The organism is Janthinobacterium fluminis, from assembly GCF_028595325.1.
Classification (GTDB): domain Bacteria; phylum Pseudomonadota; class Gammaproteobacteria; order Burkholderiales; family Burkholderiaceae_D; genus Janthinobacterium; species Janthinobacterium fluminis.
Genome location: NZ_JAQQXR010000003.1, coordinates 1 through 115,343 on the forward strand (window position 1 = coordinate 1; position 115,343 = coordinate 115,343).

Annotated in this window: 97 protein-coding genes, 1 tRNA gene and 1 pseudogene (1 of these 99 running past the window's edge); 45 read left to right on the forward strand and 54 right to left on the reverse strand. The window is 66.8% G+C overall.

The genetic code is table 11. From position 1 onward, the window contains the following. From OIK44_RS08790 to OIK44_RS08820, 7 genes and pseudogenes are all read right to left on the reverse strand, one after another. A pseudogene (locus tag OIK44_RS08790) lies at positions 1–829 on the reverse strand (nitric oxide reductase activation protein NorD); the annotation flags it as partial. Between the two features lie 7 nt (positions 830–836). Next, a complete protein-coding gene (locus OIK44_RS08795) occupies positions 837–1,628 on the reverse strand; it encodes a CbbQ/NirQ/NorQ/GpvN family protein (RefSeq protein WP_273670364.1) in 792 nt (263 codons plus the stop codon). A 1-nt stretch (position 1,629) separates the two neighbouring features. After that, on the reverse strand, positions 1,630–2,988 hold the full coding sequence (locus OIK44_RS08800) for a cbb3-type cytochrome c oxidase subunit I (RefSeq protein WP_273670365.1): 1,359 nt from the start codon (positions 2,986–2,988) through the stop codon (positions 1,630–1,632). Positions 2,989–3,018: 30 nt separating this feature from the next. After that, a complete protein-coding gene (locus OIK44_RS08805; protein ID WP_273670366.1) occupies positions 3,019–3,858 on the reverse strand; it encodes a c-type cytochrome in 840 nt (279 codons plus the stop codon). Between the two features lie 206 nt (positions 3,859–4,064). Beyond that, complete coding sequence (locus tag OIK44_RS08810; protein WP_273670367.1) at positions 4,065–5,054, reverse strand: glycosyltransferase family 2 protein; 990 nt, start codon at positions 5,052–5,054, stop codon at positions 4,065–4,067. Next, positions 5,027–5,434 carry a GtrA family protein gene (locus OIK44_RS08815; protein ID WP_273670368.1) on the reverse strand — a complete coding sequence of 136 codons (408 nt, stop codon included), beginning with the start codon at positions 5,432–5,434 and terminating at the stop codon, positions 5,027–5,029. The genes OIK44_RS08810 and OIK44_RS08815 overlap by 28 nt, the downstream gene beginning before the upstream one ends. Further along, positions 5,431–6,849 (reverse strand): glycosyltransferase family 39 protein, encoded by a 1,419-nt coding sequence (locus tag OIK44_RS08820; RefSeq protein ID WP_273670369.1) that lies wholly within the window; start codon positions 6,847–6,849, stop codon positions 5,431–5,433. Before OIK44_RS08820 ends, OIK44_RS08815 begins: the two co-directional genes overlap by 4 nt. Positions 6,850–7,372: 523 nt before the next feature. Between OIK44_RS08820 and OIK44_RS08825 the strand changes: the two genes are divergently transcribed. Continuing rightward, positions 7,373–7,960: an FxDxF family PEP-CTERM protein gene (locus tag OIK44_RS08825; protein WP_273670370.1), complete on the forward strand. Its 588-nt coding sequence runs from the start codon at positions 7,373–7,375 to the stop codon at positions 7,958–7,960. Positions 7,961–8,082: 122 nt separating this feature from the next. On the opposite strand, the gene OIK44_RS08830 is transcribed toward OIK44_RS08825, so the two are convergent. After that, on the reverse strand, positions 8,083–8,964 hold the full coding sequence (locus OIK44_RS08830) for a LysR family transcriptional regulator (RefSeq protein ID WP_273670371.1): 882 nt from the start codon (positions 8,962–8,964) through the stop codon (positions 8,083–8,085). Between the two features lie 173 nt (positions 8,965–9,137). Here OIK44_RS08830 and OIK44_RS08835 point away from each other — a divergent pair, with 173 nt between their 5' ends. Beyond that, positions 9,138–10,142, forward strand: coding sequence for a zinc-dependent alcohol dehydrogenase family protein (locus OIK44_RS08835; RefSeq protein WP_273670372.1), 1,005 nt, complete (start codon positions 9,138–9,140; stop codon positions 10,140–10,142). Between the two features lie 118 nt (positions 10,143–10,260). On the opposite strand, the gene OIK44_RS08840 is transcribed toward OIK44_RS08835, so the two are convergent. The 5 genes from OIK44_RS08840 to OIK44_RS08860 all read right to left on the reverse strand — a co-directional run bounded on the left by OIK44_RS08840 (position 10,261) and on the right by OIK44_RS08860 (position 26,513). Continuing rightward, entirely contained in the window at positions 10,261–10,944 is a 684-nt protein-coding gene (locus OIK44_RS08840) for an RNA polymerase sigma factor (RefSeq protein WP_273670373.1), read from the reverse strand. Positions 10,945–11,107: 163 nt separating this feature from the next. After that, positions 11,108–23,884: a filamentous haemagglutinin family protein gene (locus OIK44_RS08845; protein WP_273670374.1), complete on the reverse strand. Its 12,777-nt coding sequence runs from the start codon at positions 23,882–23,884 to the stop codon at positions 11,108–11,110. Between the two features lie 272 nt (positions 23,885–24,156). Next, positions 24,157–25,155: a FecR family protein gene (locus OIK44_RS08850; protein ID WP_273670375.1), complete on the reverse strand. Its 999-nt coding sequence runs from the start codon at positions 25,153–25,155 to the stop codon at positions 24,157–24,159. Positions 25,156–25,278: 123 nt separating this feature from the next. Further along, complete coding sequence (locus OIK44_RS08855) at positions 25,279–25,794, reverse strand: RNA polymerase sigma factor (RefSeq protein ID WP_273670376.1); 516 nt, start codon at positions 25,792–25,794, stop codon at positions 25,279–25,281. Positions 25,795–25,796: 2 nt separating this feature from the next. Next, the gene (locus tag OIK44_RS08860; protein ID WP_273670377.1) at positions 25,797–26,513 is read right to left on the reverse strand and encodes a TonB C-terminal domain-containing protein; all 717 of its coding nucleotides are present in this window, start codon (positions 26,511–26,513) and stop codon (positions 25,797–25,799) included. A gap of 636 nt (positions 26,514–27,149) precedes the next feature. Between OIK44_RS08860 and OIK44_RS08865 the strand changes: the two genes are divergently transcribed. Continuing rightward, positions 27,150–27,707 carry a hypothetical protein gene (locus OIK44_RS08865; protein ID WP_273670378.1) on the forward strand — a complete coding sequence of 186 codons (558 nt, stop codon included), beginning with the start codon at positions 27,150–27,152 and terminating at the stop codon, positions 27,705–27,707. Between the two features lie 913 nt (positions 27,708–28,620). On the opposite strand, the gene OIK44_RS08870 is transcribed toward OIK44_RS08865, so the two are convergent. After that, a tRNA-Arg gene (locus OIK44_RS08870) sits at positions 28,621–28,696 on the reverse strand. A 198-nt stretch (positions 28,697–28,894) separates the two neighbouring features. Between OIK44_RS08870 and OIK44_RS08875 the strand changes: the two genes are divergently transcribed. Further along, positions 28,895–29,473: a c-type cytochrome gene (locus tag OIK44_RS08875; RefSeq protein WP_273670379.1), complete on the forward strand. Its 579-nt coding sequence runs from the start codon at positions 28,895–28,897 to the stop codon at positions 29,471–29,473. A gap of 305 nt (positions 29,474–29,778) precedes the next feature. On the opposite strand, the gene OIK44_RS08880 is transcribed toward OIK44_RS08875, so the two are convergent. Continuing rightward, entirely contained in the window at positions 29,779–31,845 is a 2,067-nt protein-coding gene (locus tag OIK44_RS08880; RefSeq protein WP_273670380.1) for a M13 family metallopeptidase, read from the reverse strand. A gap of 184 nt (positions 31,846–32,029) precedes the next feature. On the opposite strand from OIK44_RS08880, the gene OIK44_RS08885 reads away from it, so the two are divergent. Beyond that, positions 32,030–34,135 carry a putative bifunctional diguanylate cyclase/phosphodiesterase gene (locus OIK44_RS08885; RefSeq protein ID WP_273670381.1) on the forward strand — a complete coding sequence of 702 codons (2,106 nt, stop codon included), beginning with the start codon at positions 32,030–32,032 and terminating at the stop codon, positions 34,133–34,135. Between the two features lie 59 nt (positions 34,136–34,194). Here OIK44_RS08885 and OIK44_RS08890 read toward each other — a convergent pair whose 3' ends face one another. After that, entirely contained in the window at positions 34,195–36,228 is a 2,034-nt protein-coding gene (locus OIK44_RS08890; protein ID WP_273670382.1) for a M13 family metallopeptidase, read from the reverse strand. 221 nt (positions 36,229–36,449) lie between these two features. Further along, positions 36,450–38,711: a TonB-dependent receptor plug domain-containing protein gene (locus OIK44_RS08895; RefSeq protein WP_273670383.1), complete on the reverse strand. Its 2,262-nt coding sequence runs from the start codon at positions 38,709–38,711 to the stop codon at positions 36,450–36,452. 463 nt (positions 38,712–39,174) lie between these two features. Between OIK44_RS08895 and OIK44_RS08900 the strand changes: the two genes are divergently transcribed. The 3 genes from OIK44_RS08900 (at position 39,175) to OIK44_RS08910 (ending at position 43,718) form a co-directional block, all read left to right on the forward strand. Continuing rightward, positions 39,175–40,614, forward strand: coding sequence for a S41 family peptidase (locus tag OIK44_RS08900; RefSeq protein WP_273670384.1), 1,440 nt, complete (start codon positions 39,175–39,177; stop codon positions 40,612–40,614). Between the two features lie 203 nt (positions 40,615–40,817). Next, positions 40,818–41,939, forward strand: a complete 1,122-nt coding sequence (locus OIK44_RS08905; protein ID WP_273670385.1) for a beta-ketoacyl-ACP synthase III — start codon at positions 40,818–40,820, stop codon at positions 41,937–41,939. A gap of 69 nt (positions 41,940–42,008) precedes the next feature. After that, entirely contained in the window at positions 42,009–43,718 is a 1,710-nt protein-coding gene (locus OIK44_RS08910; protein WP_273670386.1) for a cation:proton antiporter domain-containing protein, read from the forward strand. 33 nt (positions 43,719–43,751) lie between these two features. Here OIK44_RS08910 and OIK44_RS08915 read toward each other — a convergent pair whose 3' ends face one another. Further along, positions 43,752–45,779, reverse strand: coding sequence for an NADPH-dependent 2,4-dienoyl-CoA reductase (locus OIK44_RS08915; RefSeq protein ID WP_273670387.1), 2,028 nt, complete (start codon positions 45,777–45,779; stop codon positions 43,752–43,754). Between the two features lie 156 nt (positions 45,780–45,935). Between OIK44_RS08915 and OIK44_RS08920 the strand changes: the two genes are divergently transcribed. Then, entirely contained in the window at positions 45,936–46,508 is a 573-nt protein-coding gene (locus OIK44_RS08920; protein WP_273670388.1) for an SRPBCC family protein, read from the forward strand. 11 nt (positions 46,509–46,519) lie between these two features. Here OIK44_RS08920 and OIK44_RS08925 read toward each other — a convergent pair whose 3' ends face one another. From OIK44_RS08925 to OIK44_RS08955, 7 genes are all read right to left on the reverse strand, one after another. Beyond that, positions 46,520–46,975, reverse strand: a complete 456-nt coding sequence (locus tag OIK44_RS08925) for a hypothetical protein (RefSeq protein WP_273670389.1) — start codon at positions 46,973–46,975, stop codon at positions 46,520–46,522. Positions 46,976–47,038: 63 nt separating this feature from the next. Next, entirely contained in the window at positions 47,039–47,479 is a 441-nt protein-coding gene (locus tag OIK44_RS08930; RefSeq protein ID WP_273670390.1) for a DUF2721 domain-containing protein, read from the reverse strand. A gap of 71 nt (positions 47,480–47,550) precedes the next feature. Further along, positions 47,551–48,507, reverse strand: coding sequence for a prolyl aminopeptidase (gene pip, locus OIK44_RS08935; RefSeq protein ID WP_273670391.1), 957 nt, complete (start codon positions 48,505–48,507; stop codon positions 47,551–47,553). A 137-nt stretch (positions 48,508–48,644) separates the two neighbouring features. Next, the gene (gene phbB / locus OIK44_RS08940; RefSeq protein WP_273670392.1) at positions 48,645–49,385 is read right to left on the reverse strand and encodes an acetoacetyl-CoA reductase; all 741 of its coding nucleotides are present in this window, start codon (positions 49,383–49,385) and stop codon (positions 48,645–48,647) included. Positions 49,386–49,442: 57 nt separating this feature from the next. Further along, a complete protein-coding gene (locus OIK44_RS08945; RefSeq protein ID WP_273670393.1) occupies positions 49,443–50,621 on the reverse strand; it encodes an acetyl-CoA C-acetyltransferase in 1,179 nt (392 codons plus the stop codon). A 114-nt stretch (positions 50,622–50,735) separates the two neighbouring features. Continuing rightward, entirely contained in the window at positions 50,736–51,272 is a 537-nt protein-coding gene (phaP, locus tag OIK44_RS08950) for a TIGR01841 family phasin (RefSeq protein ID WP_273670394.1), read from the reverse strand. A gap of 136 nt (positions 51,273–51,408) precedes the next feature. Beyond that, complete coding sequence (locus OIK44_RS08955; RefSeq protein ID WP_273670395.1) at positions 51,409–52,317, reverse strand: LysR family transcriptional regulator; 909 nt, start codon at positions 52,315–52,317, stop codon at positions 51,409–51,411. A 109-nt stretch (positions 52,318–52,426) separates the two neighbouring features. Between OIK44_RS08955 and metE the strand changes: the two genes are divergently transcribed. The 4 genes from metE (at position 52,427) to minE (ending at position 56,838) form a co-directional block, all read left to right on the forward strand. Next, complete coding sequence (metE, locus tag OIK44_RS08960; RefSeq protein WP_273670396.1) at positions 52,427–54,745, forward strand: 5-methyltetrahydropteroyltriglutamate--homocysteine S-methyltransferase; 2,319 nt, start codon at positions 52,427–52,429, stop codon at positions 54,743–54,745. A 233-nt stretch (positions 54,746–54,978) separates the two neighbouring features. Continuing rightward, positions 54,979–55,743 carry a septum site-determining protein MinC gene (gene minC, locus OIK44_RS08965; RefSeq protein WP_273670397.1) on the forward strand — a complete coding sequence of 255 codons (765 nt, stop codon included), beginning with the start codon at positions 54,979–54,981 and terminating at the stop codon, positions 55,741–55,743. 26 nt (positions 55,744–55,769) lie between these two features. After that, positions 55,770–56,585: a septum site-determining protein MinD gene (gene minD / locus OIK44_RS08970; RefSeq protein WP_273670398.1), complete on the forward strand. Its 816-nt coding sequence runs from the start codon at positions 55,770–55,772 to the stop codon at positions 56,583–56,585. A 1-nt stretch (position 56,586) separates the two neighbouring features. Further along, positions 56,587–56,838, forward strand: a complete 252-nt coding sequence (gene minE, locus OIK44_RS08975; RefSeq protein ID WP_017878052.1) for a cell division topological specificity factor MinE — start codon at positions 56,587–56,589, stop codon at positions 56,836–56,838. Positions 56,839–56,863: 25 nt separating this feature from the next. Here minE and OIK44_RS08980 read toward each other — a convergent pair whose 3' ends face one another. Next, entirely contained in the window at positions 56,864–57,367 is a 504-nt protein-coding gene (locus OIK44_RS08980) for a hypothetical protein (protein ID WP_273670399.1), read from the reverse strand. Positions 57,368–57,609: 242 nt separating this feature from the next. Between OIK44_RS08980 and OIK44_RS08985 the strand changes: the two genes are divergently transcribed. From OIK44_RS08985 to OIK44_RS09025, 9 genes are all read left to right on the forward strand, one after another. Continuing rightward, entirely contained in the window at positions 57,610–58,305 is a 696-nt protein-coding gene (locus OIK44_RS08985) for a response regulator transcription factor (protein WP_273670400.1), read from the forward strand. Positions 58,306–58,474: 169 nt separating this feature from the next. Next, complete coding sequence (hemA, locus tag OIK44_RS08990; RefSeq protein WP_273670401.1) at positions 58,475–59,749, forward strand: glutamyl-tRNA reductase; 1,275 nt, start codon at positions 58,475–58,477, stop codon at positions 59,747–59,749. Between the two features lie 90 nt (positions 59,750–59,839). Further along, positions 59,840–60,916 (forward strand): peptide chain release factor 1, encoded by a 1,077-nt coding sequence (prfA, locus tag OIK44_RS08995; protein WP_273670402.1) that lies wholly within the window; start codon positions 59,840–59,842, stop codon positions 60,914–60,916. Between the two features lie 175 nt (positions 60,917–61,091). Continuing rightward, entirely contained in the window at positions 61,092–61,559 is a 468-nt protein-coding gene (locus OIK44_RS09000; protein ID WP_273670403.1) for a disulfide bond formation protein B, read from the forward strand. After that, complete coding sequence (prmC, locus tag OIK44_RS09005) at positions 61,556–62,392, forward strand: peptide chain release factor N(5)-glutamine methyltransferase (protein WP_273670404.1); 837 nt, start codon at positions 61,556–61,558, stop codon at positions 62,390–62,392. The genes OIK44_RS09000 and prmC overlap by 4 nt, the downstream gene beginning before the upstream one ends. A gap of 170 nt (positions 62,393–62,562) precedes the next feature. Beyond that, positions 62,563–64,146, forward strand: a complete 1,584-nt coding sequence (gene gshA, locus OIK44_RS09010; protein ID WP_273670405.1) for a glutamate--cysteine ligase — start codon at positions 62,563–62,565, stop codon at positions 64,144–64,146. A gap of 16 nt (positions 64,147–64,162) precedes the next feature. Next, entirely contained in the window at positions 64,163–65,206 is a 1,044-nt protein-coding gene (locus tag OIK44_RS09015; RefSeq protein ID WP_273670406.1) for a histone deacetylase family protein, read from the forward strand. 199 nt (positions 65,207–65,405) lie between these two features. After that, a complete protein-coding gene (locus OIK44_RS09020; RefSeq protein WP_273670407.1) occupies positions 65,406–65,831 on the forward strand; it encodes an organic hydroperoxide resistance protein in 426 nt (141 codons plus the stop codon). Positions 65,832–65,929: 98 nt separating this feature from the next. Continuing rightward, on the forward strand, positions 65,930–66,382 hold the full coding sequence (locus OIK44_RS09025; RefSeq protein ID WP_273670408.1) for a GNAT family N-acetyltransferase: 453 nt from the start codon (positions 65,930–65,932) through the stop codon (positions 66,380–66,382). Positions 66,383–66,402: 20 nt separating this feature from the next. On the opposite strand, the gene OIK44_RS09030 is transcribed toward OIK44_RS09025, so the two are convergent. Together OIK44_RS09030 and OIK44_RS09035 are read right to left on the reverse strand one after the other, a co-directional pair. After that, entirely contained in the window at positions 66,403–67,638 is a 1,236-nt protein-coding gene (locus OIK44_RS09030; RefSeq protein WP_273670409.1) for a sensor histidine kinase, read from the reverse strand. Further along, the gene (locus OIK44_RS09035) at positions 67,628–68,986 is read right to left on the reverse strand and encodes a sigma-54-dependent transcriptional regulator (RefSeq protein WP_273670410.1); all 1,359 of its coding nucleotides are present in this window, start codon (positions 68,984–68,986) and stop codon (positions 67,628–67,630) included. The genes OIK44_RS09030 and OIK44_RS09035 overlap by 11 nt, the downstream gene beginning before the upstream one ends. A 276-nt stretch (positions 68,987–69,262) precedes the next feature. Here OIK44_RS09035 and OIK44_RS09040 point away from each other — a divergent pair, with 276 nt between their 5' ends. The 3 genes from OIK44_RS09040 to OIK44_RS09050 all read left to right on the forward strand — a co-directional run bounded on the left by OIK44_RS09040 (position 69,263) and on the right by OIK44_RS09050 (position 73,140). Next, positions 69,263–69,976, forward strand: coding sequence for an SIMPL domain-containing protein (locus OIK44_RS09040; protein ID WP_273670411.1), 714 nt, complete (start codon positions 69,263–69,265; stop codon positions 69,974–69,976). Between the two features lie 9 nt (positions 69,977–69,985). Then, complete coding sequence (locus OIK44_RS09045; RefSeq protein WP_273670412.1) at positions 69,986–72,388, forward strand: ABC transporter permease; 2,403 nt, start codon at positions 69,986–69,988, stop codon at positions 72,386–72,388. Between the two features lie 71 nt (positions 72,389–72,459). Next, complete coding sequence (locus OIK44_RS09050) at positions 72,460–73,140, forward strand: Dph6-related ATP pyrophosphatase (protein WP_273670413.1); 681 nt, start codon at positions 72,460–72,462, stop codon at positions 73,138–73,140. Here the strand turns inward: OIK44_RS09050 and OIK44_RS09055 are convergent. Both OIK44_RS09055 and OIK44_RS09060 read right to left on the reverse strand, forming a co-directional pair. Then, the gene (locus tag OIK44_RS09055) at positions 73,137–73,586 is read right to left on the reverse strand and encodes an FKBP-type peptidyl-prolyl cis-trans isomerase (protein WP_273670414.1); all 450 of its coding nucleotides are present in this window, start codon (positions 73,584–73,586) and stop codon (positions 73,137–73,139) included. The genes OIK44_RS09050 and OIK44_RS09055 overlap by 4 nt on opposite strands. Before the next feature lie 159 nt (positions 73,587–73,745). Further along, positions 73,746–75,623, reverse strand: coding sequence for a potassium transporter Kup (locus tag OIK44_RS09060; protein WP_273670830.1), 1,878 nt, complete (start codon positions 75,621–75,623; stop codon positions 73,746–73,748). Between the two features lie 304 nt (positions 75,624–75,927). On the opposite strand from OIK44_RS09060, the gene rarD reads away from it, so the two are divergent. Further along, entirely contained in the window at positions 75,928–76,815 is an 888-nt protein-coding gene (gene rarD, locus OIK44_RS09065; protein ID WP_273670415.1) for an EamA family transporter RarD, read from the forward strand. Positions 76,816–76,904: 89 nt separating this feature from the next. Continuing rightward, positions 76,905–78,572 (forward strand): energy-dependent translational throttle protein EttA, encoded by a 1,668-nt coding sequence (ettA, locus tag OIK44_RS09070; RefSeq protein ID WP_273670416.1) that lies wholly within the window; start codon positions 76,905–76,907, stop codon positions 78,570–78,572. Positions 78,573–78,677: 105 nt separating this feature from the next. Here ettA and OIK44_RS09075 read toward each other — a convergent pair whose 3' ends face one another. Continuing rightward, positions 78,678–79,256 (reverse strand): porin family protein, encoded by a 579-nt coding sequence (locus OIK44_RS09075; protein WP_273670417.1) that lies wholly within the window; start codon positions 79,254–79,256, stop codon positions 78,678–78,680. A gap of 214 nt (positions 79,257–79,470) precedes the next feature. Further along, positions 79,471–80,061, reverse strand: coding sequence for an alpha-ketoglutarate-dependent dioxygenase AlkB family protein (locus tag OIK44_RS09080; RefSeq protein WP_273670418.1), 591 nt, complete (start codon positions 80,059–80,061; stop codon positions 79,471–79,473). A gap of 65 nt (positions 80,062–80,126) precedes the next feature. Between OIK44_RS09080 and OIK44_RS09085 the strand changes: the two genes are divergently transcribed. After that, on the forward strand, positions 80,127–80,702 hold the full coding sequence (locus OIK44_RS09085; RefSeq protein WP_273670419.1) for a putative pterin-binding protein: 576 nt from the start codon (positions 80,127–80,129) through the stop codon (positions 80,700–80,702). Positions 80,703–80,756: 54 nt separating this feature from the next. On the opposite strand, the gene OIK44_RS09090 is transcribed toward OIK44_RS09085, so the two are convergent. Next, positions 80,757–81,119 carry a hypothetical protein gene (locus tag OIK44_RS09090; protein WP_273670420.1) on the reverse strand — a complete coding sequence of 121 codons (363 nt, stop codon included), beginning with the start codon at positions 81,117–81,119 and terminating at the stop codon, positions 80,757–80,759. 334 nt (positions 81,120–81,453) lie between these two features. Between OIK44_RS09090 and OIK44_RS09095 the strand changes: the two genes are divergently transcribed. Beyond that, on the forward strand, positions 81,454–82,935 hold the full coding sequence (locus tag OIK44_RS09095; protein WP_273670421.1) for a sensor domain-containing diguanylate cyclase: 1,482 nt from the start codon (positions 81,454–81,456) through the stop codon (positions 82,933–82,935). A 13-nt stretch (positions 82,936–82,948) separates the two neighbouring features. Here the strand turns inward: OIK44_RS09095 and OIK44_RS09100 are convergent, their stop codons facing one another. The 6 genes from OIK44_RS09100 to OIK44_RS09125 all read right to left on the reverse strand — a co-directional run bounded on the left by OIK44_RS09100 (position 82,949) and on the right by OIK44_RS09125 (position 87,772). Next, positions 82,949–83,773: a Rossmann-like and DUF2520 domain-containing protein gene (locus tag OIK44_RS09100; RefSeq protein ID WP_273670422.1), complete on the reverse strand. Its 825-nt coding sequence runs from the start codon at positions 83,771–83,773 to the stop codon at positions 82,949–82,951. After that, complete coding sequence (locus OIK44_RS09105) at positions 83,773–84,342, reverse strand: DUF924 family protein (RefSeq protein WP_273670423.1); 570 nt, start codon at positions 84,340–84,342, stop codon at positions 83,773–83,775. Before OIK44_RS09105 ends, OIK44_RS09100 begins: the two co-directional genes overlap by 1 nt. 10 nt (positions 84,343–84,352) lie before the next feature. Beyond that, a complete protein-coding gene (locus tag OIK44_RS09110) occupies positions 84,353–85,096 on the reverse strand; it encodes an MgtC/SapB family protein (protein ID WP_273670424.1) in 744 nt (247 codons plus the stop codon). A 23-nt stretch (positions 85,097–85,119) separates the two neighbouring features. Further along, entirely contained in the window at positions 85,120–85,377 is a 258-nt protein-coding gene (locus tag OIK44_RS09115; protein WP_273670425.1) for a hypothetical protein, read from the reverse strand. After that, the gene (locus OIK44_RS09120) at positions 85,374–87,188 is read right to left on the reverse strand and encodes an aminopeptidase P family protein (RefSeq protein ID WP_273670426.1); all 1,815 of its coding nucleotides are present in this window, start codon (positions 87,186–87,188) and stop codon (positions 85,374–85,376) included. Before OIK44_RS09120 ends, OIK44_RS09115 begins: the two co-directional genes overlap by 4 nt. A gap of 68 nt (positions 87,189–87,256) precedes the next feature. Then, on the reverse strand, positions 87,257–87,772 hold the full coding sequence (locus OIK44_RS09125) for a MarR family winged helix-turn-helix transcriptional regulator (protein WP_273670427.1): 516 nt from the start codon (positions 87,770–87,772) through the stop codon (positions 87,257–87,259). Between the two features lie 75 nt (positions 87,773–87,847). Between OIK44_RS09125 and OIK44_RS09130 the strand changes: the two genes are divergently transcribed. Next, positions 87,848–88,753 carry an EamA family transporter gene (locus tag OIK44_RS09130; RefSeq protein WP_273670428.1) on the forward strand — a complete coding sequence of 302 codons (906 nt, stop codon included), beginning with the start codon at positions 87,848–87,850 and terminating at the stop codon, positions 88,751–88,753. Positions 88,754–88,760: 7 nt separating this feature from the next. After that, positions 88,761–89,378, forward strand: a complete 618-nt coding sequence (locus OIK44_RS09135; protein ID WP_273670429.1) for a nitroreductase family protein — start codon at positions 88,761–88,763, stop codon at positions 89,376–89,378. A 103-nt stretch (positions 89,379–89,481) separates the two neighbouring features. Here the strand turns inward: OIK44_RS09135 and OIK44_RS09140 are convergent, their stop codons facing one another. The 5 genes from OIK44_RS09140 to OIK44_RS09160 all read right to left on the reverse strand — a co-directional run bounded on the left by OIK44_RS09140 (position 89,482) and on the right by OIK44_RS09160 (position 93,009). After that, a complete protein-coding gene (locus OIK44_RS09140; RefSeq protein ID WP_273670430.1) occupies positions 89,482–90,141 on the reverse strand; it encodes a DUF799 domain-containing protein in 660 nt (219 codons plus the stop codon). Between the two features lies 1 nt (position 90,142). After that, the gene (locus OIK44_RS09145) at positions 90,143–90,511 is read right to left on the reverse strand and encodes a DUF4810 domain-containing protein (protein ID WP_273670431.1); all 369 of its coding nucleotides are present in this window, start codon (positions 90,509–90,511) and stop codon (positions 90,143–90,145) included. A gap of 8 nt (positions 90,512–90,519) precedes the next feature. Next, positions 90,520–91,182, reverse strand: a complete 663-nt coding sequence (locus OIK44_RS09150) for a CsgG/HfaB family protein (RefSeq protein ID WP_273670831.1) — start codon at positions 91,180–91,182, stop codon at positions 90,520–90,522. Positions 91,183–91,401: 219 nt separating this feature from the next. Continuing rightward, entirely contained in the window at positions 91,402–92,166 is a 765-nt protein-coding gene (locus OIK44_RS09155; protein ID WP_273670432.1) for a hypothetical protein, read from the reverse strand. A 156-nt stretch (positions 92,167–92,322) separates the two neighbouring features. Next, positions 92,323–93,009, reverse strand: coding sequence for a Crp/Fnr family transcriptional regulator (locus OIK44_RS09160; protein WP_420213840.1), 687 nt, complete (start codon positions 93,007–93,009; stop codon positions 92,323–92,325). Positions 93,010–93,160: 151 nt separating this feature from the next. Between OIK44_RS09160 and OIK44_RS09165 the strand changes: the two genes are divergently transcribed. The 9 genes from OIK44_RS09165 to OIK44_RS09205 all read left to right on the forward strand — a co-directional run bounded on the left by OIK44_RS09165 (position 93,161) and on the right by OIK44_RS09205 (position 102,561). Beyond that, a complete protein-coding gene (locus tag OIK44_RS09165; protein WP_420213843.1) occupies positions 93,161–95,119 on the forward strand; it encodes an AMP-binding protein in 1,959 nt (652 codons plus the stop codon). Positions 95,120–95,133: 14 nt separating this feature from the next. After that, positions 95,134–95,946 carry an ABC transporter ATP-binding protein gene (locus OIK44_RS09170; RefSeq protein ID WP_273670434.1) on the forward strand — a complete coding sequence of 271 codons (813 nt, stop codon included), beginning with the start codon at positions 95,134–95,136 and terminating at the stop codon, positions 95,944–95,946. Between the two features lie 15 nt (positions 95,947–95,961). After that, entirely contained in the window at positions 95,962–96,858 is an 897-nt protein-coding gene (locus tag OIK44_RS09175; RefSeq protein WP_273670833.1) for a branched-chain amino acid ABC transporter permease, read from the forward strand. A gap of 56 nt (positions 96,859–96,914) precedes the next feature. Next, the gene (locus tag OIK44_RS09180; protein ID WP_273670435.1) at positions 96,915–97,973 is read left to right on the forward strand and encodes a branched-chain amino acid ABC transporter permease; all 1,059 of its coding nucleotides are present in this window, start codon (positions 96,915–96,917) and stop codon (positions 97,971–97,973) included. 53 nt (positions 97,974–98,026) lie between these two features. Next, positions 98,027–99,337 carry an ABC transporter substrate-binding protein gene (locus OIK44_RS09185; protein ID WP_273670436.1) on the forward strand — a complete coding sequence of 437 codons (1,311 nt, stop codon included), beginning with the start codon at positions 98,027–98,029 and terminating at the stop codon, positions 99,335–99,337. Positions 99,338–99,406: 69 nt separating this feature from the next. Next, positions 99,407–100,222: an ABC transporter ATP-binding protein gene (locus OIK44_RS09190; RefSeq protein ID WP_273670437.1), complete on the forward strand. Its 816-nt coding sequence runs from the start codon at positions 99,407–99,409 to the stop codon at positions 100,220–100,222. A 10-nt stretch (positions 100,223–100,232) separates the two neighbouring features. Further along, positions 100,233–100,589: an MmcQ/YjbR family DNA-binding protein gene (locus tag OIK44_RS09195; RefSeq protein ID WP_273670438.1), complete on the forward strand. Its 357-nt coding sequence runs from the start codon at positions 100,233–100,235 to the stop codon at positions 100,587–100,589. After that, positions 100,586–101,845 carry a phenylacetate--CoA ligase family protein gene (locus tag OIK44_RS09200; protein WP_273670439.1) on the forward strand — a complete coding sequence of 420 codons (1,260 nt, stop codon included), beginning with the start codon at positions 100,586–100,588 and terminating at the stop codon, positions 101,843–101,845. Before OIK44_RS09195 ends, OIK44_RS09200 begins: the two co-directional genes overlap by 4 nt. A gap of 131 nt (positions 101,846–101,976) precedes the next feature. Beyond that, the gene (locus OIK44_RS09205; protein WP_273670440.1) at positions 101,977–102,561 is read left to right on the forward strand and encodes a hypoxanthine-guanine phosphoribosyltransferase; all 585 of its coding nucleotides are present in this window, start codon (positions 101,977–101,979) and stop codon (positions 102,559–102,561) included. A 77-nt stretch (positions 102,562–102,638) separates the two neighbouring features. Here the strand turns inward: OIK44_RS09205 and OIK44_RS09210 are convergent, their stop codons facing one another. The 4 genes from OIK44_RS09210 to OIK44_RS09225 form a co-directional block, all read right to left on the reverse strand. Then, a complete protein-coding gene (locus OIK44_RS09210) occupies positions 102,639–103,592 on the reverse strand; it encodes an NAD(P)H-dependent flavin oxidoreductase (protein WP_273670441.1) in 954 nt (317 codons plus the stop codon). Between the two features lie 137 nt (positions 103,593–103,729). Then, positions 103,730–104,641 (reverse strand): MBL fold metallo-hydrolase, encoded by a 912-nt coding sequence (locus tag OIK44_RS09215; RefSeq protein ID WP_273670442.1) that lies wholly within the window; start codon positions 104,639–104,641, stop codon positions 103,730–103,732. Beyond that, positions 104,638–105,081 carry a hypothetical protein gene (locus OIK44_RS09220; RefSeq protein WP_273670443.1) on the reverse strand — a complete coding sequence of 148 codons (444 nt, stop codon included), beginning with the start codon at positions 105,079–105,081 and terminating at the stop codon, positions 104,638–104,640. The genes OIK44_RS09215 and OIK44_RS09220 overlap by 4 nt, the downstream gene beginning before the upstream one ends. An 8-nt stretch (positions 105,082–105,089) precedes the next feature. Next, on the reverse strand, positions 105,090–105,290 hold the full coding sequence (locus OIK44_RS09225; protein ID WP_273670444.1) for a DUF1289 domain-containing protein: 201 nt from the start codon (positions 105,288–105,290) through the stop codon (positions 105,090–105,092). Positions 105,291–105,416: 126 nt separating this feature from the next. Between OIK44_RS09225 and OIK44_RS09230 the strand changes: the two genes are divergently transcribed. From OIK44_RS09230 to OIK44_RS09245, 4 genes are all read left to right on the forward strand, one after another. Then, entirely contained in the window at positions 105,417–106,253 is an 837-nt protein-coding gene (locus OIK44_RS09230; protein WP_273670445.1) for an AraC family transcriptional regulator, read from the forward strand. Between the two features lie 78 nt (positions 106,254–106,331). Further along, positions 106,332–107,285, forward strand: coding sequence for a DMT family transporter (locus tag OIK44_RS09235; protein WP_273670446.1), 954 nt, complete (start codon positions 106,332–106,334; stop codon positions 107,283–107,285). Between the two features lie 221 nt (positions 107,286–107,506). Then, complete coding sequence (locus OIK44_RS09240; protein ID WP_273670447.1) at positions 107,507–107,920, forward strand: CopG family transcriptional regulator; 414 nt, start codon at positions 107,507–107,509, stop codon at positions 107,918–107,920. A gap of 57 nt (positions 107,921–107,977) precedes the next feature. Next, positions 107,978–109,201 carry an extracellular catalytic domain type 1 short-chain-length polyhydroxyalkanoate depolymerase gene (locus tag OIK44_RS09245; protein ID WP_273670448.1) on the forward strand — a complete coding sequence of 408 codons (1,224 nt, stop codon included), beginning with the start codon at positions 107,978–107,980 and terminating at the stop codon, positions 109,199–109,201. Between the two features lie 8 nt (positions 109,202–109,209). On the opposite strand, the gene OIK44_RS09250 is transcribed toward OIK44_RS09245, so the two are convergent. The 6 genes from OIK44_RS09250 to OIK44_RS09275 form a co-directional block, all read right to left on the reverse strand. Then, complete coding sequence (locus OIK44_RS09250) at positions 109,210–109,494, reverse strand: SemiSWEET transporter (RefSeq protein WP_273670449.1); 285 nt, start codon at positions 109,492–109,494, stop codon at positions 109,210–109,212. A gap of 48 nt (positions 109,495–109,542) precedes the next feature. Further along, positions 109,543–110,685 carry a response regulator gene (locus tag OIK44_RS09255; protein WP_273670450.1) on the reverse strand — a complete coding sequence of 381 codons (1,143 nt, stop codon included), beginning with the start codon at positions 110,683–110,685 and terminating at the stop codon, positions 109,543–109,545. Positions 110,686–110,699: 14 nt separating this feature from the next. After that, positions 110,700–113,735 (reverse strand): response regulator, encoded by a 3,036-nt coding sequence (locus OIK44_RS09260; RefSeq protein WP_273670451.1) that lies wholly within the window; start codon positions 113,733–113,735, stop codon positions 110,700–110,702. A 91-nt stretch (positions 113,736–113,826) separates the two neighbouring features. Beyond that, the gene (locus OIK44_RS09265; RefSeq protein ID WP_273670452.1) at positions 113,827–114,021 is read right to left on the reverse strand and encodes a cysteine-rich CWC family protein; all 195 of its coding nucleotides are present in this window, start codon (positions 114,019–114,021) and stop codon (positions 113,827–113,829) included. Then, positions 114,018–114,242, reverse strand: coding sequence for a zf-HC2 domain-containing protein (locus OIK44_RS09270; RefSeq protein ID WP_273670453.1), 225 nt, complete (start codon positions 114,240–114,242; stop codon positions 114,018–114,020). Before OIK44_RS09270 ends, OIK44_RS09265 begins: the two co-directional genes overlap by 4 nt. 20 nt (positions 114,243–114,262) lie before the next feature. Further along, the gene (locus OIK44_RS09275; RefSeq protein WP_273670454.1) at positions 114,263–114,853 is read right to left on the reverse strand and encodes a sigma-70 family RNA polymerase sigma factor; all 591 of its coding nucleotides are present in this window, start codon (positions 114,851–114,853) and stop codon (positions 114,263–114,265) included. Positions 114,854–114,997: 144 nt separating this feature from the next. On the opposite strand from OIK44_RS09275, the gene argB reads away from it, so the two are divergent. After that, a protein-coding gene (argB, locus tag OIK44_RS09280) for an acetylglutamate kinase (RefSeq protein WP_273670834.1) crosses the window boundary here: on the forward strand, positions 114,998–115,343 show its start. Its footprint extends 548 nt past the window's final position; the window shows 346 of its 894 coding nt (coding positions 1–346); it begins with the start codon at positions 114,998–115,000; its stop codon lies off the right edge, out of view.

The window sequence follows — 115,343 nt, forward strand, 5'->3', positions numbered from 1 at the left end:
GGCGGGCGCTGCGCAGCGGCCCGCCGGCGGCCTCGCCGCCCGGCGCGGCGCGCCCGGCTGCGGCCGCGTCCGGCGCGCCGCGCCATTCGCCGCTCCACCAGTCCATCCACAGCAAACGCCCGCGCCGCGCCGGCACTTGCGCGGCCAGCGCGCGCTCCAGCGTCCGCGCCTGCGCCAGCACCGCGGCCGGCGAACGCGCGGCGGCGCAGTCGACACCGGGCACGCCGCCGTCCGCCAGCACGGCGCGCACCAGCCGCTCCAGCGCGCGCACGGGCGGCGCGAACGCCGCCATCGGTGGGCGGCGCCGCAGCGCCTCGGCGCGCACCGCCCGCAGCGACGCCGCCATGCCGGGCAGCAGCCGGGCCAGCTCGGCGTCGGCCGCGCGCGCCTCCAGCACCAGGTACAGCGCGCGCAGCAGCGCCGTGCCCGCCGGCGGGTCGTGGCCGGCGCTGCCGCGCACGGCGCGCATCGCCTGTTGCAGCGCCAGCGCGCGGTAGCGCTCGATGGCGGCCGCCGCGTCCTCGCCGGCGTCGAAGGCGGCCGGCAGCCAGATGCTGTCGCCGTCCGTGGCCGGCAGCGCGGCCGCGTGCGCCGGCGCCTGCCCGCGCAGCAGCAGCTTGCTCAACCAGGTGGGCGGCGCCGGCGGCTGGGCCACGCGCAGCGTGAAGCCGCGCTGGAACACGGCGCGGACCAGCAAGTCCAGGCGCGGCGCCACGTCGGACAGTTGCAGCGGCGCCGCTCCGGGCGCGCGGTGGCGCCGCCACAAAGCCTGCGCGAACACGGTGGCGTGGCGCGCCGCGTCGGTGATGACATCTTCCGCCTCGGCCACGCGGCGCCTAGACGAAGGTGAGGCCGACCAGGTCGCGCATCGCGCCCACCAGCGTCGGCTCGTCCGACAGCGGCGCGACGATGGCGGCGTGGCAGGCCTGCTGCACCGGGATGCCGCCGGCCACCAGGCGCGCGGCGGCGATCAGCAGGCGCGTGCTGGGCACCTCGGCCAGGCCGCGGTCGTGCAGGCCGCGCAGGCGCTGCCCCAGCGACACCAGCGCGTGCGCCAGGTCGTGGCCGACGCCGCCCTCGCGCGCGACGATGGCGCTTTCGCGCTCGGGCGGCGGAAAGGCGAAGTCGAGCGCGACGAAGCGCTGGCGCGTGCTCGGCTTCATGTCCTTGAGCATGCGCTGGTAGCCCGGGTTGTACGACACGACCAACTGGAAGCCGGCGGCCGCCGCCACCGTTTCGCCGGTCTTGTCGATCGGCAGGATGCGGCGGTGGTCGCTCAGCGGATGCAGCACGACCACCGTGTCCTGGCGCGCCTCGACGACTTCGTCGAGATAGCACAGCGCGCCCTCGCGCACGGCGCGCGTCAGCGGGCCGTCTTGCCAGACGGTGCCGGCGTGGCCGATCAGGAAGCGCCCCACCAGATCGCTCGCGCTCAAGTCGTCGTGGCAGGAAATCGTCACCAGCGGGCGTCCCAGCCGCCACGCCATGTATTCGACGAAGCGGGTCTTGCCGCAGCCGGTGGGCCCCTTCAGCATGACGGCCAGCTGGCGCGCGTGGCACTGCTCGAACAACGCCACCTCGTTGCCGCTGGCCAGATAGTACGGCGCGCCGCCGTCGGCCCCGTCCACCTCAGGCGCCCCGCGCCGCCAGCCCCGCCTCGGCCAGCCCGTCCGTCTCGAAACGGGGCGCGTGGCGGAAGAAGTCGAGAATGAACAAGGCCACGCCGACGGCGAAGATCGAGGCGGTAATGACCAGCATGACGAAGTGGATCTGGATCTTCAACTGGGCGTCGAGGAAGCCCAGGCCCATGATGCGCTCCAGATAGACCTGGGCGATGCCGGCCGTGGCAAACGAGAGCGTCATGCCGAACATGCCGCCCAGTTGCAGCCAGAACGCCCAGTAGCCCATCGCCGTGCCCTCCTCCGGGCGCCGCGTCAGCGACGGCAGCGCGAAACTGATCATCGCCATGACGATCATCGCGTAGGCGCCGTAAAACGCGGCGTGGCCGTGCATCGCCGTGATCAGGGTGCCGTGGGTCCACTTGTTCACGGCGGGGAAGGTGTGCGCCAGCCCCAGCAGGCCGGCGCCGAACAGCGTGAACACGGCGCTACCGACGGTCCAGTGCAGCGCCAGCTTGTTCGGGTGAGCCAGCCCCGAGCGGCGGATCGCCGAATAGGCGTAGATCGCCATGCCGACCAGCGCCAGCGGCTCCAGCGCGCTGAAGATGCCGCCTATCGGCAGCCAGTAGCTGGGCACGCCGACCCAGTAATAGTGGTGGGCCGTGCCGAGGATGCCGGCGATGAAGACCAGCCCGACGATCACATACAGCCATTTCTCCATCACTTCGCGGTCGGCGCCGGACAGGCGGATCAGCAGGTAGGCGAGGAAGCCGCCCTGTATCATTTCCCACACGCCCTCGACCCACAGGTGGATGGTCCACCAGCGGTAAAAGATCGACACCGTGTAGTTCTCATAGTGCAGCAGCGCCGGCAGATAGAGCAGCGCGGCCAGGCCCAGCCCGCCGATCAGCACGCCCTCGGTGGTGGTCAAGCGGCCGGCCTTCTTGATCGTCATGCCTATGTTGTAGAGGAACATCAGCATGACGAGGACGATGACGAGCTTGTGCGGCAGCGGCTGCTCCAGCAACTTGTTGCCCGTGCCCCAGCGGAACAGGTAACCGACAATGGCCGTCACCCCCATCAGCACCCACAGCACCAGCTGGACGTAGGCGATCCTGGTGCTATGCAGTTCGCCGCGCGATTCGTCCGGCACCATCCAGTAAGTCGCGCCCATGAAACCGGCCAGCACCCAGACGATCAACAAATTCGTGTGGATCACCTTGGTGACGTCGAAGGGCAGGATGTAGAGCAGCGGATCGGGGCCCAGGTACTTGGCGGCCGACAGCAGGCCGAACACCAATTGCAGCCCGAACAGGGCCAGCGCGACGGCAAAGTACCAGTAAGCGACAGCTTGCGATTTATATCTCATGGCATAACTCCGGCTGGGCGATCGGTGCGGCTATTTGAGCGAGGACAGATAGGCCGCCAGCTGGTCGATCTGCTGCGGCGTCAAGTCCTTCGCATACGTGGTCGGCATGAACGAGACGCCGTCGGCCGAATACATGGGGCCGGGCACCAGATGGGCGCTGGGCTCGCGCACGGATTCGCGGATATACCCGGCCAGGTCGGCGGCCTTGCCCCGGTAGCCGCCGGCGGCGAACAACTGCGCGGTGCGCCCCGCCAGGCCCGCCAGCGACGGCCCGGCCATGTTCACGCCGGGGGCGATCGAATGGCAGGCGGCGCAGGCCGGCGTGGCGCTGCGGAACACGCGCTCGCCCAGGGCGATCGGATCGTCGCCGCCGCCGGCCGGGCGGGCGGCGGGCGGCGCGCCGGCCTGGGCGCCGGCCTGGTCGGTGCCGGGAAAGGTCGCGCCGGTGACGAGGATGGGGCGCGGCGGCCAGTTCTGGTTGTCGACGTTGCTGACCCAGTCGAGGAAGGCGATCAGGTCGCCGATGTCGCCCTCGCTCAAGTCCTGCCTGGGCATCAGGCGGCGGTGGCGCGCCTCGTCATAGAACTTGGACGGATCGCGCAGGTAAGCCGTCAAATAATTGGCGCCGCGCAGCTTGGTGATCTTGGTCAGGTCGGGCGCGTAATAGGCGCCCTCGCCGAACAGCGTGTGGCAGTTGATGCAGTTGTTCTTGTGCCAGACGTCCTTGCCGCGCGTCACTTGCGGGGTGATCTTGTCGGCGTTGGTCAGCTTGCCGAACTGGCGGTGGCTGTCGAGGGTAAGTCCGAGGAGGGCGACGCTGGCAACGAGCGTCGAGGCGATGGCGAAGAGGCGGGCTTGTCGCTTGTTCATGCCGTCCCCTACACGCTGATCGCGGGCCAGTACTTCACTGCCGTGAACGCGGCATACCCCATGGCAGCCACCATCAACAGCACCACCAGATAAGCAAACAGCTTGATCGGACCAGTCCATCGTTGCATAGTGCCTCCCATTGGAAACCATGCAAATACTACCATGATGAACCGGCCGCGCAAGCGCAGTTTGATGACCCGGCGGCGTCAGCGCGCGCCGAAGCGGCGGCCGCAGACCAGCTCGACATGGAAGCGGGGGCGCCGTTTCGACGATTCGTAGACCTTGGCCAGGTATTCGCCGAAAATGCCCAGGCTGAGCAGCTGGACGCCGCCGAGGAAATACATGGGGATGACGACCGACGCCCAGCCGGGCAAGGCGTCGTCGGTGAAGATGCGCACCGCCAGCGCCCACGCCGCCAGCACGATGCTGCCCAGGGACACGGCCGCGCCGGCGCCGGTAATGAGCCGCAGCGGATAGGCGGTAAACGAGGTGATGCCCTGCCACGCCAGCGCCAGCATCTTGCTGACCGGGTATTTGGAAACGCCGGCGTAGCGCTCCGCCCGCTCGAATTCCACGGTGGACGTCTTGAAGCCGAGCTGCAGGATGAGCGCACGCAAGAACAGGTGCGACTCGTCGTACTCGCGCAGGGTTTCCAGCGCGCGCCGGCTCATCAGGCGGTAATCGGCGTGGTTGTAGATGATCTGCGCACCCATGAAGGCGAAAAATTTGTAATAGCTTTCCGCGAAAAAGCGCTTGAAAAAGGAATCCTTGTCGCGCCGCGAGCGCACCGCAAACACGATCTCGCTGCCCTTCCGGTAAGCGTCCAGCATGGCGGGAATGATCTCCAGATCGTCCTGCAAGTCGGCGTCGAGGCTGATCAATACATCGCCGGGCGCCGTCATCAAACCGCACAGCAGCGCATTCTGGTGGCCGCGGTTGCGGCTCAACTTGATGCCGCAGACGGCGCCGCCCTGCCGCGCATAGTCGTCGATCAACTGCCAGGTGCTGTCCCGGCTGCCGTCGTCGACATAGAAGATCGCGCTGTCGGCGGCGATGTCGCCGCTCGCCTTCATGCGGTCGAGCAAGGCGCACAAGCGGGCTGTCGTCTCCGGCAACACCTCCTGCTCGTTATAGCACGGCAGCACCAGGCCCAGAACCGGCAACTCCCTCACCTTGGCCTGTTCTTGAACGTCCAAAGACCATTGACGATGTAGTTCCATATCAATACACCCAAGGTTGTCAGAATCTGGGAGGGAATCACCGGCATCCCCAGCGAAAGCAACAGCGAAAGCAGAACGACATTCAGCAACAGCCCGGCGCTGCAAGTGGCCACAAAACGCGGCGCCGTGGCGCCATGCGCGGCCGCGCTGCGAAACGTCCAGCGCGCGTTCAGCAGATAGTTCGCCAGCGCACTCAAGGCAAAACCCAGCGACGACGCCAACACCACGGGCAAGCCGAGAACGACGACGCCCAGCGCGGCCAGCAAATAATGCAGCGCCGTCGACAAGCCGCCGACGACGAGGAAAGCGGCCATGCTGCGGGCCGAAAGATTGCCGTCCGGCCCCAGCCTCGTCATGCGCGGCCACCTTCGCGCTCCGGCAATCCCTGCTCCATCAGCAAGATACCCAACAGCACGCAGGGAATCCACAGCACCGGCTCGTGGTACTTGCCGCCGGACTCAAAGACCGTGTGCAGCGCAAAAAAATACCACCATCCCAAAATCAGCAAGCCCACGGCGTGCAGGCGCGCGCCGTCCAGCAGCAAAGCCGCCAGCAGCAGCCAGGCAAACAACCACCACAGATTCGACAGCAATTTGACGGCGAAATAGAGGCGGTTGTCGCGCCGCTCGCCCTGCCAGCGAAAGGTCGAGGCGACGCCGCCCGCGTCGTCGCCCATGAAGCGCGCCTGTTTCTCGACGCCCAGCCTGAAAAACGCCACGGGATGATCACGTATCCACTGCAGCGCCAGCCGGCCGGCCGTGCTATCGAGCTCCAGCTCGCCCAGGTGCGAAAGATCGACCTCGCCCCGCGGCGTGTAACCGCCATTCGCCAGCGGATTATTGGCGCGGTACAGATTCCATCCACCGTTCGTACTGACCAGCTTGAACGCCCCCAGCGCCTGATAATTGCGCAACGCCCAAGGCGTCAGCGCCAGCGCCGCGCCGAGCACCAGGATGGCGGCGCCGCCCGCCCCCCGCCATCCCGCGCGAAGCAGCAACAGCACGGCGGCGGCGGGAATCAACAACTGCGCGGACGGCTGCACCAGCGTGGCCGCGCCCAGCAACAGGCCGGCGCAAAACAGCAAGGCGCGCCTCGGCGACATGGCGCAGACGCCGGCCCACACCAGCAGCGCGATGACCAGCGTCTCCTTGTCGGCCGTGCCGCTGTGGGCGACGAGATTGGGCCACAGCGCGAACAACAGCGCGGCGACGTTGGCCGCCGCCGGCGTCGCCAGCGTGCGGCTCAGGCGATGCACGCCGGCCAAGGCAAGGGCAAACACCAGCAACTGGCTGCACAACAACACCCATTCGACGGGCAGCACGCGCAGGAAAGCGCTGAGAAAAAACGCATATCCGGGCGGCCAGTAGGCCAGCGTTTCCGCCGTCTCGTAGGCGCCGCCGGCGACCAGCTTGCCGGCCAGCTCCAGATAGGTGCGCCCGTCCGACACCGGCTGCGACGGAAAGGCGAAGGCCCAGGCCAGCCGCAGCGCCACGCCTGTCAACAGGGCCGACAGCAGGCCGCTGCGCGCCGCCATCCAGCGGGCAATGCGATAGGCGGCGGGCGCCCAGCGTCCGCGCAGGCATAGCAATGCCGCGAAGACGGCGACGGCCGCCAGAGCGGCCGCGATTTCAAGGGAAGCCGGCAACGCCACCGCGCCACGGGCGAGCAACACGGCCGTGGCTGCCCAAGCGCTGGCGCACACATAGAACAGCGCATAACTGAGCCATCGGCCATCGAGCAAAGCAGACTGCGGCGCAGTTGGCGGTTTCATTTTCTTCAGCGTGGCCGGGGAGTGTTCTGTATTGAAGCACATACGGCCCGGACTGTTTTCAGCAAACGGCTTGTAATTGAAATTGCTCAAGCTACCGCCGGACGCCGTGCCGCGCCCCAGCCTGACGATTTTTTGATGGAGATCATGGGGTGTGCGTCCACAGCGGGAGCGACGCTGTTCAAGGATTCAAAAAGCGCATGCCGCTTGCACGCGCGCGGCGGCTACACGCTGGGCGGCCTTGATCGGCAACGCGGTGGCGCCGTTCTGGTATCGCCCGTTTCCGCACCGCGAATAGCGGTCGCGATCAGCGGCCCGTTTGAGCGGGCGCAAGAGATCGGCAAAGTGCCACCTATACGATAACAAACACCACAGCCAAGATGCCAAACAAGCGGCCGGCTCGCCCGCTACAGAAAAATATCGCATTCTCCTTGGCACACTTATGTTCCCCAGTCGCGTACTGATGGCGCCCCCATGGCAGCCTCCGGCACGCATTCTATTCGCGCAAAAAGAACAAGGAAGCATCATGAAGTCCACTCTATTTTCCACACTGGCCACCGCCTTCGTGTTCGGCGGCGGCCTGATCGGCGCCGCGGCGCAGGCCGAAACGCAATCAGTTTTCTATCAGCACCTGAACTCAACCGCCGTGATCGCCAACCCGCTGCTGGCGAACGACACGCTGTTTATCGACACCTTCACCCCGGAGCGCGGCGCGCTGCGGCAGATCACGACGTTCACCGTCGGCGCGGGCGTCACCTCGTTTACCGGGCACGCCGCCTGGCTGGTGAGCACGCCGGCGGACGCCGGGCCGCGTCTGGTCGGCGTCAATATCGACCTGTTCGACACCAGCAATACGCTGATCCAATCCGATAGTTTCGCCGGCGTGCTGGCGGGTTTCGCCCACTCGACCATCAGCGGCCTGCTGGGGCCGGGCACCTACACCCTGGTCGCCACCGGCACCGGGCAGCGCGACTCGTCGCTGGACATCTCGCTGACGCTGGCGGTGCCGGAGCCCGCAACCTATACGATGCTGCTGGCCGGCCTGGGCATCGTCGGTTATGCACTGCGGCGCCGGATCGGCCGCGGCAGTGCCGGGGCGGCGCCACAAAGCTAGTTGCGTCTGTTGACCTGCGCGTTCAACGTCTGCCCTTCGGAAACGAAAAGAAGGGCAGGCAGGCCAACGTGCGCCATAAAGCCCATCCACAGTAGCGCCGCATCGAACATCGCCGGCGCCGATCAGCAGAACCGTTCCACCAAAAAATCCACGAAACTGCGCAACTTGGGCGAGCGATACCGATCCGGCAGGTAAACCACGCTCATTCGGTGGCTGGGGAGTGTATGCATGGGGAACAATTGGACCAGACGACCCGCCTGCACGTCGGCCTCCAACAAAATCGCCGGTTGCAGCACGATACCCAGGCCGTGCAATGCCGCAACGCGCAGCGCCTGCCCATGATTGACCTGTAACCGCCCTGAGACAGGAATGCTGCTGCATGCGCCGCCTTGCTCTGTCAGGCGCCAGTGCGCCAGGGCTGCAGGGGAGAAAGACAGGCATTCATGCTGGCTTAGCTCCTCCGGCGTGCGCGGTATGCCCCTGCGTGCCAAGTATTCGGGGGAGGCGCAGATCATCAGCAGATAAGGCGCCAGCGGCTTGGCGATCAGCGACGAATCAGGCAACTGGCCGATACGGATGGCCGCCTCGAACCCTTCCTCTACCAGATCCACCACCCGGTCGCACAAGGCCACCTCGACGCTAACCTCGGGATAGCGGTCCAGATACACAGACAAAGCGGGCATCAAGGCTTCGGTGCCGAAGGTGACGGGCGCGCTGACGCGCAGTTTCCCTGCGGGCGCGAGTTGCAGGTTCTGCGCTTGTACATCGGTTTCGGTCACCAGCCTGAGGATTTCCTTGCAGCGCGCGTAGTAGTCCTCGCCGAAGGCGGTCAGATGTTGGCGCCGGGTCGTTCGGTGCAGCAGTTGCATGCCCAGGCGTTTTTCCAACGTTCGCAAATGGTTTCCTGCCATCGTCGCCGAGATGTCGCAAGCCGTCGCGGCGGCGCTCAGGCTGCCTTTTTCAACGGCCAGGACGAATACCTTCATGCTGTCGAGCAAATCCATTAGCAATTCCTGATTTCAAATCAATCAATTAAATCACAGTTTATCCATTATTTATTTTAAATGATACTGATGTCTTTCCCGCATGCACCGCACTGACTTCGGGGGGCGGCATGCACTAGCTCGCGCACCAAGCCTCCCCGGCACAACACATCTTCCATTCCTGAGAAAAGACCATGAAAGCCATCCAACTTACCGCCCCCTCCCTCACCGCATTTCGCCAGACCGAGCTGCCCGACCCGAAGGCCGGTCGCGGCGAAGTACTGGTGCGCCTGCGCGCCGCCACGCTGAACTTCGTGGACGTGGCCATCGCGACGGGCAACTTCCCCGGAGTGGACTTTCCGCTGATCCCGGTCACGGACGGCGCGGGCGAAATCGCCGCGCTGGGCGAAGGCGTCAGCGACCTGGCTGTGGGCAATCGGGTTATCCCGCACTTCATGCCGAACTGGCAAAGCGGCGCCATCACGCCGCGCAATGTCGCTGCGATGCGCGGCGTCACGCTGCCGGGATCGCTGGCCGAATACGTCGCCATCCCCGCCACCAGCCTGGTCGCCTTGCCGGCCCACCTGGATTTCGTTCAGGGTGCCGCACTGCCCATCGCAGCGACGACCGCCTGGAACGCCGTGCGTTCCGCTTCCGTGCGTCCAGGTTCGGTAGTGCTGCTGCTGGGAACCGGCGGCGTCAGCATCTTTGCCCTGCAGTTCGCCAAAGCGGCTGGCGCCACGGTCATACTTGCATCCTCTTCCGATGAAAAGCTGGAGCGTGCGCGCCAGCTTGGCGCCGATCACCTGATCAACTACCGCGCCACGCCGGCCTGGGACGATGAAGTGCTGAAACTCACCGAGGGGCGAGGCGCCGATCTGGTGGTGGAGACGGTTGGCGGAGCAACCATCGCGCGCTCGCTCAACGCGGCGGCGGTGGGCGGCACGGTATTCACGGTTGGCTTTATCAGCGGTACGGCATCCTCGATCGACCTGCTGCCGATCATCGTCAAAGCCTTGCGCATCGTCGGCAACAACACCGGCTCCGTGGCCGATTTGGCGGAGGCGGCCCGAGCGATTGCCGCGCACCGCATCGTGCCGGTCATCGACCGCGTTTTTGGTATCGGCGACACCAGCGCGGCGTATGCCGAACTCAGTGCCGGCGGGCGGCACTTCGGCAAGCTCGCCATCGCGCATTGAGCCGCCGAAGACGCCTTAGCATACGTCAGCCAGATGCAGATTCGCTGCCATGGCGAGATGAGCAGTAATAGCCCAGGTGTCCTCAACGCCATCAGCACAGGATTCACCTTCGCATTTGTCAGTGCCGGAAGCAGCTTCGTTCGCGCGCCATCGCAGTGGCGTCTGCGGCGAGCGCCTTGGCCTGCCAGCGGCGCGAGAAACCTCGCCGGGACTGGCTGATGCCCCCAACCGCGTTCTGCCCGGTTTCCTGGGCACAGTGGTCCAGGGCCTGGCGCAGCATCGTATCGATGCTGGTCAGGGGAAGCTGATACTCGTCGGCGACTTCCTGGCGCGTCTTTTCTTCGATCCTCAGGGCAACCAGAACAGAACGGTGCCGATACGGCATGCGCTGCATCGCGCGTTCGACTGCGGCCAAATCGGAGCGGGCCAAAGCAATGAGGTCCGGACCGGGGGCCGGGTCAGTCAGATGCTCGATTACAGCCTCATCGTCGTACTGCGAAGACCACTTGCCGCGCAACTGGTCCATCGCGACGTTGCATGCTACCCGGTAGACATAGGCGTTCGGGTTTTGCACGGACATAGGGACGCTCATGCCCGCCAGTCGTAGCCAGGCGTCGTGCAGGCAGTCGCTGGCCAGGTCCTGACAACCGAGATTGCGCATCAATCGACGGTGCAGGCGGGCGTAGTTCGCAGCCAGGAATTCGCGCAGCACGATGCCTTGGCCATTTTCGCTGAAAGAATCTTCCTTGACCTTATCAACAACATTGGATGCATCCAGGCAATCCAGGGTACTCAGGTTCATGACGATATACCTCGGTGTTCGTCCGCAAGACGGGCAGCCCTGAGGGCACCGCAACGTCAGCAGAAAAAGGGGGAAAGGCAACCTATGCAAGTGCAAAGCGTTTCCCATCCTGTTCCCTGCATGTGCAGGAAACAGGTGAGTAACAGCGCTTCGTGCAACTGGCCTAGTGGTTCTGCTGCAACTGACGTCGTTGCTCGGGGCTCAAGCGTGCAAGCTGCTTGGCGTCAAAGTCCCGGCCGACGCCAACGAACTGCACCGGATTGACAGCGTCGTAGGGAGCGCCGCCAGATGACTGCAGCCCGGCCCGGGGCGGCGGCGGTGGCGCTTCACTCTCTTTCTCCATCGGCTCATCGCCAAAACCGATCAAGCGCACCGTGAAAATCGACGGCAGGTTCTGCCGCGCCGCACTGCGCTCGCGCCGCAGGACGTCCTGCGCGGCGGCCGTTGCCTGCGACGCTGCCGCACTGGCATTGCTCAACGCGCCGATATTCACCGCCGCAATGGTCGGCATGCCCACCGACTCACCCTTGACCGCGATATTGGCCGCGTTCACCACCTGCAGCGCAGCCAGGTTGACATTACCCGACACGCGGATACCCGCTTCGCCTGCGTCAATCGTGCCCAGCGGCGCGATCAGGTCGATGTCGCCGGCCGGCACTTCCGGGATCGGCGCCAGCGTGGCGATGCCCGCACCCGTGCTTGGCACATTGGACGACAGCGTGACGTTGCCCCACATGTCGTAGACACGCTTGGGCGGCGTGTAGACCACGGTGGTCTTGGAGCCGCGGCCGGCGTTGATGTCGCCCGCGGCCGACCAGCCCATAATGCCGCCGCCGAAGGTCGTCATGATACGGCTCTGGCCCAGCAGGATGCTGCCGAGCGAGTAGATCGCGATGTCGCCGGCACCCTGGGTGATCACGCCCGAGTCGGACGGCGGCGCCTCGCCCTCGATGCCGTAGACCTGGCGGCCGCCCGGCGTCATGAGCTGGATGTCGCCACCGAACAGCGTGCGCACGAAGCCGCTGCGCGGCGTGGCGCCGAGGTTGCCGCGGAACATAGTGATGTCGCCGCTGTAGTCGATCGGCTTGCCGTCCGCAGCCGCCTTGGGGAACAGCGCCGCGATGGCATTGCGCCCGCGCAGGTAGCTGCCGAAGCGCGCGCCGCCCGCATCGTTGTACTCGCGCCCGCCGGCCTTGAGTTCGGCGAAGTACACCTGGCGCGCAAAGATGCGTTGCTGCGTCGCCGGCAGCGCGTCGAAGAAGGCCCGCGCCTCGCCGACCGTACCGGTGAAGCCCAGGCCGTGGGCCGGGTCGGCCAGCCAGGTGGCCAGCTCTGCCTCGTAGGTCTTGACGACCTTGCCCGGCTGGTCGGCCAGCGGCAGGCCGGCCTGGGCACGGTTGCCTTCGCCGAGGTAGCGCGCCAGGAAGTCCTTGTAGTCGGGGCCGTTCGCGCCCACGCCGGCCAACATCGCGATGCTTGCACCCGGCCGGCTGTCGCCCGGCACCACCGGGCCCAGGCTGCTCACGCCCGCGCGGTCTTCCATCTGGATGTGGCGGCCTGCGGTGATCTCCAGCGTGCCGGGGCCGGCTACGCTAAAACTGCTGTAGACGATGTCGCGTCCGGCCGAGATCAGCGACACGTCGGTCGGGCCGTTGTGCGCGAACAGGTTGCCCGAGCTTTCATAGAGCGCGCCCAAGCTCGCATCGACGCGCAGGGCCTGGCCGATGGGCGTGCCGCTGCCGACGATGTCGCGCCCGGCCATCATCCGCACCGGCTGCCCGGCCTCGTAGTAAGTCCGGCCCGCGCGCGTCGGGTCGTTGGACAAGAAGCTGTTGATGCGGCCCGAGGCCACGCCCACCAGGTCGCCGTGCACGGCATAGAAGCGCACCGGTTCGCTGCCGTGTGCGCCGCCTGCCGACACGGTGTTGGCGCCCAGCGCGAACAATGGCCTGTCGTCTTCGACGAGGTTGCCGGCCTGGGCGAGATTGCTCACAGCTGTGCCGTTCGCCAGCGTGCCCCTGAAGGCCGGATGGAAGGGCGTGGCCATCGCGCTCTCGGCCGCGCCCGAGGGGCTCACGGTGTAGCCGCCGCCGTGGATCGAACCGCTGGCGAGGAACTCCAGCAGGCTGTTGGCAGACGGCGCCAGCACCAGCGCGCCGCTCGCCTGCGTCTCGCGCAACGTGACCGCGCTGCCGTAGTACAAGCTGCCGCTGGCAGCCACCGCGCTCAGGATGGACGGGTAGACGTGGGCCATGTCGGTCGGGGGCGCGCCGGGGTTGGCGATCTGCGGCGTCAAGTCGCCGCCGGCCGAGAACAGGCGGATCGCGGTGTTCGCCGTCCACAGCGTGAACCAGCTCTCGCCGCTGCCCCGGACCCCGCCCACCGTGAGGGGGCTACGGTTCTGAATCGCGGCGCGGCCCGCGTCGTTGGCGCCCGTCACGACCAGATCGCCGCGTGCGCTCAGATGGTAGCTCGCATCGCCCGGCACGAGCAATATGCCGCCCTGCGCCACCGCGCGGTTGGCCGAGAACGGATCGAGCGCGCGCGTTTCGCGTACGGACTGCAGATTCGGGTTCTCCGAATAGCTCAGCGACTGGGAGCCCATGGCGCCGGCTTGCATCTGCACGTCGCCGCGCAGGTTGACGACGGCACCGTTGAGCACCGCGTCGGTGTAGACATCACCGAGCGGATCGAGCGCGAAGGGATTGAGTGCACCGCCGACGCGCAGACTCAGGTCGCCGCCCCCCGTCAGCGCCAGGCTGCCGTCAGCCAGCACGCGGCCGGTGCCGCCCACCGCCAGTACCAGTCCGTTGCTGCGCCGGTTGTCCGTGCCGGTGCGAATGGCCGTGCCGCGCCGCGACACGACGCCGGCGTCGCCGCCCACGTCCACGCGCAGGTCGCCGCCGCCCAGCGTGCCGTAGCCGGTGAAGCCCAACAGCGTGTCGGTCGTGCCGCGCGTGGCGTAGCTGCCAAAGTTGATCCACCAGGCCGCGGCCTGATCGTTGCCCTCCCCGAGCGCGCTGCCGCTGCCCTGGCGCCACAGCCAGTTGGCGGTGTCGTTGGTCGTGACACCAAAATCCCGGGGGTTGGGACGGCTGGCGCCGACGGAGGAGATACGCTGCATCAGCTCGCCGGTCAGCTTGCCGCCGGCCTGTAACGTGAGGTTGCCGCCGCCGGCCGGGTACCAGGCGCGTGCCAAGCTCTCGGCGCCGCCGTTGACGAACTTCTCGTAACCCTTGTTCGCGTCGCTCAGCACCGTGCCGTTGCTGCCCACCACGCGCGGCAGGTTGTACGGGTCGCCGGCCTGGGTGGCCTGTGAGGAGGCACCGGCCGTATAGACGCCGTAGAGCGAATTCATGCCCAGGTCGCCGGCCGCGTGCAGGCCAAGGTCGGCGGCGCCGGTGCGCAGCACGCTGAAGCGGGTGCTGCCGGGCAGGTATTCATAGTAGACGTTCACGGGCAGCGAGACGCAATAGCTCGCGGAGGCCTTGCACAGCGCGTTGGCCGTCTTGAACGAGCCCCTGGTCAGCCGCGCGACATCGGCATCGAGTATGGGCTTATCCGCAAGCGCAGGATCTTTGAGTCGCTGGGCCCCGGACGCCGACCACTTGAAAGCGTAGATGGGCGTGCAATAGGAGCCCTTCTCCGCGCACAGCAGCGCAGCGGTCTGGTATCTGCCGCCCATGAGTTGCTGGGCGGCTTCGTCGGTGATTTCTACGCCTGCCTTTAAGCCCAGATCGGTAGCCGCGAGCGATGTCCACGCGAACGCGCCCTTGAACGGCAGCTCCTTGGCGAACAGGCCGTAATGGGTGTCGGCCATGCGCAGGTCGCCCGCTGCAGGGTGCTGCTGCAGCGTGCGCGGGTCGGCCGCGCTCAGATCGGCGCCGGCCACCAGTTGCACAGACCACGACTGCGAGCCTTCCGGCAGCATCGCGGCCGCGCCCCACAGCCGGCCCGCGCCGCCAGGGCGAAGCGCGACCGATGTGGCGTTGCCCGGCAGCTTGATGTCTGCCGAGGAGGGCAACAGCGCGCCCACGGGCAGAGCCGTGTCGCCGTTCATCAGGTACTTTGCGCCCACCAGCGGCAGCGCGACGCCCTTGGGCCAGACCAGCGCGTCCAGCATGGTGGCGCCCGGCAGGCGCGTGCCGGCGTCCAGGCGCGTGCCAACGGGCAGCGTGAGGGTCTCGCGGGCGATGCTGCCGGCCGCGTGGAGGATCTGGCCCGAGGCGTCACGCACATGGGCCGCGAGCACGGTGCCGGCAGGCAGCAGCATCTCAGTCGCAAGCGCGCTGGACACGGGGATCACCGTGCCGGCAGCGAAGTCAAGCGACTGGATCGGCAGGTCGAAGTTGAGCGCGTTGCCGCCTTCGAAGGCGCTGCCGTCGCCCAGCACGATGCCGGCGCGCGGAATCACCACGTCGGCGCCGAAGAAATTGATGCCCGTCGTCAGCAGCCAGCCCTTGTCGTCCTGCGTGGCGGGCGGCGGCGCGAAGCCATCGTTGACGCTGCCGTAGATGTCGAGGTTGCCGGCCGCGCGGATGCGCAAGATGCCGACTTCACCCGAGCCATAGACGCCGGTCTTTTGCGTGTGCGGGTTGACGCTGGCGTAGCGATAGCCCGACAGGTCGAGGTCGCCCGACACCACAACGTCGCCACCCGGGTTGCTCAGCGCATTGCTCACGATCTCGATGCCGGGGCGCAGATGGAAGGCGTCGGCATAGGCCGGGTTGCGCAGGCCGGCGAGCTTGCCGGCCAGGAGGCGGGCGGGGCCCAGCGCGGCAGTGATGAAGTCGTTGTTGTCGTCGTGCCTGTCCTTGAGCCAGGCCTGGGTGACCTCCTGGTAGGGCCGCCCGGTCGCGGCCGGCGTGCTGATCAGCGGGGCGTCGTCGTAGCGCTGCATGGCGTTGACCGCGATGGAGCGTGCGCCGCGGATGTCGAGCGCGCCGCGCGCGTCGATGGCGATGTCGCCGTAGACCGCCGCATCGGCTGCCCCGTTCATTCCCGGCAGGCCGTTGGCGCCGATGCGCGGCGCTGAGAGTTCGAGCGTGCCGCGCGCCCGGCCGTCGTTCTGGCCCGGCTGCGTGCCCGTGGTCACGGCCGTGCCGTGGCGCAGGTCGACGCGCGCGCCCTCGGCCAGCGTCAGCGCCCCGTCGCGGGTGCTCAGGTCGACGATCGCGCGGTTGGGCGAATCGATGATCTTGCCATAGCTGTCCACGCGCAGCAGCGTGCCGTGCGCATCGAGCACGGCCGAGCCCGCCACCGTCAGGGCGTTCTTCGCCGCGAGGTAGATGCGGCCTACGCGCTCGCCGCTGGCATCGACGGTGCCGGTGACCGTGAGGCTGCCGTTGTCGACCGCCACGTTGATCTCGCCGGCCTTCAGGCCGGCGCCGATCGTGAGGTCGCCCAGCTTGAGCTGGAAGGTGCGCGTGCCGAACACGCCGCCTTCGTTGAGCCGCTGGTTGAGGGATGCGAACGCGCTGTCGAGCGCTGCGCCATCACCGAGATGCTGTGCGCGGATTTCCACGCCGCCTGCGAGGTAGGGCACCAGCGTGCCACCCGCGTCGTAGCGCCCCGTGCTGCCGCCGCGGATCGCGCCCTGCAGGTCGACCACGCCTGCCTGGCCGCCCAGCGCCAGCGCCTTGAGCGTGCCGGCGCGGTTGTTCTGCGCCGACAGGTCGATCACCGAGCCCGCGGCCTGGCGCACATTGCCGGCCAGGCTTTCGAGCGTGACGTCGCCGCCCCAGCTGTACTTGGACACGTCGTTGAAAACGATCTTACGGCCGGCCAGGTCGAGCTGCGCGCGCCCGGTCAGCGTGAGGCCGTTGTCGGCGGTGATCACGAGCTTGCCGCTGGGCAGTGCCAGCGTGGTGTCGATGATCACGTCGCGGCCCGCAAGGCGCAATTCCGCGCCGAGTGCGGCATCGGCGGCCGCTGTGGCCGCAGGCACGGAAGCGCTCACGCGCAGCTCGCCGCCCGCGGTGATGCGGTTGAGCGAGCCCGCCGCGCCCGTCACCAACGGCGCGTCGATGCTGAGGTTGCCGCCGCTGTAGGCATAAGCCTTGCCGGCTTCATACGCGCCTTGCGACTGGTAGACCGAGAGGCTGCCCTTGTTGTTGGCGGTGATCCGGTCGCTGGCCGTGAGCCGCACGTCAGCGAAGCCCAGCGCCAGGCGCGCGTCGTCGCTGGCGCCCGTGGGTTGCGCGGCGAGGCCGCGACCCAATTCGATAGTCCCGGCTTCGATGGCCAGCGTGCCGCTGCCCGTGCCGGCGCCGCCCGTGACTACGGCGCCGGGCGCCACGGTCGATCCCGTCCAGACCAGGTGGCCGGTGCGAATGGTCGCCACGTCGTTCGCGTTGCCCGCGCCGTAGATGGCGGGCGTGCCCAGCACCAGGCGCGCGAGCGTGGATTTGCCGGTGGCCGGGTCGATGGTGTCGAGCGAGGCGCTGCCGAAAAAGCGCAGGCCGCCACTGGCATTGAGCTCCAGCGTGGCGAGCGCCGGGGCGCCGTACTGCGTGTCGCCGCGCAGCAGGCGCTTGAGCACGCTCTGGTTCAACACCAGACCGGACGGTAGCGTGTTGCGCGCGGCCGCGTCGGCCAGCACCGCGCCGTCGCCAACGTTGATGCCCTGCACGGCCAGCGTCAGGTGGCGCGTGCCGTAGCGCACCGCGTCGTCGAGCACGAAACGGTCGGGCGTGGCCAGCGCGATGGTGCCTTTGGAATACAGCTCGGCCTGGCCCGCGCAGGGCGAGACGGCGCATGTGCCGACCTGCAGGCTGCGGTTCCCTAGCCAGTCCACGCTCGGCAGACCCGGCAGCATGCTGAGCACGCCGTTGGATACGGCCACCAGATTGCCGGCCGTACCCGCGTAGAAGAATCCATCGGCCGAGTCGTAGGCCGCGCGGCCCTTGCCCAGCGTGTTGACGCCCGCGCCCCGCTCGATCACGAGGTGGCTGGGGAACTCGGTGTTGGTGGCATCCGCGAGCAGGAACACCTCGGGAGCCGACAGCACCGCGCCCTGGCGCAGCGTGAGTCCGTTCGTCCCTGGGTTGAACCTCACAATGTTGCCGCCCGCGCCGTATTCCACATACTGCAGCCCGCCGAGCATCAGCCGCGAGGTGCCCATCGCATTGAGCGCATCGGCGTTCAGCGTCACGCCCTCGAAGCCGGTCGTGGCCTTCGCGCCGCCGCCCACGACCTCGATCTGGCTTTCAGGTCCCCCGGATCCCGCAAAAACGGCCACCGCGCCGCCGTAGCCGCCCTTGGCCGCGTCGAAGCGGCCGATGCCGTCGAAGCGGAAGGCATCGACACCGGCGCCGCTGTTCGGCACGAGGTTCAGCAGCAGCGTGCGCACGTCCGCCGGCGCCAGCGCGCGCGGCACGCCGATGCGCGCGGAGTCGCTCACGATGAACTGGTTGAACGAGGTCTCGTTGTACTGCGAGTAGGTGCGCAGCACCTCGGCCGGTGTGAGGATGGCCTGGCGGAACAGCGTGTCGCCGATGGCGGTATTGGCGATGCCGAGCCGCGCGGCGGCCGACCACGAGCCGTTGCGCATCGCGCTGCCGGGCTGCGCCGCGCCCTGGCCGGCGCTGCCGTTGAGCTCGACGCGGAAGGCGCCGGGCAGCAGGGCGTAGGTCGAGGGCATCAGCGTGTAGGTGCCCGCGGGCAGGCCCGGCACGCCGGCGCCCAGCGTGATCCGCTGGCCGATCAGCGGATCGACCGCGCCACGCTCTCCGCCCACCGGGGCGACCGGGGCCTGCACGCCGGGCACGACGGCATAGACCGGGTTGCCCGCGAGACTAGGCAGGCTGAAGCTGCCATCGGCCGCATTGCGCACCAGCGGGTGGTAGCGCGCATCGGTCGAGCCGCCGCGGCCACCGATAAAGCCGGAGCCCGTGAGTTCGCCGCCACCCGAGAGGTCCAACACCGCGCCTTCCCGCACATGGACACGCGCGCCGCCCAGCGTGAGGCCGACCGTCAGCGTCTGTCCGCGCGAGTCGGCGCCGCCCACGCCGATCAACTGGACCTTCGTGCCGTCGTAGAGGTAGTTGAGGCCGTCGACCGTGCCGCCATAGGGCATCAGCAGGCCCTTGCCACTGACCGAGGTCAGGCTGCCAGGCAGGAAGTCGACGCGCGTGGTGTTGGCGTCGCCGATGCGCAGATTGCCCAGCGGCACGCGCAGCACGCCGCCCTGCTCGATGGTCGCGGCGCCGAGCGCCAGGCCGCCGAAGGCCGCATAGGGCATCGCCGGCGCGGCTTGGCCGTTGCCTTCGATGCGCAGCAGGCGATCCGGTGCGTAGGCGCCGTCGCGCAGCACACCCGCCTGGATCGAGGCCGAGACGCCGGTGGCCGGGTAGATTTGTGCGGCCCGCAATGTGAGGTCGCCTGGGGTGGCGAGGCTGGTCGTCGGCACGCCGTTGGGCAAGGCCGGCACGTCGGACAGAAAGCGTAAGTCGCCGTCGCTTCGCAGCGTGGTCTGGCCGAAGCCACGCCGCTCGACCCTGATGCCGCCGAGGTTCTCCGGCGTGTCGATGTCGGACGATATCGGCATATCACCGTTGACACCAGACATTCGGACCGACGAGCGCACGTCGATGAGGCCGGCATGCACCTCGAAATGCGCCTCGGAGGGCAGCCAGTCGGCGCTGCTGATGACGCCGAAACGACCCCGGGTCACGTCCAACGCTGAGTTCTGCGTGATGCCGGCCAGCCGCACGTAGGGCGCGTCCAGCGTGATGTGCGCGTTGTTGCGCGCGCTGTTGGCCAGCATCAGCGCGCCGTAGGCCGACAGGCTCTGGCCGAGCCGCAGGCTGGCGTTGTCTTCCAGGCTGATGCCGCCCGCGCTGAGCAGCGCGAGGTTGTCGAAGCCGCCCCGTGTGACGGTGTCGACGCCCAACCGGCCGTGGCCATAGACCAGCGCTGCATCGGCCGCGCCGGGGGCCAGTGCGGCCGGCAGGTCCGACGGACCCTGCAGCCCGCCGACCACCAGGTCGCGGTAGCTGCGCACCGCGTTCTCGGCCAGCACGTACTGCGCCGGGCCGGAACTCGTGCGCACTTCGGGCGATTCCAGCGCGACTTGCAGCGTGCCGCCGGCCGCGCCCGCGCCGCCCGAGCGGGCCCGCATTTCGCCGTCGAGGTAGAGGCCGTTGTTCGAGGCCAGCGCGATGTGCCCGCCGCGGCTCGCGACCGCGACCGGGCCGGCATCGCCCATGTCGAGCACGGCGGCGCTGCCCGAGGCATCGAGCAAGGCGCCCCCGCGCACGACGACGAAGCCGTTGGCGGCCGTGGCCGAACCGTCGCTTTCCTTGATCTCGCCGCCGATGACGATGCGGCCGCCGTCGCGCACGGTGCCGTAGCGCCGGCCCCGCGCATCGAGCGCGGTCGCGGGCGTGGCGGACACGTCGATCACGGCCTGCCCGCCGATCCAGATCGAGCGGCTGTGCGCCGCGTCCACGGCGCGCTCCTGCTCCATGCGCGCGAGGTCGAGGTTCTTGAGCGAGATGCTGCCACCGTGCGCCTGCAGCCGGCCTTGCAGCGTGAGCTGGCCGGCGCTCAGCACCTGGATCGACTGGCCCGCATCGACCGTGATCTGCGCATCCTGACCGATGACCGCGGCCACCTTGGGCAGGTCGGCCGCCAGGGTCTGCGCCGTGCCCGCCCGCAGGCTCAGGCTCGCACCGGCGCGCTGCGTGAGCACGCCCTTGACGGCATCCTCGGTGTAGAGCAGCGGCGTCCAGGTTTCTAGCGCCTTGCCCGCATCGGCGGTGGTCGCGACATGCTTGGCTTCGGGCCCCACGCGGAACACCGGCATCGTCACCTCGACCTGCGTGCCATCGGCCACCGTGAGGCCACGGTCGCCGATGAGTTCGTAGCGGCTGAAGCCCTTGTCGAAGAAATTGCCGGCTAGCACCAGCGTGCCAGCATCGGCCGCAGCCACCGATCCGTCGGTGACGAGTATCTGGCCGGCCTGCAGGCTCAACGTGCCGCCGCCCGAGGTGCCCCAGCCGCGCAAGGCGCCATCGATCGCCAGCACGCCATCCCCGCCGGTCTGCGCATTCGCCTGCAGCCGGATGTCGCCGCCCTTGCCGCCTTGCTGCGAACCGCCCTTGGCCAGCAAGGCCGCGCCCGAGGACACGTCGAGCACGCTGCCCTGGGCCAGCAGCACGTCGCCGCTGCTGCGGATCGACACGCTACCGCCGTTGCGCCACGCCAGGTTGCCGGTGTCGGTAGGATCGAGCCGCAGGTTGCTCCACAGGCCGCGCGCGTCCAGTGCCACGCCCCGGGCCACCGCCACGCCCGCGCGCACGCCGTCGGGCGTGCTGATCTGCGTGGTGTCATCGAGGTAGTTGGTGCTGGCCTGCGCGAGCGTGTCGCCCAGGCGGATGCTGCCGCCGCGCGCCGTGAGGTCCGCGTTCACCCCGACCTTCGAGCCGTAGAGCGCGATGTCGCCGCCATTGCCCAGCGTCAGCGCCGCGTCCACCGTGATCGAGTTCGCGGCCGCAATGCGCACCGCGCCCAGCGAGAAGCCGTTGAGCAAGGTGGTGTCGAGGGTCAACATGTCCTGGCGCGCGGCCGGCAGCGCCGCCGTGAGGTCTAGCCCGGCGGCGATGCGGTCGGCCGTGTCGCTCAGCACCACGTCCTTCACGCCCGCGGTGTCGAGCCGGCGGTGCATCAGGCCGGTGCTCTTGTCGTAGAGGGTTCCGTAGCTGCCGATCACCAGCTGCCCGCCGCGCGCCACCGCCTTCTGCGACTGCTCGTACCCGTCGAGCCCGGCCTGCGCAGTCTGCGTCTGGCGGCTTCCCTGGAAGGTGTCGCCCGCGATGTCGCCCTCAAGCACCGCGCTCTTCGTCCCGACCACCAGCACGCCGGCATCGCGGCCCACCGTGTAACCGCTTTCCAGCCTGCGCTGCGGTCCGATCAGCGGGTTGTAGTAATAGCCGCTCGCCTTCTCGCCCCAGCGTTCGTGCTTGTCCTCGAATCCTTTGTAGACGCCCGTGTAGCGCTGGTCGCCCGGGGCCTGGCTGACTTCATACAAGCGCCCGTCGGCCCCCTTGAGCCAGGTCAGATGGACGAAGCCGCTCTGCACATTGAGCGTGCCGCCGGACAGATTGACCTTCGATCCGGCCTGCGTGACCACATCGTTGCCGCCGAAGCTCACCGTGCCGCCCTGCGCCATCCATTCGCCCACGGTGTGCCCCGCCGTGCCAAGATAGCCGCCGACCTCCAGCAGGCCGCCCGCGGTGTACCAGCGGTCGGTGGCATAGCCATTGCTGCCCTTGGGTACGAACACCAGACTGCGGCGGTCGACCCACGCGTCGTTGCTGTTGAGGTTCTTGCCATCCCGGTTGATCGGCGCGTCGCGCTGTTCGTTGCCCTGGATGTTGACCTTGATGTTGTTGGACTCCATCGACAGGTTCACGCCCACGGCACCGGAGACGTCGATCTGGGCACGCTCACGCACCAGGCTGCGCTGGGCTGCATTGACGACGATCTGGCCGCCGGTGGCCAAGGTCAGGGAGTCGCTCTGGAAGTCCACCGTGCCGCCGCTGGCGATCTCGATGCGGGACTGGTCGCGGCGGTCGGCGAGGGCCACAATGTTGTCAGCGCTGCTCAGCGCCGGGCCGCGCAGGCCATCGCGCTGGCTGTCCAAAGCAGTGCTCTTGCCGTCGTCTTCGATCACCACGGCGGTAGTGGCACCCTGGCCGAGGGCAATCTTGCCATCGGTGCCAATGGCATGGAGGTGCACGGTGCCGCGGGTGTTGACGCTGGTGGTGGCGAGTACGACACCGTTTTGCTGTACCTCACGCCCAACCATTGTCAGGTCGCCCTCGCGAGCCTGGATCAGGCCGGTGTTGCTGACCTTGCCCGACAGGCTGTCGGTGTTGAACTGTGGGGTGATCTCGTTGCCGCGCGTGGTCGACGCCTGGTTGCCGTCGGTGCCGACACCCTTCTTAATGACGAAGCTGTCGCCGGCCGAGAGCGCGGTCTGGCCTTTCTGCGTGGAGATGTCCGCCGCGTTGTGCACGTCCTTGCCGAGCAGCAGGACATAGCCGCCGCCTTCGGTGGCGGTCTTCGGGGCCGGCGTGGCGATCCGGGCGCCGGACTGGATCTCTACCTTGCCCTGGGCGTTGGTGAAGCTGGGTTGGCTGGCGTTGGCGGTGTAAATGCCGTTGCTCTTGAACTGGCCGTCGCCGATCTCGGCGGCGACGGCGACGAGATTGCGCGTGTTGACCTGGCTGCTGCCATTGAAAACGATACCGTTGCGGTTGACAATGAGCACCGTGCCATCGGCCTTGATCTGGCCCTGGATTTGCGAGGGGCGTGCGTTCGGATCGTTGACGCGATTGAGAACGGCCCATTCCTTCTGCTGCCTGAATTCGACCGTCGTGTTGCGCCCGAGATTAAAAGTCTCCCAATTCAGGATGGCCTTGTCGCCGGTCTGCTTGATGGCGACGTTGATGCGACCGTCGACCTGTGAAAGCTCCGGGGCATTGGCGTTGTGCCAGCCCGCAGTCAGCGAATTGGTGTCAATTTTCAGGCCACCCGCGGCCATGCCATCGGGGACGGACGCAGCATTGGCGGCCGCGAGGCGGGCGGCGGCCTGGGCCGACTGCTGCGCCGCGATGCCGCGCGCGGCCAGGTTCAGATTGCTGATGGAGCGCTGCAGTTGCTCGTTGGCCTTCTGCTGCTGTCCGAGCGGGCTCGGCAGGCTGGATGCGGGCAGGCCGTTGGGCAGCCTGCCCGTTTGCGACGCCGTGTCCCGGACCGCGCCCTTGTCGGCAAACCATGCCGGACTGAACGCGCGCTGCGCATGGGCCGGCACCGTTACCGCGCCTGCGGCCAGTGTCAGCGCGATGGCCCGCGCCAACGGCGCCAGCCTGAATGCCCGATCTTGTTTGCATATCGTTTGATTTTCCCTGCCACTGCGCCCGCGTGTGTTCATGTAAGTTTCCGCCTGGTCATTGAGTCGATGCCGTTCGGCTGCCCGTCTCGCGCCGGCCAGCCTCATTCATGGAGGCTTTCCGCATCGCAGCCGAATAGCGTCTGCGACAAGCCCCTATGCATGGGTGACGAATAGCACTACACAAATACCGCAAACTTTTTTCACAGACACAGAAATACCCTGCGCAAGGTCGAACGGACACGAGCGCGCAAGCGGCCGTCCGGCGCGCCGGCGTCCCAGGACCCGCAGTGCAAAACGATGGAGAGAGCCGTTCAGCTCAAGAGCAACAATCCCGCCGGCAGCGGCCGGGCGTGCAGCTGAAAGGCTTCCTGCAACTGCCACAGTGCCAGATCCAGCGAGGCCGTGAAAAAGCGCCCGCTGACCGGCTTGTTGCGCACGGCATCGTTCATCAGCACCACGCGGCCGGGCCGGTAACGATTGATTTCGTCGACCACATCGGCCAGAGGGGCCTGGTTAAACACCAGCATCCCCTGACGCCAGGCCGACACTGTTTTCGGGTCGATACTGGCGATGTCGCCAAGCGAACTGGCGCCGTAAACGATTTGCTGGCGGGCATATAGTTCACGCGCGCCTGCCGGATGTTCCACGCGGACGGCGCCTTCGATACAGCTGACACAGACCTTGCCATTCAGATGGCGCACTTCGATCCGTCCGGATTCGAGCAGGCTGCGGCCAACGCCGGCCACGACAGTCAAGGCCTGCCCGCCATCCCTCACATCGATGGAGGCCTCGCCGATAAGCAGATCCAGGCCGACCAGCTTGCCGCCATCGGTCTGGCGACGCATGCTGGTTCGCGTATTCAGCATGACATCGACACCCCCGGACAGCGCCAGCGCGCGCTGTTCGCCGGTGGCGGTGCGGTCATCTGCACTCCACTCGTCCAACCCCGGCCACAAGCCCAAGGGTGGATGAGCCACGGCCACGCCTGCGACCGCCGCCGCACTCATGGCGGCACCGAGGAAGGCCCGCCGTCCACCCAGCACGAGGCGAGGACGGCACGCGTCCACCGTCGCGGCTTCCGGCTTGACGCGCAGCAACTCGCGGGCTGGGGCCTCAATCGCATCCCAGCGGCGCTTCACATCGTGGTATGCGGCTTGATGCAAGGGACTGGATTTGACCCAGCGCCTGAACTGCTGTGCATCCACTTCGCGCGCGTCTCCCGAAGTGAGCAGGCGCAACCAGTTCCACGCCTGGGCGTCCAGCTCGGAGGGCGAAGTGGCGTGACTGTTCTTGCGCGGCGGCGTCTTCATCGTGTCATATCCAGCGGCCGGGCTCGGCCGTAAAGCAGGAAACCGGCAGGCTGCCGCGTGTTACGTGCATATACTTTTTGCGCTCTCATACTTGATGACGAATGGCGTCCCGGAAAACCCGCATTATTTATTCTCCGCCGCCAGATAAGCGTCAAGGCGTTCATGAACACGCTTCAATTCATACTCGACCGTCCGCAGCGACACGCCCAACCGTTGTGCGGCCTCTTTTTGCGTCACGCCTTCCGCATGCACGAGCAGCGCGATGGCCCGGCGGCGCTCGGGCATGCGGTCAAGCAGCTGGAACAAGCCATCGAGGTCCGAGCGTATCTCGGCGGTCCGGGCCGGACCAGGCGCCGGGTCCACCAGTTCCTCCAGCAATGCATCGATATTATCGCCTGACAGCAGGCGGCTGTGGCGGCGCTGGACATCCACCGCAATATTGATCGCCATCCGGGACAGGTAGGCCCCCGGGTTCTGGATCGGCCCGTGGTCCTCGCTGCCCTTCAGCCGCAGCCAGGTGTCGTGCAGCGCATCGCCGGCGTCCTCCGCATTGCCCAGCTTTCGCGTCAGGCTCTGTTTGATGGATGTGTAGTGCTTGCCCAGGTAGTTCAGCAGGAAGAGCTGCGTGCCTTCTGACATGGCTAGCCCGCCCCCTGTTGCTGGTCGCACCGCGGCCCCACATCCGGGGCATTGGGTGCAACCATCATGGTCAAGGGCTGCCGCGCCAGCGCCGCTGGCGGCAGGCGGCCGATGCGCACACCGCGCAGTGTGTGTAGCAACGAGGCATCGCGGCGGGCATCGCCGCTGCTGCCGAGAAGACGGACAGCGCCGATGCGGCCATCCGTCTCCAGGTAAAACTGCAGCAAAGAAGTGTAGTTACCCGGCCGGGTTCGCGCATCCGAGCACAGCGCTTGCCAAATACGCATCTGGACCAGTCCGGCGTAGCCATCCTCACGGAACAGCTCGGCCATGCCATTGTGAGCCAATGCGGATGCCGCACCGGCCTCTTTCAGAATGAATGTCTGGCCCAGGCCAGAACTGCGCTTGTCCGCAATCAGCCCCGTACCTTGCAGCAGGATGCGCAATGCTCCTTCGGCCGAGTGAAGGCCGTGTACCGCCGTGGAGGTACGGGCATGAACGAGATCGCTGGGAAACAACGCCGGTTGTCCGGTGGTGTCCGCATACTGGTTCAGTGCCGCGTTCAGCGGCTGCGCCGGGATGTTGAAAGCAAGGGGAGGCGTACCTGCATCAGAAACGGGATTAACACGTGCAAGGCCCGCGAGCGGCAGAGCAGGAGAAGCAGCAAGGGCGTCTCCCGCTGATCCGATAAGCCCAGCCAGTACCCAGAAGAGCGCCATCCCGCTGCAGTTCAACGCGCCGGCGTACACACGCACCCCGGCCCATCCCGCCGTTGCGCATTGCCGTCGTCACGCCGGCGGCGGCGCTGCAAAGAGCATGGCAGGGAGACGGATCGAGTCGGCAAGATAGGCACTCCATTCTGTGAATGTGCATAGTGGCACTTAAATGTGACGGCGGCGTTACATCAGTACCACTCCATCCTTGGACTTGCAGAAGCATGCCGCATTGACGGCGGGGCGAATCGCCTTGAAAAAAATCGCGCCCGGCAGTGTCTAATTTCGCTAATGTAGATCGCCACGCAACTGCGATTTATTAACAGGAATTCAACGGCTGGCGCAGTCATGGTGCCCCGCCCGACCAATGTGCGGCAGTGGGATATTTTTTCAGAAATTCCGTTGCGGGCTTTGATGCTGCTTGCGGACGGATACTGAGTATTCTTATCACTGTCGCCACCCATTCTTATAAGTCGCCGCCACCTGTTCTCAATAACCGCCGCCCCCCAATCGCATTGAACGCCGCCACTCGGGCTTGTGAGAATTTTCGCATTTTTCAGATGAGCAAGATGTTATCCTCTATGGCCATCGGCCGAGTTCGGCCAACACCGGACATCGCAATTTGAGGAAGAAACGGCTTTTATGAATGATTACGAGAAAGCAAATCGTGAGAGACTTATTTCGTTGCTCTCCAAGCTGCCTGCGAGTGAGTCTCCGGTGGGCTGGGAGGTTTCGGGAAGATTCGCGGTGGGCGGCCTTACAGAAATCGGCTTCGCTAAGAATGCGGAGCTACTTCTCGTGATTTCCAGCAGTGGCAGGGGTGTAATCGACTGTGCGCAGGGAAAAAAGATATTCCGCGATGACGAACCTGACGGCGATTGGTACAAACCCTTGGAACTCATATGCGAAGGAATCGGCCCTCTTGAGGCCGAGGTTATCCAGATCGCAGGGCTGAATGGCGGTGGCTTGCCAATGTCGAACAGGTTTGCCGAATCTTTGGAAATCGTTTCGCCCGAATGGCCAAAGTCGAATCTGATCTTTTGCGCGCCATACAAGTCAGCTTTAATCGAAGGACATCAGGGCGGATGTGTGAACATCGCGTCCGACTATCTCCGTGCGTACGGGTTCTCTTGGTCTGGAAACACATTTGTGTATGCGACGGGCAGCGACATTACAACTTTTAGGCGAACCATTCCTTAGCTACCGCAGTCGGCCACTAGCGGACATCGGCTAGGCTTGACTGAAGCGGCCACTGCGAATGTCAGGCCCCAATTCGATTGTTAATATGTCAAAATTGGCGAACCAAGTCGCTGCGTTTTTTGTCGGTTTTGTTAAACCTGTATGAAAATGCAGGAATCTTAAAGGTGCCCCGTGGTTGAAGGGTTTCCTTGGTGGATGACAGGGGGTGTTATATCGCAGGCACCCATGTTAACTCGGTGTTTTGCGATCTATAACACGTTAGAAGGTACGCGCACACTGTAATTTTCAAACCACAAAGGAGAGCATTTATGGCACTTAAACCTGGACCAAAGCCGATAGCAAAATCAACAGGGAAGCCGGATCAGCGCCGCCGTGATAACAAAACCACACCAGGGAATACACCGTCCCTCAAACCTAGCAAATCTAGCAATCCCCCAAAAAGTAAATGACAGGGGGCTCGCTAATTTGCCCTTCTAACCCAAACAATCCAGCGGACGCCTAACGGCGCCGCTGATAGGTAACGCTGAACGACCGCTATGTAGAATCGCAACGGTCCGCAATGGGGTGGAAGCAGTCCTTCGCTGCCCTTAGGTGATGGCCGCAGCCACAGCAGAGCGCTGGCGGTAACCAACGAGAACGAGTGGCGGCGTTCAATGCGATTGGGTGGCGGCGGTCAGTGAGAACAGGTGGCGGCGACTTATGAGAATGGGTGGCGGCAGTGATGAGAATATTCACGGATACCAAGAAATCAGCAGCTAAGACACCGCCTGGCGCCATTCCATGCCGATATGAAAATAGTCCGCACATTCCCGAAATGGGGATACACAGAGCTTACATGGAACGATAACAAAGGAGACGAGCGAAAGACATCGCCGAACAGAAGTCCGTAACCATTTGATTTTAAAGGAAGATTTGGTGCGGCTGGCGGGGATCGAACCCACGACCCTTGGCTTCGGAGGCCAATACTCTATCCACTGAGCTACAGCCGCGCGGGGGGAATGTCTGAATTGACACGAAGGATACCGTCTTTCGGAGCTCGCGTCCATGGAAAGTGTCGCATCCGGGGCAAATTCGATTCCAAAGACAATTTTTTGAGTCTATAATCGCGGGTTTGGCGAAGGTTTGCATCGCGACATGCAAAGACGATACGCCGCACTGCCACCAGCCTCGAAAATCGTAAGGAAATCATGAGCGACGCACACAACGAACACGAATCCGCCATCAGAACGCCTAAGCAACTCGTTGCTGCCGTTGCAGGCTTCTTTTTGGTCACCGTCATTGGCATTATTCTGCTGGTGCAGTTTGTCACGACGGAAAAGCTGACCGGTCGCGGCTCCGACAGCCAAGACCCGCAAGTGGTCGCCGCACGCCTGAGCCCTGTGGCCGATGAAGGCTTCACGCTGAAAGATGCGAACGGACCGAAACAATTGCAAGCGGCCGAAGCCGTGTACACGGCCATTTGCGCCGCCTGCCACGCCACCGGCGCCGCCGGCGCACCGAAACTGGGCGACAACGGCGCCTGGGCGGCACGCCTTGCCCAAGGTTACGACACGCTGCTCAAGCACGCCATCGAAGGTATCCGCGCGATGCCAGCCAAAGGCGGCAATCCGGACCTGGACGATGTCGAAGTGGCCCGCGCCGTGGTGTACATGGCCAACGCTTCCGGCGCCAAGTTCAAGGAACCTGCCGTACCGGCGCCGGCCGCTGCCGCCGCTGGCGACGCCTCTGCCGCTGCTGCCGCTCCGGCAGCCGAAGAAAAGAAATAAACGCAGGGCGCCGCTTCAGGCGGCGCTGCGAGGCTGGCCGGCTGGCCGCCTTACCTTGCACAAAGCCGCCCTGGCAAACCGGGCGGCTTTTTTTACGCCGGCGTTTTTGCGGCGCCTGGCGTTGCTGCCGCTTGCTGCAGCAGCTTTGCGTGTAAAAGCTGGGGTCGGACCCCACAAACCCGGGGTCAGACCCCTGGGTGGCGCCGCGGGCTTCTGCCGGCGGCGCGGGGCGCACCATGAAAAATGCCGCCCGGCGCGAACCGGGCGGCATTGTTTTCACCGCACCCGCCGCAGCGGGGGCAGGCTTACCACATGATGACGCGCTCTTTCGGCGGCAGGTACATCTTGTCGCCCGCTTTCACGCCAAACGCGCTGTAGAAGCCCGGCTGGTTGCGCATCGTGCCGTTGGCGCGGAACTGGCCCGGCGAATGCGGGTCCGTCTTCAGCAGCACCAGTTGCTGCGCCTCGCGCATCTTCATGCGCCATACCTGGGCGAAGCCCGCGTAGAAGCGCTGTTCGCCCGTGAAGCCGTCAATGACGGGCGCCTTCTTGCCACCCAGCGACAGTTTGTAAGCCTTGTAGGCGATCGCCACGCCGGAGTTGTCGGCAATGTTTTCGCCCAGCGTCAGCTCGCCGTTGACGTGGTGGCCCTTAACCGGGCTGAAGGCGTTGTACTGCGCCACCAGTTGCTTGGTCTTGGCCGCGAAGTTCTTGTGGTCGGCAGCCGTCCACCAATCGCGCAGGTTGCCGTCGCCGTCGTATTGCGCGCCCTGGTCGTCGAAGCCGTGGCTGATTTCATGGCCGATGACGGCGCCGATGGCGCCGTAGTTGACGGCGTCGTCGGCGTTGGCGTCGAAGAACGGCGGCTGCAGGATCGACGCAGGGAAGACGATTTCATTCAGTTCCGGGTTGTAGTAAGCGTTCACTGTCTGCGGCGTCATGCCCCACTCGTCGCGGTCGATCGGCTTGCCCAGCTTGTTGAGCTCGCGGTTGTACTCGACCGCGCGCGAGCGCAGCACGTTGCCGACCAGGTCGTCCTTGCTCACCGTCAGCGCCGCATAGTCGCGCCATTTGTTCGGATAGCCGATCTTCGTCGTGAACTTCGACAGCTTGTCCTGCGCCTGTTTCTTGGTCGCCGTGCTCATCCAGTCGAGCTTGTCGATGCTTTGCTTGTAGGCCGTCATCAGGTTCTTCACCAGCACTTCCATGCGCGCCTTGCGCTCGGCGGGGAAGTATTGCTCGACGTACAGCTTGCCGACGCTCTCGCCCAGCGCGCCCTCGACGACGCCGACGCCGCGTTTCCAGCGCGGCCGCATTTCCGTCACGCCCGTCAGCGCCGTGCCGTAGAAGGCGAAGTTTTCATCGACGAAGGCTTTCGACAGGTAGGGCGCCGCCGCGTGCACCAACTGCCACTGGAAGTAGGCTTGCCACGTCGCTAGCGGGGTCTTGCCCAGCACCTCGTTGAAGCCTTTCAGGTAGCTGGGCTGGCTGACGATGACGTAGCTGGCCTTGCCGCTGATGCCGGCCGCGTCCAGGTAGGCGCTCCAGTCGTAGCCGGGGGTCAGTTGGGCCAGTTGCGCCAGTTCGACCTTGTTGTAGGTCTTGACGGGGTCGCGGTTCTCGACCTTGCTCCACTGTACTTTGGCCAGCTCCGTCTCCAGCGCCAGCACGTCCTTGGCGTTGGCGGCCGCGTTGGCGTCACCGGCCAGCGTCAGCATTTTTTCCACGTGGGCCAGATATTTCACCCGCGTGGCGGCCTTGTCCGCTTCCAGGTAGTAGTCGCGGTCGGGCAGGCCCAGGCCGCCCTGGCCGAAGTCGGCCACGTATTTCGTCGAATCCTTGGCGTCCTGGTGTATGCTGAAGTCGTAAGGCGAGGCCACGCCCATTTTGCTGAAGGCCGCCAGCAGGGCCGGGATTTCCTGTTTGTCGCGCAGCGCGGCGACGCGGCTCAGCTGCGGCGCCAGCGGCGCCAGGCCCAGTTGCTCCAGCTTTTGCTCGTCCATGTAACTGGCGTAAAAGTCGCCGATTTTCTGCGCGTCGGAACCGGCCATGCGGTTCGGGTTCGCGGCGGCCGCCTCGATGATGCCGCGCAGCTGCGGCTGGGTGTCGTCGGCCAGCTTGGCGAAGCTGCCCCAGCTCGACTTGTCGGCCGGGATCTCCGTCGTCGCCAGCCATTTGCCGTTGAGGTGCTGGAAGAAGTCGTCCTGGGCGCGCACGCCGCTGTCGACGTATTCGACGGCAATGCCCGACAGCGGCGCCGCTTTCACGCTGGCGGCGGCCGGGCTCTTGGCGGCGCTTTTGGCCACATCGGCTGCGCCGGCGACGCCGGTGAGCAGGCTCAAGGTTAATGCACTCAGCAGATATCGTTTCACATCATTCCTTATCAAGTTAAACAGCACAATATGTCTGGCTTACCTGACCAGCATTGCGGTGGGCTGGCCGGTTTTTGACTGTATCATAGAGCCACGGCGGATTGTTGGCATCTTCGCCATTGAGGCAAAAAGGCCACGGCCGGCGCTGCCGAACCAATCGCCGCCGCGCGGTCTAACTAAGACCATGCCACTCTCCGACTTCATCCGCGCCAACCTCGACTGCATTCTTGGGCACTGGGAGCTGTTCGCGCAACAAATTCCGTCCGCGCGCGGCATGAACACGGCGTCGCTGCGCGACCACGCCAAGGGCATCTTGTTGGCGATCGCGGACGACCTGGAACGGCCGCAGACGGCGCTGGAGGAGGATGCGAAATCGAAGGGCCGGGGGCCGCACAGCGGCGACGACAGCGAGGCCGAAATGCACGGCGCGGCCCGGGTGGCCGAGGGCTTCAGCGTCAACGACGCGATGGCCGAGTACCGCGCGCTGCGCGCCAGCGTGCTGCGCCTGCGGCGGGCCGCCGACGCCGGAGAGGGGCCGGCCGTCGTCGCCGAGCTGACCCGCTTCAACGAGGCGCTCGACCAGGCGCTCAGCGAGTCGCTGGCGCGCTTCGCCAGCGACAACGAGCGTTTCACGCGGCTGTTCGACACGCTGCTGTCCTCGTCGCCCGACCTGAACTATGTTTTCGACCTCGACGGCCGCCTGATCTACGCCAACAAGGCGCTGACGAGCATCTATGGCCGGGCGCTGCGCGACGTGGTCGGCAAAACCCTGCTGGAACTGGGCGCGCCGGCGGCAGCCGACCTGCGCAAGTATTTCCGTCCCGTCATCGACGACAAGCTGACCTACCGCGGCGAAATGCCCTACCCCTACGCGAACGGCAAAAAGAACGTCTACGATTTCCTGCTGGTGCCGGTGCTGAGCGCCACGGGCAAGGTCGAGGCCGTCGCCGGCACCGCGCGCGACGTCACCGAGCGCAAGGAAACGGAGGAGCGCATCCGCCGCAGCGCCAACTACGATTTCCTCACCGACTTGCCGAACCGCGGCCTGTTCCGCGACCGCCTGGAACAGGAGGTCAAACGCGCCGCCCGCACGGGACGGCCGCTGGCGCTGTTCTTCATCGACCTGGACGGTTTCAAGGAAGTCAACGACCGCCTCGGCCACGACGCCGGCGACCAGTTGCTGCAGCAGACGGCGCACCGCATCAGCGCCTGCGTGCGCGACGCCGACACGGTGGCGCGCCTGGGCGGCGACGAATTCACCGTCATCCTCGGCGACGTCAGCAAAACCGGCCACGTCGAAATCCTGGCCCAGCAAATCCTCGACGCGCTGGCCCAGCCCTTCACGCTGCGCAACAAGGACGTGTACATCTCCGGCAGCATCGGCATCACGCTGTATCCGCAGGACGCCGGCACCCCCGAGGGCTTGCTCGGCAACGCGGACCAGGCCATGTATGTGGCGAAAAAAAGCGGGCGCAACCGCTTCAGCTTCTTCACGGCCGGCATGCGCGACGCCGCCTGGGCGCGCATGAAGCTGATCGACGAACTGCGCCACGCGCTGCCGCAGCGCCAGCTGGACGTCTACTACCAGCCCATCGTCGAGCTGGCGCGGGGCGCCACCGTCAAGGCCGAAGCGCTGCTGCGCTGGCACCACCCGCAGGCCGGCCTGATGCTGCCGGACAGCTTCATCGGCCTGGCCGAGGAAACCGGCCTGATCGGCGAAATCGGCGACTGGGTGCTGGGCCAGGCCGCGGCGCTGGCGCGCGAATGGGCGGCGCGGCAGGGCGGCCCCTTCCAGATCAGCGTCAACAAGTCGCCGGTGGAATTCATGAGCAAGACGCCCGTGCGCAACTGGGACACCTACCTGGCGCGCGACGCCCCCGGCCAGCAGTGCCTCAGCGTGGAAATCACCGAAGGCGTGCTGCTCAACGACTCGCCCTGGGTCCGGGACAAGCTGGCCAGCCTGCACAACTGCGGCGTCGAGCTGACCATCGACGACTTCGGCACCGGCTACGCCTCGCTGGCCTACCTGAAGAAATTCAAGGTCGACTACCTGAAAATCGACCAATCCTTCGTGCAAGACATGGATAGCGGCGGCGACAGCCGCGTCTTCGCCGAAACCATCATCGTCATGGCGCACAAGCTGGGGCTGAAGGTGATCGCCGAGGGCGTCGAAACGGCCGAGCAGCGCGACTGGCTGAAGGCGGCCGGCTGCGACTACGCCCAGGGCTACCTGTTTTCCGCGGCCGTGCCGGCCGCCGATTTCATGGCGCTGCTGGGCGCGGCGCCATAAAGCAAACACGCCCCGGGCGCGCGGGCGGCCGGGGCGTGCACTGTCAGCGGCGCCTCACCTTACCAGATGATCACGCGCTGCTGCGGCGCCAGATACATCTTGTCGCCTTCCTTGACGTCAAACGCCTCGTAAAAACCGGGCTGGTTGATGACGGTGCCGTTGGCGCGGAACTGGCCCGGCGAATGCGGGTCGGACTTGATCTGCACGATCTGCTGCGGCTCGCGCATCTTGCTGCGCCACACCTGGCCGAAGCCCATGTAGAAGCGCTGGTCGCCGCTCAAGCCGTCGATGACGGGCGCCGCCTTGCCGCCCAGCGACAGGCGGTAAGCCTTGTAGGCGATCGCCAGGCCGGAATTGTCGGCGATGTTCTCGCCCAGCGTCAGCTCGCCGTTGACATGGTAGCCGGGCAGCGGGCTGTAGCCGCTGTACTGCTTGACCAGCGCGTCCGTCTTGGCGGCGAAGTTCTTGCGGTCCTGCGCGCTCCACCAGTCGCGCAAATTGCCGTCGCCGTCGGACTGGCTGCCCTTGTCGTCGAAGCCGTGGCTGATCTCATGGCCGATGACGGCGCCGATCGCGCCGTAATTGACGGCGTCGTCGGCGCCGGCGTCAAAGAACGGCGGCTGCAGGATCGACGCCGGGAACACGATCTCGTTCATCGTCGAACTGTAATAGGCGTTCACCGTTTGCGGCGTCATGCCCCACTCCTCTCGGTCGATCGGCCTGCCCAGCTTGTTAATCTGGCGCTTGTAGCCGAAATCGGCCGCGCGCAGCATATTGCCGACCAGGTCGCCGCTGGAAATCGCCAGCGTCGTATAGTCGCGCCACTTATTCGGATAGCCGATCTTCGGCGTGAACTTGGCCAGCTTGGCCTGCGCCTCGCGCTTCGTCTCCGGGCTCATCCAGTCGAGCGTGTCGATACTCTGCTTGTAGGCCACCAGCAGGTTCTGCACCAGCGTCTCCATGCGCGCCTTGCGCTCGGCCGGGAAATACTGCGCGACATACAACTTGCCGACGGCCTCGCCCAGCACGCTTTCGACGGCGCCAACACCACGCTTCCAGCGCGGCGGCTGCGCCGTCACGCCGGTGATCGTCGTGCCATAGAAGGCGAAATGGGCGTCGGCGAAATCCTTCGACAGATAGTTCGCATAGCTGCGCACCAGATGCCACTCGAAATACGCCTTCCACGTCGCCAGCTCCGTCTGCGCGACGATCTGCTGGAAGCCGCTCAAGTAACTGGGCTGGCCGACGATCACATAATCGACCTTATTGGCGATGCCGGCCGCGGCCAGGCCCGCCTTCAAATCATAGCCGGGCGCCAGCGCGTCGAGCTGGGCCAGGGCCACCTTGTTGTAGCGCTTGACGGGGTCGCGGTTCTCGACCTTGCTCCACTGCACCTTCGCCAATGCCGTCTCCAGCTCGACGATGGCCTTGGCGTCGGCGCCCGCGTGCTTGCTGCCGGCCAGCGCCAGCATCTTCTCGACGTGGGCCTGATACTTCACCTTCACCTCGGCCAGCTTGGCGTCGAGATAATAATCACGGTCCGGCATGCCCAGGCCGCTCTGGCTGACATAGGCGGCGTAGCGGGTCGACTCGCGCGCGTCCTGGCCGATATAAGTGGCGTAAGGCGTACCGACGCCGACCTGGCTCAGATGCGCGATCAAGGCCGGGATACCCTTCTTGTCGCGCAAGCCGCGGATACGGCTCAACTCGGCGGCGAGCGGCTTCACGCCCAGCGCATCCAGGCGCTTCTCATCCATATAACTGGCGTACAAATCGCCGATCTTCTGCGCCTCGGAGCCGGCCTTCTTGCCCTTGTCGCCCTGGGCCGCCTCGATAATGCCGCGTAACTGCGGCGTCGTATCATCGCGCAACTTGGCGAACGAACCCCAGCTCGACTTATCGGCAGGAATCTCGGCCGTCTTCAACCACTGGCCGTTCAAATGACTGAAAAAATCGTCCTGGGCGCGCACGCCGGCGTCGATAAACTGCACATCGATGCCGGAGCGAAGCTGGGGAGAACTGGCCGGCTCGGCGGCGGTAGCGGCGGCAGCCAACAGGGTCAGGGTCAAGCTGCTCAAAAGATAACGTTTCACGGGAATGTCCTTATGGGGGCAAAAAGAAAAAGGGGCCGCCGGACGGATCAGGCCGGGCGTGCCGTCCGCGAATGTAGCACGGGCGCCGGCGGCGCGCCACCCACCCCTGGGGTCAGGTCTAGACATGGCGGTTTTCCTGCAAGCACAAATGGGGTCAGGTCTAGACATGGCGGTTTTTCGCCGCAAAAACCGCCATGTCTAGACCTGACCCCATTGTTGCTTTAGAACTTGGTTTCGAGCTTGATGCTCCAGGCGACGTGGGTCGGGGCGCTGGTGTCCGAGGCTTGCGCCAGTCCGTTGGTGGTGACGACGCGGCCGCTGTCGTAGTCGCGCGCCAACAGGTTGCTCGCCGCGATGCGCAATTGAGTGCGGGCGTCGAATTTCCACAGGCCGTAGAGGTCGAGCGTGCGTTTCGCGCCGCCGTCGACGCTTTCCGTCGCGCTCGTTTGTACGACGCTGCCCGGACTCCAGTTGAAGCTACCGCCCACGGTCAGCGGCCAGTCTTTCATGCGGTAGTCGAGGCCGATGTTGGCCGTCTGCTTGGCTTGCTGGTCGAGCCGGTTGTTCGGCCCCGGGATGCCCTCGACGTTCGACCAGAAGCGGCTGTAGTTGCTGCGGATGTCGATCGCCGGCGCGTTTTCCAGCAGTTCGACGAGCTGGAATTTGGCTTCCAGTTCGATGCCGCTGGTGCGCGCCTTGCCGATGTTGGTCGGCGTCGAGACCCAGCGCGGCCCCGTCGGCGTGTCTTGCAGCGTGGTTTCGCGGCGCATCAGCTGCTCGATGTTGCGCACGAAGCCGCTGACGCTGACGATGCCGCTGCGCCCCAGGTAGTGTTCGTAGGCCACGTCGATGCCGCGGGCCAGCTCCGGTTTCAGGTTCGGGTTGCCGGTGCGGTCGGGCCGCGTCGCGCTGTTCAGCCGCGACAGCGAGGGCAGCGCGATCAGGTCCGCCAGCGACGGCGCCCGGTAGCTGTGCGTCAGGCTCATGCGCACCTGGTCTTTTTCGCTGCCGGGGATGCGCCAGACGGCGTGCAGCAGCGGGCTCCAGACCCGGCTCTGGTTGGCGACGTCGGCGCCGCCGCGCGCGCTGGTGGCGCGGATGCCTTCCCAGCGCAGGCCGAAGTAGGCCGACCATTGCGGCGTGATGTCCCATTCGTCCTGCACGAAGCCGGCGAAGCGGCGCGTGTCGGCCTTCAGGTTGTCGCCCGAGTCGGCGAACTGGGCCACGCCGTTGTCGAGCGAGACGCGGCTTTGTTCGCGCCGGTTCCATTCGGCGTCCCAACCGGCCGCCAGCAGGTGGCCCTGGCCCAGCGGCGTGGTGTATTTGCCGCCCGTGTTGGCGCTGCGGTCGCGCGTGGCGTCGGTGTCGACGAAGCGGTCGAGCAGCAGGCCGGCGCCGTCGTATTGGCTGCGCCGGGAGTCGCTGTCGCTGCGGCCGTTGCCGAAGCCGAATTTGACGTCCAGCTTGGAGGCGCCGGCCATTTTGTGGACCCAGTTGCCGAAGCCGCGCAGGAAGGTGCTGGAGGCCCGCGACTGCGTCTGCGCCGTCGCATATTCCGGCGCCACCGCGCCGACGCTTTGCGCCAGCCGGCTGGTGGCGTCGGCGTCGCTGCGCGACGCCATCAGGAAGGGTTGGAAGTTCAGCGTGTCGCCGCCCTCGAATTTGTAGGATAGGCGCGGCGTCAGGTGGATGCCGCGCGCCTGCCGTCCGCTCTGCTCCTGCAGCGCCTGGTCTTTGGCGACGCTGCCGTCGGCCCGGGTGTCGACGTTGCGGGTGGCGCTGCGGTCTTGCTGGTGGTTGTCGAACAGCGATGCCGACAGCAGGTAGCTGAGGCCGCCGACCTTGCCCGGCAGCGTCAGCGCGACGTTCGGCGCGTGCCGGCCCTGCTCGATGGTGTCGGTCAGCTTCAGCTGCACGTCGCGCTGCTGGTAGCCGTCGCGCAGCACGATGTTGATGGTGCCGGCGATGGCACGGGTGCTGTGCTCGGCGACGGGGCCGCGCATCACTTCGATGCGCTCGACCTGGTCGGGCGACAGCGAGTCCATGGAAAAGCCGGCCGGCGCGCGCTCGCCGTTGAGCAGCACCTGCGTGTAGCCGCTGCCCAGGCCGCGCATGCGGATTTCGCCGCCGCGCCCGGGCCGCCCGCCCATCGTCACGCCGGGCAGGCGCTTCAGGATGTCGCCCAGGTTGCTGTCGCCGTTGCGGTCGAGCTCTTCGCGGCCATAGATCTGCTTGCCCGCCGTCGACTGGCGGCGCGCGTCCATGTCGCTGGCGCGGCTGCCGTTGACGATGACCTGGGCCGGCGCCGGGGCGGCGGCGGGCACGGCCTCGGCGGCCGCTTGCAGCGCCGCGGCGTCGGCCGGCGCGCTTTGGCCGGCGCCATGCGCGGCGCTGGCGGCGCCCAGCAAAGCCAGGCCGGCTGCGGGGATCAGGGTCAGCGCGGCGGCGCGGAAACGGGTGGGGCTAGGGTGGCGAGGGGACATGGCTTCAGCGTTGCGTGACGATGGCCGTATTCTATGCGCCGGGCCTGGCCCGCAAGGCCGCGGACGGCCGTTTTTTACTTTACGATACACATCGGCGCGGCCCGCGACAACACCCGGCAAGCGCCGCCCCGAAAAAAAGCCTGCGCCGTGATGGACGCAGGCTAAAACCACTACAGGTACAGAGAGTGAGCGATTCACTATAGGTGAGGTGCGGGTCCGCGCAAGCGACACTTACAATTCTTTACGCTTGCAAACGGGAACAATATTCGGGCGCCAATATGGATGAAGATGCACGGAATCCGGCAGCAATATTTGCCTTTTATTCAGACTCGGCGCCGCATGGGTCGCGCTAGCGCAGGAAAATCGCACAGCGCATGACAGCGGCAAAGAATCAGGGATATACTGAAATCGAAGCGCCACTGTTTCCGGGTCGGCGCATGTTGTCAGCATCGACAGGTGGAACATGGGCACACTCAAAAATACCAGCCTTATCGGGCTGGGCGTCATCGCCGGCGTCGCCGTCTCGCTGCAGTTTTCCGCGATGGCGCAAAAACCAGCCGAGCCGGTGCTGCCGCTGGAGGAGTTGCGCCAGTTGGCCGACGTGTTCGGCCTGATCAAGTCGGACTATGTCGAGCAGGTCGAGGACGGCAAGCTGCTGACCGAGGCCATCTCCGGCATGGTCGCCTCGCTCGACCCGCATTCCGCCTACCTCGACAAGCGCGCCTACGCCGAGCTGCGCGAAGGCTCGCAGGGCAAGTTCGTCGGCCTCGGCATCGAGATCGGCTTGAGCGAGGACGGCTACATCAAGATCGTCGCGCCTATCGAGGATTCGCCGGCCTACCGCGCCGGCATCAAGGCGGGCGACCTGATCACGCGGCTCGACACGACGCCCGTCAAGGGCATGAGCCTGGACGACTCCGTCAAGAAGATGCGCGGCGAGCCGGGCAGCAAGGTGACGCTGACGATCGCCCGCAAGGACGAGGCGCAGCCGCTGGTGTTCGTCATCGCCCGCGAGGAAATCCAGCAGAAAAGCGTGAAGGCGAAAATCGTCGAGCCGGGCTATGCGTGGCTGCGCGTGGCCCAGTTCCAGGAGCCGACGCTGGACGACATGGCCGCCAAGCTGGTCGAGCTGTACCAGCAGGACCCGAACCTGAAGGGCCTGGTGCTGGACTTGCGCAACGATCCGGGCGGCGTGCTGCAGGGCGCCATCGGCGTGTCGGCGGCCTTCCTGCCCAAGGATGCGGCGATCGTCTCGACCAACGGCCAGTTGCCGGACTCGAAGCAGATCTTTTACGGCCGCGCCGAATACTATGCGCTGCGCAGCGAGCCGGACGCGCTGGCGCAGTTGCCGGAGGCGGTGAAGAAGGTGCCGATGGTGGTGCTGGTCAACACCGGCTCGGCGTCGGCCTCGGAAATCGTCGCCGGCGCGCTGCAGGACTACAAGCGCGCCACCATCATCGGCAGCCAGACCTTCGGCAAGGGTTCCGTGCAAACGATACGCCAGTTGACGGCCGACACGGCCGTCAAGCTGACGACGGCGCGCTACTACACGCCGAAGGGGCGCTCGATCCAGGCCAAGGGCATCTCGCCGGACCTGCTGGTCGACGAGAACGCCGACGGCGACGGCTTGAACAGCCTGCGCACGCGCGAGGCCGACCTGGAAAAGCACTTGCGCAACGACCGCGACAAGGAAACGGTCAAGAATGTCCGCGACGAGCTCGAAGAGCAGTTGCGCATCGTCGCGCTGGAGAAAAAACGCAAGCCGCTGGAATACGGCAGCAAGGACGACTTCCAGCTGGGCCAGGCGCTGAACCATTTGAAAGGCTTGCCCGTGCAACTGGCCAAGAGCGAGTCGGCCATCGTCCAGGTCGACGAGGCGAAGCAAAAACCCGCCAAGAAATAGGCCGCCGCCAAGCGCAGCCCCCCCTCCCCCCTCGCGGCGCCTTACCAAGGATGCAAGGCGCCGCGCCAGCCAGCCCATATAATTCTGTCATACCGTTGAAATATTCCCGGCCAGGCCCATGAATATCTCTACGGTGGATGGCGTTTGTGTAAAATTTGTCTCAATGCTCAGCACGCTTACCTACCTCATTTGAAAGCTTATCCATGAAACAAGTCGTCATCAGCGGCACCGGACTGTACACGCCGCCATTTTCGATCTCCAACGAAGAACTCGTCACCTGCTTCAACGCCTACGCGGAGCAGTTCAACAGCGACAACGCCGCCGCCATCGCCGCTGGCGAGCTCGGCGCGATCGAGGGTTCCAGCGTGGCGTTCATCGAAAAGGCGTCGGGCATCAAGTCGCGCTACGTGATGGAGAAGGACGGCATCCTCGACCCGGCGCGCATGGTGTCGCGCATTCCCGAGCGCGCCGACGAAGCCCTGTCGCTGCAGGCCGAGATGGCCGTGGCCGCCGCCCGCCACGCGCTCGACCGCGCCGGCCGCGGCGCCGCCGACATCGACATGGTGCTGGTCGCCTGCAGCAATATGCAGCGCGCCTACCCGGCCCTGGCCGTCGAGGTGCAGCAGGCGCTGGGCATAGACGGCTACGGCTTCGACATGAACGTGGCCTGCTCGTCGGCCACCTTCGGCATCCAGACCGCCGTGGCGGCCGTCAAGAGCGGCCAGGCCCGCGCCGTGCTGGTGCTGAATCCGGAAATCACCAGCGGCCACCTGAACTGGCGCGACCGCGACAGCCACTTCATCTTCGGCGACGCCTGCACGGCCATCATCGTCGAGGCGAAGGAGACGGCGACGTCGCGCCACCAGTTCGAGATCGTCGAGACGCAACTGAAAACGAGCTTCTCGAACAACATCCGCAACAACTTCGGCTTCCTGAACCGCTTCGACGAGTCCGGCAACGGCAAGGCCGACAAGCTGTTCCGCCAGCAGGGCCGCAAGGTGTTCAAGGACGTCTGCCCGATGGCCGCCGAGATGATCAAGGCGACCATCGCCAAGGCCGGCCTGGACGTGCCGCAGGTGAGCCGCTACTGGCTGCACCAGGCCAACCTGAACATGAATTTGCTGATCTCGCGCATGATCCTGGGCCGCGACGCCGAACCGCAGGAAGCGCCGGTGATTCTCGACAGCTACGCCAACACCTCGTCGGCCGGCTCCATCATCGCCTTCCACAAGCACCAGGACGACCTGGCGGCGGGCGCCCTGGGCGTCATCTGCTCGTTCGGCGCCGGCTACTCGATCGGTTGCGTCGTCGTGCGCAAACTGTAGTACTCTGGCCGTCACACGCCGGCCCGTGACGGCGGCGCCGCCCCACCCCGCATAAGGAAGCGCCCACGCATGCCCCACAACATCAGCCTGATCACCACCATCGCCGCCGCCCTCGGGTTTGGCCTCATTTTCGGTTTCATCGCCACGCGCATGAAATTACCGGCCCTGGTGGGATATCTCGCTGCCGGCATCGTGATCGGGCCGGCCACGCCGGGTTTTGTCGCCGACACGGCGCTGGCCGGCCAGTTGGCCGAGATCGGCGTGATGCTGATGATGTTCGGCGTCGGCCTGCACTTCTCCCTCGACGACCTGTGGGACGTGCGCCGCATCGCGCTGCCGGGCGCGATCCTGCAGATCGCCGTGGCCACGGCGATGGGCATGGGCATGGCCCACTACTGGGGCTGGAGCCTGGGCGGCGGACTGGTGTTCGGCCTGGCCCTGTCGGTCGCCAGCACCGTCGTGCTGCTGCGCGCGCTGGAGGAGCGCGGCATCCTCGATACGCTGAACGGCCGCATCGCCGTCGGCTGGCTGGTCGTCGAAGACCTCGTCACGGTGCTGGTGCTGGTGCTGCTGCCGCCGCTGGCCGGCTCGCTGGGCGGCACCGTCAACCCGGCCGACGCCGGCGTCAGCCTGTGGCGCACGCTGGCCGTCACCTTCGGCCAGGTGGCCGGCTTCATCGTCTTCATGCTGGTGGTCGGGCGCAAGCTGTTCCCCTGGATACTCTGGCAGGTGGCGCGCACCGGCTCGCGCGAGCTGTTCACGCTGTGCGTCGTCGCCGCCGCCGTCGGCATCGCCTACGCCTCGACCGAGCTGTTCGGCGTGTCCTTCGCGCTGGGCGCCTTCTTCGCCGGCATGGTGCTGCGCGAATCGGAACTGAGCCACCGCGCCGCCGAGGAGTCGCTGCCGCTGCGCGACGCCTTCGCCGTGCTGTTCTTCGTCTCCGTCGGCATGCTGTTCGAGCCGGCCGTCCTGGTCGAGCAGCCGCTGCACGTGCTGCTGGTGTGCGCCATCATCATCTTCGGCAAGTCGGCCGCCGCCTTCCTGCTGGTGGTGGCGCTGCGCTATCCGTTCAAGACGGCGCTGATCGTCTCGGCCAGCCTGGCGCAGATCGGCGAATTCTCCTTCATCCTGGCGGCGCTGGGCATCTCGCTGGGGCTGATGCCGCACGAGGGCCAGAGCCTGATCCTGGCCGGCGCGATCCTGTCGATCGCCCTCAACCCGGTGGTGTTCAGCATCACCAAGCCGCTGCTGCGCTGGATGGGCAGCAGCGAACTGGCGCGCAAATTCGAGCGCCCGGCCGACCCGCTGGCCGAGTTGCCGGTGACGGTAGACCAGAACAAGCTGTCGGGGCAGGTGGTGCTGGTCGGTTACGGCCGGGTCGGACGGCGCATCGCCGAGGCCCTGACGGCGCGCGGCATCGACTTCGTCGTCGCCGAGCAAAACCGCGACATCGTCGACCAGCTGCGCAAGCAGGGCATACCGGCCGTGGCCGGCAATGCCGGCGAGCCCGGGGTGCTGATTCAGGCCCACATCACGCACGCGACGATGCTGGTGATCGCCACGCCGGACACCTTCCACGTGCGCGCCATGATCGACACGGCGCGCGCCCTGAACCCGAACATCCAGAGCGTGGTGCGCACCCACAGCGAGGCCGAGGCCGAACTGCTGCGGCAGGAGCGCGCCGGCCAGGTCTTCATCGGCGAACACGAGCTGGCCAAGGGCATGGTGCAGCACGTGCTGGACAGCTTCGAAAAAAAGCACGGCCGCAGCCCGCACTGAGGCGGCGACTGGCGGGGGGCCCGCCCCCCATCATCACAAGCTGGCGGCCAGCTCCGCACCTTCCTTGATGGCGCGCTTGGCGTCCAGCTCGGCCGCCAACGCGGCGCCGCCTATCTTGTGGAAGCGCGGCCCGCCCGCGGCCGGCCCGGCCGGCATCAGCTCGGTCAGGCTGTCCTGCCCGGCGCAGACGACGACGTGGTCGACCGCCAGCAGGCGCTGTTCGCCGCCGACGGTGATGTGCAGGCCGTGATCGTCGATCTTGTCGTACTGGACCCCGCCCATCATCACCACGCCGTTGCGGCTCAAGGTCGCGCGGTGCACCCAGCCCGAGGTCTTGCCCAGCCCGGCCCCGACTTTCGACGTCTTGCGCTGCAACAGGAAGATCTGCCGCAGCGGCTCGGCCGCATGCGGCGCCACCAGGCCGCCGCCGCTGTTGGCATTCAGGTCGACACCCCACTCCGCCGTCCAGCTGGCCACCGGCAGCGGCAGCGCGTGCGCCGGGTCGTGCAGCAGGTATTCGCCGACGTCGAAGCCGATGCCGCCGGCGCCGATGATGGCGACGCGCTTGCCGACCGGCGCCTTGTGCTGCAGCACATCCAGGTAGGACAGCACCTTCGGATGGTCGATGCCGGGGATGGGCGGGCGGCGCACCTTGATGCCGGTGGCGACGATGACGTCGTCGTAGCCGCCCGCCAGCAGTTCCTCGCGCGCGACGCGCCGGCCCAGCTCAAGCTTCACCCCCAGCAGGTCGATCTGGCGGCGGAAATAGCGGATGGTTTCGGCGAATTCCTCCTTGCCGGGAATCTGCATGGCGATCTTGAACTGGCCGCCGACGCTGTCGCTGGAATCGAACAGCGTGACCTGGTGGCCGCAGGCGGCCGCCGCGGTGGCCGCCGACAGGCCGGCCGGGCCGGCGCCGACCACGGCGACCTTGCGCGAAGCGGCCTTTTTGCTGAACACCAGCTCCGTTTCGTGGCAGGCGCGCGGGTTGACCAGGCAGCTGGCGCGCTGGTTGGCGAAGGTGTGGTCGAGACAGGCCTGGTTGCAGCCGATGCAGGTGTTGATCTCGTCGGCGCGCCCGGCCGCCGCCTTGGCGACGAACTGCGGGTCGGCCAGGAAGGGCCGCGCCATCGACACCAGGTCGGCGTCGCCGCGCGCCAGGATGGCGTCGGCCTCGAAAGGCATGTTGATGCGGTTCGACGCCACCACGGGAATCGTCACTTCGCGGCGCAGCCGCCCCGCCACGCTGGTAAAGGCGCCGCGCGGCACCGAGGTGACGATGGTCGGCACGCGCGCCTCGTGCCAGCCGAAGCCGGTGTTCAAAATGCTCACGCCGGCCTGCTGCAGCGCCTTGGCCACGGCCACCACGTCGTCCCAGGTGTTGCCGCCGTCGACCAGGTCGAGCAGCGAGTGGCGGTACATGATGATGAAGTCGGGGCCGACGGCGGCGCGGATGCGCTTGACGATTTCCACCGGCAGGCGCATGCGGTTTTCGATGCTGCCGCCCCAGCCGTCGCCGCGCAGATTGGTGCGGGCGCACAGGAACTGGTTGAGCAGATAGCCTTCGCTGCCCATCACCTCGATGCCGTCGTAGCCGGCCTGCCTGGCCAGCTTGGCGCAGCGGGCGTAGTCGCGGATCGTCGCTTCGATGCCCGCCTCGCTGAGCGCGCGCGGCTTGAACGGCGAAATCGGCGATTTTTTATCCGAGGCCGAGACGACGAAGGGCTGGTAGCCGTAGCGGCCGGCGTGCAGGATCTGCATGAGTATCTTGCCGCCCTCCTCGTGCACGGCGCTGGTGACGCGGCGGTGGTTGAGCACATCGCCGGCGAAATTGAGCGTGCCGCCGAAGGGCAGCAGCCAGCCGGAGCGGTTCGGCGAGATGCCGCCCGTGACGATCAGACCGACGCCGCCGCGCGCGCGCTCGCGGTAAAACGCGGCCAGCTTGCCGTAATTGTAGAAGCGGTCTTCCAGACCCGTGTGCATCGAGCCCATGATGACGCGGTTACGCAGCGTGGTGAAGCCGAGATCGAGGGGGGCGAGCAGGTGCGGATAGGTGGCCATGGTAGTTTTTAGCGTGGTGACGGGGCGCGCGAAGGCGGCTTCCGGCATTACAACCTATTTTCAGTAGACCCCGGGTTCTAAAGTCCCGGCCCGCCCATTTTTCGGGCAACTAGCACAAGACTTGTATTCTGCCACCCTTTACCTTACGCTGAATGGATGAAGCGGATTTTCCTTTTCCTGTTGTTGTCCTGCGCCGGAGCGGCGCAGGCGCAGGCGCCGAAGCTGGAGATGCCCAAGCTGGACGTCGCGGTGAGGCGCGTGGAGCTGGACGCGCTGCATATGTACGAGGTCGAGGCCAGCGGCACGGTGCAGGCCTCGCCGGCCGCGGTGTGGCGGGTGCTCACCACCTACGACAGGATGAACGAGTTCGTGCCGGACCTGGCCTCGTGCCGGGTCCTGTCGCGCAACGGCAACGAGGTCATCGTCGAGCAGTTCGGCACAGCGCGCTTCCTGTTCATGTCGCGCTCCATCCACCTGATCGTGCGGGCGACCGAAAATCCGCCCTCGTCGATCGACATCGCGCTCATTTCCGGCGATATGAAGCACTACGAGGCGCGCTGGGAGCTGGTGCCGGTGGCGGAAACGGGCGGCACGCGGGTGCACTACAGCGGCAAGCTGATACCGAATTTTTACGTGCCGGGCATATTGGGCACGCAGATCATACGCGGCGACATCGAGCGCATGATGGGCGCCGTGCTGGCGCGCCTGGAAAGCCGGCGCGAGCAGTAGGCCGGCGCCGCTCAGGCCAGGTAGGTGTCGCGGTCGCGCAGTTCGGCGAAGTTTTCCAGGCTGCCGATCTTGACGACGACCGGGTTCAGGCTGGCCTGGGTCTGCATCGAGCGCCAGGCGAACAGCCATTCCCGCTCGGGCGCTTCCTGGATCGACTTGCTGAAGGCGGTGCCGAGGGCGGCGCGCACGCCGTATTCGACGACGCCGTCGATGCCGGCCCAGCTGGGCAGCGCGCGCTGCACGGCGCGGTGCAGGCGCTCGCCGAATTCCTCGGTGTTGTGGATGATCAGGCAGCTGTCGGCCGGCGCGAACAGGTCGAACAATTGCTTGTCCCACGCTTGGGAAAAACTCAGCGTCAGGCAGTTGGCGGCCGGGGTCAGGCGGAACTGGCCCAGCGTGAGCGCCAGTTCGAGGTCGCTGCGCAGGCCATAGCGGTGCAGCGTCGGTGGGCGTTGGTAATTTTGCATGCTTAACTCAATATAATCAAATGGTGGCGGGGGGCGCCGGGGACATTGCCGGGGGACGTAGCCTTAACTCTGGATGCGGACGTGGCGCCGGGTGCGCATGGCTTTCGAGGCGATGAAGATCTCGCTGAGCAGGTAGCCGAAGCTGCCGATCAGGCTGAGCATGGCGACGACGAAAAACGCCGCGATGTATTTGTCGAGCGTGACGTTGAGCGTGTCGCCGGTGAACAGCATGGCGATCACCAGGCAGATCAGCAGGCCGCAGGCGGTGGCCAAGGTGATCGAATAGTTGATCAGGTGGCTGCGCCGGTACAGGGTGTCGAGCTCGCCCATATAGGTTTCATTGTAGCCGATGTCGAGCCGGTCCTCCAGCACGCGCGAGCGGTCGATGATGCGCGCCAGCCGGTTCGTCAGCACCATCAAGTTGGTGCACACGCCGGTGAGCAGGAACACCGGCGCGATCGCCAGCTGGATGATGTGGCCTATGTCGCCAAGCTGAATATTCATGACAGATTTTTATCGTTAACGCCGCACGGCGCAGGCCACAGTGTAGCAGCCCGCGGCCGCGGCCGGATCATTCATTGAAAGCGGCCGCTGCGCTTGAACTGCTCGGTGGCCGCCACCAGCGCCGCGGCGATGCCGTTTTCCAGCGCGCCGTGGCCGGCGTCGGGCACCATCTTCAGGCGCGCGCCGGGCCAGGCCTGGTGCAGGCGGTGGGCCGACAGCGGCGGGCAGATGACGTCGTAGCGGCCCTGCACGATGACGGCGGGCAGGTGGGCGATGCGCCCCATGTCGCGGATCAACTGGTCTTCGGCGAAGAAACCCAGGTTGCTCATATAGTGGGATTCGAGCCGGCCCAGGCCGAGGTCGAGCGCGTCGTTCGGCGCGTCCTCCGGCTGCGGCAGCAGGTAGACGCGGCGGCCCTCGAAGCGGCTCCAGGCGCGCACGGCCGGCAGGTGGACGGCCGGGTCGGCGCTGAGCGTGCGGCGGGTGTAGGCGGCCAGCAGGTCGCCGCGCTCCGCCGGCGGAATCGGCGCGACGAATTCCTCGTACAGCTCGGGGTAGAACCAGCGCATGCCGTTGATGAACCAGTCGATTTCCGCGCTGGTGCACAGGAAGATGCCGCGCAGGACGAAGCCGAGGCAGGCTTGCGGGTGCGCCTGGCCGTAGGCCAGCGCCAGCGTCGAGCCCCAGGAGCCGCCGAACACCAGCCATTTGCCGATGCCGAACTGGGCGCGCAGGCGTTCGATGTCCTCGATCAGCAGCTGGGTCGTGTTGTTGCGGCATTCGCCCAGCGGCGTCGACTTGCCGGCGCCGCGCTGGTCGAACAGGATCACGCGGTAATGCCGCGGGTCGAAAAAGCGCCGGTGCTGCGGCGACACGCCGGCGCCGGGGCCGCCGTGCAGGAACAGCACGGGCACGCCGTCCGGGTTGCCGCACTCCTCCCAATAGATCGTGTGCAGCTCGTCGACCGCCAACATGCCGTGCCGGTTGGGCAGCGCGGGCGGGAACAGGGGCGACAACGAATCGGGCATGGCAGTCCTTGGTGTGGATAAGCTTCGATTGTAGCGAAATATGCCGAGGCCCGCGCCGAAAAACGGCGGCCGCCGGCGCGCGCAAACAAAAACACCGCCCGAAGGCGGTGCTGGGATGGCGCGGGCGCGGGCCCGTCCTAGGACATGTGCTGGCCGCCGTTGATCGAGATGTTGGCGCCGGTAACGAAAGCGGCTTCGTCGGAGGCCAGGTAGGCGACCAGGCCGGCCACTTCCTCGGGCTTGCCCAGGCGGGCCATCGGGATTTGCGGGATGATTTTGGTGTCGAGCACTTCCTGCGGAATCGCCATCACCATCTTGGTGCCGATGTAGCCGGGCGAGATGGTGTTGACGGTGACGTTTTTGCGCGCCACTTCCAGCGCCAGCGACTTCGTGAAACCGTGCATGCCGGCCTTCGCGGCCGCATAGTTGGTCTGGCCGAAGGCGCCCTTCTGGCCGTTCACGGAGGAAATGTTGATGATGCGGCCCCAGCCGCGCTCGACCATGCCGTCGCAGACCGGCTTCGTCATATTGAACACGGAGTCCAGATTGGTGGCCATGACGGCGTCCCAGTTCGGCTTGTCCATTTTCTTGAACGTCATGTCGCGCGTGATGCCGGCATTGTTGACCAGCACATCGACGGGGCCGATGTCCTTTTCCACCGCCGCCACGCAAGCCTGGGCCGAATCGTAGTCGGCCACGTCGCAAGGGTAGGCCTTGAAGTCGTAACCCATGTCGCGGGTCGTGGCCAGCCACTCGTTCACCTTCGGATTGCCCGGTGAATAGGTGGTGACCACCCGATAACCCAGCGCCGCCAGCTTGAAACAGACCGCCTCGCCCAGACCACCCATACCGCCGGTTACTAATGCAACTCTTGCCATTTTCATCCCCTAAGTTTTCGTCCCGCTACAAAAAGAATCTACGACTGCATCGCCGCCTCAATCGCGCTCGATCGCCAGCGCCACGCCCATGCCGCCGCCTATGCACAGGGCCGCCAGCCCCTTCTTCGCATCGCGCCGCTGCATTTCATGGATCAGGGTGACCAGGATGCGCGCGCCGGACGCGCCGATCGGGTGGCCGATGGCGATGGCGCCGCCGTTCACGTTGATCTTGCTGGTGTCCCACTCCATTTCCTTGTTGACGGCCAGCGCCTGGGCCGCGAAGGCTTCGTTAATTTCCATCAAGTCCAGGTCTTGCGGCGTCCAGCCGGCTTTTTTCAGGCACAGGCGGCTGGCCGACACCGGCCCCATGCCCATGACGGCCGGGTCCAGGCCGGACGAGGCGTAGGCCTTGACGCGGGCCAGCGGCTTCAGGCCGAGTTTTTTCGCTTCGGCGGCCGACATCATGATGACGGCGGCGGCGCCGTCGTTCAGGCCGGAGGCGTTGCCGGCCGTGACGCTGCCGTCCTTGGCGAAGGCGGGACGCAGGCCGGCCAGCGATTCCAGCGTCGAGCCGGCCTTGATGTATTCGTCGCTGTCGAAGACGACGGTGCCTTTCTTGCCGACGATGTCCAGGGCCAGGATCTCATCCTTGAACTTGCCGGCCTTTTGCGCCGCCTCGGCCTTCAGCTGCGACTGCAGCGCGAACTCGTCCTGCGCCGCGCGCGAAATCTCGTATTTCTTCGCGACGTTCTCGGCCGTGATACCCATGTGGTACTGGTTGTAGACGTCCCACAGGCCGTCGACGATCATCGTGTCGACCATCTTGAAGTCGCCCATGCGGAAGCCGTCGCGCGAACCGTTCATCACGTGCGGCGAGGCGCTCATGTTTTCCTGGCCGCCGGCGATGATGATGTTGGCGTCGCCGCATTTGATGGCCTGGGCCGCCAGGTGCGTCGCCTTCAGGCCGCTGCCGCACACCTTGTTGAGGGTGAACGCCGGAATGGCGGCCGGCAGGCCGGCCTTGATGACGGCCTGGCGCGCCGGATTCTGGCCGACGCCGGCCGTCAGCACCTGGCCGAGAATCGCTTCGTTGATCAGATTGGCATCGATGCCGGTCTGGGCCAGCAAGCCCTTGATGACGTGGGCGCCCAGTTCGGCCGCGGGAATCTTCGCCAGGCTGCCGCCGAACTTGCCGACGGCGGTGCGGCCTGCGGCCACGATAACAACTTCTTCCATTTGTTTCTCCGATTTGCTGACCGACGGTCAGGTTAAGTTGACACTCGCCACATCGCGCACTGCTGATGCATATTCTTGCCGGCGCCGCGGTGCGCGGCGCCGCCGCCCGCCGCCCTATTGGGCGCCGCGCTGGCCGCGTGCGGCGGCCTGGTCGGCCGGCACGGCGTCCGCCGCGGCCGGCTGCCCGGCGGGCGTAGTTTTATCATACCCCGCATGGGCGCCGTCGAAAGCGCTTTTCAAAAAACTATTTATCGGCGTGGCCACCGCCGCCGGGGTTTTCTTAACCAGGTCCACCAATTCGCCGACTTTCTGTTTCGATACAGCAATTTCCGCCTGCGCCACGGACGCCAGTTTCGCCTGCGCGCCCTGGGCGATGTCGCCGGCCTGGCGGCCATAGGCCTTGGCCCGGTCGATGGCCAGCTGCGACTGGCTGGCCGTGGCGCTGAACCACTCCAGGGGATTTTTCACGGCCAGCCACTGGCGCGTCGCCTCGCCGGCCGCGGCCAGCGAGGTCTTGACGGCGTCCACGTTCAGGTCGATCACGTTGACGCCGCTGTCGAAGGCGGCCTCGGCGAGGGCGGTGGCGCTGGCCAGCTGGGTTTCAAGGACGGCCTTGCTTGCGAGAGTCAGTTGTTCGGAAAGAGAAAACATGAAATTCCTCGTCGGATAATTCGCATTGCCGCGCCCTGATGCGCCGCATAGTCTTTTACTGTAAGGGGCCGCCCGGATTTAACCTTTGATTATTGTCAAGCTTATCAACAAGTCCACGCTCAACTGTCGCCAATTGTCACGACAATAACTTTATCCCGTCCAGGGTGCGCGCGCACTGCTCGCGTATCACGCTGACGAAATCGCTGACATAGGCCTTCTCGCGCAGCGCCTCCGGCACCGAAACGAACAGGTCGCTCCACAGGCCCTGCTCGCCGACGGGCTTGGCGATCACATAGTCATAGTCGACATAGTTCTTGATGGCCCAGTTCGGCAAGGCGGCGACGCCGCGCCGGCTGGCCACCAGTTGCAGGATGGCCACCGTCAGCTCGGCGGTGCGGCGCTCGAAGGCGACGCCGGCCGGCCGCAGCACTTCGCGGATCAGGTCGATGCGGCTTTCCGGCACCGGGTAGGTGATCAGGGTTTCGCCGGCGAAGTCCGGCGCGGCCAGCCGGCGCAGCCCGTGCAGCCTGTGCTTTTGCGCCATCACCACCAGGATCTCGAAGCGGAACAGGGGGAAGGTGCTGAAGTCGGGGCCGTAGTCGGAGCCGATCACCAGGTCGGCGGCGCCGCTGCGCAGCAGGTCGGCCGGCTCGCTGTGGAAACCGGAGACGAGGTCGATCTCGACCTCGGGCCAGCGCTGGCGGAAGGCGTCCATCACCGGCATCAGCCAGTCGAAGCAGGTGTGGCATTCCAGGGCCACGCGCAACTGCCCCTTGTCGCCCTGCGACAAGCGGGCCACGTCGCGCTCGGCCTGCTCGATTTCCGGCAGCAGCAGATCGGCCAGCTGCAGCAGGCGCCCGCCGGTGGCCGTGAAGCCGATCGGCATCGACTTGCGCTCGAACAGCGGGGTGCCGTAGCGCTCTTCCAGCAACTTGATCTGGTGCGACAGCGCCGACTGCGTCAGGTTCAGCAACTGGGCGGCGCGCACCAGGCTGCCGGCGGAGCGCAGCGCGCTCAGGGTACGCAAATGGCGGAGTTCTAGCATGGCGTGTATGTATGAATCATTTTCATGTCAATCGGCAAAATCTTTCGTTTTGATTATAAATCAGATTGCCGCACACTCTAGCTCACGAATATTAAATCCTGATGACATTATGACCACTATCCACACCCATATCCCCGGCTTCCCCCGCATCGGCGCCCAGCGCGAGCTGAAATTCGCGCTGGAGCGCCACTGGCGCGGCGAATTGTCGGCCGACGGCCTCGAAGCGGTCGGCCGCGCACTGCGGGCGCGCCACTGGGCGCTGCAGCGCGAGGCCGGCCTGGACTGGGTCAGCGTCGGCGACTTCGCCTTCTACGACCAGGTCGCCAACCACATCCAGCTGCTGGGCTGCGAACCGGCCCGCTTCGGCTTCGACGCCGCCCAGGCGCCGCTGCAGCGCTATTTCGCCATGGCCCGCGGCAACGGCGCGGCGCCCGCCTGCGACGCCGGCTGCCAGCACGCCGGCCAGCCGCACGAGGCCGGCCACGCCCTGGAAATGACCAAGTGGTTCGACACCAACTACCACTACCTGGTGCCGGAATTCACGCCGGAAACCCGCTTCGCCCTCGCCGGCGAACGCCTGCTCGGCGAGGTGGCCGAGGCGCAGGCGCTGGGCCACCCCGTCAAGGCCGTGCTGCTGGGGCCGCTGACCTTCCTGTGGCTGGGCAAGGCGCGCGGCGCGGCCGGCTTCGAGCGCCTGTCGCTGCTCGAACAATTGCTGCCCGTCTACGGCGCGCTGCTGGACCGCCTCAAGCAGCAGGGCGTCGAATGGGTGCAGATCGACGAGCCCATCCTCGGCCTGGACTTGCCGCCGGCCTGGCGCGGCGCCTTCGAAAGCAGTTACTGGCAGCTCAACCAGGTCGGCGTCAAGCTGCTGCTGGCCACCTACTTCGCGCCGCTCGAGGAAAACCTCAGCCTGGCCTGCCGCCTGCCGGTGGCCGGCCTGCACGTCGACGGCGTGCGCGCGGCCCACGAGCTGACCAGCGTCTGCGACTGGCTGCCCGTGCACAAGGTGCTGTCGGTGGGCATCGTCGACGGCCGCAACATCTGGCGCACCGACCTCGACGCGGCGCTGGCCGCGCTGGCGCCGCTGCTGGCCAAGCGCGGCGGCGCCCTGTGGCTGGCGCCGTCCTGCTCGCTGCTGCACGTGCCCTTCAGCCTGGAGGCGGAAGACGGCCTGGCCCCCGACATCCGCAGCTGGCTGGCCTTCGCCACGGAAAAACTCGGCGAACTGGCCCTGCTCAAGGGCGCGCTGGCCGGCCGGGGCGACGCCGCCGCCCTGGCCGCCGCCCGCGCCGCCCTGGCCAGCCGCCGCGCCAGCGCCCGCGTGCACCGCGCCGACGTCGCCGCCGGCGTGGCCGCGCTGGACCCGCAGGCCGACCGGCGCCGCGCCCCGTTCGCCCAGCGCCAGGCGGCGCAGCGGGCGCGCCTGCGCCTGCCGGCCTTCCCGACGACGACCATCGGCTCCTTCCCGCAGACGGCGGCGATCCGCGCCGCCCGCGCCGGCTTCAAGCGCGGCGAGCTGAGCGCGGACGACTACGCCGCCCGGATGCGCGCCGAAATCGCCGACGCCGTCGCCCGCCAGGAGGCGCTGGGGCTGGACGTGCTGGTGCACGGCGAGGCCGAGCGCAACGACATGGTCGAGTATTTCGGCGAGCGCCTCGACGGCTTCGCCTTCACCGGCCACGGCTGGGTGCAATCCTACGGCTCGCGCTGCGTCAAGCCGCCGCTGATCTACGGCGACGTGGCGCGGCCGCGGCCGATGACGGTGGACTGGACCGTGCACGCGCAAAGCCTGACGGCCAAGCCGATGAAGGGCATGCTGACGGGGCCGGTGACGATACTCCAATGGTCCTTCGTGCGCGACGACCAGCCGCGCGCCGCCACCACCCTGCAGATCGCCCTGGCCATCCGCGCCGAGGTGGCCGACCTGGAGCGGGCCGGCATCGCCGTCATCCAGATCGACGAGCCGGCCATCCGCGAAGGCTTGCCGCTGCGCCGCAGCCAGTGGGACGCCTACCTCGACTGGGCCACGCGCGCCTTCCGCGTCGCCGCCAGCCCCGTGGCCGACGCGACGCAGATCCACACGCATATGTGCTACGCCGAGTTCAACGACATCCTGCCGCAGATCGCCGCCATGGACGCCGACGTCATCACCATCGAAACGAGCCGCTCCGACATGGAATTGCTGCGCGGCTTCGGCCAGTTCGCCTACCCGAACGAGATCGGCCCCGGCGTCTACGACATCCACTCGCCGCGCGTGCCCAGCACGGCCGAGATGGTCAGGCTGCTGCGCAAGGCCAGCGCCGTGATTCCGCCGGCCCACCTGTGGGTCAACCCCGACTGCGGCTTGAAAACCCGCGCCTGGGCCGAGACGGAAGCGGCGCTGGCGAATATGGTCGATGCCGCGCGGCAAATGCGCGCGGGCTAGGCGCAGGCGCGCGCTTTGCGCTGCCGCAAGGGCGGCGCGCCGTGGCAACGGCGCGCCGCCCTTGCTTTTTTTTCGCGCCGCCGCCGGCGCGCGTCGCGGACGCCCTTTTCGTGAATTTTTTCAAGTAAAATGCAACAAATTCGCCAATCCAGGCGATGCCCGCCGGGCGCGCCGCAGCGCCCGGCCCGGTCTTTGAAACATCGCCTGTTGCAGGCCCTTATTTGAAATTGCATATGTCCAAAAGCCCGTCCCCGAAACCCATAGAAATCAAGATTTCCACCGTCGTCGCCGTCTCCGCCATCCTGCACACGGCCGACACGCAAGCCGTGGACGCGGCCCTGAAGGCGATGACCGGCGGCGTCGCCGACTTTTTCGAGGGCGACCTGGCCGTCATCGACATCGCCGGCCTGGCGCCGGACTGCGCGCCGATCGACTGGGCCGGCCTGATCGCCCGCCTCAAGCAATACCGCCTGAACCCGGTGGCCGTGCGCGGCGCGCCGGAAGCGCAGCACGAAGCCATCCTGGCCCACGGCCTGAGCCTGGACAGCGGCAGCAAGCCGCGCGACGAGGCCGACGCGGCGCCGGCGCCGGCGCCGGCGCCGGTGGCGGCCGTGGCGGCGGCCCAGCCGGCCGCGGCGGCGGCGGCCGCGCCGGGCGCGATGATCATCGACACGCCGGTGCGCGCCGGCCAGCGCATCTACGCCCGCGGCTGCGACCTGATCATCACGGCCGTCGTCAACAACGGCGCCGAAATCATTTCCGACGGCAGCATCCACGTCTACGCGGCCCTGAACGGGCGCGCGCTGGCCGGCGCCTCCGGCAACGCCAACTCGCGCATTTTCGCGCTGTCGATGGCGCCGGAACTGGTGTCCATCGCCGGCGTCTACCGCACCTTCGAGGATGGTTTCCCGCCCGAATTGGCACGCCAACCCACGCAAATCAGCCTGGTGGGCGAGCGAATCGATATACTATCTGTCAGTCCAGCAACCCGCTCTTAAGCTTAGACATCTAAAAAGGATTTTTTGTGGCAAGAATTATTGTTGTGACGTCCGGCAAGGGCGGTGTCGGCAAGACGACCTCAAGCGCCAGTTTCTCGACCGGCCTGGCCATGCGCGGGCATAAGACCGCCGTACTCGACTTCGACGTCGGCCTGCGCAATCTCGACCTGATCATGGGTTGCGAGCGGCGCGTCGTCTACGATTTGATCAATGTGATCAACGGCGAGGCGACGCTGAACCAGGCCCTGATCAAGGACAAGCACTGCGACAACCTGTTCATCCTGCCGGCGTCGCAGACGCGCGACAAGGACGCGCTGTCCGAGGACGGCGTGGAGCGCGTGCTCAACGACCTGATCAACATGGGCTTCGAGTTCATCATCTGCGACTCGCCGGCCGGCATCGAGCACGGCGCGCTGATGGCCCTGACCTTCGCCGACGAAGCGATCATCGTCACCAACCCGGAAGTGTCGTCGGTGCGCGACTCCGACCGCATCCTCGGCATCATCCAGGCCAAATCGCGCCGCGCGCAAACGGGCGGCGAGCCGGTCAAGGAACACTTGCTGATCACGCGCTACTCGCCGAAGCGGGTGGAATCGGACGAAATGCTGTCCTTCCAGGACGTGCAGGAAATCCTGCGCATTCCGCTGATCGGCATCATCCCGGAATCGGAATCCGTGCTGGCCGCCTCCAACCAGGGCAACCCGGCGATCCATTTCAAGGGCACCGACGTGGCCGAAGCTTATGAAGACGTGGTGTCGCGCTTCCTCGGGCAAGAGCTCGAACTGCGCTTCACCAACTATGAAAAGCCCGGCCTGCTGCAGCGCATCTTTGGGGTAAAGTGATATGGCCTTGCTTTCCTTCCTCTTCCCCTCGAAGCCCAAAACGGCCACGGCGGCCAAAGAACGCCTGCAAATCATCATCGCGCGCGAGCGCAGCGGCCGCGGCGGCCCGGACTTCCTGCCGGCCCTGCACAAGGAGCTGATCGAAGTCATTTCCAAGTACACCAAGGTGAACGCGGAAGACATCAAGATCTCGCTCGACCGCCAGGGCAATCTGGAGGTGCTCGACGTCAACGTGGTGCTGCCGGACGCGTAAACGCCGGGCAAGCCGGTGGGGCGGCCTAAGCGGGCCGCACCACCAGCAACTCCTGCGCCACCGCCGCGCACGCCTCCACATGCTGGTAGCCGATGTGGCGGAACACGGCGAAGCCGATCGCCGCCGACGCCAATTGGCCGGCCAGCGGCACCAGCCGCGCCGCCTGTTTCGCCAGCAGCTTGACGCCGCTGCGCTTAATCAAAAGCAGGATCAGCTCGCGGGTCACGACCTTGCCGACCAGCATGCCGCCGACGCCGATGGCCGCCTCGTAGGCGACCAGCTTGACCTTCGGGTGCAGGCGCTCGATCTGCTCGGGCGTCAGGCCGAAAGCCTGGTTGATGTCGTCGATCAGCAAGGCGAACAGGCTCAGGTCGGACATCAGGTCGACGCCGGGAATCGGCACGGCCGACACGCCGGCCGACAGCATCGCGCGGCGCCGCACCAGGCGGCGGCAGCGTTCGCGCACCTGCTCGATGTCCTTCTGGCTGCCGGGAATCAGGGTCCAATCCGTGCTATCGCTCGTACTCATATCGCTCCTTTGCGTCTTACGCTAGCGTCCCGCGCTTGCGTCCCACGCGGCGCCCCGCGGCCGCCCGCCCTGACTGCGCATGCAGTGTAGCGCGGCGGCACTTGCAGCGGCGCACGCAATCTGCGCTCCAGGCCGATAATATCCGGAGAGCATGTAAATCTCTGTTATATTTGAAGGTGACCATTCATTAACATTCCGATAAGCGGCAACCGCACCGCCGATCGGCCAGACCCAGCGAAACCATGAGAATCGTCGTACTAGACAACGACAGCGGCCAGGCCGAACAGATCTGCCAGGCGCTGACGGCGGCCGGCCACGCCTGCCACAGCTTCGCCAGCGCCAAGGAATTGCTGGGGCAACTGCGCCGCGACAGCTACGACATGCTGATCCTCGACTGGCAGGTGGCCGACATGGACGGCGCCGACGTGCTGCGCCGGGCCCGCGAAAAACTGCCGCCGAAGGCGCCGGTGATGTTCCTCACCCACGGCGCCGGCGAGGACGACATCGTCGCCGGCCTGGCCGCCGGCGCCGACGACTACATGCTGAAACCGATGCGCCGCGGCGAACTGCTGGTGCGCGCGCAGGCGCTGCTGCGGCGCGCCTACCCGGGGCAAAACGGCGCCGAGCAACTGCAGTTCGGCCCCTACGTCTTCGAAACGCGGCCCGGGCGCCTGCTGATGGACGGCACGGCGCTGGACGTGACGCACAAGGAATTCGCCCTCGCCCTGCTGCTTTTCCGCAACATCGGCCGGCCGCTGTCGCGCGCCTACATCCACGAAGCCGTGTGGCTGCGCGACACGGCGATGCCGTCGCGGACCATGGACACGCACATCTCGCGCGTGCGCAACAAGCTGCGGCTCAAGCCGGAGAACGGCTACCGCCTGGTGCCGGTGTACAGCTACGGCTACCGCCTGGAAAAGCTGGCGCTGCCGGCCTGAGCCCGGCCGGCGCCGCCGCCCCGCACGGCGGCATTGATACAATTACAATAATTTTCGGCGAAATTTGTTGCCGCCGGACAGGAAAAAGTCCCGGCCCCCATCTGCCGGCGACGCGGCGCGCTAGGCGACGCGCTATAATGTTGGTACACAGATTCCCATCCAGCCCGAAATGCAACTGCTCGCCGTCGGCCTCAACCACACCACCGCCCCAGTGTCGCTACGCGAACAACTGGCGTTTGCGCCTGAGCAACTCGGTCAGGCCGTGGGTGCGGCGCGCGCCTGGTTCGAGCGCATCGACACCCGCAGCGACGGCGAGGCGGCCATCCTGTCGACCTGCAACCGCACCGAGCTGTACGCGGCCAGCCACGTGCCGCACACGCTGGACGCGGGCGCCCACTTCCTGGCCGATTACCACAAGCTGAACTACGCCGAACTGCGCCCGCACCTGTACATGCTGCCGCAGCACGACGCCGTGCGCCACACCTTCCGCGTCGCCTCCGGGCTCGATTCGATGGTGCTGGGCGAAACCCAGATCCTCGGCCAGATCAAGGACGCGATCCGCACGGCCGAGGCGGCCGGCGGACTGGGCACCTATCTGCACCAATTATTCCAGCGCAGCTTCTCGGTGGCCAAGGAAGTGCGCAGCACCACCGAAATCGGCGCCCACAGCGTGTCGATGGCGGCCGCCGCCGTGCGCCTGTCGCAGCGCATCTTCGACAAAATCGCCGAGCAGAACGTGCTGTTCATCGGCGCCGGCGAAATGATCGAGCTGTGCGCGACCCACTTCGCGGCGCAAAACCCGAACAGCATCACCATCGCCAACCGCACCATGGAGCGGGGCGAGCTGCTGGCGCACCGCTTCAACGGCAAGGCGATCCGCCTGGCCGACCTGCCCGACAGGCTGGCCCAGTTCGACATCGTCATCTCCTGCACGGCGTCGTCGCTGCCGCTGATCGGCCTCGGCCTGGTCGAGCGGGCCATCAAGGCGCGCCGCCACAAGCCCATGTTCATGGTCGACCTGGCCGTGCCGCGCGACATCGAAACGGAAGTCGGCCGCCTCAACGACGTCTTCCTGTACACCGTCGACGACCTCGGCAAAGTGGTGCAGACGGGCATGGAAAGCCGCCAGGCCGCCGTCGCCCAGGCCGAATCCATCATCGAAACCCGGGTCCAGTCCTACATGAGCTGGGTGGACGACCGCGCCATGGTGCCGGTGATCCAGGACATGCATGAAAGCAGCGAAGCGATGCGCCTGCTGGAAGTGGAGCGCGCGCGCAAGATGCTGGCCAAGGGCGCCGACATCGACGCCGTGCTGGAGGCGCTGTCGAAAGGCTTGACGGCGAAATTCCTGCACGGCCCGCAACAGGCGCTGCACCGCGCCCAGGGCGACGAGCGCACCCAGCTGGCGACCCTGCTGCCGCAACTGTTCCGCGGCCGCCGTTAGCGTCCCCCCGTCCGGCCGTCCTGGCCGGAGGCGCCGCACCGGCTAGACGCGGCCCGCTCCGGCCGTCCCCCCACCTACTTACGAACGCCTATGAAACCATCAATGCTGGCCAAGCTGGAGCAACTGGCCAACCGCCTGGTCGAACTCGACGAACTGCTGATGCACCCGGACGCGACGTCCAATATGGACAACTACCGCAAGATGACGCGCGAGCACGCCGAACTGGGGCCGCTGGTGGCGCTGTACCGCGCCTACCTGGACGCCGGCAAGGACATCGCCACGGCGCAGGACATGCTGGCCGACCCGGACATGAAGGACTTCGCCCAGGAGGAAATCGAGGCGGCCAAGACCGACATGGCGCGGCTGGAGCGCGAACTGCAGACGATGCTGCTGCCGAAGGACGCCAACGACGAGCGCAACATCTTCCTGGAAATCCGCGCCGGCACGGGCGGCGACGAATCGGCGCTGTTCGCCGGCGACCTGCTGCGCATGTACACCCGCTTCGCCGAGCGCAACCGCTGGCAGGTGGAAATCGTCTCCGCGTCGGAATCGGACCTGGGCGGCTACCGCGAAGTCATCGTCCGCCTGGTCGGCCACGGCGCCTACTCGAAACTCAAATTCGAATCGGGCGGCCACCGCGTCCAGCGCGTGCCGGCCACGGAAACCCAGGGGCGCATCCACACCTCGGCCTGCACCGTGGCCGTGATGCCGGAGGCGGACGAAGTCGAAGACGTCAACATCAACCCGGCCGACCTGCGCATCGACACCTTCCGCGCCTCGGGCGCGGGCGGGCAGCACATCAACAAAACCGACTCCGCGGTGCGCCTGACCCACCTGCCGACGGGCATCGTCGTGGAATGCCAGGACGACCGCAGCCAGCACAAAAACAAGGCCTCGGCGCTGAAAGTGCTGGCCGCGCGCATCAAAGACGTGCAACTGCGCGCCCAGCAATCGGCCGAAGCGGCGACGCGCAAAAGCCTGATCGGCTCGGGCGACCGCAGCGAGCGCATCCGCACCTACAACTTCCCGCAGGGGCGCATGACCGACCACCGCATCAACCTGACGCTCTACAAACTCGACTTCATCATGGACGGCGAACTGAGCGACCTGACCAATGCGCTGGCGGCCGAACACCAGGCCGAACTGCTGGCCGCGCTGGGCGACTAAACCCTGGGGTCAGGTCTAGACATGGCGGTTTTTCCCTGAAAACCGCCATGTCTAGACCTGACCCCAAGTGGGTTTGCAAGTTTTAAGGGCGCTCTAAGGGGCTCCGCAGGGCCTTTGTGCGAGAATGGGGCGCTCCCGGCGCCCGCCTTCCTTGTTAACCTTTTCCGGATTTTTCATGATGAGTTCGCGCAATCTGTTGTTGTCTGTCGCCGCCGCCTGTTTCGCTGTGTTGGGCGCGGCCATGTATTTGCAGCATGGCCTGGATTTGCTGCCCTGCCCCCTTTGCGTGATCCAGCGCTATCTGTTCCTCGCCGTCGCCGTCGCCTGCCTGGCCGGCGCCGCCGCCGGCAAGCCCAAGCTCGGCGCCGGCCTCGGCCTGCTGGCCGCGCTCGGCGGCCTCGGCGTCGCCGGCAAGCATTTGTATGTGCTGGCCCATCCGGGTCTGTCCTGCGGCATCGATCCGATGGAGACGATGCTGAACAAGATCGTCACGGCCGAGTATCTGCCGTTTATGTTCCGCGCCGACGGTTTGTGCGAGGACGCCACCATGCCCTTCTTCGGTTTGTCGATTCCGCAGTGGTCCTTGGTCTGCTTCGGCCTGTTCGCGCTGGCGACGCTGTGGCTGCTCGCGCGCCGCAAATGACGCCGCCGTCCCCCGTCATCGCCGCCGGCAGCACGCTCGCCTCGCTGCAGCTGCGGCCGCCGCTCGACGCGGTCGATAACCGCATCCTGATTTGCCACGCGCTCGGCCTGAGCCGCGTCGCCCTGATTACCCAGTCCGAGCGCGCGCTGACGGGCGACGAGGCGCAGCGCCTGTCGGCGCTGCTGGCGCGCCGCCTGGCCGGCGAGCCCATCGCGTACATCGTCGGCCAGCGCGAGTTCTTCGGCCTGCCCTTCGAGGTCAGCGGGGCCGTGCTGATCCCCCGCCCGGACACGGAGTTGCTGGTGGAGCTGGCGCTGGAGCGCCTGGCGCCGCGCGCCCGCCTGCTCGACATGGGCACCGGCAGCGGCGCCATCGCCGTCGCGCTGGCGCACGGCCGGCCCGACGCCGCCGTCACGGCGCTCGACGTCAGCGAGGCGGCGCTGGCGGTGGCGCGCCGCAACGCCGCCGCCAACGGCGCCAGCGTGTCCTTCCTGCGCAGCGACTGGTTCGCCGCGCTGGACGACGCCGTTTTCGACGTCATCGTCTCGAATCCGCCGTATATCGCCAGCGGCGACCGCCACCTGTCCGAGGGCGACCTGCGCTTCGAGCCGGCCGGCGCGCTGACCGACCACGCCGACGGCCTGTCGGCGCTGCGCCGCATCGTCGCCGGCGCGCCGCGCCACTTGGCGGCGCAGGGCTGGCTGTTGCTGGAGCACGGCTACGACCAGGCCGAGGCCGTGCGCGCCCTGCTCGCCGCCGCCGGCTATGCCGAGGTGCAGAGCTGGCGCGACCTGGCCGGCATCGAGCGGGCCAGCGGCGGCCGCCGCCCCTGAGCCGGCGCGCCGACTTTGTTAAAATACCAAGCGATCCCCTGACCGAGCGTGGCCATGGAGCAGGGCCGGCCCGGCGCGCGGCGCTTTTGGGCGGGCGACGACGCAGTTGCCGGTTTTCGGTTACTCTCAGCACGAATAAAATATTTGCTGCACAAGAAAGGAAGATCAAATTGTCCAATCTATTGACACGCCGCCTGGCCTTGCTGGCCGACGATGCCCACCGCGGCCTGCTGGCCGGCGGCTTGCGCGGCATCGAAAGGGAAACCCTGCGCGTCGATTCCGCCGGCCACCTGGCCGCGACCGCGCACCCGGCGGCGCTGGGTTCGGCCCTGACCCACCCGCAGATCACCACCGACTACGCCGAGGCCCTGCTCGAATTCATCACCCCGGCCGAGCACGACATCGGCCTCACGCTCGACAAGCTCGACGGCATCCACCGCTACGCCTATTCCCGCCTCGGCGACGAGCTGCTGTGGAGCCAGTCCATGCCCAGCCAGTTGCCCGGCGAGCAAGAGATCCAGATCGCCTGGTACGGCAAGTCCAACCTCGGCATGCTCAAGCACGTCTACCGGCGCGGCCTGGCGCTGCGCTACGGCAAGGCCATGCAGTGCATCGCCGGCATCCACTACAACTACTCGCTCGACGAGCGCCTGTGGCGCGTGCTGGCCGCCGACAGCGGCGCGAAGGCGGCGCCGCTGGCCTACCAGTCGGCCAGCTACCTGGCGACGATACGCAATTTCCGCCGCTACAGCTGGCTGCTGATGTACCTGTTCGGCGCCTCGCCGGCGCTGTCGAGCGGCTTCCTGCGCGGCGCGCCGCACCAGTTGCAGACGCTGTCGGACGACACGCTGTACCTGCCCCACGCGACCAGCCTGCGCATGAGCGACCTCGGTTACCAGAACGACGCCCAGTCCGGCCTGCGCCCCCACGAGAACAGCCTCGACGACTATGTGGCGGCGCTGACCAAGGCCGTCAACCAGGCTTACCCGCCGTATGCGGAGCTGGGCACGAAACGCGACGGCGAGTGGATACAGCTGAGCAGCAACGTGCTGCAGATCGAGAACGAATACTATTCGACGATACGGCCGAAGCGCGTGATCCGCACCGGCGAGCGGCCGATCCAGGCGCTGTGCCTGCGCGGCGTGCAGTACATCGAAGTGCGCTGCCTGGACGTCGACCCCTTCGAGCCGGTCGGCATCAGCGTCGCGACCGGGCGCTTCCTCGACGCCTTCCTGCTGTTCTGCGCCCTCGACGAGAGCGCCGCCATCTCCGAGCAGCAGAGCGCCATGTACACGGAAAACTTCGCCCGCACCGTCAAGGAAGGCCGCCGCCCCGGCCTGACGCTGCGCCGCGACGACGGCGACATCGGCCTGCGGGACTGGGGCCGCGAACTGCTCGAACGCATCGCCCCGGTGGCGGCCCTGCTCGACGCCCAGCGCGGCGACACGGTCCACGCCGACGCGCTGGCGGCGCAGGCGGCCAAGCTGGCCGACGCCGACGCGACGCCGTCGGCCAAGGTGCTGGCCGAGCTGCGCGGCAACGGCGGCTCCTTCGCCGACTTCGGCCTGCGCCAGAGCCTGCGCCACGCCGCCTACTTCCGCGCCCACCCGCCGACGCCGGCCGAGCAAGCCTACTTCGGCGAACTGGCCGCCGCCTCGCTGGCCGAACAGGACGCCATCGAGCGCACGCCGGCCGGCAGCTTCGACGACTATGTCGCGGCCTACCGCGCCAGCACGCTGTGCCCGCACTGCTGAAACCCCGAGGCGCGCCGTGCTGACCTTCTACAACGAAGCCCACGGCCAGCACAGCGGCCGCTTCGAGATCTTTCGCGGCGCCATCGTGCCCTGCTTCGAGAAGCCGGAGCGGGCCGACCTGGTCGTCGCCGAGCTGGCGCGGCGCAACCTCGGGCGCATCGTCACGCCGCACGGCGTGCCGCTGACCTCGCTGGAACGCATCCACACGCCGCGCTATCTGCACTTCCTGCGCCACGCCTGGGCCGACTGGCTGGCGCTGGACCCGGCCAACGCCGACAAGGACGCCTTCCCGTCCGTGTGGCCGGTGCGCACGCTGCGCGACGACATCGAGCCGGAGAATTTCTGCGCCAGGCTGGGCCTGTACTCGATGGACAACGGCACGCCGCTGACGGCCGGCACCTGGATCGCCGCGAAAACGGGCGCCGACTGCGCCGTCAACGCGGCCCACGCGCTGCGCCTGGGCGAGCGCGCCGCGTTCGCGCTGACGCGCCCGCCCGGCCACCACGCCGGCGCCGACTTCTACGGCGGCTACTGCTTCCTCAACAACGCCGCGCTGGCGGCCCAGCACCTGCTCGACGACGGCGCGCGCCGCGTCGCCATCCTCGACCTCGACTACCACCACGGCAACGGCACCCAGAGCATCTTCTACCAGCGCAGCGACGTGCAATTCATCTCCATCCACGCCGACCCGCGCAACGAATACCCGTTCTACCTCGGCCACGCCGACGAAACGGGGGCCGGCCCCGGCCTCGGCTACAACATGAATCTGCCGCTGCCGGCCGGCACCGCGGCGCCGGCCTGGTTCGCCGCGCTGGAGACGGCCTGCATCCGCCTCGGCAGCTACGCGCCCGAGGCCCTCGTCGTCTCGCTCGGCGTCGACACCTTCGCCGGCGACCCGCTGTCGCACTTCGCGCTGCACAGCGCCGACTTCCTGCGCATCGGCGAGCGCCTGGCCTGGCTCGGCCTGCCCACCGTCTTCGTCTTCGAGGGCGGCTACGCCATCAAGGAAATCGGCGTCAACGTCGTCAACGTGCTGGAAGGCTTCGAAACGGCCGAATAAGGCGCGGGCCAGGAAATATAAAAATCGCTTGCAATTAAATAGTGCACGATTTATAGTTTGCTCATGGGCGCCACGGACAGCAGCGGCAACGCAGATTTCCGCGCACCCTGGCTTCACGTTTTAAGTAGCTTGCTATTTGATAGTTAGCTATCTATTTGACCCACGCTTGCAAACAACCACTAACTGATAGGAAAACACCATGTCGATCGAACAAGTACTGTACCGTGCCCACGCCACCGCCACCGGTGGCCGCGAAGGTGCCGCCACCTCCTCCGACGGCGCGCTGAACGTCAAGCTGACAACGCCGAAAGAACTGGGCGGCAATGGCGCGGCCGGCACCAATCCCGAGCAACTGTTTGCCGCCGGCTATTCGGCCTGTTTCATCGGCGCGATGAAATTCGTCGCCGGCCGCGACAAGATCGCCCTGCCCGCCGACCTGTCCATCGAAGGCGTGGTCGGCATCGGCCAGATCCCCAACGGCTTCGGCATCGAAGTCGAGCTGAAAATCGCGCTGCCGGGCATGGAACGCGCCGCCGCCGAAGCGCTGGTCGCCGCCGCGCACATCGTCTGCCCCTACTCGAACGCCACGCGCGGTAACATCGACGTCACGCTGACGCTGGTATAAGTATTTCGCGGCAAGACCACGGCGGGGCCGGCATCGTTGACGCGACGCCGGCCCCGCTTTGCCGCATTAGAATGGCGGCTGGATTCCATGGAGGGCACATGACGGATTGGCAATGGCTGACATTTGAGGAATTAAGCAAGACGGAGCTGTACCGGCTGCTGGCGCTGCGCCAGGAAGTGTTTGTGCTGGAGCAGCGATGCCTGTACCAGGACCTGGACGGCCGCGACCTGGACGCCTGGCATTTGCTGGGCTGGCAAACAGTGGACGGCAAGCGCAGCCTGGCCGCCAGCCTGCGCTGCCTCGCGCCGGGCGCGAAGTACCCGGAAATGTCGCTGGGCCGGGTGCTGACGGCGCCGGCCGCGCGCGGCACCGGCGTCGGCAGGCAATTGCTGGCACAGGGCATCGCCCGCGCCGAGCGGCAATTCCCCGGCCACGCGATCCGCATCGACGCCCAGCGCTATCTGGAGCGCTTCTATCAAAGTTTCGGTTTCGTCAGCGTCGGCGCGCCCTACGACGAGGATGGCATCGAGCACATCGACATGCTGCGCTAAAGGGCTGGCGGCACGCGGCCTCAGAACGTCACGACGAAGCGCGCCCCGGCCGTCACCGATCTGGCATGGCGCACCGTGCCGCCGTTGCCGTGCACCAGTTGGCGCACCATCGCCAGGCCGATGCCGCGGCCCTGCTTCTTGGTCGAAAAGAACGGCGTGAAGATATGCGCCGCCATCGCCTCCGGCACGCCCGGGCCGTTGTCGACGATGTCGATGCGCAGCCGCCCGCCCCGGCTCAGGCGCGCACTGACGACGGCTTGCGGCGCCGCGACGCCGGCCGTCGCCTCGGCGGCGTTTTTCAGCAGGTTGATCAGGGCCTGCTCCAACTGCCCCGGGTCGACCAGCACTTCCAGCGAGGCCGGCTCGACCGAAAACGCGGCGCGCCCGCCGCGCGCCCGCCAGGCCGGCCCCAGCAAGGCGTCCAGGCGGCCGAACAGCTCGTCGAGCCGGACCCGCTCGGCCTGCGGCTGCGGCAGGTTCGACAGGCTGCGGTAACTGGCGACGAAATCGACCAGGCTGCCGGCGCGCCGGCTGATCGCGTCGAGCGCCGTGCCCAGGTCCTCGCCCACGTCGGCCGGCAAATCGCCGTGCAATTCATCGAGCAAATCGTAGGCGGTGCGCGACAGCGACGCCACCGGCGTCAGCGAATTCATGATTTCATGGGTCAGCACGTGCACCAGCTGGCGCCAGGCGTTCAACGCCTCCGCCTCCAGCTCGCTTTCGACCGGCATCAGCGCGGCCAGGCGCTGCGCCGCGCCCTGCAGCGTCAGCGCCGTCACGGCCACCAGCGCGCGCTCGGCGCCGCGCTCGGTGTCGAAGGTGATCAGGCTGCGCCGATCGATCGGCTGGGCGTTCAGCAAGGCATACAGTTGCGGCGAGGCGCAGGCGCGGCCCGGCGCGAGCAGGCGGCGGGCATTGGCGTTGAGCGGCGTCACGGCGCCCGGCCCGCTCAGCTGCTCGATGCGGAACAGCGCGATCGGCGCGTGTTCCAGGCGCGCCTCCAGCGCCAGCGAGGCGGCCATCAAATCCTGGCGGTCGAACGGCAGGCCGATGCCCAGTTCGGGCACGCCTTGCGGCCGGCGCGGCGCCAGGCGGGCCAGCCCGCGCCACAGCACGGCGCCGCACAGCAGCGCCGCCAGCACGCACAGCACCAGCAGGCGCGGCGACGCGGCGGCGGCGTGGGCGCCGGCCGCCGCCGCCATCATGCCGGCGGCGCCGGCCCAGACGGCCAGCTTCAGGCGCCGCTCAGATGCCATGCTTGCCCAGTTTGCGGTACAGCGCGGCGCGGCTCACGCCCAGCATCTTCGCCGTGTGGCTGATGTTGCCCTTGGCCTGGGCCAGCGCCGCCGCGATGGCGTCGCGTTCGAGGGCGCCCAGGCTGAAGTCCTCGCCGGCCTCGGCCGCCCTGGCCGGCGCCGGCGCCGCGCCGGCCGCCGGCGCGGCGCCGGCCAGGCCGAAGTCGTCGACGCCATAGTCGGCGTCGCGGCCGAGGATGACGGCGCGTTCGCAGGCGTGGCGCAGCGCCCGCACATTGCCCGGCCAGGCGTGCCGCTGCAGCCGCGCCAGCGCCGCCGCGCCCAGCGCGCGCGCCGGGCGCTGATACTGGCGCTCATACGCATCGAGGTAGTGGCGCAGCAGGCCGGCGATGTCGTCGCGCCGCTCGCGCAGCGGCGGCACGCGGATGACGATGGTGTTCAGGCGGAACAGCAGGTCGGGGCGGAACACGGCCGCGTCGAACAGGCGCACCTCGTCGAGGTTGGTGGCGCTGACGATGCGCACGTCGATCGCCTCGGGCCGGTCGGCGCCGATCGGCGTCACTTCGCGCCGCTCCAGCGCCGTCAGCAGCTTGGCCTGGGCCGCCAGCGGCATGTTGCCGATCTCGTCGAGGAACAGCGAGCCGCCGCGCGCGGCCTGGAAACGGCCGGCGCGGTCAGCCCTGGCGTCGGTGAACGAGCCTTTGCGGTGGCCGAACAATTCGCTTTCAAAGGTCGATTCCGGCAGCGCCCCCATGTCGACGGCGAGGAAGGTGCCGGCGGCGCGGCGCGAAGCGAGGTGCAGCGCGCGCGCCACCAACTCCTTGCCGACACCGTTTTCGCCGAGGATCATCACATTCGCCTCGGTCGGGCCGACGCTGGCGATCATCGTCTTGAGTTCGCGCATGGCCGCCGACTCGCCCATCAGCGCCGCCGTCGCGCCGTCCGCCGGCTGGCGCGCGGCGCGCCGCGCCAGCGCCTGGTCGACGGCCGCCACCAGACGCGCATTGTCCCAGGGCTTGGTGATGAAGTCGCCGGCGCCGCGCTTGAGCGCCTCGACGGCCAGCGGCACGTCGGCGTAGGCCGTCAGCGCAATGACGGCCGGCGGGCGCGCCTGCGCCCGCAGCAGGTCGAGCACGGCCAGGCCCTCGGCGCCGTCGATGCGGCCCGGCGTGAAGTTCAGGTCGAGCAGCACGACGTCGGGCACGCCGGCCGCCAGCAGCGCCGCCAGGCCGGCCGGCTCGTGCAGCGTGGCGACCCGGCCGTAGCGCCGCCGCAGCAGCAGTTGCGCGGCGCAGGCGACGTCGCTGTCGTCGTCGAGTATCAGGATGTGGGCTGCGGAATCGGCCATGGGGACAGTGGTGAATGAGCAAGATTGCAAGGCATTCTAACAGCCGCGCCGCCGCCCGGGGGCGGCCGGCCGGCGGCCTTTTTTGCGGCGCCGGCGCCGCTGTCCGCTTCCGGACAGTGGCCGCTGTCCGGCTACGGACACTCGCCCGCGCCGGCCCGGGCCGGCCCCGCCGGAACCCTGGCACGGCCATTGCTAACTAAGCCATGTTAGTCTTTGTGCACACTCGAAAAATGTGTGCCCCCGGGCGCGCCTGTCCACCTTTTTATAGGAAACACGATGTTAAGACCCGCCGCCCTGAGCTTTGCGCTGCTGTGCTGCCACGCCGCCGCATGCGCCTCGCCGCTGCCCGACTATCCCTTCGTCAGCGCCAGCGGCAAGGCCGAGCAGTGGCTGGCGCCGGACATCGGCGAGTTGCAGTTCGACGTGGTGGCCCAGCGCCGCGACGGCGCCCTGGCGCTGGCCGAGGTCGAGGAGGCGAGCGCCGCGCTGGCGGCGCAGTTCGCCGCGGCCGGCGTCGACGCGGCCGACATCGACGCCTTCGAGCTGGGCAAGAAATCCGTCGCCGTCGTCGCCCAGGCCGGCGAGGAGCTGGCCTTCAGCACGGCCATCTCGCGCCACTTCACGGTGCGGGTGCGCGACCTGCGGGCCTGGCCCGACTACATCGCCGCGCTGCTGGCGCACAAGGCCGTCGACAATCTCGGCGTCGCCTTCGACCGCGTCGACCGCGCGCAGGTCGAGCAGCGCCTGCTGCTGGAGGCGGCGCAGAATGCGCGCCGCACGGCGGCCGACCTGGCGCAGGCCTTCGGCCGCAAGCCGGGCGCGGCGGTGGCCATTTCCAGGACGCCGCCCGACAAGCTGGGCGGGGCCTTCGGCTTCGCCGGCGCCGCCGCGGAAACGGCCGCCGCGCGGACGCCCGCCGCGCGCGGCAACGCCGTGCCGGCCGCGATCCAGTTCGGCCAAACGGTGCACGCCGTCTTCCGCCTCAAGTAGGCGGCAACGGTGAAGCTGCGCGACTTGCGCATCGGCTGGCGCGTGCTGGTGCGGGAGCCGGCCTATTCGGCGGTGGTGGTGTGCGGCCTGGCGCTCGGCTTCGCCGCCTGCTTCCTGCTGCTCGGCCTGGTGCGCTACAGCATGGATTACGACAGCCATGTGCCGGACGCCGCGCGGGTGTTTGTCGTCAAGCAGCGCATCAACGTCTTCCCCCGCCCGGAATGGCAGACCCTGGCCGGCCTGGGCCTACGCGACGCCGCCCTGCACAGCGGCATGCCGCTGCAGGCCAGCATCGTCAAGGAACTGGAAACGCCGCTGCAACTGGGCGGGCGCCTGCACAAGGTCGACCTGTACGCCGTCGACCCGGCCTTCCAGCACATCTTCGGCATCGCGCCGCTGCAGGGCGACCTGGCGGCGGCGCTGACGCGGCCGGACGGCCTGGCCCTGACGGCGCGCACCGCGCTCAGGCTGTTCGGCCGGCAGCCGGCGCTGGGCCAGCTGGTGCGCGTGGGCGAGGCGCCGCTGCGCGTGCAGGCCATCCTGCCCGATCCGCCGGCCAATACCACGCGTCCCTACGAGGCGCTGACCGGCAGCGGCAGCGCCGCCTGGCCGGAGCCGCAGCGCAGCGCCAGCTTCGCCAAGCGGGGCCGCGCCGAAATCTATGTGCGCGCCGGCGCCGGCGTGTCGGCGGCGGCGCTGACCCGGGCGCTGCAGGACGCCACCGACCGCTCGCCGCAGGAAGCCATGGTGCGCGACAGCGCGATGGGCAAATCGCTGGCCGGCAGGCGCGTCACCGACATCGCCCTGCAGTCCCTGCCGCAGGTCTACTTCGACGCCGACCTTGCCGCCAGCCGCGCCGGCAAGCGCTACGGCGACAAGGGCCAGGTCTTCGGCCTGGCCGGGGTCGCGCTGCTGATCCTGCTGCTGGCGGCCACCAACTACGTCAACCTGGCCACCGTGCGCACCCTGCGGCGGCAGCGCGAAATCGGCGTGCGCAAGCTGCTCGGCGCCGGCGCCGCCCGCCTGGCGCGGCAATTCCTCGCCGAGTCGGCCCTGGTGGCGCTGCTGGCCACGCTGGCCGGACTGGTGCTGGCCTGGCTGGCGCTGCCCCTGTTCGCCGAGCTGCTCGGGCGCACGCTGGAGGGCTTTTTCACGCCGGCCCGCTGCGCCGCCGCACTCGCCTTCTGCTTGGCCACCGGCCTGCTGGCCGGCGCCTATCCGGCCTGGAGCGCCACCCGCGTGCGCCTGGGCCAGGCGCTGGCCGGGCGCGGCGGCGAAGCGGCCGGCGGCCTGTACTTGCGCCGCGTGCTCACCGTGCTGCAGTTCGCCGCGGCGATGGCGCTGAGCGGCAGCACGCTGGCGATCGCCTGGCAAGCCGACTATGCCAGCCACGCCCACCCGGGCTTCGACCCGGACGGCCTGCTGGTGCTGGACCTGCCGCCCAAGGCCGAGCCGGCCGGCGCGCTGGCCTTCGCCGAGGCGCTGGCGCGCCTTCCCGGCGTGCGCGGCGTGGCCGGCAGCCCGGAGGCGGTCGGGCGTGACGGCAAAAGCATCGTCGCCGGCCTGCGCCGGCCCGACGGCGACACCATGCGCATCGAGATGAAACCGGTCAGCCCGGCGTTTTTCGAGGTGTACCGCGTGGCGCCGCTCGCCGGGCGCCTGTTCGACCCGGCGCTGGACCGCGCCGACAGCGCCGTTGCCGTCGTCAACACGGCGGCGGCGCTGGCGCTGGGGTATCCGGACGCGCAAGCCGCCGTCGGCCAGATCCTGCCGGCCGAAGGGACGGCGCCGGCCCGCAGCATCGTCGGCGTCGCTCCGGACCTGCGCTACCGCACGCTGCGCGAGGCGGTGCAGCCGATGCTCTACCTGCCGCAGGCCAGCCCGCAGGTACTGACGGTGCGCAGCGCCGAGGCGCCGGCGCAGGCGCGGCAGCGCATCGAAGTCCTGTGGCGGCGCTACTTCCCCAACGACATGCCGGATATCGGCACGGCGCGCGCCATCTTCGCCGCCAACTACGCGGAAGACCAGCGCCTGGCCGCCATGCTCGGCGTCGCCAGCCTGATCGCCGTCGCGCTGGCCGCTTTCGGCATCTATGTGCTGTCGGCCTACAGCGTGCAGCGGCGCCGCCGCGAAATCGTCCTGCGCAAGCTGCACGGCGCCGGCCGCGGCGCCATCGGCCGCCTGCTGGGGCGCGAATTCGCCGGCCTGATCGGCATCGGCGCGGCCTTGGGCCTGCCCCTCGCCGCGCTCGCCAACGAGCGCTACCTGGCCGGCTTCGTCGAACGCGCGCCTATCGGCCTGTGGCCGCTGCCGGCCGCGCTGGCGCTGGCCGCGCTGGTGGCCGCGCTGGCGACGGCGCGCCACACCGTCGCCGCGCTGCGCCTGGCGCCGCTGCTGGCGCTGCGCGACTGAGGCAAGGCGGAAATATTGGGCAAGCGCGCCGGCATCGCCGATAATCGGGCTTTCGACGGCGCTGGATAACGATGACAAAGCAAACGGCCCTGATGTCCTGGAGCGGCGGCAAGGACTCCTGTTTGGCCCTGTGGCGCGCCCGCCAGGCGGGGCTGGCGGTGCCGCTGCTGATCACGGCGATGGACGAAAGCGGAACGCGCGCCCGTTCCCACGGGGTGCCGCCGGCCCTGCTGCAGGCGCAGGCGGCCAGCCTGGGCGCGCGGCTGCAGTGCTACCACGCCAGTTGGGCCGAGTACGAGGAAAAATTCATTGCCATGTTGCGCGCGGCGGCGGCCGAGGGCTACAGCCACGCGATATTCGGCGACATTGATCTGGCGCCGCATCGCGCCTGGGAGGAGAAGGTGTGCGCCGCCGCCGGCCTGACGGCCTTGCTGCCGCTATGGGGCGAAGCGCGCCGGCGCCTGGTTGACGAATTCATCGCCGCCGGCTTCAAGGCCGTCGTCGTGTGCGTCGACGGCCGCCACCTGCCGGCCGAGTTCTGCGGCCGCGAATTCGACGCCGCCTTCCTGGCCGACCTGCCGCCCGGCGTCGACGCCTGCGGCGAAAACGGCGAGTTCCACACCTTCGTCTACGACGGGCCGGCGTTCAGCGCGCCGGTGGCGCTGCGCCGCACCGACGTGCTGCGCTACGCGGCGCCAGCGCAACTGGGCGGCGCCACTTACTACTTCCAGCAGCTGGTGCCGCTGGATTAATTCGTCACGGTCAACAGCTCGACCTCGAACACCAGGCCGGCATTCGGCGGAATCGAACCATTGCCTCTCGCGCCATAGCCGTCCGCCGCAGTCAAGACCAGGGTGCGCTTGCCGCCCACCTTCATGCCGACGACGCCCTTGTCCCAACCCGGGATGACCTCGCCGGCGCCCAGCTTGAAGCCGAAGGACTTGTCGCCGCTGCTGTCGAACTGGCTGCCTTTGAAATTAGCCGCCTTGGAGCTGTACAGCCAGCCCGTGTATTTCACCGTAACTTTGTTGTTGGTCGCCGCGACGGCGCCGCCGCCGACCAGGGTGTCGACCTGGCTGGAGGTAGCCGGTTGCTCGGCCGGTGCCGGCGTGGGCGTGGAACTACCGCCGCCACCGCCGCAGGCGCTCAGCGCGGCAACGCAAACCAGGGATGCAATAATGTGAAGCGTGGATTTCATGAGTCTCCCAATAACTTAGTCAATGGCCAGGCGCACCAATACGCCGACACAACACTAGTGTATCAGTGGAAACTTTGACAAAATGTAAGCATAAGTAAGCGCCGTGCAGGAATACAACACCGGCCGCGCGCCCGGGCGGGCGGCGGCCGGCGGCGCGCCTTAGATTTCGACCTGGGTGCCCAGCTCGATCACCCGGTTGCTCGGGATCTGGTAGTAGTCGGCGGCGCCGCGGGCGTTGCGCGACATGGCCACGAACAGGTGCTCGCGCCACGGCGCCATGCCCTGGCCCGGCGTCGAAATGACGGTCTGGCGGGCGATGAAGAAGGACGTCTCCATCATCTCGAACTGCAGGCCGTGCGCCTCGCACAGCGCCATCACGCGGGGAATGTCGGGCTCGTCCTTGAAGCCGTAGTGCACATTGATCTGGTAGCACTGGTGGCCAAGGTCGAGCACGCGCACCTGCCCGGACGGCGGCACCCACGGCTCCTCCAGCATGAACACCGTCAGGAAGACCACGCGCTCGTGCAGCACCTTGTTGTGCGACAGATTGTGCAGCAAGGCGTGCGGCACGCCGTCGCTTTCGCCGCGCAGGAAGATCGCCGTGCCCGGCACCCGCGTGGGCGGCGCGATGAACAACGAGGCCAGGAAATCGTCGAGCGGAATGGCGTGCTTCTCCAGGTTCTGGAACACCAGCTGGCGGCCGCGCTTCCAGGTCAGCATGACGATGAACAGCACCGAGCCCAGCAGCAGCGGGAACCAGCCGCCATGGAACAGCTTGAGCGCGCTGGCCGAGAAGAACATCAGGTCGATGGCGATGAAGAAGGTGGTCGCGGCCCAGCACAGCGCCAGGTTCATCTTCCAGCGGTAGCGGATGACGAAGAAGGTCAGCACCGTGGTCGACAGCATCGTCGCCGTCACGGCGATGCCGTAGGCGGCCGCCAGATTTTCCGAGGAACCGAAGCCGATCACAGCCAGCAGCACGACGATCAACTGCAGCCAGTTAATGGCCGGGATATAAATCTGCCCGATCTCGCTCTCGGAGGTGTGCAGCACGCGCATGCGCGGCAGGAAACCCAGCGCGATGGCCTGCTTGGTCATCGAGAAGGTGCCGGAAATGGTCGCCTGCGAGGCGATCACCGTGGCCATCGTCGACAGGATCACCAGCGGATAGACGCTCCAGGCGCCCAATTGCTGGTAAAAGGGATTCGAAATGGCCTCGGGATGGGCTAGCAGCAACCCGCCCTGCCCCAGATAATTCAGCGCCAGCGCCGGGAAGGCGATCAGGAACCAGGCCATGCGGATCGGCTTCTTGCCGAAATGGCCCATGTCGGCGTACAGCGCCTCGGCGCCGGTGAAGGCCAGCACCACGGCGCCCAGCGCGACGAAGGCGATCAGGCGGTTCTCGTTGAGGAAGCTGAGGGCGTACCAGGGATTGAGCGCGGCCAGGATCTGCGGCTGGTCGACGATATTGACGATGCCCATGCCGGCCAGCGTGCCGAACCACAGCACCATGATGGGCGCGAACCAGCGGCCGATGCCGGCGGTGCCGTGCGACTGCACCGCATACAGCGCCACCAGCACCAAGATCGTCAGCGGCACGACATACGGCTTCATGGCCGGCGTGGCCACTTCCAGGCCCTCGATCGCCGACAGCACGGAAATGGCCGGCGTAATCACACTATCGCCGTAAAACAAGGTGGCGCCGAACACGCCGGTCAACATCAGCGGGAAATGCCAGCGCGACAGCTTGCTGACGGAAGACAGCGCCAGCGCCATCAGCGCCATGATGCCGCCCTCGCCGCGGTTATCCGCGCGCAACACCAGCGTGACATACTTCAGCGAAATAATGACCGTCAACCCCCAGAAAATCAGCGACACGATGCCCAGCAGATTATTCGGGTTCAACACCAGACCATGCTCAGGGGCAAAAACGGTCTTCAAAGTGTACAGGGGGCTGGTGCCGATATCGCCGTAGACGATACCGACGGCGGCCAGCGTCAGGGCGACGAGGCTGCTTTTTTTCTGTTGCGTCAAGATTGCACCCGGGTTTGTTTTGTTGCATTGCACAATAAAAGATGCATTCGCAAATAGCAAGAATATTTTGGCATGGAGTAAACAGCGGGAAATGGTTCAACAAGCGCCATTCTAACCCTGTGGCCCAATCTGGCGACCGGCCTTTTTTCCCCGCCGGCAAGCCTACAACAAAACCGCCATGTCTAGACCTGACCCCAGTATCGCAATACGCCCCTGGGGTCAGGTCTAGACATGGCGGTTGCGCTTCGGCAGCGCGCGCTTATTTGGGCGATAATCGTTTCCTTCCAGCCCTTTTTTGATCGTGTTTATGAATCCAGGCATAGTCTTCGCCGCCCTCGCGTTTTTGAGCTGGGGCTTGTTTCCGCTGTATTTTCATGCGCTCGGCGCGGTGCCGCCCCTGGAGATTCTCGCGCATCGGATGTTGTGGTCGCTATTGTTCCTCGGCATAGTGCTGACGGTGCGCCGCCAGTGGGGCTGGCTGCGCCCGCTGGCGCGCCAGCCGCGCGTCGTCGCCGGTTTCGTCGCCAGCGCGTTTTTGTTGTCGGGGAATTGGTTCATTTATATCTGGGCCGTCAATCATGGCCATGTGATCGACGCCAGCCTCGGTTATTTCATTACGCCGCTGTTGAATGTGATGCTGGGCTTTTTGCTCCTGCATGAGCGCCCCCGCCGCCTGCAGTGGATCGCCATCGGCCTGGCCGGCTGCGGCGTCGCCTGGCTGGCCTTGCAGACGGGGCAGATGCCGTGGATCGCGCTGGCGCTGGCCGCCACCTTCGCCGGCTATGGCTTGTTGCGCAAGACGGCCGCGCTCGGCCCGCTTGAGGGGCTGTCTTTCGAGACGCTGATTCTGTTTCCGCTGGCGCTGGCCTATGTGCTGTGGCTCAGCTGGCACGGCCAGAATTCCTTCTTGACGACCCAGTCCGACGCCACCCGCTGGCTGCTGGCCGCGTCCGGCCCCATCACGGCCGTGCCGCTGCTGCTGTTTGCCGCCGGCGCGCGCCGCCTGCCGCTGTCGGTGCTCGGCCTGTTCCAGTATATTTCGCCGACGATGCAGTTTTTGCTGGGCGTGTGGCTGTTCCGCGAAGCTTTCTCGGCCGAGCGCATGACGGGTTTCCTGGCGATCTGGGCCGCGCTGGCCCTGTACGCGGCCGAGGGTTTGTGGAAGTCGCGCCGCCCCGCCGTGGCCGCCGCTTGATCCGCACCGCCCTTTGCCGCTTATGAGCTAGCTGGAACAGGGCGTTTATCGTATCCTGTCCGTCTTTGTTGATCACCCGAGATACCGCAATGGCAAATTACGTCTACACCATGAACCGCGTGGGCAAAATCGTCCCACCGAAACGCCAGATTCTGAAAGATATTTCGCTGTCGTTCTTCCCCGGCGCCAAGATCGGCGTGCTGGGCCTGAACGGCTCCGGCAAGTCGACCCTGCTGAAAATTATGGCCGGCATCGACACCGACATCCAGGGCGAAGCCGTGCCGATGCCGGGCTTGAACATCGGCTATCTGCCGCAGGAGCCCGTGCTCGACCCCGAGCAGACGGTGCGCCAGGTGGTCGAGTCCGGCCTGGGCGAAGTGTTCGAGGCGCAAGCCAAGCTGGAGGCCGTCTACGCCGCCTACGCCGAGGAGGACGCCGATTTCGACGCGCTGGCGACCGAGCAGGCGCGCCTGGAGGCGATCATTTCGACTTCCGACGGCGGCAATCTGAATTTGCAGCTGGAAATGGCCGCCGACGCGCTGCGCCTGCCGCCGTGGGACGCCAAGATCGGCGTGCTGTCGGGCGGCGAAAAGCGCCGCGTGGCACTGTGCCGCCTGCTGCTGTCGAAGCCGGACATGCTGCTGCTCGACGAGCCGACCAACCATCTGGACGCGGAATCGGTCGACTGGCTCGAACAGTTCCTGCTGCGCTTCCCCGGCACCGTCGTCGGCATCACCCATGACCGCTACTTCCTCGACAACGCCGCCGAGTGGATTCTCGAACTCGACCGCGGCCACGGCATTCCGTGGAAGGGCAATTACAGCTCGTGGCTGGAGCAAAAGGGCAACCGCCTGAAGCAGGAAGAGGCGACCGAGTCCTCGCGCCAGAAAACCATCGCCAAGGAATTGGAATGGGTGCGCCAGAATCCCAAGGGCCGCCAAGCCAAGAGCAAGGCCCGCCTGGCCCGCTTCAACGAGTTGTCCGAGCACGAATACCAGAAGCGCAATGAGACGCAGGAGATTTTCATTCCGGTGGCCGAGCGCCTGGGCAATGAGGTAATCGAGTTCAAGAACGTCTCGAAAGCCTTCGGCGACCGCCTGCTGATCGACAATCTGTCGTTCACGGTGCCGGCCGGCGCCATCGTCGGCATCATCGGCCCGAACGGGGCCGGTAAGTCGACCCTGTTCAAGATGATCACCGGCAAGGAACAGCCGGACAGCGGCGAAGTGGCGATCGGCCAGACGGCGCGCGTCTCCATCGTCGACCAGAACCGCGATTCGCTGAGCGACAAGAAAACCGTGTTCGAGGACGTCTGCGGCGGCGCCGACATGCTGACCGTGGGCCGCTTCGAGATGCCGTCGCGCGCCTACCTGGGCCGCTTCAACTTCAAGGGCGGCGACCAGCAAAAAGTGGTCGGCAACCTGTCCGGCGGCGAACGCGGCCGTCTGCACCTGGCGAAGACCCTGCTGATGGGCGGCAACGTGCTGCTGCTCGATGAACCGTCCAACGATCTGGACGTGGAAACCTTGCGCGCGCTGGAAGATGCCTTGCTGGAATTCGCCGGCAGCGTCATGGTGATTTCCCATGACCGCTGGTTCCTCGACCGCATCGCCACCCACATCCTGGCCTTCGAAGGCGATTCCCAGGTGACCTTCTTCGATGGCAACTATCAGGAATATGAAGCCGACAAGAAAAAACGTCTGGGCGACGAGGGCGCCAAGCCAAAACGCATCCGCTACAAGCCGCTGACGGTGTAATACAGGGGCCGCCAGCCGGCGGCGCGGCCCACATAGCCCGACGGCTCCGCAAGGGAGCCGTCGGGTGTTGCTGTCGGGCGGGCCGGGCGGCCCGCCCCGCGTCCATTAGAAGTTGTAACGGGCGCCCAGAGCCAGTGCGGTCGCCTTGTGGCCGTAGCTGGCGCTCTTGCCGAAATGTTCCAATTCGGCGCTCAAGGAAATGTTCTTGTTGAGCGCGTATTGTGCGCCGACCGAAGCGTACAAGCCGGTTTTGTTGTCGGTTTTCGACAAGCCCGACGCCGCACCGGTGCCGCTGATGCTGTCGCGGTTGCGGGCCACGCCCAGCTTGCCGAATACGCCGAACTGTTCATTGATCGGCATCGTCGCCTTGCCGGCGATATAGTAGCCGCGGGTCTTCGCATCGATTTTGCCGTTCACGCCATTTTGCACATAGCTGTAGCTTTTGCTGCCAAAATTGGCGAAACCACCTTCAACTGCCCAGGTCTTATCGAATTCATAGCCGGCGAACAGTTTCCCGCCGACCTTGTAAGAACTGCGGTCGCCGCCGCTGCTGACATTCGGCACGTCGAATTTATAACGGCCCGTGGTCACGCCGGCGCCCACATAAGCGCCCTCGGCATGAGCGATCGAGATACTCGACAGGGCTGCGACAGAAGCAATCACTGCAAAAAAGATTTTTTTCATAATGCATACTCTTTCAAAGAATTTTCAGTGGACTCGCGGGGTTTTCGCAGTTCAGTGAAGTGCGATGTGCTCAAGATAGCATCGGGAAAAAAGCAAGTCCTACCGCAAATGGTAAGAAATGTGACGAAATGTAAGCCGCATTTCTTTACTGGAAAGATATTTTTCTTACTGGAAATAGCACTAAATTCCAGCAATAGCTGAAAAATGAACGAAGTTACAGGATATTGCGGAAAGTGAGGTTGACGCGGGGGCCGCAGGGCCGGCTTTCCTTGTTGATACCGTGGCGCCAATTACTTTGCGTCATACCTGCCATCAGTAACAGGCTGCTGTCGCGCAGCGACAACCTCAATGTCGTCGGCAAGCGCTTGTGCTTCAGGATGAAAGTGCGCGGCGCGCCAAAACTGAGCGAGGCGATGGCCGGTTGCGGCCCCAGCTCGCTCTCATCGTCGCTGTGGAAACCCATGCTGTCGCGTTCGTCGCGGTAGTAATTGAGCAGCACGCTGTTGAAGCGGCGGCCGGTGGCGCGCTCGACGGCGGCTTTCAGCAGCAGTTGCAAGGGGGTGAAGGGCTGCGGCTCCAGCGTCATGCCGGAATAACGGTAACGGGCCTCGCCATGCCAGGCCGTCAGGCGCGGTTGCGCATGGCGCTTGCCCCACAGCATGATGTGCTCGCTGCGCCAGTCGGTCTCGGCAATCAGCTGGGCCAGCATATCGCCTTCGGGCAAGGCCAGCCGCTGCAGAAAATACAACTCGCCATCCGCAATGGGAATCGGCGTCAATGTGTCGCTTGCAGAAAATAAATCCATGGTGGGTCAAACCGGAAGGGGCGAACGGCTATCATAAACCCGTGCCATCAAACCCGGAGCCGAGCATGAAAAAACGCCAATTCCTCACCGCCGCCGCACTGGCCGGCGCCGCCCTGCCCGCTCGCGCGCAAGGCGCGCCGGCACACGTGCGCGGTCCGGCGCTGCTGACGCTGACGGGCGCCGTCGGCAAGGTCAACCGCCCGCGCTTCGATCCGCTGCGCGACCAGATGATGCACAAGCAAAAAATCAGCTTCGAACGCGCCTATGCCTTCGATTTCGATGCCCTTGCGGCCTTGCCGGCGCACACCATCAAACCGACGCTGGAATACGACGGCAAGACGCACGTGCTGCGCGGTCCCCTGCTGGTCGAGGTGTTGGCGGCGGCCGGCGCCGGCGCGGCCGCCACGCTGGTGCTGCGGGCGGTCGACGGCTATGCCGTGTCGCTGCCCCTGGCGCAGGCGCGCGCGCAAGGCTTCATCGTCGCCACCCATCTGGACGGCGAGGCAATGGCGCTGGGAGGTTTGGGGCCGCTATGGGCCGTGTATGACGCGGACCGGGTGCCCGCGATGGCGGCGCGGCCGCTGGCCGAGCGCTTCGCCCTGTGCCCGTGGGCGCTGTACCACATCGACATCCAGATCTAGCCATACGGCGGAACCGAACGGCGGGGCCGTGTGGCCCCGCAGGACTGCCGCCGTTTAAGCGTAGGCTTCGGCCAGCGACATCACGCGCGGCGTCACGACGATGCCGATAGCGCCGAACAAAGCCTCGATCGCCGCCAGGTTGGCCGTGCATTCGTCCGTCTTCCAGCCTTTGAAGAGATCGGTGCCATCCTTTTGGAAATGCAGATCCAGCACCTTGCCCTTGTCTTTGTGCAGGTAATTCGAGGTGTAGGTATTTTCAAAACCCAGCGTCTTCAATTCCTCCAACACTTGCACCGGCGGATTGTCGGGATCGGTTGCGAGGAAAACGCCAAAGGTCTTGCCCGGTGGCTTGGCCGCGATGTCGACGTCATAAATGCCGGGCGCCTTCATTACGGTCGTACTTTTCAGAAATAACATGTCCATACCTCCTATCCAAATGGCAACGGCGTGCCAAATGTGCCGCGCTCTTGTTATTTAACTATTTTTGTATTTACTTGGATTCGCAAAGGAAAGATTCCAGTAATCAAGCTTATTGCTTATTGCACTGTTTGTCGACTAATCCGAGCAACTATTTGGTTATCCAGGGCAATAAAACACTGCACTTTTGCCATCACGCTACACCTTGGCGACGCCGGACCAGTCGGAATAGGCCATTGCGCCAAGACGCGCGCGGCGTCATACTTAAAAATTGCGCAACTATTTCATCCCCGCAGCGCCACCGGGAAAGCGCCACAGTGTTTATAAAGAAGCCATGCGTCTGTTTTCCGTCAAGTACCGCCTACTCATGTGGGTCACGCTGATTCTCGTTTGCGGCTTCCTCGCCACCAGCCTGGCCAGTTATATTTCTTCGCGCGACGCCATCGAACACGGCATCGCCGAGCAAACCCTGCCTCTGACCGGCGACAATATTTATTCGGAGATTCAGAAGGACATTCTACGCCCCGTTTTCATTTCCTCGCTGATGGCGCACGACACCTTCGTGCGCGACTGGATGCTGGGCGGCGAGAAGAATCCGCAGCAAATCGTCCGTTACCTCAAGGAATTGAAGAAGAAATACGGCACCGTCAGCAGCTTCCTCGTCTCCGACCGCAGCCGGGCCTACTATTACGCGGGCGGCAGGCTCAAATCCGTGCACCCAGACGCCTCCCGCGACGCCTGGTTCTTCCGCCTGCGGGCGCTGACCACGGCCGACTATGAAACCAATGTCGATGTCGACCTGGCCAACCGCGACAGCATGACCATCTTCATCAACCACCGCGTGCTGGACTACCAGGGCAACTTCATCGGCGCCACCGGCGTCGGCCTGACGCTGGACACGATGAGCCGCATCATCGACCGCTACCAGGCGCGCTTCCACCGCAACATCTATTTCGTCGACGGCGCCGGCGCCATCGTCCTGGCCGGCAAGTCCATGCAGGGCGTGCGCGGCGCCATCGCCACGCTGCCGGGCGTGCGCGCCATCGCCGCGCAAATCCTCAACCGCGACAGCGTGCCCACCCACCTGGCCTACCAGGGCGAGACGGCCAGCATGCTGCTCAATTCGCGCTACATCCCGGAACTGGGCTGGTATCTCGTCGTCGAGCAAAACGTCAGCGCCGAGGTCAAGCCGGTGCAGCGCGTGTTCGCGCTGAATCTGGCCATCAGCTTCGCCGTCACGCTGGCGGTGCTGGTGCTCACGCTGCTGACGGTGAACCGCTTCCAGCGCCGCATCGAGCGGGCCGCCTCGACGGACGCGCTGACCGGGCTGCTGAACCGCAGGGCGCTGGAACTGGTGTTCCGCAACAGCATCCTCGTCAGCAAGCGCAGCGGCCGGCCGCTGGCGGCCATCCTGTTCGACATCGACTTCTTCAAGCACGTCAACGACAACCACGGCCACTTGTGGGGCGACACGGTCATACGCGCCGTCGCCGACCTCGCCCGCCGCACGGTGCGCGAGAGCGACGTCGTGACGCGCTGGGGCGGCGAGGAATATCTGATTTTGCTCAACGACTGCGGGCTGGAGCAGGCCGCGCAGATCGCCGAGGCATTGCGCCGCGCCGTCGCGGCATGCGACTTCGGCATGCCGGCGCCGAACCTGCGCGTGACGGTCAGCCTGGGCGTGGCCGAATACGCCGAGGACGAGGGCGAATCGGCGTTCTTCTCGCGCGCCGACAGCGCCCTGTACCAGGCCAAGCACGGCGGCCGCAACCGGCTGCAGTTGTCGGCGCCGGCCGCTTTCGCACCGGCAGCCTGAGCGCGCGCGGCGCTCAGGCGCCGCGCCGGCGCCGCGCCAGCGCGGCCGTCGGCGCCACCAGCGCCTCGTACAACGCGCCGCTGCCGGCGTCCCACTGGCCCACGGCGCGCCGCTGCCTGTCGACGGTGGCGAAATCGCCGCGCGCGATCGGCCCGCTGAGCGCCCGCTCCGGTCCCAGCCTGAAGACATTGGCCACGGTTTCGTTCACCAGCGGCTGCGCCAGTTCGCGCGCCACCGCCTCCGGCACGCCGGCCGCCTGGTAGGCGCGCAGCGCCGCGTCGAGCACCGTCACCAGGTAGTTGCTGGCGAAGACGGCGGCCGCGTGGTACACCGTCTTGGCGGCGGCGTCGATCGGCACCGGCCGCGCGCCTATCGCCAGCAGCGCCGGCTCCAGCAGCGCCAGCGCCGCCGCGTCGCCCTCGATGCCGCAATACGTGCCGGCGAATTCGGCGGCGACCTGGGCCGGGTCGGCGAAGCTGCGGATCGGGTGCACGCTGGCGACCGCCGCGCCGAGCGCGCGCGCCGCCGCCAACTCGCCGGAGGCCAGCGCGCCGCTGCAGTGGAACAGCACCGTGCCGGCCAGCGCGCCGCCGGCGGCCAGCGCCGCGCAGGCCGGGCCGATCTGGTCGTCGCCGACGGCCAGCATGGTGACGTCGGCGCGGCGCAGCCGCGCGTAGCCGGCGGCGGCCGCGCCGGCGCCGATGAAGGGCAGCGCCGCCTGCGCCGACGCCGCCGAGCGGGTCAGCACGTCCTGCACCTGGAAGGCGCCGCTGGCGGCGAACAGGCGCCCCAGCACGCGCCCGACGTGGCCGGCGCCGACGATGTTCAGCGTCGCCATCAGAAGCCCGATCCCGGCTCGCCGAGGTAGGCCAGCTCGGCGGCCGTCGAGGCCCGGCCAAGGATGCCGTTGCGGTGCGGGAAGCGGCCAAATCGGGCGATGACGTCGTGGTGGCGCCGGGCAAAGTCCAGCATGCCCTCGAAACCGGGCGCCGCCTCGCACAGGCGCGTGAACAAGGCCACCGCCTGCCGCTGCGACGCGGCGTCCTCGGCGTGCTCGAACGGCAGGTAGACGAAGGCGCGCTGCCACGGCGGCAGCGTCAGGTCGGCGCCGCCGGCCACCAGCGCCAGCGCCGCCTGCAGGGCCGGCGCGTCGCCGCTGAAGGCGGCCGGCGTGTCGCGGTAAACGTTGCGCGTAAACTGGTCCAGCAACAGGATGCGCGCCAGCGTGCCCGGCGCGCCGGCCGCGTCCCACTCGCGCAGGCCGCCGGGGACGGCCTGCGCGATCGGCGCGCCGAAGCGGGCCAGTATCTGCGCGTCGAACTGCGCGTCCTTGCGGAACCATTCGGCGCGCGCGGCGCCCGGCGGCGTGAACCAGAAATCGAGCACTGCTGCGGCGTCGGCGTGCATTGCGGCCTCCTCAGTTACGGGCGTGCGACAGCTGGAAGCTGTCGATGCCGTCGAAAGCGGTCAGCTCGGCCGACAGCTCGGAGAGCGTGGCGCCGCTGCTTTTGCTCAGGGCGATGGCGACGAAGCGCCACTCCTGCATGCCCGACTCGCTGCCTATCATCAGCGAACCGCCGGCAATTTCGTAGCCGCGGCTCAGGGCGATGCGCCGCAGCGCGTCCTCGCGCGGCAGATAGCCCTTGTTGAAGCGCATCGTGATGGCCACCGCGTGCCGCGACGGCAGCCACGCCTCCAGCCTGAACAGGAAGATCATCGACATCGCGCACAGGAAGGCCAGGCCCATCGCCGACAGGTAGAAGCCGACGCCGACCATGATGCCGATCACCGACGAGGCCCAGATCGAGGCCGCCGTCGTCAGGCCGCTGATGTTGAAGCCCTCGCGCATGATGACGCCGGCGCCGAGGAAGCCGATGCCGGTGACGATGCCCTGGATGACGCGGGTCGGATCGGCGACCGTGACGATGGCGCCGTGGCCGCCGAACCAGAACTGCGGATAGCCGCCGATGACGGTCAGCGCGCACGAGGCCATGCACACCAGGCCGTAGGTGCGCATGCCGGCGGCGCGGCCGTGGTAGGAGCGTTCGTAGCCGACCAGCAGGCCGAGCAGCAGGGCGCCGATCAGGTTCAACAGGATGATGCCGTTGGTGGCCAGTTCGGCCAGCGACCAGTAGGAGCCCAACATGTCCATCGTTGGCATAGAATTCTTTCTTCGGTCGGCGCCTACGGCGCTTTTTTGTTCAACTGTTTTTCAAAGGCGACATCGAGCTTGCTGACGCGCCGCGGCGTCTGCGGCCCCTGGGCGTTGACGAAGGCGACGAACTCGTCGAGCTCCAGCGGCGCGCACAGCGGCGGCTGGCCCGGCCCCTCGCTCAGGAGAAACAGGCCGGCGCCGGTGCGCGCCATCGAATACCCGGGCTTGCCGCTGCGCTGCTTGAGGCGGTCGACGGCCGACGCGGCGCGGGTCGAGCGCCCGCTCATACGGCCTCCGTGCGGGTATTCAGCCAGGCCAGCGCGGCGCCCGACACGTGCGGACGCAGGCGCGCGCGCACCGTCGCGTGGTAGGCGTTGAGCCAGTCGCGCTCGTCGGCGCGCAGCAGCGCCAGGTCGAGGCAGCGGCTGTCGATCGGACACAGCGTCAGCGTCTCGAAGCGCAGGAAGTCGCCGAACTCGCCGCTGGCGGCGGCCACGTTCAGCACCAGGTTCTCGATGCGGATGCCCCAGCGCCCGGGGCGGTAAATGCCCGGCTCGACCGAGGTGACCATGCCCTCTTGCATCGCCGTGTGCGGCTCCGGCGGCGCCGACGGCGAAATCGTCTGCGGCCCCTCGTGGACGTTGAGGAAGAAGCCGACGCCGTGGCCGGTGCCGTGGCCGAAATCGACGCCGGCCGCCCACAGCGGCGCGCGCGCGAGCGCATCGAGCATCGGCGATTTGACGCCGCGCGGGAAGTGCGCCGACGACAGCGCGATGACGCCCTTGAGCACCAGCGTGAAATCGCGCCGCTGCTCGGCGCTGGTGGCGCCGACCGGCACCACGCGGGTGATGTCGGTGGTGCCGCCCAGGTACTGGCCGCCGGAGTCGATCAGCAGCAAGCCGTCGCCGTCGATGACGGCGTGCGCCGCCTCGGTGGCGCGGTAGTGCATGATCGCGCCGTTGGCGCGGAAGCCGGCGATGGTGCCGAAGCTGAGGCTGACGAAACCGGGCCGGCGCGCGCGCGCCGCCGCCAGGCGGTCGGCGATGTCGAGCTCCGTCAGCGCGGCGCGCTGCGGATCGGCCAGCGTCTCCTCCAGCCAGGCGAAAAACTCGCACAGCGCGGCGCCGTCCTGCTCCATCGTGGCGCGCACGTGTTCGGCCTCGGCCGGCGTCTTTTGCGACTTGGCGAAGGTGGTCGGGTTGACCGCCTCGACCACGGCGACCGCCGCCGGCACGGCCTGGCGCGTGCCGAAGGTGACTCGGCGCGGGTCCAGCAGCAGCGTCGCGGCGGGCGCCAGCGCGGCCAGCGCGGCATGCGCCGCCGCGTAGGGCGCGACGTCGACGCCGTCGGCCGCCAGCGCGGCGCGCAGCGCCGCGTCGACCTTGCCGTCGGCGACGAACAGCGTCGCCCGCTGCGGCGTGATCAGCGCATGCGCCAGGAACACCGGGTTGTAGCTGACGTCGGCGCCGCGCAGATTGAACAGGTAGGCGACGTCGTCCAGCGTCGAGATGAGATGGCTGTCGGCGCCGGCCTGCGCCATCGCGGCGCGCAGCGCCGCCAGCTTGGCCGCGCGCGGCGTCGAAGCGTGCGGCGGCAGGTGCTCGAACACGGGTTGCGGCGGCAGGCCGGGACGCTCAAGCCAGACGGCGTCGAGCAGGTCGACGTCGGTGCGCAGCGCCACGCCGGCGCCGTCCAGCGCCTGCCCCAGCAGGCGCGCCGTGGCCAGGCCCAGCACGGCGCCGTCGACGCCGACCGTGCCGCCGCGCCGGACGCGGCCGGCCAGCCAGTCGATGTACAGCACGCTGGCGCCGGACGGAATCTTCATCAGTTGCACGCCGGTGCCGGCCAGTTCGCTCTCGGCCTGGTCCCAGTAGCGGGCGTCGGTCCAGACGCCGGCGCAATCGGCCGTGGCGATGAAGGTGCCGACCGAGCCGGTGAAGCCGCTCAGCCATTCGCGGCCCTGCCAGCGCGCCGGCAGATACTCGGACAGGTGCGGGTCGGCCGACGGCACGATGAAGGCGTCGATATGCTGTTCGCGCATGGCGTGGCGCAGCTGCGTCAGGCGCGCCGCCAGCGCGGTTTTTTCTGGTGTGGGCATGAACTGGACTCAAGTCGGTGTCGAGCCACTATCATACCGCGATTGGGTCGCCGCCTGCCGGCAGGGGCTCAGGCGCCGGGCGCCGCCTCCAGCTCGATCAGCAGGCGCGACAGCCGCTCGTCGAGCAGCGCCAGGTCGGCCGCCGCGCTCGACCCCATGATGCGATGCAGGTTCGCGACGTGCGCCGTGACCGCGCGTTCGATCAGTTCCAGCCCGGCCGGCGTCAGCTCCACCAGCAGGCTGCGGGCGTCTTCGCAATTGGCCAGGCGCGTCACCAGGCCGCGGCTTTCCATGCCCTTGAGGCGGTGCGTCATCGTGCCCGAGGTGATCATCAGCGTCGAAAACAGCGTCGTCGGCGCCAGCCGGTAGGGCGCGCCGGCGCGCCGCAGCGTGGCCAGCACGTCGAACTCGCAGTAAGTCAGGCCATACTCGGCGAAGACCGTCTCGACCCGGCGGTGCAGCAGCGCGGCGCAGCGCTTGATGCGTCCCACCGTGCCCATGGGCCCCACGTCCAGGTCGGGACGCTCGCGGCGCCACTGCGCCAGAATCGCGTCGACCGCATCCAATTGCCGCTCCGCCATCATGCCACCTTTTCAATAATTTATCTTGAAGTCGAGATTATATGCTAGACTGAATTTATCTTGAATTGAAGGTAAATTATGCGAGCAACGCCCTCCCCGCAAACCTTGAGCGACACCCTGCTGACGGCGCTGGCGCCGGCCGTCTGGGGCACGACCTACATCGTCACCACCGCCTTCCTGCCGGCCGGCCTGCCGTTCACGGCCGCGCTGCTGCGCACCCTGCCCGCCGGCCTGCTGCTGACGCTGCTCATCCGGCGTTGGCCGCGGCGGGCCATGTGGGGCCGCCTGGCCGTGCTGTCCGCGCTCAACATCGGCTGCTTCCAGGCGCTGCTGTTCATCGCCGCCTACCGCCTGCCGGGCGGCGTGGCCGCCGTGATGGGCGCGATCCAGCCGCTGCTGGTGATGGCGCTGGCGTGGGCGCTGGAGCGGCGCCGGCCGGCCGGCCTGGCGATCGCCGCCAGCGTGCTGGGCATCGCCGGCATGGCCGCGCTGCTGCTCTCGCCCGGCGCCGCGTGGGACCGGCTCGGCGTCGCCGCGGCGCTGGGCGGCGCCGCCTGCATGGCCGCCGGCACCTTCCTGGCGCGGCGCTGGCAGGCGGACGTGCCGGTGCTGGCCTTCACCGGCTGGCAATTGCTGGCGGGCGGGCTGATGCTGGCGCCCGCCGCCTGGCTGGCCGATCCGGCGCTGCCGCCGCTGGGCCCGAGCCAGCTGCTCGGCTATGCCTACATCGGCCTCGTCGGCACGCTGCTGGCGTATGCGCTGTGGTTCCGCGGCATCGCCCGGCTGTCGCCGGTGGCCGTGTCCTCGCTCGGTTTACTGAGCCCGCTGGTGGCCGTGCTGCTCGGCTGGGCCCTGCTGGGCCAGGCCATGACGGGCTGGTCGCTGGCCGGCCTGCTGACGGTGCTGGCCAGCGTGCTCGCCGTCCAGTGGGCGTCCCGCCCGCGGGCGCCCGCACCGAATTTTTCCCCCTCCACCCAACCATAGGAACACCATGCACACCTCCATCCAATCCCTGATCGAAGCGCGCGTCTCGGCCAACCATTTCGACGGCAGCCGCGCGCTGGCCGAGAGCGACATCGTCGAACTGGTGCGCCTGGCCACGCTGGCGCCGTCGGCCTACAATTTCCAGAACTGGAAATTTATCGCGGTGCGCTCGCCCGAGGCGAAGGCCCGCCTGAAAGCCGTCTCCTACAATCAGCAGAAGGTGGTCGACGCGGCCGTCACCTTCATCATCTGCGGCACCCTGGCCGCCCACGAAGGGCTGGAACGCGCGCTGCAGCCGGCGGTCGACGCCGGCATCATGGCGCGCTCCGTGTCCGAGACGTGGGTGGCGATGGCCAAGGGCTCGCACCCCAGCCAGCCGCAACTGCAGCGCGACGAGGCGATGCGTTCGGCCTCGCTGGCGGCCATGACGCTGATGCTGGCCGCCGAAGGCATGGGCCTGGTGAGCGGCGCGATGAGCGGCTTCGACGCCGCCGGCGTGGCGCGCGAATTCGGCCTGGGCGCCGCCGAGGTGCCGGTGATGCTGGTGACGGTGGGTTACGCGGCGCCGGGCAACTGGCCGCAAAAGCCGCGCAAGGCGCTCGCCGAGGTGCTGGAATTCGCCTAAGGAAGGTGCCGGCCCATGAAAAAACGCCGCGACGGCGGCGTTGTGCAAACCCGATCTAGCCCCTGCGCCGGGCCGCTTGCCGGCCCGGCGCAGGGGGAGGCGATCAGTTCTTCGAGTAGTTCACCGAACGGGGGCCGTACAGCAGGCCGTTGTTCAGGCCGCCGGACAGCAGGCGCGCGCTGGCGACGCCGGCGAGCGGGTGGGACGCGTCCGTCGTCGTGTTGATGATTTGCTTGACGGCGGCGGTGATGAGGGCGCCGAGCAGATTGCCGCCATTGTTGCCGCCTTCATTGCTGCTGGCCGAAGCCGCGCCCGTCCACAGCACGGTGCCGGTTTTCAAATCGACCAGCCTGGCGTCGGCCGTCACGGCCGTGACGCTGTCGATCACCTGGTAGCTGGTGCCGTACTTGCTGACGGTGATGTACAGGGCCGCGTCGGCGCCGAAAATTTCCTGAATTTTCGCCGGCGCGACGGCGTGGATATCGGCGCCGCTGGTCAAGCCGTTCTGCTTGAAAGTCTCGTCCACCACGGCCACCGGCAACACATAGTAACCGGCCTCGGCCAGAGGATGGGTCACTTGCGACAGCATGCTGTACGTGGCCTTCAGATCGGGCGAATTGTTCAAGGGCGGCAGCACGACGATGGAGCGCGGCTTGGCTTGCTTGAATGCCGTGTAGTCGTAAGGGGCCTGCTGCGTGGCGCAGCCGACGACCAGCAGCGCAGGCAAGAGGCAGGCGCCCAGTCTCAGACATTTTTTCAACATATTATTTCTCAACTTTCTTGGATTTCTTGAGCAGGAAATCCATGTAGGCGGACGATTCCGGGAACAGCTTTTTTTCCGCCTCGAATTGCGGCGCGACTTGTCCATCCTTGCCGGCCAGCGCGTACAGCATGCCCAGGTGGGCGTGGTAGCCCGGCGGCGGCACGGTGCCCTTGGCGTCCATCGACTGCAAATCCTTTTCCAGCGCGGCGATCTGCTGGTCCGGGCTTTCACCCTTGAAATGCTGATACACCTGGGGCTGGTAAGCGTCCCACTGGTACATCGACTTCTGCGCTGTCTGGCAACCCGTCAACACCACACTGGCCAGCATTGCCGCGGCAATGGCGATACGTTTCGTGATTAAAGTTTTCATGCGCTCTCTTATTGCGGCTTGTTCGGGGTCCAGGCGCCGGTTTCGATACCGGTGACCAGATGGTTGACTGCTTCGCGCACGGCCAGATCGAGCACCTTGCCGTTCAAGGTCGCGTCGTAGCTGGCGGTGCCGCCGAAGCCGACGATTTCGCGGTTCGACAGGCTGTATTCGCCGGCGCCCTGGCTGGAATACACCACCTCGGAGGTGGCGATGTTGACGATGTTCAGCGTGACTTTGGCGTAGGCGACCTGGGTCTTGCCGCGTCCGAGAATGCCGAACAATTGATGGTCGCCCACTTCCTTGCGGCCGAACTCCGTGACGTCGCCGGTCACCACAAAATCGGCGCCCTTGATCGACTGGCTCTGCTTCTTATATGCCGCTTCCTGCTGCAGTTCGGCCATATTGTCGCGGTCCAATACGTTGAAGCGATTGGTTTGCTGCATATGCGAAATCAGGATGGTCTTGGCCTGGCCGCCCAAACGGTCGACGCCGTCGGAGAAAATGCCCCGCATAAAGCTGGAGCGGTTGTCGAACTTGCCGACGGCAATCAGCGTGCGCGGGCCGACGGCCGGACGGTTGGCGCTGGCCACCGTCGGCACGACCAGGGCTTGCGAACTTTCCGTCGCGCAGCCGGCAAGCATGGCGCCCGCCAGCGCGGCAATGCACAACATGCCAGATTTGATTTGTTTCACAGATAACTCCCTGAAATGAAAATGTATTTTTATTTTGGATGAAGACAGTCCGCCGCGACAAAGGCCGGCCTTTCCTGTCATTCCTATATTGACAAGTCTACCCGATGTATATTGTATTTAGGAAATATTTGTTGTAAATGTGCTTGTGCCGCGCACCCCGGCGCAACAACGCCGCCCGCCGGGCGGGGCGGCGCGCCCTCACACGAGTTTTTGCGCGATCAGCTTGCTGCGCAGGCGCTTGGCCTTTTCGACGTGCACGGCGTCGTTGACGAAAACGATCTCGTCCTTGAACGTCAGCAGGCCGCCCTTCAGGCCGCCGCCCACCGTTTCGATCTGGAAGTCGTCCAGCGCCGGGTCGTTGCGCAGGTCGAGCACGCGCGGGTCGGCCAGGTAGACCAGCCAGCCGCCGATGTAGGGCTTGGCGTCCTCGACCTCCTCGGCGAAATCGAAGGAAAAGATGCGCGCCTTTTCCGGCCGCCAGAACTTGATGGCCTCGATGAACAGGTCGCGGATGAAGCCGAAAATATAGAATTCGGGATGCGGGAAGTTCAGGTGGTCCGGCGTGGGGAACTGGATCGTCACCGTGTTGTAGACTTGCTCGGAACTCTTGCCGGCGTGGATGTTGACGGCCACCATGCCGTCCTCCGCCGAGCCGCAGTTGACGAAGTTCATGTTGTAGCCGCGCCAGCCGATCGAGGCCCACACGGGCGTGCCGTCCGGGTTCGCCACATTGTAGACCTGGTCGCTGCCGCCGGCGTGCTTGTAGACGAGCTTGTCCAGATTCGCCAGGTTCGGCGTCAACTTGATGACGGGGTCGGACTCGTCGCCCACCCATTCCATCGCCGCGAACACGGGGTGGGTCTTTTCCAGGAACTGCAAAAACTCCCTGACCTTGTCGGCGTACTGACGCAGCGTCAGGGGATTGCCCTTCCAGTACAAACCGATCACATATTCGTCCATCATCTGACTTCTCCCGCGCAATTACCGCGCATTCGCGCCCGCTGCCGCTGAAACCGTTTCTAATATTGTCCGCGCATATTGTCGGACGAATCAAAGTTACCGTCAAGAAATGTAAAATACTTGCCAACATTGATGCGTTCTTACCACGCTTTGCCGCGCTCACTCCTGATAGCGGCGCAACCCCTCCAGGTCGAGCACGCGGATGCCGCCATAATCGAGGCGCAGCAAGCCGTGCTTTTCCAGCACCTGCAAAGCCTGGTTGGCGCGCTGCCGCGACGAGCCCGACAGCAGGCCGACCTCCTCCTGCGAGATGTGCACCAGCTTTTCGATGCCCGGATACAGGTGGGAATGGAACATCGACGCCAGGCAGCGCGCGACCCGCGTGTTCAAGTCCAGCAGGCGGTCGTTCTCGACCATGCCGATGAACTGGCCCAGGCGCTCGTTCAACTGCATCAGCAGAAAGCGCGTGAACGGCAGGCTGCTGTCGAGCAGCCAGTGGAAGGTTTCGGCCGGCATGCGCGCGATGCGGCTGTCGCGCAGCGCCATCGCGTCGTATTTGCGGGCCTCGTGCTTGAGCAGCGAGCCCTCGCCGAACCAGCCGCCGGGCGGCACGCCGGTGAAGGTGACGCTCTTGCCCGAGGGCGAAAAGTTGTTCATCTTGACCATGCCGCCTATGATGCCTATCCAGTTCTCGACGGGCTCGCCCTTGCGGCAGACGAAGCCGCCTTTCGGCACGAAGGTTTCAAACGTGTCGGCCTCGACGCGCGCCATCTGCTCGGCGCTCAGCGTGCGCGCCCAGATTGCCGCGCGCAGCGCCGCTTGCAGGCTGGTGTCAGTGGATATCATTGTGCAACGCACCATTGAAAAAGTGGCAAATGTCCCCGAAAAGACAACACGGCGGACCAACGCAAGCTAATATCATCACACAAAAACACGGAGCAACGCGCGTCTTGCCCCCACGGAAGCGCCGTTCGGTGACAAAAGCAACAGGGAGACACTGGTGCAAACATTTGAGGCAAGTACGCAAACCTTCCCGCGCCGGCTCCTGGAGCATGGCCGGGTGCGGCCGAACCGGCCGGCGTTCCGGGAAAAACACCTGGGCATCTGGCAAAGCTGGAGCTGGGCCGAGGTCAACGGCGAAGTGCGCGCGCTGGCCTGCGGCCTGGCCGCGCTCGGCTTCGGCCGCGGCATGCACCTGGCCATCGTCGGCGACAACCGGCCGCGCCTGTACTGGGCCATGCTGGCCGCGCAATGCCTGGGCGGCGTGCCGGTGCCCCTGTACCAGGACGCGCCGGCGGCCGACATGGCCTATGTGCTGGAAAACGCCGAGGTCGCCTATGCCATCGTCGAAGACCAGGAGCAGGTCGACAAGCTTCAGGAAGTGAAGGCGCTGTATCCGAAGATCCGCCGCATCGCCTACGACGACGAGCGCGGCATGCGCCACTACCGCCAGCCGGAACTGATCTCGTTTGCGCAGCTGCAGCAACTGGGGCGCGACTACGACCGCGCCCACCCGGGCTTTTTCGAGGCGGCCGTGGCGGCCGGCAGCGGCGCCGACTGCGCCATCATCCTGTACACCTCGGGCACCACCGGCAAGCCGAAGGGCGTCTGCCAGAGCCACGCGGCGCTGCTGGCGGCCGGCCAGGGCGGCGTCGCCTTCGACCGCCTCGGCGCGGACGAGGACATCCTGTCCTACCTGCCGATGGCCTGGGTCGGCGACTGCCTGTTCTCGCTGGCGCAGGCGCTGGTGGCCGGCTTCACCGTCAACTGCCCGGAGTCGGGCGACACGGTGCAGATCGACATGCGCGAAATCGGCCCCACCTATTACTTCGCGCCGCCGCGGGTGTTCGAGAACATGCTCACCAGCGTGATGATACGCATGGAGGACGCCGGCGCCCTCAAGCGCCGCATGTTCGGGCACTTCATGGCCGTGGCCAGGCGCTGCGGCGCCGACATCCTCGACGGCAAGCCGGTGCCGGCCGCCGACCGCCTCGCCTACGGCCTGGGCAAGCTGCTCGTCTACGGCCCGCTGAAAAACGTGCTGGGCCTGTCGCGCGTGCGCGTCGCCTACACGGCCGGCGCCGCCATCGGCCCCGACCTGTTCCGCTTCTACCGCTCGATCGGCGTCAACCTGAAGCAGTTGTACGGCTCCACGGAAACCTGCGCCTACGTCTGCCTGCAACCGGACGGCAACATCAAGTTCGACAGCGTCGGCCTGCCGGCGCCCGGCGTCGAGGTGCGCCTGGCCGACAACGGCGAGGTGCTGGTCAAGTCGGCCGCGACCATGAGCGGCTACTACAAGCGCCCCGACGCCACCGCCGAGGCGATCGACGCCGACGGCTACTTCCACACCGGCGACGCCGGCCTGTTCGACGCCGAGGGCCACCTGAAGATCATCGACCGCGCCGCCGACGTCGGGCGCATGAACGACGGCGCCATCTTCGCCCCCAACTACATCGAGAACAAACTCAAGTTCTTCCCCTACATCAAGGAGGCGGTCAGCTTCGGCCACGCCCGCGACCAGGTGTGCGCCTTCATCAACATCGACATCGAGGCCGTCGGCAACTGGGCCGAGCGGCGCGGCATCGCCTACGCCGGCTACACCGACCTGGCCGCGCACGCCCAGACCTATGAGCTGGTGCGCGACTGCATCGAACGCGTCAACCTGGAGCTGGCCGGCGAGGCGCTGATGGCCGGCACGCAAATCCACCGCTTCCTGATTCTGCACAAGGAGCTGGACCCGGACGACGACGAGCTGACCCGCACGCGCAAGGTGCGGCGCGCCTTCATCGCCGAAAAATACGCGCCGCTGATCGACGCGCTGTACCAGGGCCGGCAGTCGCAGTACATCGCAATCCAGGTCAAGTTCGAGGACGGCCGCAGCGGCACCAGCTGCGCCGACCTGCGCATCTGCGACAGCAAGACCTTTCCCGCCGTAGCCAACGCCGCCGCATGACGGAGCCCGCCACCATGTTAATGAACGAACCCGACGCCCATTTCGGCGCGCGCCAGACCGGCCCGGTGATCCTCGACCTGCACAACATCTCGCTGTCGTTCGGCGGCGTGAAGGCGCTCACCGACATCTCCTTCGACGTGCGGCAGCACGAGATCCGCGCCATCATCGGCCCGAACGGCGCCGGCAAGAGCTCGATGCTGAACGTGATCAACGGCGTCTACCGGCCGCAGCAGGGAGAAATCACCTACCGCGGCGAGCAGCGCCGCAACATGGATTGCTACGCGGCGGCCAAGTCCGGCATCGCCCGCACCTTCCAGAACATCGCCCTGTTCAAGGGCATGACGGTGCTCGACAACATCATGACCGGCCGCAACCTGAAGATGAAGTCGCACTTCCTGCTGCAGGCGCTGTACTGGGGGCCGGCGCGGCGCGAGGAACTGGCGCACCGCGAAAAGGCCGAGGAAATCATCGACTTCCTGGAAATCCAGGCGATCCGCAAGACGCCGGTGGGGCGCCTGCCCTACGGCCTGCAAAAGCGCGTCGAGCTGGGCCGGGCGCTGGCGGCCGAGCCCGACATCCTGCTGCTGGACGAGCCGATGGCCGGCATGAACGTCGAGGAGAAACAGGACATGTGCCGCTTCATCCTCGACGTCAACGAGCAGTTCGGCACCACCATCGTGCTGATCGAGCACGACATGGGGGTGGTGATGGACATCTCCGACCGCGTCGTGGTGCTCGACTACGGCAAGAAGATCGGCGACGGCACGCCCGACGCGGTGCGCGGCAACCAGGACGTCATCAACGCCTACCTCGGCGTGGCACATTAAGGGAGCGCGATGAACATCAATTTCTTCTTCGAGGTGCTGATCGGCGGCCTGCTGTCGGGCGTGATGTACGCGCTGGTGGCGATCGGCTTCGTGCTGATCTACAAAGCCTCCGGCGTGTTCAACTTCGCCCAGGGCGCGATGGTGTTCTTCGCCGCCCTCACCTGCGTCGGCATCATCGACAAATTCGGCGCCCCGCTGTGGCTGGCGATCCCGGCCACCGTCGCCGTCATGATCGCGCTCGGCCTGGCCATCGAAAAGGTGGTGCTGCGCCCGCTGGTGAACCAGCCGGAAATCACCCTGTTCATGGCCACCATCGGCCTGGCCTTCTTCATCGAGGGGCTGGCGCAACTGCTCTGGGGCTCGCAGGTGCACAAGCTGGAGCTGCCTATCGAGGACGTGCCCATCCAGTACCTGATGGAGCGCTTCAACATCATCGTCTCGCAATTCGACGTCGTCGCGGCCGGCATCTGCGCGCTGCTGGTGACGGCGCTGGCCCTGCTGTTCTCGAAGACCAAGGTCGGACGGGCGCTGCGCGCCGTGGCCGACGACCACCAGGCGGCGCTGGCGGTGGGCATTCCGCTGCAGCAGATCTGGGCCGTCGTGTGGTCGGTGGCCGGGCTGGTGGCGCTGGTGGCGGGCCTGCTGTGGGGCGCCCGCAACGGCGTCCAGTTCGCCCTCACCTTCATCGCGCTGAAGGCGCTGCCGGTGCTGATCCTGGGCGGCTTCACGTCGGTGCCGGGCGCCATCGTCGGCGGCCTGATCATCGGCGCCTCGGAAAAGCTGGCCGAGGTCTACCTGGGGCCGATGGTCGGCGGCGGCATCGAAGGCTGGTTCCCCTACGTGCTGGCGCTGCTGTTCCTGCTGGTGCGGCCGGAGGGGCTGTTCGGCGAAAAAATCATCCGCAGGATTTAACGGCGCGCGGGCGGCGGCGCAGCTGCCTGGCCCGACCACAACACCGAGGACAAGCAATGATCTACCGCGAAGCAGGACAATTCAAGACCAGCTACCAGGCCGACAACCAGATCTTCCCGATCCGCCAGGACCGCATCGCGCTGGCCGCGACGCTGGCCGTGGCGCTGCTGGCGCTGCCGCTGCTCGCCTCGCCCTACATGCTGTCGGCGATCATGATCCCCTTCCTGATCTTCGCGCTGGCCGCGCTCGGGCTGAACATCCTGACCGGCTATTGCGGCCAGCTCTCGCTCGGCACCGCCGCCTTCATGGCGGTGGGCGCCTTCGCCTCCTACAACTTCGTCGCGCGCATCCCCGGCATCCCCATCCTGCTGGCCTTCGTGCTGGGCGGCCTGTGCGCGGCGATGGTCGGCATCGCCTTCGGCCTGCCCTCGCTGCGCATCCGCGGCTTCTACCTGGCCGCCTCGACGCTGGCGACGCAGTTCTTCGTCGTCTGGTGCCTCACCAAGATCCCCTACCTGACCAACGGCAGCGCCTCCGGCGTCATCACGGCGCAGAAAATCACCATCTTCGGCTACCACTTCGACACCCCGGCCGGCAAATACCTGCTGGTGCTGCTGATCGTGACGCTGATGGCGCTGCTGGCCAAGAACATGATCCGCTCCAACGTCGGCCGCTCCTGGATGGCCGTGCGCGACATGGACATGGCGGCCGAGGTGATCGGCTTCCGGCCGATGCGCACCAAGCTGCTGGCCTTCGCCGTCAGCTCCTTCTACTGCGGCGTGGCCGGCGCGCTGTACGCCTACGCCTACCTCGGCACGGTCGAGCCGGAAGCCTACAACCTCGACCTGTCCTTCCGCATCCTGTTCATGATCATCATCGGCGGGGTCGGCTCGATACTCGGCTCCTTCCTGGGCGCCGCCTTCATCGTCCTGCTGCCGATCTTCCTGAACATCCTGGCGCACGGCCTGTCGCTGCCGACCAATGTGGCCTCGAACCTGGAACTGATGGTGTTCGGCGCGCTGATCGTGTTTTTCTTGATCGTCGAGCCGCACGGCCTGGCGCGTTTATGGCAAATAGGTAAAGAGAAACTGCGTCTGTGGCCCTTCCCCCACTAGGGGCCGCAGCACGCCGTCGCATGCAGTTTGTTGAATCTAATGGAGAAGACACAATGAAAAGCATCACATCGCTGTTACTCGGCGCGGCCATCGCCGGCGCCCTCGGCACGGCCGGCAACGCGCTGGCCCAGGAACAATTCATCGCCCTGCCGTCCTACCGCGTCGGCCCCTACGCGGCCGGCGGCTCCGGCTTCTACGGCGGCGCCATCGACTACTTCAACCTGGTCAACCTGAACGGCGGCGTCAACGGCGTCAAGATCAGTTGGGAGGAGTGCGAGACGGAATACAACCCCTCGCGCGGCATCGAATGCTACGAGCGCCTGAAAACCAAGAACGGCGGCGCCACCCTGGTCGAACCCCTGTCGACGGGCGTCGCCTACGGCGTCCTCGACCGCATCGCCCAGGACAAAATCCCGCTGACGACGATAGGCTACGGCCGCTCCGACGCCGCCAACGGCAAAGTGTTCCCCTATGTGTTCCCGCTCATCGCCAGCTACTGGAACCAGGCGGCCGGCATGATCAAATACCTGGGCGACAAGAACGGCGGCATGGACAAGCTGAAGGGCAAAAAAATCGTCCACCTGTACCACGACTCGGCCTTCGGCAAGGAGCCGCTGCCGGTGCTGGAGGCGCAGGCCAAGCAGTACGGCTTCGAACTGATCAAGATCGCCGTGGCGCCGCCGGGCAGCGAGCAGCAGTCGCAGTGGCTGCAGATCCGCCAGGCCAACCCCGACCACGTGATCCTGTGGGGCTGGGGCGTGATGAACTCGGTGGCGATCAAGACGGCGCAGCGCAACGGCTTCCCGCGCGAGAAGATGCTGGGCGTCTGGTGGGCCGGCTCGGAAGAGGACACCATCCCGTCCGGCGACGCCGCCAAGGGCTACAGCGCGATGACCTTCAACACGCCGGGCAACTACCCGGTCATCGACGACATCCGCAAAAAACTCTACGCCGCCGGCAAGGGCAACCTGGCCGACCAGTCGCGCATCAACTCCGTCTACCACATGCGCGGCGTGACGGCCGGCATCCTGTGGGTGGAGGCCATCCGCGCCGCCCAGGAGCACTTCGGCAAGGGCAAGCCGATGAGCGGCGAGCAGATCCGCTGGGGCCTGGAAAACCTGAACATCGACGAAGCGCGGCAGAAGGCCATCGGCGCCTTCGGCATGTTCCCCACCGTGAAAACCAGCTGCGACGACCACGAGGGCTCGGGCGCCGTGAAAGTGCAGCAGTGGGACGGCAAAAAGTGGCAGGCCATCACGCCGAACTGGATCGTCGGCGACAAGGCGCTGACGCGCCGGCTGGTGGACGAATCCGCGATCAAATACGCGGCCGAGAAAAAAATCACGCCCGCGTGCGCGAAGTGAGCCGGCGGCGCCGGGGTCCGGCCCCGGCGCCGCAGCGCCCGCACCATGTTTAACTTAGCAAAGCCAGCCATGACAACAGCCACCCAGCCCTATCTGTCGGTCAACAACATCGAAGTCATCTACGACCACGTCATCCTGGTCCTGAAAGGCGTCTCGCTGCAGGTGCCGCAGGGGAAAATCGTCGCCCTGCTGGGCGCCAACGGCGCCGGCAAATCGACCACGCTGAAAACCATCTCGACGCTGCTGCGCGGCGAGCGCGGCGACGTCACCAAGGGCGAGGTGCAATTCAAGGGAGAGCGGGTCGACCAGCTGACGCCGAACGAACTGGTCAAGCGCGGCCTGTCGCAGGTGATGGAGGGGCGGCACTGCTTCGGCCACCTGAGCATCGAAGAAAACCTGCTGACCGGCGCCTACACGCGGCACATCGGCCGCTCCGAACTGAAGGACTCGCTCGACAAGGTCTACCACTACTTCCCGCGCCTGAAAGAGCGCCGCGCCAGCCAGGCCGGCTACACCTCGGGCGGCGAACAGCAGATGTGCGCGATCGGCCGCGCGCTGATGGCGAAGCCGTCGATGATACTGCTCGACGAACCGTCGATGGGCATCGCGCCGCAAATCGTCGACGAAATCTTCGGCATCGTCAAAGACCTGAACCAGCGGGAAAACGTCTCCTTCCTGCTGGCCGAGCAAAACACCAACGTCGCGCTGCGCTACGCCGACTTCGGCTACATCCTGGAAAACGGCCGCGTCGTCATGGAGGGCCAGGCCGGCGAACTGGCCAGCAACGAAGACGTCAAGGAATTCTACCTGGGCGTCTCCGGGGCCGGCCGCACCAGCTTCCGCGACATGAAATTCTACCGCCGCCGCAAGCGCTGGCTGGCCTGAGGACGAGCGCATGAACCTGGAACAAGCGAAAGCCGTGTGCCGCGCGATGCCGGCCGCCAGCGAAGACATCAAATGGGGCAGCAACGTGGTCTTTTCCGTCGGGCTGAAAATGTTCGCCATCTTCGGCGGCAGCGAGGCGGCGCCCACCCTCAGCTTCAAGGTCGAGGACGAACGCTTCCTCGAACTGACGGACCGGCCCGGCATCATCCCGGCGCCCTACCTGGCGCGGGCGAAATGGGTGCAGATCGCCCGCCCGAAGGCGCTCGGCGACGCCGAGGCGGCGGCCCTGCTGCGCCGCGCCCACGGCCTGATCGTGGCCAAACTGAGCAAAAAACTGCAACGTGAAATCGGAGGGCAGGACCAATGAGCGCAACGCTAGACAGCCTGGAACGGCGCGCGCCCGACGCGCGCGAACGGGAAATGATGGCGCGCCTGCCGGCGCTGATCGCCCAGGCGCAGAGCGCGCCGGGCTGGGCGCGCATCCTGCGCGGCGTCAACCCGAGCGACATCGACAACCGCGCCGCGCTGGCGCGCCTGCCGGTGACGCGCAAAGCCGACCTGAAACAACTGCAACAGCAGGACAAACCGTTCGGCGGCCTGGCCAGCAGCCCCACCAGCGAGCTGGCGCGCATCTACATGTCGCCGGGGCCGATCTACGACCCCGAAGGGCGCGGCCCGGACTGGTGGCGCTTCGCGCGGCCGCTCTACGCGGCCGGCGTGCGCGCCGGCGGCCTGCTGCAGAACTGCTTCTCCTACCACTTCACGCCGGCCGCCTTCATGGTCGAAGGCGGCGCCGCGCGCATCGGCTGCAGCGTCATCCCGGCCGGCAGCGGCCAGACCGAAATGCAGGTGCTGGCGATGGCCGACCTGAAACCCGACACCTACGTCGGCACGCCCTCCTTCCTGAAACTGATCATCGAAAAAGCGCGCGAAATGGGCGCCGACATCAGCAGCGTCAAACGCGCCGTGATGGGCGCCGAAGCACTGCCCGAATCGCTGCGCGCCTGGTTCCGCGAGAACGGCGTGCCGCACGTCTTCCAGACCTACGCCTCGGCCGACATCGGCAGCATCGCCTACGAAAGCGCCAGCGACGGCGTGCTCCACCCCGGCATGGTGCTCGACGAAGACGTCCTGCTGGAAATCGTCCACCCCGGCAGCGGCGAGCCGGTGGCCGAGGGCGAGGTCGGCGAAGTGCTGGTCACCCTGTTCAACCCCGACTACCCGCTGATCCGCTTCGCCACCGGCGACCTGTCGGCCATCGTGCGAGACGGCGGCGCGGCGCCGTGCGGGCGCACCAACACCCGCATCAAAGGCTGGCTGGGGCGGGCCGACCAATCGACCAAAGTGCGGGCGATGTTCGTGCACCCCTCGCACATCCACGACATCGCGCGGCGCCACCCGGCGATACTAAAGGCGCGGCTCATCCTGACGGGCAGCGTCGCCAACGAAAGCATGACCCTGCACTGCGAAATGGAAGCGGCGGCGGCGGACGACGGCGGCGCGGCGGCCATCGTCGCGACGATACGCGAACTGACCAAATTGCGCGGCGACGTGCGCATCGTCGCGCGCGGCAGCCTGCCGACCGATGGCAAGCTCATCGACGACCAGCGCGATTACAACTGAACAACTTTGGGGTCAGGTCTAGACATGGCGGTTTTTTGCGTTTTAGAGACAGTAAACCGCCATGTCTAGACCTGACCCATTGTTGCGGATTTGCAGGATAATGGCGGGATTCACTTTTTTCCGCAAAGATCATGCAAGAATTCCATCACACTCGGGCCCGCGCCCTGATTAAAAACGCGGAGTTGCTTTTCGATCAGGATGCGGTGCAGGCGGCCGTCGCGCGCATGGCCGATGTGTTGAATGCCCGTTTCGACGATCCCGCTTGCGAGGAGTTCCCGCTGGTGCTAGGTGTGATGGGCGGCGCCGTGGTCTTCACCGGCAACCTGCTGCCGCAGCTGACCTTCCCGCTGGAGTTCGACTACATCCACGTCAGCCGCTACGGCGACGACGACCGCGGCGGCGAGGTGGTCTGGAAGGTGATTCCGCGCTCGAACGTGGCCGGCCGCACCGTCATCGTGCTCGACGACATCCTCGACGAGGGCGAAACGCTGGCCCACGTCAAGCAGCGCCTGCTCGATATGGGCGCCGCCGAGGTGATCCTGGCCGTGTTCGCCGATAAGGCGATCGGCAAGGCCAAGCCGTGCACGGCCGATATTGTCGGTCTGGTCATTCCGAACCGCTTTGTCGTCGGCTTCGGCATGGATGCTTACGGTTACTGGCGCAATCTGCCGGACCTGCGGGCGATCCGCCCGGAAGATTTGAGCAGCGCACCCTAGTCACGGACCGGGGCGCGCCCCGGCAACGCCCCCGGCAACGCCCCTGGCAACGCCCCCGGCAGCGCCCCCGCCCCGCCTTACAGGCTCAAGCGCGCCCGCGCGGCCGCGTATTCCGCCTTCAGGCGCGCCACCATCTCGGCCACCGTCGGCACGTCATCCATCAAGCCGACGCCCTGGCCCGCGCCCCAGATGTCGCGCCATGCCTTGGCGCCGCCGGAGCCGAAGTTCATCGCGCTCTTGTCCGCTTCCGGCAAGGCTTCCGGGTCGAGGCCGGCGGCGACGATGGATTTTTTCAGGTAATTGCCGTGCACGCCAGTGAACAGGTTGGTGTAGACGATGTCGGCCGCCGCCGATTCGACGATGGCGTCGCGGTAGCCGTCGTCGACGTTCGATTCCTGCGTCGCCAGCCAGCGCGAGCCGATGTAGGCGAAGTCGGCGCCCATCGCCTGCGCCGCCAGCACGGCGTCGCCGGTGGCGATCGAGCCCGACAGCGCCAGCGGACCCTTGAAGAATTTACGCACCTCGCCCACCAGCGCGAACGGCGACAGCGTGCCGGCGTGGCCGCCGGCGCCGCTGGCCACCAAGATCAGGCCGTCCACGCCCGCCTCCAGCGCCTTCTTCGCGTGGCGGATCGAGATCACGTCGTGCAGCACGATGCCGCCATAGCTGTGGATGGCGTCCAGCATTTCCTTCGGCGGTGCGCGCAGCGAGGAGATGATGATGGGGATCTTGTGCGCCACGCACACGGCGACGTCGTGCGCCAGCCGGTCGTTCGACTGGTGGACGATCTGGTTGACGGCGATCGGGCCGACCTTGGCCTCGGGATTGGCGGCCTGGAAGGCGGCCAGATCGGCCTGCAACTCGGTCAGCCAGGTGTCGAGCAGCTCGGCCGGCCGGGCGTTCAGCGCCGGGAAAGAGCCGACGATGCCAGCCTTGCACTGGGCCGCCACCAGGGCCGGGCCGCTGGCGATGAACATCGGCGAGGCGATGACGGGAAGAGAGAGGTTTTGCAACGCAAGGGGCAGGGCCATGACGAACTCGCTGACGGAAAATTGATCGGATGAACTCGCAACGATTATAGAGCGAAAAAGTACGATCGTGCTGAATTTGGCGGCGGACCTGAATTTTCGCGAGGCGATTTCCCGGAGATCGCCGTCCCTCCCCCGCCTCAGGCTTCGTTGAGTAAGTGCTCGCCCTCGACGCGGGCCGCGCCGGCCCTCAGCAGTTGCTCGACGGCCCACTGGCCCAGCGCTTCCGGCCCCTGCCGCAGGAAGCGCCGGTTGGCCGCGTCGAACACCGGCATCGCCGTCAACAGCGCCGGCACGTCGGCCAGCGCGATGCTTTGCCGCTCCAGCAGCAGGAATTTGAGCAGCACCTTGATGGCATTCTGGGCGTTGCGCAGCGGGTCCGCCATCAGGTAGTCAAGGCGCGAGTGGGCCCGCCGCAGCGCGCCGGCGACGTCGCCGAACGGCGCGCCGTGGCCCGGAATGACGAGACGCACGTCGAGCCCGCCGATCAGCTCCAGCGTCGCGCGCGTTTCGGCGAAGCCGGAGGCGCCGTCGAGTTCGGGGAAGATGATGCCGAAGCCGTTTTCCCACAGCGCGTCGGCCGAGATCAGGATGCGCTCGGCGGGACAGTAAAAGATCAGCGAGTGCGGGTCGTGCCCCGGCGCGCCCAGCGCCTGCCATGCCAGCCCGCCCAGCGTCAGCAGTTCGCCCGGCGCGATGGTGGCGTCGAAGCCGAAGCGTTCGCATTGCTGGCCGGTGGCCTTGAAGCTGAGCGCCTCGCTGTCCCAGCGCCGCACCTTGTCCGCCTCCGCCGCCGGAATCGAGGTGTGACAGCCGTAGTGGGCTTGCAGCGCGGCGTTGCCGCCGCAGTGGTCGGAGTGCAGGTGGGTGTTGAGCAGGCGGTCGAGGCGCCGTCCCTGCAGGCCGTGCCGCACCAGCGCCAGCGTCTGCGGCGCGTGCGTCAGGTAGCCGCTGTCGATCAGCGCCGTGTCGTCCGCGCCGACCAGCAGGACGTTGTTCGACGATAGCCAGCCGCGCTCGAAGACGCGGATCGCGTCCGGCAGCGCCGTCATCGCTTCATCTGGAAAGCCAGCGAGATTTGGGCGAATTCGATCAGCACGTCCTGCGAGCCGCCGTTGAAGGTGGTGAAGGCGTTGCCGGTCCGCACCACCATGCGCGGCGGAAACAGCCAGGACAGGTAGGGGATGCCGATCATTTTGGCGCCGCGCACGTCGCTCCAGTCGACCCGCTTGTCGTACACCCAGCTCTGGCGGATGCCGGTGGCGTCTATCGTCGTGCGGGCGCGCAGGAACCAGTAATAGCTCACGCCCAGCATCACCATCGAGGCGAGCAGCAGCGCCTTGACGCCCAGGCCGTACTGGCCCAGCGGAAAACGCAGCGCGACGCTGGCGCCGTAGGCCAGCAGGCCGAACGTGACGACGCTGGCAAATACCTTGAAACCGGTGCCATAGGCGGGTCCGCTGACGGTTTGCCGCGGTGTGTAGAAAGGCATGGACGTCCTTAGTCGAATTGAATCAGTTCTTCGCGGCGCTTGATGTCGGCCCAGACGGCGCGCTTGAAGTCGTCGTCGGCCCGGCCCCACTGGATAATTTCGTCGATGGTGCGCAAACAGCCCTGGCACAGGCCGGTGTCCTGGTCCATCTTGCACAGGCTGATGCAGGGCGAGGGCGGCGACGCCTCGGCGGGGAAATCGGGGCTCATAGAACTGGGCGGGTTGGCGGAATCAGCGTCCATTATGCCGCGAAACGGCGCCGCGATGTCGCTTGCACAAAACCGGCCCGGCCGGTGTATAGTCTTTTCCTTGCCCCGCCCTCGCCGTCCAACGCCATGTTCCGCCATCCCAGCGAATTCGTCCGCTTCAAAGCCAGCCCGCACCTGCCCGGCGTCGAGCTGTATATGGCGCGCCTGGTCGAGCACGCGTTCGCGCCGCACGCGCACGAGAGCTATTCGCTGGGCGCGATCGAGTCCGGCGTCGAACGCTTCCGCTACAAGGGCAGCGAGCACGTGGCGCCGGCCGACACGCTGGTGACGCTGAACGCCGACGAGATCCACACCGGCCAGGCCGAAATCGCCACCGGCTGGACTTATCAGATGCTCTACATCGAACCGGACACGCTGCGCGCGCTGGCCGGCACCGAGGTCTATTTCCCCGAGGCGGCCGTGCACGACCCGGAGCTGGCGCGGGCCTACCGCGGCGTCTTCGCGCGCATGTGGCAGGCCGACGACGACGTCGCCTTCACGTCCGAGTTCACGGTGCTGGTCGACGCGCTGGTGCAGCGCTACGGCGGCAAGGTGCGCGCCGAGGGCAGCGGCTCGGCGGCGCAGATGCGCCGCTCGCTGGCGATGCGCCGCGTGCTCGACTGCATCGAGGCGAACCTGGAGGGCAGCCTGCGCATCGAGATGCTGGCCGCCGAGGCGAATCTGTCGCTGTTCCATTTCGTGCGCGTCTTCGTCGCCACCTTCAACTGCACGCCGCAGCAGTACGTGCAGGCGCGCCGCGTGGTGCGCGCCAAGGGCTTGCTGGCGCGCAGCGTCAGCCCGGCGCTGGCGGCCGGCGCCGTCGGCCTGACCGACCAGAGCCACCTGAACCGCTGGTTCAAGCGCAGCTACGGCGTCACGCCGGCCCAGTATCAACAGCAAATTGGTACAAGACCGCCGCGCTGAGGACGCGCTAAGCTGGCGTTTTACTATTCAAGGCGCGGGCATGGACATGGCATCGACAAGATTCAAAGCAGGCACGCCATGTTGATCGGGGTGTTGTGCGCCCTCGGCGCCGGGCTGTTGTGGGGGCTGGTCTTCGTCGTGCCGCTGATGCTGGGCGACTATCCGGGCATGGTGCTGTCCTTCGGCCGCTACGTCGCCTTCGGCCTGATCGCGCTGCTGCCGGCCTGGCTGGACCGCAAGCGCATGCGCGCGCTGTCGCGCGCCGACTGGCGGCGCGCGCTCAAGCTGGCCCTGATCGGCAACCTGCTGTATTACGCGATGCTGGCCAGCGCGATCCAGATGGCCGGTTCGCCGCTGCCGACCATGTTGATCGGCACGCTGCCGGTGGCCATCGCGGTCTTTTCCAACTGGAGCCCCGGCCATCCGTCAGAAAGCGTGGCCTGGAGCCGTTTGGCGCCGTCGCTGCTGATCATCCTCACCGGCCTGCTGCTGGTCAACGCCAGCGAGCTCGATGCCTTCCGCCAGGCCGGCGGACAGCGCAGCCTGGCCGATTATGTCGTCGGCTGCCTGCTGGCCGCCGGTGGCGTCGCCGCCTGGACCTGGTATCCGGTGATGAACGCCCGCCACCTGAAGGCGAATCCGCATATCCATTCCGTCACCTGGGCCACGGCGCAGGGACTGGTGACGCTGCCGCTGGCCCTGCTCGGCCTGTTCGGCTATGGCGCCTACGCCAGCATCGGCCAGACCGGCTTCGACTTTCCGCTGGGGCCGCAGCCGCTGCGCTTCGTCGGCCTGATGCTGCTGGTGGGCCTGACGGCCTCCTGGCTCGGCACGCTGTTGTGGAATCAGGCCAGCCAGCGCCTGCCGACTTCGCTGGCCGGCCAGTTGATCGTCTTTGAAACCCTGTTCGCCCTGCTGTACGCCTTCATCCTGCGCGGCGCCCTGCCCGGCGCGGCCATCGCCGGCGGCATCGTGCTGCTGTGCGCCGGCGTGCTGCTGGGCGTGCGCGCCTTCCGCCACCAATTACATTGAGCTATTGCCCAAAGGCATAAAACCGGGGTCCGTCCGGACTCCGGCGGCGGCAGGCGACATCGTCCCTGAAGCGGGCGCCGCCGCGCCCCCTCCTTCCCTCCCCCTCTTTCCGCCAGAAACCGCGCTTCCTCAGGAATCGTGCTTGACTTCGACCATCACACGCCTATACTACCATCCATACAGATGGTGGTTGGATGCCATAGAGCGTATTACGGAGACTTATGAGCAAACTGGAAAGCAAACTAAAAGTCAGCGAATCAGAAAAAATCACGATTAACCTCGGTCCGATCGACCTGGGACAGATCGATTTATTGGTTCAGGAAGGGTTTTACTCGAACCGCACGGACCTGATCCGCACGGCGATCCGCAATCAGTTGAACACCCACGCCGACGTGGTCCGGCAAACTGTGGCGCGCAAGAGCCTCGTGTTGGGAATGCAGCATTATTCCCGCGAGGATCTGGAGGCGCTCCAGGCCGCCGGCCAGCGCCTGCAGATCCAGGTGCTCGGCCTGGCCAGCATCGCCAGCGACGTGTCGGTGGAACTGGCGCTGGCGACCATCGAATCGATCTTTGTATTGGGCGCCTTGCACGCAAGCGCCGTTGTAAAAGCCGCCTTGGCGGGACGAATTCACTAACGCGCAGAGCCGGCCTCTGTCTGCCTGAGCCTCGCGCGCACATTTGGAAAGATGGCCATGAAAATCAATAAGCAATTTTTTGCGCAGCTGCGCGACGCCAGCAAGAAGCTGTTCGGCAAGGGCGGCGCGGCCGCCGCGACGATGCAGCAGGCGATGGCCGACGCGCAGGCGGCGCAGGCGCGCGGCATGCACGACATCAATCCGCCGCCGCGCGGCGCCTCGGCCAAGGCCGCGCCGCAGGCCGCCGAGGCGCCGCAACGCCAGCCGCAGACGCCGCAACAGATGGCCCAGGAGTTCATGGCGCGCCTGGGCATGCCGCAGGGCACGGGCCAGAAGGGCTTCGACCTGCCCGCCTTCGACCTGAATTCCCTGGACCTGCCGGGCATGAGGAAACGGCGCCCGGCGGCGCCGCCGCCCGAGCTGGCGCCGGGCGCCCAATTCGTCGGCGGCTCCTTCCGCAACCACGCCGGCGGCCGCGACTACAAGCTGTACATCCCCAGCAGCTTCCACGGCCAGGCCATGCCGCTGCTGGTGATGCTGCACGGCTGCACCCAGAACCCCGACGATTTCGCCAACGGCACGCGGATGAACGCGGTGGCCGAGGAGAAGCAGTGCTTCGTCGTGTATCCGGCGCAGGCCAAGAGCGCCAACAATTCGCGCTGCTGGAACTGGTTCAACGCCCTCGACCAGCAGCGCGGCCAGGGCGAGCCCTCGATCATCGCCGGCATCGCCCAGCAGGTCATCGACAAGTATCCGGTCGACCGGCGCCAGGTGTATGTCGCCGGGCTGTCGGCCGGCGGCGCGATGGCGGTCATCGTCGGCGCGCTGTATCCGGAGCTGTTCGCGGCGGTCGGCGTGCATTCCGGCCTGCCTTTCGCCTCGGCCCAGGACCTGCCGTCGGCGCTGGCGGCGATGAAGGGCGGCGCCAGCGCCAGCCGCAAGGCGCCGGCCGGCGGCGTGCCCATCATCGTGTTCCACGGCGACCGCGACACCACCGTCAATCCGCGCAACGGCGAGGAAGTGATGGCGCAGGGCTTGCGCAGCCAGGAGCACGGCGCCGCGGCGGCGGCCTCGATCGATTCGGGCAGCGTGCCGAACGGCCACCGCTACACCCGCACCACGCACCGCCACCCGGACGGTTCGCCGCTGGGCGAGCATTGGGTGATCCACGGCGCCGGCCACGCCTGGTCGGGCGGCAGCGACAGCGGCAGTTACACCGACGCCAGGGGGCCGGACGCGAGCCGCGAGATGATGCGGTTTTTCGAGACGGTGGGGCCGTAAGGCCGGGGTCAGGCCCGCGGCGCCGCCGCCCCGCCGCGCTCGAAGCGCCACTTCATGATCAGCACGCTGGAGGCCAGCACCAGCGTCGCGCCGTTGGCGGCGACCACCGGCCAGGCGTCTATCATCAGGCCGTAGCACAGCCACAGGAAGACGCCGAAGGTCATGATCAGATACATGCTGAGCGAGACGCCCTGGGCCTGGCGTTCGCGCCACACCAGCCGCACTTGCGGGATGAAGGAGCAGGTGGTGCAGGCCGCGGCCGCAAATCCAAGGTATTCCACTGCGCTAGACATCGGCATCTTTCGTAGAGGGAGGGGCGGCCGGCGGCCGCCCAGGCTATTTTATTTGATAAACAACTCCATTCTTTCACGTTTTTTGCCCATGTCGCCGTCGCCGTCGGCGTAGCGCCGCGCGATGGCGCGGAATTCGTCCTCGATGGCCAGGAAGGCGTCGACCATGTCGGCGTCGAAGTGGCTGCCGCGCCCCTCGCTGATGATGGCCACCGCCTGTTCGTGCGTCATGCCCTCTTTGTAGACGCGCCGGCTGATCAGCGCGTCGTAGACGTCGGCCACCGCCATCAGCCGCGCCGAGATCGGAATCGCGTCGCCGGCCAGCCCCTGCGGATAGCCGCTGCCGTCCCATTTCTCCTGGTGGCCGTAGGCGATCTCCTTGGCGTACTTGAGGAAGTCGACCTCGATGCCCAGCTCGCGCTCGGCCGCCAGGATGGCGTCGCGCCCCAGGGTGGTGTGGGTCTTCATGATTTCCATCTCGTGCGGCTCGAACGGCCCCGGTTTCAGCAGGATGTGGTCGGGGATGCCGATCTTGCCGATGTCGTGCAGCGGCGCCGATTTGAACAGCAGCTCGATGGTCTTGTCGGTCAGGAAGCCGCTGAAGCGCGGATGCCCGCGCAGCTTCTCGGCCAGCGCCTTGACGTAGTGCGAGGTGCGGCGGATGTGGTTGCCCGTCTCGCTGTCGCGCGTCTCGGCCAGCGAGGCCATCGCGTGGATCGTCACGTCCTGCAGCGCGGCGATTTCGCGCACGCGCAGCTCGACTTCGGTTTCCAGGAAGTGGTTCTGGTCGCGCAGGAAGTCGTGCACGCGCTTCATCGCCAGCTGGGTCTTGATGCGCGCCAGCACGATGGGCGCCGAGATCGGCTTGGTGATGTAGTCGACCGCGCCCAGCGACAGGCCAAGCTGCTCGTCGGCCACCTCGCTCATCGCCGTCACGAAAATGACGGGGATGTCGCGCGTGGCCGCGCCGGCCTTGAGCGCCTGGCACACCTCGTAGCCGCTCATGCCCGGCATCATGATGTCGAGCAGGATCAGGTCGGGCGGCTCGGCGCCGTTGGCGATCTTCAGGGCGCGCTCGCCGTTGACGGCGATCTTGGTGCGGTAGTCGTTTTCCAGCACGGCGCACAGCAGCTCGATGTTGTCCGGCGTGTCGTCGACGACCAGGATGGTCGGTTTGGCATAGGGCTGTTGCATCGCCTGTCCTTCGCTCACAGTGTCACCTCCAGCGCCGCGGCCGCCTCGTGCAACTGCGCCAGCGCTCCCTCGAAATCGTATTGCCCGAGCAGGCGGCGCAACTGGCGCGCCTGCTCGGCCTGGCCGGCCGCCGTCAGCATCGCGCAGATCTGCTCGACCTGCTTGAGCGCCGCCGCGTCGTCCTGGCCCAGCAGCGCCGCCAGCGCGCGCATGGCCTCGCCCAGGCGGGCCAGTTCGGCGGCGCTGGCCGGCGCCATCTCGGCCTGCGGCGGCGCCGCCTTGTCGTCGAGCGCCTGGACGATGCCGGGCAGCAGGCGCTGCAGTTCCTGCGAGGTCGCCGCCAGCGCCAGTTCCAGCGCCTCGCCGGCGCCGTGCGCCAGCAGATGCTCGACCGCCGCGGCGCTGTCGGCCAGGGCGACGGCGCCGATGTTGCCGGCCAGGCCCTTCAGCGTGTGCGCCTCGCGCGTGGCCGTCTCCAGGTCGTTGTTGTCGATCGCGGCGCCGATGCGCGCGATCGCCTCGGCCTGGGTCGCGGCGAAGCGCTCCAGCAATTTTCGCATCAATTGGAGATTGCCGCCGATGCGCCGCAGCGCCGCCTCCATGCGCAGGCCGGCGATGGCCGGCAACGCCTCGCCGACGCGCGCCTCCGGCGCCGCCGCCGCCGCCTCCTCCTGCGGATGCTTGGGCGCGATCCAGCGCGCCAGCGTCGAAAACAGCTGCGCCACGTCGATCGGCTTGGCGATGAAGTCGTCCATACCGGCCTCCAGGCATTTCTCCTTGTCGCCGACCATGGCGTTGGCCGTCATGGCGATCACCGGCAGGCGGGCGTGGCGGGCGTTCTCGCGCAGCTTGCGGGTGGCGTCGTAGCCGTCCATCACCGGCATCTGGCAGTCCATCAGCACGCCGTCGTAGTCGTTGACGGCGATCTTCGCCAGCGCCATCGCGCCATTGCTGGCGATGTCGACGCGCACGCCGGCGTCGCTGAGGATCTGCTGCGCCACCTCCTGGTTCACCTCGTTGTCCTCGACCAGCAGCAGCCAGGCGCCGCGCACGGACAGTTCGGCGGCCCGGTAGTCGGTCTGGCGGCGCGATTTGCGGCAGTTGCCCAGGTCGCGGCCGAACACCAGCGAGATGCTGTCGAGCAGGGTGGAGGCGCTGACCGGCTTGTTCAGCAGGCCGTCGATCTGCTGGGCGCGCAGCTCGTCGAGCAGCACCTCGCGGGCGTAGGCGGTGACGACGATGACCTTGGGCGCGTCGGCGCCGGCGCTGGCGCGGATCGCGGCGCTGGCCTCCAGCCCGCTCATGCCCGGCATTTGCCAGTCCATCAGCACCAGGCCGTAGGGCCGGCCCTCGTCGCGGGCGCGGGCCAGCGCCTGCAGCGCCTGGGCGCCGCCGGCGACGGCGGCGGCGTCGAAATGCAGCGCCGCCAGCATGCCGAGGAAGATGCCGCGGGCGCTGGCGTTGTCGTCGACCACCAGCACGCGCAGGCCCGACAGGTCGGCCGCCGTGCCGTCGGCCGGGTGCGGCAGCTCGGCCAGGTCGAAGCGGGCCGTGAAGAAGAAGGTGCTGCCGACGCCGGCCGCGCTCTCCAGGCCGATCTCGCCGTCCATCATCTCCACCAGGCGCTTGCTGATGGTCAGCCCCAGGCCGGTGCCGCCGTGGTGGCGCGTGGTCGAGGTGTCGGCCTGGGTGAAGGCCTGGAACAGCTTGTCGCGCTGGGCCGGATTCAGGCCGATGCCGGTGTCGCGCACCTCGACGCGCAGCCAGGCCGACTGGGCGTCCCGGCGCAGCAGGCGGATGCTGACGACGATCTCGCCGCGCTCGGTGAACTTGATGGCGTTGTTGGTCAGGTTGATCATCACCTGGCCCAGCCGCAGCGGATCGCCGCGCAGCGCCACCGGCACGTCGGCGGCGACGTCGAACAGCAGCTCCAGGCCCTTGTCCTGGGCGCGGATGATGGACAGGTCGGCGATCTGCGCCATCACGTCCTCCAGGTAGAAGTCGACGTTCTCGAACTCCATCTTGCCGGCCTCGATCTTCGAGAAGTCGAGGATGTCGTCAATGATGATGAGCAGGTTCTTCGACGCCGATTCGACCTTTTCCAGGTAGTTGCGCTGCTTCGCCGTCAGGTCCGTCTGCAGCGCCAGGTGGGTCATGCCGATGATGCCGTTCATCGGCGTGCGGATTTCGTGCGACATGTTGGCCAGGAAGTCGGACTTCATCTTGGTGGCGTCCTCGGCCACCTCGACGGCGTGGCGCAACTGCTGTTCGGCGGCCAGGCTGGCGCTCATGTTTTTCAGCGCCTGCAGCAGCTCGCCCGTCTCGTCGCGCGAGCTGATCTCGATCACCGAGCTGAGGTCGCCGTTGGCGACCCGGGTGGCGATGGCGATGGCCTCGTCGAGCGGGCGGGTGATCGAACGGGCCGACATGGCGAAGGCCGTGCCGACCAGCACGGCGGCCAGGCCGATGCCCGTCATCAGCAGCAGCGAGGCGTTGATGTCGGCGCGCATCCGCGCCGCGCCGGCCTGCACCTGGCGCTGCTGGTAGTCGTCGAGCACGCGGATCTGCGCCAGCAGGCGCTCCAGCGCCGGCAGCGCCATGCTCTTCATCTTCGCCTCGGCGCCGGCGCGGTCGTCCTCCTCGACCAGGTCGGCCACGGCGATGAAGGTGCTGTAGTAGTCGGCGCGGGCGCGCTTGACCGCGGCTATCATGCGCCGCGCCTCGGGGCTGGCGTCGAGCCGGGCCAGCTTGTCCAGCTCGGCGTCGATGCTGCGCTTGATCGCGTCGATGCGGGTGTAGCCGTCGATGCGCTGGGCCAGCTTGGTCTGGATGATCAGGCTGACGATGCGCGTGGCCGCCTCGTGCGATTGGGTGTTGATGCTGTTGATCGCCGCCGCCGCCGCCCAGTCGTCGCGCAGGCGGTGGTCGTTTTCGGCGCGGATCGCGTAGATCCGGCTCACCGAAATGAGGATCACGCTCATCATCAACAAGATCAGGATCGCGTAACCGGCGTTGATGCGGACGCTGATCCGGATATCCCTAAAACGCATTCTAATTCCCCTCGGAAACATTTAAATACGGAGTCTGAGGCGAAGCGCGCGCTTGAGGCAAGGAAAATTTGCGTTTGCGGGGTGCGGCCGGCTATTCCGCGGCGGGCGCGGGCGCCGTCTGGGCGGCGATATGGCGCCGCAGGCAGTCGGGGCACCAGCAGGCGCCGCCCGGCGCGGCCGGCAGCGCCACCACCGGCGGCAGCGCCGTGCACCAGCACGGCTCGGCGGCGCCGGGGTCGGCCATCGCGCAGCCGAAGGCGGCGCCGCAGCGGCCGCAAATGCTCATGGCCGCTCGCGCCCGGGCGCGCCGGCGTCGGGCGGGAAGCTGCGCATGGCGCGGCGCAGCAGGCCCATTTGCCCGTTGAAGCGGGTGCAGGCGCCGCACACCATCAGGTGCAGGCGCATGCGGATGCGCTCGACCGTGGAAAGCTCGCGGTCCATGCCCTCGGAAACGAGGCGGTGCACTTCCCTGCAGGTCGGTTTCAGGCCGCGCGGTTTTTTTTGCATATTCATACCCTCTCTGGACTTCATGGCGCAATCAAGGGGCGGACTTGGCGGCCGCCGAACCAGTTCAAATCGAGGCACTCGCGCAAACGCATGCGCGCCCGGTACAGCAGCACCCAGGCATTAGACGCGCTGATACACAATTCCTTACAAATTTCTTCGGTTTCCAGTTCCAGCCACTCGCGCATCATGAAGATGCGCGCCGTCTTCGCCGGCAGCTTCTCCAGGCACGCTTCCAGCACGGCAAAGAAATCTTTCTGCTCCAGCGTGCGTTCGGGATCGCCCCACTGCAGCGGCATCGCCTGGGTGTGGCCGTCGGCGCTGAACAGGGCGTCGATGGCCTCGTCCTCGGACTGCTCCTCGCGCGCGTCGATCTGCCGCTCGCGCGTGCACTTGCGCAGGTTGTCGATGATCTTGAACTTCAGGATGCCCGTCACATAGGTGCGCAGCGAGGACTGGCCGGCGTAGCGGCCGGGCTGCTCCAGCACGGCGATCAGGGCGTCCTGGACGGCGTCTTCGGCCAGCGCTTCGTTGCGTAATTGCAATAGCGCGAAACGCACGAGCAGGGGGCGCATGGCTTCCAGCTGGCGGTGAAGGTCGTTGTCGGTGCTCATATCGGCCCAGACTAAAGGATAGCCGCAGAATTTACAACAAGATGGCCCTATAATGCATCCTAAGATTTGCATCTTCCCTGTAAAATTCGCCAAAATATATTTTCCGGACCCGCCATGACTCAACTTGCTAACTTGAACCTGGACATGAACGACGACTTGACGGCGGTGGCGCCGCAGATCAAGGCGCAGATTCTGGCCGAGGCCCTGCCCTACATCCGCAACTTCCACGGCAAAACCATCGTCATCAAATACGGCGGCAACGCGATGACCGACGAGCGCCTCAAGCACGGCTTCGCGCGCGACGTCATTTTGCTCAAGCTGGTGGGCATGAATCCGGTGGTGGTGCACGGCGGCGGACCGCAGATCGACAACGCGCTGAAGAAAATCGGCAAGCAGGGCACCTTCGTGCAGGGCATGCGCATCACCGACGAGGAAACCATGGAAGTGGTCGAGTGGGTGCTGGGCGGCGAGGTGCAGCAGGACATCGTGA

Coding starts and splice junctions, on each gene's coding strand:
- OIK44_RS08800 (WP_273670365.1), bottom strand. CDS start 2,988: ATGAGATATAAATCGCAAGCTGTCGCTTACTGGTACTTTGCCGTCGCG.
- OIK44_RS08805 (WP_273670366.1), bottom strand. CDS start 3,858: ATGAACAAGCGACAAGCCCGCCTCTTCGCCATCGCCTCGACGCTCGTT.
- OIK44_RS08815 (WP_273670368.1), bottom strand. CDS start 5,434: ATGACGAGGCTGGGGCCGGACGGCAATCTTTCGGCCCGCAGCATGGCC.
- OIK44_RS08820 (WP_273670369.1), bottom strand. CDS start 6,849: ATGAAACCGCCAACTGCGCCGCAGTCTGCTTTGCTCGATGGCCGATGG.
- OIK44_RS08825 (WP_273670370.1), top strand. CDS start 7,373: ATGAAGTCCACTCTATTTTCCACACTGGCCACCGCCTTCGTGTTCGGC.
- OIK44_RS08830 (WP_273670371.1), bottom strand. CDS start 8,964: ATGGATTTGCTCGACAGCATGAAGGTATTCGTCCTGGCCGTTGAAAAA.
- OIK44_RS08835 (WP_273670372.1), top strand. CDS start 9,138: ATGAAAGCCATCCAACTTACCGCCCCCTCCCTCACCGCATTTCGCCAG.
- OIK44_RS08840 (WP_273670373.1), bottom strand. CDS start 10,944: ATGAACCTGAGTACCCTGGATTGCCTGGATGCATCCAATGTTGTTGAT.
- OIK44_RS08845 (WP_273670374.1), bottom strand. CDS start 23,884: ATGAACACACGCGGGCGCAGTGGCAGGGAAAATCAAACGATATGCAAA.
- OIK44_RS08850 (WP_273670375.1), bottom strand. CDS start 25,155: ATGAAGACGCCGCCGCGCAAGAACAGTCACGCCACTTCGCCCTCCGAG.
- OIK44_RS08855 (WP_273670376.1), bottom strand. CDS start 25,794: ATGTCAGAAGGCACGCAGCTCTTCCTGCTGAACTACCTGGGCAAGCAC.
- OIK44_RS08860 (WP_273670377.1), bottom strand. CDS start 26,513: ATGGCGCTCTTCTGGGTACTGGCTGGGCTTATCGGATCAGCGGGAGAC.
- OIK44_RS08865 (WP_273670378.1), top strand. CDS start 27,150: ATGAATGATTACGAGAAAGCAAATCGTGAGAGACTTATTTCGTTGCTC.
- OIK44_RS08875 (WP_273670379.1), top strand. CDS start 28,895: ATGAGCGACGCACACAACGAACACGAATCCGCCATCAGAACGCCTAAG.
- OIK44_RS08885 (WP_273670381.1), top strand. CDS start 32,030: ATGCCACTCTCCGACTTCATCCGCGCCAACCTCGACTGCATTCTTGGG.
- OIK44_RS08895 (WP_273670383.1), bottom strand. CDS start 38,711: ATGTCCCCTCGCCACCCTAGCCCCACCCGTTTCCGCGCCGCCGCGCTG.
- OIK44_RS08900 (WP_273670384.1), top strand. CDS start 39,175: ATGGGCACACTCAAAAATACCAGCCTTATCGGGCTGGGCGTCATCGCC.
- OIK44_RS08905 (WP_273670385.1), top strand. CDS start 40,818: ATGAAACAAGTCGTCATCAGCGGCACCGGACTGTACACGCCGCCATTT.
- OIK44_RS08910 (WP_273670386.1), top strand. CDS start 42,009: ATGCCCCACAACATCAGCCTGATCACCACCATCGCCGCCGCCCTCGGG.
- OIK44_RS08915 (WP_273670387.1), bottom strand. CDS start 45,779: ATGGCCACCTATCCGCACCTGCTCGCCCCCCTCGATCTCGGCTTCACC.
- OIK44_RS08920 (WP_273670388.1), top strand. CDS start 45,936: ATGAAGCGGATTTTCCTTTTCCTGTTGTTGTCCTGCGCCGGAGCGGCG.
- OIK44_RS08925 (WP_273670389.1), bottom strand. CDS start 46,975: ATGCAAAATTACCAACGCCCACCGACGCTGCACCGCTATGGCCTGCGC.
- OIK44_RS08930 (WP_273670390.1), bottom strand. CDS start 47,479: ATGAATATTCAGCTTGGCGACATAGGCCACATCATCCAGCTGGCGATC.
- pip (WP_273670391.1), bottom strand. CDS start 48,507: ATGCCCGATTCGTTGTCGCCCCTGTTCCCGCCCGCGCTGCCCAACCGG.
- phbB (WP_273670392.1), bottom strand. CDS start 49,385: ATGGCAAGAGTTGCATTAGTAACCGGCGGTATGGGTGGTCTGGGCGAG.
- OIK44_RS08945 (WP_273670393.1), bottom strand. CDS start 50,621: ATGGAAGAAGTTGTTATCGTGGCCGCAGGCCGCACCGCCGTCGGCAAG.
- phaP (WP_273670394.1), bottom strand. CDS start 51,272: ATGTTTTCTCTTTCCGAACAACTGACTCTCGCAAGCAAGGCCGTCCTT.
- OIK44_RS08955 (WP_273670395.1), bottom strand. CDS start 52,317: ATGCTAGAACTCCGCCATTTGCGTACCCTGAGCGCGCTGCGCTCCGCC.
- metE (WP_273670396.1), top strand. CDS start 52,427: ATGACCACTATCCACACCCATATCCCCGGCTTCCCCCGCATCGGCGCC.
- minC (WP_273670397.1), top strand. CDS start 54,979: ATGTCCAAAAGCCCGTCCCCGAAACCCATAGAAATCAAGATTTCCACC.
- minE (WP_017878052.1), top strand. CDS start 56,587: ATGGCCTTGCTTTCCTTCCTCTTCCCCTCGAAGCCCAAAACGGCCACG.
- OIK44_RS08980 (WP_273670399.1), bottom strand. CDS start 57,367: ATGAGTACGAGCGATAGCACGGATTGGACCCTGATTCCCGGCAGCCAG.
- OIK44_RS08985 (WP_273670400.1), top strand. CDS start 57,610: ATGAGAATCGTCGTACTAGACAACGACAGCGGCCAGGCCGAACAGATC.
- hemA (WP_273670401.1), top strand. CDS start 58,475: ATGCAACTGCTCGCCGTCGGCCTCAACCACACCACCGCCCCAGTGTCG.
- prfA (WP_273670402.1), top strand. CDS start 59,840: ATGAAACCATCAATGCTGGCCAAGCTGGAGCAACTGGCCAACCGCCTG.
- OIK44_RS09000 (WP_273670403.1), top strand. CDS start 61,092: ATGATGAGTTCGCGCAATCTGTTGTTGTCTGTCGCCGCCGCCTGTTTC.
- prmC (WP_273670404.1), top strand. CDS start 61,556: ATGACGCCGCCGTCCCCCGTCATCGCCGCCGGCAGCACGCTCGCCTCG.
- OIK44_RS09020 (WP_273670407.1), top strand. CDS start 65,406: ATGTCGATCGAACAAGTACTGTACCGTGCCCACGCCACCGCCACCGGT.
- OIK44_RS09025 (WP_273670408.1), top strand. CDS start 65,930: ATGACGGATTGGCAATGGCTGACATTTGAGGAATTAAGCAAGACGGAG.
- OIK44_RS09030 (WP_273670409.1), bottom strand. CDS start 67,638: ATGGCATCTGAGCGGCGCCTGAAGCTGGCCGTCTGGGCCGGCGCCGCC.
- OIK44_RS09035 (WP_273670410.1), bottom strand. CDS start 68,986: ATGGCCGATTCCGCAGCCCACATCCTGATACTCGACGACGACAGCGAC.
- OIK44_RS09040 (WP_273670411.1), top strand. CDS start 69,263: ATGTTAAGACCCGCCGCCCTGAGCTTTGCGCTGCTGTGCTGCCACGCC.
- OIK44_RS09050 (WP_273670413.1), top strand. CDS start 72,460: ATGACAAAGCAAACGGCCCTGATGTCCTGGAGCGGCGGCAAGGACTCC.
- OIK44_RS09055 (WP_273670414.1), bottom strand. CDS start 73,586: ATGAAATCCACGCTTCACATTATTGCATCCCTGGTTTGCGTTGCCGCG.
- rarD (WP_273670415.1), top strand. CDS start 75,928: ATGAATCCAGGCATAGTCTTCGCCGCCCTCGCGTTTTTGAGCTGGGGC.
- ettA (WP_273670416.1), top strand. CDS start 76,905: ATGGCAAATTACGTCTACACCATGAACCGCGTGGGCAAAATCGTCCCA.
- OIK44_RS09075 (WP_273670417.1), bottom strand. CDS start 79,256: ATGAAAAAAATCTTTTTTGCAGTGATTGCTTCTGTCGCAGCCCTGTCG.
- OIK44_RS09080 (WP_273670418.1), bottom strand. CDS start 80,061: ATGGATTTATTTTCTGCAAGCGACACATTGACGCCGATTCCCATTGCG.
- OIK44_RS09085 (WP_273670419.1), top strand. CDS start 80,127: ATGAAAAAACGCCAATTCCTCACCGCCGCCGCACTGGCCGGCGCCGCC.
- OIK44_RS09090 (WP_273670420.1), bottom strand. CDS start 81,119: ATGTTATTTCTGAAAAGTACGACCGTAATGAAGGCGCCCGGCATTTAT.
- OIK44_RS09095 (WP_273670421.1), top strand. CDS start 81,454: ATGCGTCTGTTTTCCGTCAAGTACCGCCTACTCATGTGGGTCACGCTG.
- OIK44_RS09100 (WP_273670422.1), bottom strand. CDS start 83,773: ATGGCGACGCTGAACATCGTCGGCGCCGGCCACGTCGGGCGCGTGCTG.
- OIK44_RS09105 (WP_273670423.1), bottom strand. CDS start 84,342: ATGCACGCCGACGCCGCAGCAGTGCTCGATTTCTGGTTCACGCCGCCG.
- OIK44_RS09110 (WP_273670424.1), bottom strand. CDS start 85,096: ATGCCAACGATGGACATGTTGGGCTCCTACTGGTCGCTGGCCGAACTG.
- OIK44_RS09115 (WP_273670425.1), bottom strand. CDS start 85,377: ATGAGCGGGCGCTCGACCCGCGCCGCGTCGGCCGTCGACCGCCTCAAG.
- OIK44_RS09120 (WP_273670426.1), bottom strand. CDS start 87,188: ATGCCCACACCAGAAAAAACCGCGCTGGCGGCGCGCCTGACGCAGCTG.
- OIK44_RS09125 (WP_273670427.1), bottom strand. CDS start 87,772: ATGATGGCGGAGCGGCAATTGGATGCGGTCGACGCGATTCTGGCGCAG.
- OIK44_RS09130 (WP_273670428.1), top strand. CDS start 87,848: ATGCGAGCAACGCCCTCCCCGCAAACCTTGAGCGACACCCTGCTGACG.
- OIK44_RS09135 (WP_273670429.1), top strand. CDS start 88,761: ATGCACACCTCCATCCAATCCCTGATCGAAGCGCGCGTCTCGGCCAAC.
- OIK44_RS09140 (WP_273670430.1), bottom strand. CDS start 90,141: ATGTTGAAAAAATGTCTGAGACTGGGCGCCTGCCTCTTGCCTGCGCTG.
- OIK44_RS09145 (WP_273670431.1), bottom strand. CDS start 90,511: ATGAAAACTTTAATCACGAAACGTATCGCCATTGCCGCGGCAATGCTG.
- OIK44_RS09150 (WP_273670831.1), bottom strand. CDS start 91,182: ATGTTGTGCATTGCCGCGCTGGCGGGCGCCATGCTTGCCGGCTGCGCG.
- OIK44_RS09155 (WP_273670432.1), bottom strand. CDS start 92,166: ATGATGGACGAATATGTGATCGGTTTGTACTGGAAGGGCAATCCCCTG.
- OIK44_RS09160 (WP_420213840.1), bottom strand. CDS start 93,009: ATGATATCCACTGACACCAGCCTGCAAGCGGCGCTGCGCGCGGCAATC.
- OIK44_RS09170 (WP_273670434.1), top strand. CDS start 95,134: ATGTTAATGAACGAACCCGACGCCCATTTCGGCGCGCGCCAGACCGGC.
- OIK44_RS09180 (WP_273670435.1), top strand. CDS start 96,915: ATGATCTACCGCGAAGCAGGACAATTCAAGACCAGCTACCAGGCCGAC.
- OIK44_RS09185 (WP_273670436.1), top strand. CDS start 98,027: ATGAAAAGCATCACATCGCTGTTACTCGGCGCGGCCATCGCCGGCGCC.
- OIK44_RS09190 (WP_273670437.1), top strand. CDS start 99,407: ATGACAACAGCCACCCAGCCCTATCTGTCGGTCAACAACATCGAAGTC.
- OIK44_RS09195 (WP_273670438.1), top strand. CDS start 100,233: ATGAACCTGGAACAAGCGAAAGCCGTGTGCCGCGCGATGCCGGCCGCC.
- OIK44_RS09200 (WP_273670439.1), top strand. CDS start 100,586: ATGAGCGCAACGCTAGACAGCCTGGAACGGCGCGCGCCCGACGCGCGC.
- OIK44_RS09205 (WP_273670440.1), top strand. CDS start 101,977: ATGCAAGAATTCCATCACACTCGGGCCCGCGCCCTGATTAAAAACGCG.
- OIK44_RS09210 (WP_273670441.1), bottom strand. CDS start 103,592: ATGGCCCTGCCCCTTGCGTTGCAAAACCTCTCTCTTCCCGTCATCGCC.
- OIK44_RS09215 (WP_273670442.1), bottom strand. CDS start 104,641: ATGACGGCGCTGCCGGACGCGATCCGCGTCTTCGAGCGCGGCTGGCTA.
- OIK44_RS09220 (WP_273670443.1), bottom strand. CDS start 105,081: ATGCCTTTCTACACACCGCGGCAAACCGTCAGCGGACCCGCCTATGGC.
- OIK44_RS09225 (WP_273670444.1), bottom strand. CDS start 105,290: ATGAGCCCCGATTTCCCCGCCGAGGCGTCGCCGCCCTCGCCCTGCATC.
- OIK44_RS09230 (WP_273670445.1), top strand. CDS start 105,417: ATGTTCCGCCATCCCAGCGAATTCGTCCGCTTCAAAGCCAGCCCGCAC.
- OIK44_RS09235 (WP_273670446.1), top strand. CDS start 106,332: ATGTTGATCGGGGTGTTGTGCGCCCTCGGCGCCGGGCTGTTGTGGGGG.
- OIK44_RS09240 (WP_273670447.1), top strand. CDS start 107,507: ATGAGCAAACTGGAAAGCAAACTAAAAGTCAGCGAATCAGAAAAAATC.
- OIK44_RS09245 (WP_273670448.1), top strand. CDS start 107,978: ATGAAAATCAATAAGCAATTTTTTGCGCAGCTGCGCGACGCCAGCAAG.
- OIK44_RS09250 (WP_273670449.1), bottom strand. CDS start 109,494: ATGTCTAGCGCAGTGGAATACCTTGGATTTGCGGCCGCGGCCTGCACC.
- OIK44_RS09255 (WP_273670450.1), bottom strand. CDS start 110,685: ATGCAACAGCCCTATGCCAAACCGACCATCCTGGTCGTCGACGACACG.
- OIK44_RS09260 (WP_273670451.1), bottom strand. CDS start 113,735: ATGCGTTTTAGGGATATCCGGATCAGCGTCCGCATCAACGCCGGTTAC.
- OIK44_RS09265 (WP_273670452.1), bottom strand. CDS start 114,021: ATGAGCATTTGCGGCCGCTGCGGCGCCGCCTTCGGCTGCGCGATGGCC.
- OIK44_RS09270 (WP_273670453.1), bottom strand. CDS start 114,242: ATGCAAAAAAAACCGCGCGGCCTGAAACCGACCTGCAGGGAAGTGCAC.
- OIK44_RS09275 (WP_273670454.1), bottom strand. CDS start 114,853: ATGAGCACCGACAACGACCTTCACCGCCAGCTGGAAGCCATGCGCCCC.